The sequence below is a fragment of the Sphingopyxis sp. J-6 genome (assembly GCF_046603995.1).
Lineage (GTDB): Bacteria > Pseudomonadota > Alphaproteobacteria > Sphingomonadales > Sphingomonadaceae > Sphingopyxis.
On record NZ_CP145810.1, the window covers coordinates 3,333,417 to 3,448,759 of the forward strand.

A 115,343-nucleotide genomic window follows, 5' to 3' on the forward strand; every position below is an offset into this window, starting at 1 on the left:
TCGCGGCGGGCACGTCGACGCCGACCTCGATCACCGTGGTCGCGACGAGGACGCCGATCTCGCCCGCCTGAAAGCGCGCCATCACCTCATCCTTTTCGGGCCCTTTCATCCGGCCATGAACCAGCCCGACGCGGGCGTCGCCCAGCCGTTCGCGGAGCAGTGCTGCGCGGTCCTCGGCCGCCGCCAGCTCGCTGCCCTCGCTTTCGGCGACGAGCGGGCACACCCAATAGGCCTGCGCCCCGGTCGCGAGATGGCGATCGAGACCGTCAACCACATCGTCGAGCCGGTCGAGCGAGATGACGCGCGTATCGACCGGCGTGCGCCCCGGCGGCATTTCGTCGAGCCGCGACACGTCCATCTCGCCATGATTGGCCAGCAGCAGCGTGCGCGGGATCGGGGTCGCGGTCATCACCAGCAGGTGCGGCGGACGCTGTCCCTTGGCGGTGAGCATCAGCCGCTGCGCGACGCCGAAGCGGTGCTGTTCGTCGACGACGACCAGCGAAAGGTCGCGGTAATTCACTGCCTGCTGGAAAATTGCATGCGTGCCGACAAGGATGTCGATGCTGCCGTCGGCGAGCCCCATCAGCGTCGATTCACGCGCCTTGCCCTTGTCGCGCCCGGTCAGGATCGCGAGGTTCACCGGCAGCCCGCCGAGCATCCGCTGCAAGGTCGCATAATGCTGGCGCGCCAGAATTTCGGTCGGGGCGAGCAGCGCCGCCTGCGTCCCCGCCTCCACCGCCGCCAGCATCGCACGCAGCGCGACGAGCGTCTTGCCTGAGCCGACGTCGCCCTGCAGCATCCGCAGCATCGGCCGGTCCTGCGCCATATCGCCCGCAATCTCGCGCCCGACGCGCTCCTGCGCGCCCGTCAGTCCAAACGGCAATTGCAGCGCATCGGTCAGCCGCCCATCGCCCGCGATCGCCCGGCCCTTGCGCGCCCGCAATCCCTCGCGGATCAGCATCAGCGCGACTTGGCTTGCGAAAATCTCGTCATAGGCGAGCCGGTCGCGCGCCGCTTCGTCGCGTGGGCTCGCATGCGCGCGCGTCATCGCCTCGTGCCACGACGGCCAGCCACGCGCCGCGAGCAACGGCGCGTCGATCCATTCTAGCAGATCGGGCCGCCGTTCGAGCGCCACCGCGCCGAGCTGCGACAACCGGGCGTTGGTCAGCCCTTCGGTCAGCGGATAGACCGGCTCATGCACCGCGATCCCCGCCTCATCGCCGGGCTCGGCGACATGGTCGGGATGAACGATCTGGCGCATGTCGCCGTAAAGGTCGAGCCGCCCCGACACGCGGCGTTTCTCACCGAGCGGGAAGAGCTTGCGCGCCAGACCCGACGTCCGCCCGAAATAGACGAGCCGGACATGATCGCCCGCATCGTCGAACGCCTCGACCCCGAAGGGTGCGCGCGGACTGCGGCCGGGGCGGTAATCCTGCGCGGTCAGTTCGACAATGATCGTCTGCCCCGCCTGCGCCTGATCGAGCCGATCGACCGGAAAGCGCGAGATCAGTCCGGTCGGTAAATGGAACAGCACATCGATCACGCGTTCCAGCCCGAGCCGCGTCAGCGGCTTGGCAAGCTGCGGCCCGACGCCTTTGAGGTCGGTCAACGCGGCAAAGAGCGGATTGAGTATCTCGGGTCGCATGGCTACTGCGTCCCATCTATCGCTTGCTTGCCCCGTGCGCCACTCCCGGCAGCATGGGCTATCGGGATTCCCGCCGTGCCACACACCGACCGCCTCAAACGCCTCAAATTCCGTGCCTGGCACCGCGGCACGCGCGAGGCCGACTATATGATCGGCGGCTTTTTCGACCGCTATTCGCCCGAATGGGGCGAGGCGGAGATCGCCTGGTATGAAATCGTCGTCGAGGAGGATGACGTCGACATCATGGCGTGGGCCCTCGGCACCGGCCATCCGCCGGTCCACCTCGACAACCCGCCGCTGATCGCCGCGATGCGCCGGCTGGACTATATCCCGCTGCCATGACCCGAAGCGCCGCCGACATTTTCGCCGCCATCGCGCCGGCATCGGCCCCGCTGACGCTCGCGCGCGCCGCCGACGGTTTCCTGCCGCTGCTGCTCGCCGACCTCGCGCGCGCCAGCGACAAGCGTCTCGTCTATGTCGCGACCGACGATGCCGCGATGCAGGCGGTCGCCGATGCCGCCCCCTTCTTTGCGCCCGACCTGCTCGTCCACCGCTTTCCCGCATGGGATTGCCTGCCCTATGATCGCGCCGGCCCGTCGATGCGCGTCAGCGCCGACCGCCTCGCGACACTGTCGGCGCTGCAGGCACCGCCGAAGCGCGGCGAGTTGATCCTGACCACCGTCGCCGCGATTACCCAGCGTACCCTTACCCCCTTTCGCATCCGCCAGCTCGCGACGACGCTGGCGCCCGGACAGCGGATCGACCGCGACGCGCTTGCCGAACTGCTCGTCGCGAACGGGTTCAGCCGCGTCGACACCGTCGCTGATCAGGGCGAGTTCGCGGTGCGCGGCGGCATCCTCGACCTCTTCCCCGCGGGCGAGGAGACCGGCCTGCGCGTCGATTTTTTCGGCGACGAGATCGAAAGCATCCGCCGTTTCGACCCCGCCGACCAGCGCAGCCTCGGTCCTGCCAAGGCGCTGCAATTGCTGCCCGCCGCAGAGACCCTGCTCGATCAGGACACGATCAAGCGCTTCCGTTCGTTGTACCGCGAACTGTTCGGCGCGCAGGCGACCGGCGACCCGCTCTATCAGGCGGTCAGCGAGGGGCGGCGCCAGGCCGGCATGGACCATTGGCTGCCGCTGTTCGAGGAGCGGTTGGCGACCCTGTTCGACCATATCGACGGCGCCACGCCGGTGCTGCGCGGCCACCGCACCGAGGCGACCGCCGAAACGCGCTTTGCCGCGATCGCCGACTATCATGCGAACCGTGTCGCCGCCGAACGCGAATCACCCGGCAGCTATCGCCCGCTGGCGCCCGAGACGCTCTACCTGACCGAAGCCGAATGGGCATCGGCGGCAGCGCAACGCCCGATCCATGTCGTCACACCCTTCGATGTCCCACCGGCGGCAACGGTCGTCGACCTCGAAACCTTCGCCGCGCGCGATTTCACCCCCGAACGCACCGCTGACCTCAACGTCTATGACAAGGTCGCCGACCATCTGTCAGACGAACGCCGCAAGGGGCGCAAGACGATCATCGCCAGCTATTCGGGCGGCGCGCGCGAGCGCCTGTCGGGGCTGCTCCGCGATCACGGCGTCACGTCGCTCGCCCCCGCCGAGAGCTGGCAGGACGCGCTCGGCACCGCCTCGTCCGAAAGCGGCGGCGCGACTGCGATGGTCGTCCTGCCACTCGACCATGGTTTCGCCAGCGACGCGATTAGCCTGCTCACCGAACAGGATATTCTCGGCGAGCGTCTGGTGCGCCGCCAGAAGCGCCGCAAGAGCGCCGACGCCTTCCTCGCCGAACTCGCGACGCTCAGCGTCGGCGACCTCGTCGTCCACCTCGACCATGGCATCGGCCGTTATGAGGGGCTGACCCAGATTCCGGTCGGCAACAGCCCGCACGACTGCGTCGCGCTCACTTACGCCGGCGGCGATAAGCTTTACGTTCCGGTCGAAAATCTCGACGTCCTCTCGCGCTACGGTGGCGAGAGCGAGGGGGTCGGCCTCGACAAGCTCGGCGGCGAAGCCTGGCAGCGCCGTAAGGCACGGATGAAGGAGCGTATCCGCGAGATCGCGGGCGAGTTGCTCGCGACCGCGGCGCAGCGTGCGCTGCGCTCGGGCGAGGTGCTCGCACAGGATACCGCCTACCCCGCCTTCGCCGACCGCTTCCCCTATCAGGAAACCGACGATCAGGACCGCGCGATCGGCGATGTGCTCGAAGACATGGCGTCGGGACGTCCGATGGACCGGCTGGTCTGCGGCGACGTCGGTTTCGGCAAGACCGAGGTTGCACTGCGCGCGGCCTTCGTCGCCGCGATGGCGGGCGTGCAGGTCGCGGTGGTCGTTCCCACCACCCTGCTCGCACGGCAGCATTTCACCAATTTCGTCGAGCGCTTCAAAGGTTTCCCTGTCAACATCGGCCGCCTGTCGCGCCTCGTTCCCGCCGCCGAAGCCGCAAGGACCCGCGACGGTCTCGCCAGCGGCCAGATCGATATCGTCGTCGGCACCCACGCCGTGATTGCGAAATCGGTCGAATTCAAGAATCTCGGCCTCGTCATCGTCGACGAAGAACAGCGCTTCGGCGTCGTCCACAAGGAGCGGCTGAAGCAGCTCAAGACGGACGTCCATGTGCTTACCCTTACCGCCACTCCGATCCCGCGCACGCTCCAGATGGCGATGTCGGGCCTTCGCGAACTCAGCGTCATCCAGACGCCGCCCGTCGACCGCCTCGCGGTCCGCACCTATGTCGCCCCATGGGATCCCGTCGTGATCCGCGAAGCGCTGCTCCGCGAGCATGACCGTGGCGGCCAGAGCTTCTTCGTCACCCCGCGGATCAAGGATCTCCCCGACATCGAGGAGTTCCTGCGCACGCGGGTGCCCGAAATCAAATATGTCGTCGCGCACGGCCAGATGGCACCGGGCGAGGTCGAGGAGCGGATGAGCGCTTTCTACGACCGCAAATATGACGTGCTCGTCTCGACCACCATCGTCGAGAGCGGCCTCGATATCCCGAGCGCCAACACGCTGATCGTCCACCGCGCCGACCGCTTCGGGCTTGCGCAGCTCTACCAGCTTCGCGGCCGCGTCGGGCGCTCGAAGACGCGCGCCTATGCTTATCTGACAACATTGGAAGGCGGCGCGATCACCGACACCGCCGAAAAGCGACTTAAACTACTCGGCGACCTCGACACATTGGGCGCCGGCTTCCAGCTCGCGAGCCACGACCTCGACATTCGCGGCGCCGGCAATCTCGTCGGCGACGAACAGTCGGGCCATATCCGCGAGGTCGGCTTCGAACTCTATCAGTCGATGCTCGAGGAAGCGATCCTCGTTGCCAAGGCCGAAGGCATGGGCGCCGCGCCGCCGCGCGAAGCGCTGTCGCCGGTGATCACCGTCGATGCGCCGATCCTGATCCCCGAGGATTATGTCCCCGACCTGCCGCTGCGCATGGCGCTCTATCGCCGCCTCAACGAGGCCGGCGATCGCCCGGCGCTCGATGCCTTTGCGGCCGAGATGATCGACCGCTTCGGTCCCTTGCCGCCCGAAACCGCGAACCTGATCCAGCTCATGGAGATCAAGGCGAACGCCAAGCTCGCCGGTATCGCCAAGCTCGACGTCGGGACGAAGGGCGCGCTGGTGAGCTTCCACGGTGACCAGTTCGCCAACGTCCCGGGCCTGATCGCCTATGTCGAGCGGCTGAAAGGCCGCGCGCGCATCCGCCCCGACAACAAGCTATCGGTGAGCGGCGACTGGATGAGCACGGGCGCGCGCCTCAATGGCGCGCTGCAACTGTCAAAGGGATTGGGGAAGCTGGCGCGGCAGGCGGGCTAACCAACATCGTCATTGCGAGCGCAGCGAAGCAATCTCCTGCGTTCGACCTAGCGTGAGCTCGATGACTGGAGATTGCTTCGTCGCTACGCTCCTCGCAATGACGAAGGCCTATTCCATCAGCGCCAACAACTGATCCCCCGGCACCGGCCCCGATTTCAGGAACCCCTGCCAGGTCGCCACCCCGATCTCGGCCAGTCGCGCCAGTTGCCGTTCGTTCTCGATCCCCTCGGCTACGACGAGCAATCCCAGCGCGCGCGCAAGGTCGACGATCGCACGCACGACGATGCGGTCGCGGTCGCTGCCGTCGATCGTGCGGGTGAAGCCGCTGTCGATCTTGAGATAATCGATCGGCAGTCGCGCGAGAAGCGACAGGCTGGAATATCCGGTGCCGAAATCGTCGATCGCGATCGCACAGCCGAGCGCGCGGATCTGCGCGAGCTGCGCGGCGGCGCTCGCCGGATCGCTGAGCATCGCCTGTTCGGTGAGTTCGAGTGTCAGCCGGTCGGGATCGACTCCCGCCTGTTTTGCCATCGCCGCGAAGCGATCGGCGAATTCGGGATCGCCAAGGTCGGCGGCGGTGATGTTGAGCGAGACGCGCAGCTTGCCGAGCGCCTTCGGCCATTTCGCCATTTCGGCAAGTGCGACGCGGTGCGCATGTTCGGTCAGCTCGCACTCCATCCGCGCCGCCCGCGCCGCGGTGACGAGGGCGCCCGCGCCGAGCAGCCCCAGTTCGGGATGCTGCCAGCGCAGCAGCGCCTCGACCCCGGTCATTGCGCCGCTCGCGACATCATATTGCGGCTGATAGAAGATCACCACCTCGCCCTGCGACAACGCGGCATGCACCATCGCGCCGTCGCGCGCCGAGGCCGGGCGCGCGAGCTGGTCGCTCGCGCTGCGGAGCTGCTCGGCGACCGGCTCGTCGCGCGTGATCAGCGCCGCCGCGATGCGGATCGCCAGCCGGCCGTTGGGATCGCCGACCATCGGTTCGGCAAGCGCGACGTGCAAAGCGCGCTCCTGCGCGCGCAAGGCCTCAAGCGACAGCGCCGCCGCGGGCACGATCAGGAAACGCGGCCCGTCGAGCCGGTCGACATGCGCCCCCTGCCCGAACTCGTCGCCGGTAAAATTCTCCAGCCGCCGCCCGACCTCGTCGAGCACCGCATCGCCCGCCGCAGTCCCCGCGCTATTGTTGATCCGCGCCAGTTGATCGACCTGCACCAATATCACGCCGACGTCGGCATCATGCCGGCCATGGAGCGTTTCGAGATGGCCGACGGCGGCCGCAAATGTGTCGGGTAGGCGATTCATTGGCGCCCCCATAGCAGGCATTGCTTGCCAAACGCTTCCCTTTTGCATCACAATCACCCGATGAGCGCAGTTTCGGACTCCAACGCTGCTACGCTGACCGACGGCCATGGCCGCCGGATCAACTATCTGCGCCTGTCGGTGACCGATCGCTGCGACCTGCGCTGCCGCTATTGCATGGCGGAGCATATGAGTTTCTTGCCCAGATCTGCGGTGCTCAGCATCGAGGAAATGGCGGAGCTTGCCGAGCGCTTCGTCGCGCGCGGTATTCGCCGTATTCGTCTTACGGGAGGCGAACCGCTCGTCCGCCGCGGCATCGATACGCTCGCGACGCGCCTCGGCGCGATGATCGGCCATGGCCTCGACGAGCTGACCCTGACCACCAACGGCATGCGCCTCGCCGAATATGCGCCGATGCTCGCCGCGGCCGGGGTGCGCCGGATCAACGTCAGCCTCGACACGCTCGACCCCGACACCTTCCGCCACATCACCCGCGTCGGCGACGTCGCGGTCGCGCTGGACGGCATTGCCGCAGCGCGCAGCGCCGGGCTCGACGTCAAGATCAACATGGTCGCGCTCGCCGGGCTCAACGAAGACCAGCTCCTCCCGATGCTCGACCATTGCGCCGCGACGGGCTGCGACCTGACGCTCATCGAGACGATGCCGCTCGGCGAGATCGCCGAGGACCGCAGCGATCATTATATCCCGCTCCACCAGTTCGTCGCGCGGCTGCGTGCCGAACGCGCCATCTATCCCGTCGACAAGCGTACCGGCGGCCCCGCGCGCTATTTCGCGGTCGAGGGCAGCCCGGTGACGCTCGGGTTGATCACGCCGCTCAGCGACAATTTCTGCGCGACGTGCAACCGCATTCGCCTGACCGTCGAGGGGCGTATCTATATGTGCCTCGGCCAGGACGATCATATCGATCTGCGCGCCGCGCTGCGCGACGGCGGCATCGGAGCGGTTGATGGCTTGATCGACCGCGCATTGGCTGGCAAACCCCGCGCGCATGACTTCCATATCGAACGGGAGTCCAAACCGGCGGTCGCGCGTCATATGAGTGCAACGGGCGGGTAATAATCCGCCCCAAAAATTAAGCGCACGGGGGACCTGACCAATATGCAACGCAAGATCGCGCTCGTCGCATCGAACGCGCCCGCCGCCGAAGAGGCCGAGGCCGAACTGAGGCCGCTTTACGATTTCGTCGATTTGCACGAGGCCGACATGCTGATCGCGCTCGGTGGCGACGGCTTCCTGCTCCACATGCTCCACCAATTGCTCGACCAGCGCCGCAGCTTGCCGGTGTTCGGCATGAACCGCGGTACCATCGGCTTCCTGATGAACGAATTCCGCGTCGAGGGATTGCTCGACCGGATCGCGGCGGCACGCCCCTTCCTCATCCATCCGCTATCGGGCGACATCACGACGATCAGCGGCGAACGCCACATCCTGCCCGCGATCAACGAAATCTCGCTGCTCCGCGAAACGCGTCAGGCCGCAAAGCTCGAGGTGTTGATCAACGAGAAGATGATGCTCGAGGAGCTCGCCTGCGACGGCGTGCTCGTATCGACCCCCGCCGGATCGACCGCCTATAATCTCAGCGCCAACGGCCCGATCCTGCCGCTCGATTCGGCGATGCTCGCGCTGACCCCGATCAGCCCCTTCCGGCCGCGGCGCTGGCGCGGCGCCCTCGTCCCCGAATCGACGAGCATCCGCTTCAACGTCCGCGAGGCCGCAAAACGCCCGGTCAGCGCCGTCGCTGACCAGCGCGAAATCCGCGACGTAAAGACCGTTCTCGTCACCACGGACCGCAGCCGGCCGCTGACCTTGCTGTTCGATCCCGACCAGGGCCTCGACGAACGCATCGCGATGGAACAATTTATCGTTTGAGGCCTTGCAAATTCCGCCAACCGACGGCAAAGGGGCCGCCTTCGCTTCGGCGGCGTGTTCCTCGGTAGCTCAGCGGTAGAGCAATCGACTGTTAATCGATCGGTCGTAGGTTCGAATCCTACCCGGGGAGCCATTCTTTTCCAGACATCCTAAAGCTTACGCCAAAGCGCTCTTGCTTTGCGCGACATTAGCCGACAGCGCTCGCCCGTGCTGCGGGGCAGCGATGAAAAGAGCCTCAACTCATATCGTAGGTCGCCTCGACACTGCAAAATCGGCCTGTCGGTTGCGTTGAATATCTACCGAGCTACCCGGCAACTTTTTTCACCAGGTCAGCCGCGATGGACCTTGCACGATCACCCGGCGCCGAGCCCACGGTCAGGACGACAAATCTCTCGTCATCGAGAAAGACGTTCATCTGGTTGATGCCCGGCACGAAAAAGGCCGCCTTGCCGAGGTTCGGTACGTCCTCGATTGCCTTGTCGCTGAACGCCCGCATCGTCGTCTCCGTCGCCTTGCGTGTCTGCGCGATCACCTCGGGCGTGTTGTCCGCGATCGGGGAGCGACGGGCCATCAGCGTCGCCGTGCTACCGCCCTTCAACCGATAGGTGCATTCCGACGTCGCGGCTTCGGCCCCGGTCGGCTGATGGACAAAGGCGAGGCTCGTTTCGGTAACCGTATCGCCGAGTGCCGCGCCAACCGCTGCCTTGTCGAGCAATTGGCATGCATCCGTCGCATCCCAGCCAGACGCCTGGGCGGCGGGCTTTTCATCCTTGCTGTCCGGTTGCGAGCCGCCGCAGGCGGCGAGCGCCAGCGTCGGAACCAGCGCAAGCATCATTCTCTTGTTCATATACCCTCCTTCAGCATCCGCCGGCACGATTGCCGGTCTTTTCGGCGCTGTAATATGCAGAAAACCGTCGCGATTCGCCGGACCTGCGGTGCGGACGATCCCCACCAGCTTTCGCCCGTCGGGCGAGAACTGGAACAGGCCGGTTTGCGGTTCGGCGCCCTCGTCGCGCATCGTCAGGCGCATCACGCGCCCGTCGATGATATTCATCGCCATAGTTGTCGTGGATGATCGGGCGGACCCAGCGCGGCGGCGTAGCTGGAGGCCCTGCTCGCGCTGCCGCACCAAGGCATCCGCACCTGCCAGCCCCCTAGAACTCCCCCGCGACGCCGACGCGCACCGCAGTGTTGTTGCTGCCCGCGTAGGAAACGCCCGCGGTGAAAGCCAAGGGGGCACCCGTATCGAAGCGATGGGCGATCGACGCGCCGACCGCCTGCTCGCCGCGGAAGGTAGCGAGGTTGAAGGTGTAGCTCGTCTTGCCCGGTTCCGAGGGCATCGGCGCTGCCGTGAGGGCCACTGCCGTAGCCGTCCCGCGTTGCGCGTCGCGGCGGTCGCGGTCGGTGATCGCGTATAGCTCGCCGATCTGCGCGCTGTGGGTCGCGGTCAGCGTTTGTAATGCGGGAATAGCCGTCGATGTTATCGTCTCGAGCGTCGCAAGGCGGCTGTTCTGGGTCGTGTTGACCGTCTGCACCGCCGAAATCTGCGTGCTCTGAGCCGTGTTGACGTCCTCGACGGTCGCGATGCGCCCGTCCTGAACCACATTCTGCGCCAGCGCGGCAGTGGCATCGGTCGCGGCCCCCGTTGCGGTGGCTTGCGCAGCCGCGGCTTCGGTCCGCGCGGTGTCGGCTGTCGACTGCGCCGTCGCCGCATTGGCAAGCGCGGTGTTAGCGGTGCCCTGCGCGGCGGCTACCTCGGTTCGCGCCATATTCGCGGTCGTCTGTGCAGCGGCTGCATCGGTCCGCGCCATATTCGCGGTCGTCTGCGCAGTGGCGGCCTCGGTTCGCGCGGTGTCGGCTGTCGACTGCGCCGTCGCCGCATTGGCAAGCGCGGTGTTAGCAGTGCCCTGCGCAGCGGCGGCCTCGGTTCGCGCCGTATTCGCGGTCGTCTGCGCAGCGGCTGCATTCGCCACCGCGGCATTCGCCGTGGCCTGTGCAGCGGTCGCGCCTCCGGTGGCGGCCCCCGCAGCCGCGAGCGCCGAATTGGCCGTCACCTGCGCAGCGTCAGCCTTCGCCTCCACGACATCGAGCTGTGCCTTGTTGACCGCATCGGTCGCTTGCGTCCCCGCCGCGACATTGACGATCTGGCGTTCGTCGCCCGCGCGGCCGACCGAGACGCTGGACGCGCGATCGGCCATCGAGCCTTGGCCGAGCGCAACGCTATTATCGGCGCTGGCGGTCGTAAATTCTCCCAATGCTGTCGAGGACGCGCCGAGGGCGTTGACGTTCTCCCCCAATGCCGTCGTGTTGCTGTTGGCGGCCGTCGCATTGGCGCCGACGGCGGTCGCCGCGATAGCGCCCGGAGCATTTCCGGCAATCGCGCCGCGACCGATCGCAACAGAATCTTCCGCGAGCGCAAAGGCGCCGCTGCCGACGGCAGTGGTGCCCAGGGCATCCGCGTGCGCGCCATTGCCGAGCGCGGTCGATTCGGCGCTCGCGAAAGCAGTGGAGCCTGATCCGATAGCGACGTTACCGTCATTGGAACGGGCAAAATTGCCGATCGCCACGCCGCTCGCCATCGCGGACGAGTCCTTGCCAAGCGCGACGGCGCCGTTACCCGTAGCAGTGTTGTCCTGACCGATGGCGACGGCCCCATCGCCCGTCGCGACATTCGGATCGCCGATCGCCACCGCGCCGTTGCCATCGGCGGTATTGGCAAGCCCGATCGAAACGGCGGCGCCATTTTGTGCGACGGCGCCCTTGCCGATGGCGACGGCATCGGCGCCGCTTGCGGTCGGCGTGCTGCCGCCGGCGCTGTTGACGGCCACATAGGCATTGCCATTCGCCGCGGTCAGCGCCGCATTCGCCGTCGAAAGGGCATTCGACGCCACAGACGAGACGGCGTCGAGCTGGGCCTTGTTGACAGCGTCGCTCGCTTCGGTGCCGGCTGCCACATTGATGACCTGTCGCTGGATATTCGATCCCACCGAGCTGCCGACCGAAACGACATTGTCGCGCGCCACGACATTTCCGAAGACGATGATGTCGCTGTTCGATCCGTCGCCCAGCGCAACGCTGTTGCCGGATGCGCGGGCTCCCTGCCCGAGCGCCACCGCGCCGAGGCCGTCGCTATAGCTGTTACGCCCGATGGCCACGCCGCCATCGCGGTCCACCGTGGCCTGATAGCCAAGCACCACCGCCCCGGCCGATCGATTGAAATTCGGGTTCATCCCGGCCTGCGCTCCGTTGCCGATGACGACATTGAAGTCGCCATTGGCAATCGTGGTTCGGCTGGTCAGTTCCGCAATCGGACCACCGATCGCGATGCTGTCGTTCCCATTGGCCGTCGTGACGACGCCGATCGCGACGGAACTCGCGCCCTGTGCCCTGGCCTGGTTGCCGACGGCTGTCGAGCCGCCGTGACCGGGCAAGCCGTCGCCTGCCTCTGCGAGATAACCGACTGCGGTCGCATATCCGCCAATCGCCTTTGAGTTCGATCCGCAGCTTGTGGATCCTTCCCCGGCCACGGTGCCGGTCGGATTGCCATCGGTATCGACACACTGAACCTGGGTGGGGTCGGCGTGCGCGGCAGTGGGCATCAGCGTCGCGGCGGCCAGCGCCGGGATGGCGGTGGCGATCAGCAGGCTATATTTACGCATCTTGTCTTCCCTTTTTGGTCGGGCGAAGGCCATCGGCCCCCACGGTGGATGTCTCGACCCGGTGGATGCCTGTCCCGACACCTCTTTCCCGTGCTTGCGGCCGCCAAGTCGCTGCCGCGCTTGCCTTCGGCGATCATTTCGGGAGGAGCCCGCTTGACGCGGCGCTCTGCCCCGGTGACTGCCTCGCAATGCGGTTAGCGCAGATCGGAACAGCCCCGCCCCACATGAGCATGTGGGTGAGCACCCACATATCCATGTGGGTTTACTGCGTGGGCTCGGAGGTTATCATCCGCGGAAGTTGGAAGAACCGGAGACGGCAATGGTGATCCGCGTCGCAATTATCGAAGATGATCCGATACTGGCGGCACGCTTCGCCGACGCAATCAACGCCGCGACAGGCATGATGGTCGTCAACACGGCGAACAGCGTCGTCAGCGGCAGCGGGCTCGTCGATGCCGGCGGCTATGACGTGCTCTTGTGCGACCTCGGCCTTCCCGACGGCGACGGCACCACGCTGATCGCCAAGGAAGCCGCCAAAGGGCGAGAAACCGACATATTGGTCATCACCCAGTTTGCCGATCAGCAAAAAGTGCTCGACAGTATTCGCGCCGGCGCGCGGGGTTATCTTCTCAAGGACCAGCGCATCGAATCCTGCGTCGAGGCGATTATGGAGATCCGGCGCGGCGGTTCGCCCATATCGCCGGTAATCGCGCGCCGCATCATGGAGCAAATGGTCGAGGACAGATCCCCCTCACTGCCCCCGCCCATTTCGCCATTGTCCGAAAGGGAAACAGAGGTTCTGCAATTGCTGGCCCGCGGCTTTTCCTATGCCGAATGCGGGGACATCCTGCACGTTTCGCTCAACACAATTGGTTTCCACGTCAAGAACATCTATCGAAAACTCGAAGTCAACAGCAGGGCGGAGGCGTTGTTTGAAGCCGGGAGCCAGGGCCTTATCACGCGCAATTAGAGCGCTCTTGCTGCTTCTGCTGTTGATCGCCGGTCCCACTCCCGCGTCAGCCGAAGCCTTGCTCAACGGCTTTGCCCACGAAGGCAGCGGCGTGCTGCGCTTTACCGACGCGGACTATGTTCGAACCGACAGCGCCCGGATACCGGCCGGCGGATGGGAACGCGGGCCCGCGCGCCGGGGCTTTGGGTTCGAGAATATGGGCGCTACCTCTGCCACCAAGACACTCTGGCTGCGGCTTCGCTTCGATCGCCGACGCCTCCCCGCCGGCCCCGTCGCGCTCTATACCGAGAATAATTATGAACGGATCGAGGTGCTGCTGAACGGGCAGGAAATCTTCCGCAATTTCACCGAAGGCGATGTCCGCGCACTCGGCTGGTATCGCCCCGAGATCGTTCGCCTGCCCCAATCACTGCTGGTCGGCGGCACCAACGAGCTGCTGGTCAAGATCGAAAGCAATTACGACCTCGTCAGCGGCGATTATTACCTTGGCTCGGCCGCCGTCCTCGATGCGCGGCACGAGCGGATGCATTTCTGGCGCATCACGGGGGTGCAGGCCGCCAATCTGGCGATGATCGTGCTTGCCGCCGCCGCGCTCTGGTTCTGGCTGCTTCGCCGCGGCGAAACCGAGCTGCTGCTCCTCGCGATCCTCGGCCTGATGTGGTTCGCACGCGACTATAATTTCACCGCGGTACGCGCGCCCTTCGACATCGTCGCTTTCAAGACGATGACCTATTACGCCGTCTATCCCGCCATGTCGGCCAGCCTTGCCTTTTGCCTCGTCTATGTTCGCCTGCCGAGGTGGAAACTCCACGGCGCAATCTTGCTGACGGCCGGCATGCTCCTGTGCCTGATCCGGTTCGTGACGGTCGAGTGGGGTTGGACCGGACCTTTCGGAACCGACTCGATCGGGAATTTGCTGGCCGTAGCCTGCGTCGCCTACACCGCCGTCCTGCTGGTCGCCCATGGGTGGCGGAGCCGCGACGCAGGCGCCGCGCTGATCACCCTGTGCCTCGCGGCGATCATCGCCGGCACGGTGCATGATATCGGCAGGCAATGGGACAGCCGCATTTGGGACGGCCTCGGGTTTTTCCTGCAACCCTATATCGGCAGTCTGTTCTGCCTCGTCCTGCTGCTTTCGTTCGGACGACGGGCCAATCTCGCGTTCGGGAGGCTCGAAGGCGTCAATGCCGAACTGGAAGCGAGGGTCGAGGATGCCCGCCTTGCTCTCGAAGAGCGCGAGAAGGAGGTCCGCGACCTTGAAGTGGCGCGAGCCCTCGAAACCGAACGCGGCCGCATCATGCGGGAAATGCACGATGGGATCGGCTCGAACCTCGTCGCCGCGCTGACCGTGGCCGAGCGCCGGAATCATCCGCCCGAATCGATCGCGACACTGAAACGGGCGCTGTCAGATCTCAAGCTGACGGTGGATTCGCTGGAACCGCTCGCGGGCGATGTGGTGGCACTCCTTGGAAATTTTCGCCATCGGGCCGAACCCGATCTGGTCGAAGCCGGCATCAAGCTCCAATGGAAAGTCGATCGATGCGAAAGGATCGAATGGCTCGACGCGACGAACTCCTTGCATCTGCTTCGTCTGTTCCAGGAAGCGCTTGCCAATGTGATGATGCATTCAAGGGCGACCAAGATCGAACTGGCATGTATCGAGACGCAACGCGACGGCGCACCGGGCGTAGCGATCACCATGGCGGATAATGGCGCAGGCTTCGACGCGGATCGCGCCATGGCCGGCGGCCAAGGGATCAACGGAATGCGCAGCAGAGCCGAAGCCATCGGGGGTGCGTTTGCCTTGTCCTCACGCCGCGGCGAAGGGGCCATTATCTCTGTGTGGCTTCCCTACGCCCGAAAGACTGAGGGGCTATAGCCCTGTCTTGCTAGCCCTCATCATCTGACCGGGCAGGAGCTGGCTTTGGACCAGGGTTCGCCACGCTCCAAGCGCTACATCGCATTGGCCGTTCGTCGACGGGCGGCTTGGCATTTCGGCCCTCCGCATCAACTGGTCAGCAGTTTAAGACCCGAAAAGAGCAGCACGGCGGCGAGCGCGGGGCGCAACAGATGGTCGGCCGCCCGGCTGGACAACAGGCTGCCGACGATCACTCCCGGGATCGAGCCGATCAGCAGACTGATGAGGAGCACCGGATCGACATCGCCGTAAAGCCAGTGTCCCGATCCTGCGACCAGCGCCAGCGGGACGGCGTGCACGATGTCGGTACCGACAATCCGCGACACCGGCAGGTTCGGATAGAGTATCAGCAAGGCGGTGACCCCGATCGCCCCCGCGCCGACCGAAGAAATCGAAACGGCAACCCCGATGAAGGCCCCGAGCAGCACGGTCGGAAGCAAAGCGCGCGGGTCGTGGCGGCTGCCGCCCCGCCGCGCGAGCCGCACCAGATGTTTCTGGAAAAGCGCCGCAAAGGCGGTCAAAATCAGCATGCAGCCGAGAAAGACGATGATCACATGTTCGGCCTTCGCGCCGATTTCTCCCAAGCCCTGCAACGCGACCACCGACAAGAGCGCGGCCGGGATCGACCCGGCGGCCAAGCGGCGGAAAATGCGCCAGTCGACGGTATCGCGCCAGCCGTGGACCGTGCTTCCTACGGTCTTGGTCACCGCAGCGAACAGCAGATCGGTCCCGACCGCCGTCTTGGCGTTGACGCCGAACATGAGGACCAGCAGCGGCGTCATCAGCGACCCGCCGCCAACACCGGTCAGCCCGACCATGACGCCGACGAACAGGCCGGCGGTGATATGCATGATGTCGAGATGACCGAGCATAGTCTGGAACAACCAAATCCTCCTGGCTCGCCCCATGCTGGCAGCGGCCGCTCTGCCCTGTCAAACGGCGATCGACCAAATGCCGGCGGGCACGCCGACGCGCCCGCCGGCACGCGCCTTACGGACGTTCGATCACCACGGTTACCGCCCGGCGGTTCTTTGCATAGGCGGCCTCGTCCGATCCCGCGGCGGCCGGGCGCTCCTTGCCATAGCTGATGACATCGACACGGCCGGGATCGATCCCGAGCGTCGCGAGATAGTTTTTCGCCGAGTTCGCGCGCCGCTCGCCGAGCGCGATGTTATAATCGCGCGTTCCACGCTCGTCGGCATGCCCCTCCAGCGTCACGCGGACACCGGGATTGCGCGCCAGCCAGGCGGCCTGACTTTGAAGAATGGCCATATCCTCGGCATCGACGTTGAACTGGTCGAAGCCGAAGAAGATGCGATCCGACGACACGTTCGCGACAAAATCCTGTTGCGATCCGGGAATAACGCGATCGCTCTCTTCCGGTCCGCAGCAGGTCGGCGGCGGCGGCAGATCCTTGGGCGCCTTCTTGGCGCAGCCACCGACCGCGAGCATCGCGGCCATCGCACTCATCAAAACAAGCTTCTTCGTCATATTTCCCCCCTCGTGTTGAGGAACCCACCCCTGGTCGGTTCCGTAAAAATCATATTGGTCAGGAGCGCGCCCGCGCGAGCGTCTCGGCCCGCGCATCGATCGCGGCGAGCCCGCTGTCACCGACCAGCGCATAGGACATGTCGCCGCGGCGCCAATAGGCGACCGAATGCTCGCCTTCGCGAACCGCATCGGGCTGTTCGGGCGCGCTTTCTCGCCCGCGCTTCGCAAAGAGCGACAGATGATCGCCCTCGCCGGTCTTGAGCGCCATGACCAGCGCCGGCCCGCGTTCCGTAGGGAATAGTTGCACGTCGGTGACCTTCCAGTCGGCCGGCACCTTAGGCACCGAAATTTTGGTCGCCCGCCGGATCTCGCGTGCGTCGAACTTCGGCGCTTCGAGTTGCGAAGCCATGTCGGCACGCATTCCGGAGACCATATGCGATGTCAGCGCATCGTCGACGTAACCGGGCGGCCCCTGGAATATCACCAGCAAGGCGGCGGCGATTCCCGAGGCCGACAGGCCCGCGGCGGGTGTCCAACGCCGCCAGCGGGCGCCGGCTGCGTTGGGCGAACGATCCTCAAGCCCCGCGACCAGTTCGCGAGGCAAGGGCTCGCGGTCGCGCGCAAGCAGTTGCAACGCGCTCCGCATCCCCAGATCCCCCATCACGCGCGCGGCGAGTTCGGGGTGCTGGCGCAGATAGTCTTCGACGGCAAAGCGTCCCTCGGTATCGAGCTGCCCGTCGACATAAGCGTCGATTTCCTGCTCACTCGGTGCGGCTGCCATCCCGTCCTCCCACGATACGCAGCGCCGGTTCGGCTCGCTGCTCGTCCTGTCGCCTGAGTGCCGCGCGCGCGCGCGCTATTCGCGACATGATCGTCCCCACCGGTACACCCAGCACGTCCGCGCATTCCTGATAGCTCAGCCCCTCGATCGCCGTCAGGTGAAGCACGGCGCGGTGATGCTCGGGCAGCGCGGCAAAGCTCCGCGCAATCTCGCCGAGCCGCGCATGATGTTCCTGCGACGCGTCCGAATGCGCAACCTGCGTCTCTGCGAAGCGGTCGTTCCTCCGCGCTTCGGCCGCCTCGCGCCGGGTTCCCGAAATGAAGACATTGTGGACGATCGCCAGCAGCCAGCGCCGCCGGTCGCGTCCCTCCTGATAGGTCGCCTGTCGCTCGATCGCGCGAACCAGGGCATCCTGCACCACGTCGTCGGCATCGTCGCGATCGCGGGTCAGCGACCGGGCGTAACGGCGCATCGCCACCACATCGTCGGCAAAGCCGCTGGATTTTCCCCAACGGATCTTCATGCCGCGCATTGTCGGGCCGGCGCCGGATATTGCAAGGCCGCATCGCGCCCAGCCAGCCGCTCATAGACGCCGACGACGTCGGCAAGGATCGTATCCCAGCGATAGTGATCGGCCGCGGCGGCCGCGGCTTTGCCGAGCAGATGCCGACGCGCGGGCTGGCCGATCAGCGACGCGGCGGCGGCAGCATAGGCGCCGGGATCGCGCGGCGGCACGAGCAGACCGGTGCGGCCGTGATCGATAAGCGCCGACGCGCTGTCGACATCGGCCGAGACGATCGCGAGCCCCGATGCCATTGCTTCCAGATTGACGTTCCCAAACGCCTCGGTGACGCTGGGATTGATCAATATGTCGGCGCTGGCGACGGCCTCGCCGAGCGCCGCCCCGTCGAGGAAGCCGAGAAAGGTCACGTTCGGAAGCCGCCGCGCGAGCCAGTCGCGCGCAGGTCCCTCACCGATCACGACCGGGCGGACCATATGGCCGCGCTCGCGCAGCGCCGCGATCGTCTCGGCAAAGACGCCGAGTCCCTTTTCGAGGACGAGCCGGCCGAAGAAGAGCAGGACCATATCGTCCGGAGCATAGCCGAGGTGACGCCGGAAGGACGCGCTGCGCCGCGCTGGTCCGAACAACGCCCGGTCGATCCCGCGCGACCAGATCGACACCCTGTCCAGTCCGAACCGGGCGGCGAGTTCATCGCGGATCGGCGGTGTGGGCGCGAGAATATGATCGGCATCGCCATAGAAGCGCGCGAGATAGCGGTCGACAGGACCGCGCAGCAGGCCGAGGCGATAATAGTCGAGATAGGTTTCGAAGCGCGTGTGAAGGCTGGCGACCACGGGAATGCCGGCGGCGCGCGCATAGTTTTGCGCTTGGCGGCCGAGAATGTCGGGCGCCGACAGATGAACGATATCGGGGGCAAATGCCTCCATATCCTCACGCGCCGCTTTGGTGAAACCCAATGCGAGCCGGTATTCGGGGCGCCCCGGAATGCCTGCCGAGCGCACGGGAACGATATCGCCGACCGAAGCGAACGCCTTTTGCGGCGCGACCGGCGAATAGATACGCACCTCGGCCCCCGCTTCATCGAGCAGATAGGCGACGAGGCGATTGAGCGCGCGGTTCGCACCATCGCGCACGCAATCATAGTTCCCGGAGAACAGCGCGACGCGCAGCGGCCGCAACGCGGCCGAACGATATCCGGGGGCAAGAGAAGAAACGGCAGGGAAAGTCTTCGTCATGCGGGGCTTACGCCCGCCGCGCGGTCTCTATTCCATCGGCTTTCGATCCACATTCTTGCGCCGCAACGCGAACGGCACGACGCCGTCGCCGAGTACCCCGCGCGCTCATTGTGATCACCGGGAGCGAGCTCTCCCCTGCAGCAATATCCTCATTGAGAGCATTCTCGGCCCGGGATGCACAGCAACCTCCCGGTTTCACGCAGCGGTGGACGAGACAGGAATGCCAGGGAAGTCGAGGCAAGGAAGAAGTCCGCTCGCACTATACATTCAATCTTTTTATATCTTTTGTATAAATCGATGATATGTATATCGCGTTGCGCAGATCGCCAATCGATCGCGGTGGAGAAGGACCGGGCAAGATGAGCTTGAGCAGGCGCGAGGTGCTGAAAGGCGCCAGCCACGTGTCGCTGGCGGCCGTCGCGTCGCCGGCACTCCTCACCGCGACGGAGTCTGCCTCCGCCGCACCGGTTACACCGATCGCCCTGCCCGACCGCGCCAACTACCGGTTCCGGGGGATACACCTCAACGCCGCCTATACCCATCCGACAGGAATCCGGACCACCGAAGCCTCGCGGCGCTACATCGACGCGCGCATGACCGATCCCGGGCGAAACTGGCCAGCCGCCAATGCGCGCAACGATGCGGTTGCTCTGTTCGCCAGGCTCATCAACGCCGACGCCGGCGAGATCGCGGTCGTGCCGAGCACGCTCGAAGGCGAGAATCTCGTCGCGTCGGCCCTCGGCCTCGGCCCGGACCGCGGCGTCGTCACCGACTCGCTCCATTATGACGCTTCGCTCGCCTTTTACGGCGAAATGGCCAAGCGCGGGATGCCGCTCAAGACACTCGCGCCGCGGGATCATGCCATCGATTACGACGAACTCGAACGGGCGATCACGCCGCAGACGGCGCTTGTCGCCATTTCGCATGTCTCGAGCTGGACCGGCCACCAGCACGACCTCAAGCGCATCTGCGACATTGCGCATGCCAAGGGCGCGCTCGTCTATGCCGATGTCATCCAGTCGGCGGGCGGCATCCCGCTCGATGTCAGGGAAAGCGGCGTCGATTTCTGCTGCGCCGGCATGTACAAATGGCTCCAGGGGGAGTTCGGCGCCGCCTTTCTCTATGTCCGGGCCGACCGGCTCGCCGCGCTCAAGCGCGTCCAGCTCGGCTGGCGCGGCCTGAAGTCCTATCAGCCGCATTTCATGCCGGGCGATCCGCCGGGTCCGCCCGAAGGCACCTGGGAACTCGGCAGCGATACCGCGAGCATCTTCGAGGTGAGCACTGCCAACTGGTCGGGCCTCGCGACAACCGCCGGGGCGCTGCAATATATCCATGACATCGGCATCGACGCGATCGCGCGGCATCGCGAGCCGATGCTGGAACGCCTTCAGGATGCCCTGCCCCGCGCCGGCTGGGCATCGTGGACACCGCGCGACCATCAGGGCCCGGCGCTGGTCTTCGCCAAGCCCGGCGCCCGCGCGCTGTATCGCGACGCGCTCGACAAGGCCGAAATCTATACCACCCTTTACCCCAACCGGATCCGGATTTCGCCGTCGGTGCACAACAGCATGGACGACATCGAACGGCTGATCGCCATCCTCTCCCGCCCTGCATGAAACCGGACCATCCAGAATGAAGGATTTGATATGCGCCGACTCCCTCTGACCATTGCGGCAGCCCTACTGATGGCGGCGACCGTCTCACCGGCGGCGCTCGCCCGGCAAGCCGGGGATATCGAGGCGATCGGCCGTGACTTTCGCGATAACGCCAAAGGATATGACCTCCTCAAGGAACTGACGACGACGGTCGGGCACAGGATGACCGGGACGCCGAACGGCCGGGCGGGCGAAGAGTTCGTCTTTCGCAAGCTCAAGGAATTCGGTTTCGACGACGTCGAATATCAGGAATTTCCGATCACCGAATGGCAGCGCGGCAGCCTGACATTCAAGGCGGGCGGCAAGGAAATTCGCGCCGCGGCGCTCGGCTATTCGCCGGCGCACAGCGACCTTGCCGGCGAACTTGTCGATGTCGGCAACGGCGTGCCCGCCGACTATGCGGCCCGCCCCGATGCGGTGAAGGGCAAGATCGCGCTGATCTATATCGGCACCCTCCCCGGCAGCCCCGAAAATACGCAGCGCCTGCACCGCATCCAGAAGGCGGCGCTCGCGATCGAACATGGTGCCGCCGGCATCGTGTTCATCAATAGCGCAGAGGGCGACATGCTGGTCACCGGCGGCGCCAATCTGGCCCCCGAAGTGCGCTCGGCGGTGCCGGCGATCGCGATCGGCCGTGAAACCGGCATGGCGCTGAAAACACAGGTCGCGGCGGGTCGCACCGAGGCCGAGATCAGGATGGAGAATATCGTCCGCCCCTCGTCGACGCGCAACATCGTCGCGACGATCAGGGGACGCGCGTTGCCCGAAGAAGTCATCGTCCTCGGCGGCCATCTCGACTCCTGGGATCTCGCGACCGGGGCGCTCGACAACGGCAGCGGCAGCATGTGGGTGCTCGACGTCGCGCGCGGCCTGAAGGCCCGCGGCTGGCGCCCGAAGCGGACGGTGCAGTTCGTCTTCTTCATGGGCGAGGAAGAGGGGCTGCTCGGCTCGCTTCATTTCGTCGACGCCGCGAGGAAAGACGGATCGCTGGCGCGCATCAAATATATGATCAACACCGACATGGCGATCGACCCGCGATCCTTCGCGGTCTGGGGCGTCGATCCCGACCTCGATTTCTTCGGCGCGCTATCCAAAAAAGTCGCCACGGTTTTCCCGACCTTCACCGGAGCGAACACCGGCTTCACCGGCGGTGTCAAACATTCCGATTCGCAGCCTTTCTTCGAGGCCGGAGTCCCCGTAACCTATCCCAAGGGCGACTGGACACCCAGACAGATGGCCTGCATCCACACCGAATGCGACACGATCGACCTCGTCGATCCCGACCAGATGAAACAGGCGGCCGGCGTCGGCGCCATGCTGATCGCGGCGCTGGCCGATGCGCCGCGCCTGCCCGCCCGGACGATGACCGCGGCCGAAGTCGATCGCTGGCTCGCCGATGCCGGTCTCCATCGCGGGCTGGGCTTCTGACCATGGCAAAATGGCCGGGCCGCGTGGCCCGACCGGCTTTGCCTAGCGACGCCTCAGCGCTTGCCGATAATTTCCAGCGCCGCGCGTTCGGCGGCGCGCTGCGGATCGACGGCATCGCGGGCCGCCAGGTCCAATATCCGCCGGACCCGCCCCGGTATCTCGCCGAGCTTGGCGAGCACCTTGTCGTGCGGCCAGCCGGTGAGCTGCGAGGTGGTATGGGTCACGCCGCCCGCGTTGACGACAAAATCGGGAAGATAGAGAATGCCCCGGCGCTGAAGCGCCGTGCCATCCGCCGGCGTCGCGAGCTGGTTGTTGGCGCCGCCGCAGACCAGCGCGACCTTCAGGCGATCGATGGTCGCCGCATTCAGCGTCGCCCCCAGTGCGCAGGGCGCGTAGACATCGGCATCGACGTCATAGATTTGCCCGGGATCGACGACTTGCGCGCCGGTGCGCGCGGCAAGCGCGCCCGCGCGGGCCGGATCGACATCGGCAAGCGTGAGCACCGCCCCTTCCGCCGCGAGCATGTCGCAAAGCTGGCCGCCGACGCCGCCGAGTCCCTGAACGGTCACGCGCACCCCGCCAAGATCTTCGGAGCCGCGGACTTCCGCCAGACCCGCCTTCATCGCGAGGAACACCCCGCGCGCCGTGAACGGACCGGGATCGGCGGCCGCCTCGTTCCCGTCGGCCGGCAGTCCGCAGACATGCGCCGTCCGGCGGGCGATGGTGGCGACGTCGCCGGGCGATATGCCGACATCTTCGGCGAGATTGTAGCGCCCGCCGAGCTTTTCCACCGCAACGCCGAACGCCTCGAGCAATTCGGGCGTCTTGGTCCGGTCCTTCCCGGCCATGATCACCGACTTGCCGCCGCCGAAAGGCAGGCCGGCCAGCGCATTCTTGTAGGTCATGCCGCGCGAGAGCCGCAGGGCATCGACAATGGCATCCTGCGGGCGGTCATAGGTCCAGAAGCGTGCACCGCCGTGCGCCGGACCCAGCGTCGTGTCGTGAATGGCGATGATCGCGCAAAGCCCCGCTTGCGCATCGCGGGCGACCACCACCGCTTCATGGTCGTCATAGTCGGGAAGATCGAACATTGCCTGCCTCACAATCCAGTGGACGCCCCACGGCATCGCATCGGACAATCTTACCGTGAACGGCGCGAAACTTTCTTTCTACCTTGCTCAACCTGGCGAATTTAATAGATGATTGTTCTTCATTTTGATGGAAATCGGGAATGAATCATTCTCTGCAACCTTGGGCGACGACGGCGATCGACGGGCTCGACGCCCTCGACCGAAAGATCGTCGCCGAATTGATCCGCGACGGACGGCTTCCCAACGCCGAACTGGCCCGCCGCGTCGGACTTTCGCCCTCGCCGTGCTGGAAACGCGTCCGCGCGCTCGAAGAGCGGGGCATCATCGCAGGCTATACGATCAGGCTCGGCTTCGAGACGCTCGGCCTCAGGCTCTGCATGCTGGTGCAGGTGACGCTCGAAAAACATGCGAGCGACGCGATGGACGGTTTCGCCGCAGCCGTCGCCGCGATGCCCGAAGTCGTCGAAGCCTCGATGGTTGCGGGCGATTTCGACTTTCTTCTGAAAGTCCGCACCGCCGATACGCACAGTTACGAACGGTTCCTGCGTGAACGGTTGCACCGGGTGCCCGGCGTCCGTCAGGTTCGTTCGATCCTCGTTCTGGGCGGATAACGTCAGGCGAAACGCAGCTCGATTTCGCCGAGCGGCCCGAAATCGCCGCGGACATGGTCGCCCGGCGCCACGGCAATGGGCACGACGCATGTTCCCGTCGTGACGACCTGGCCCACGCGGAGCGGAATCCCGAGGCTCGACAGCTGGTTCGCAAGCCAGGCGAGGGCGACGCGCGGATCGCCGAGTACGTTGGCGCCATTGCCCTCATGGACCGCGGTGCCGTTCACGACGCCGCTGACCGGGTGGCGCGACAGGTCGATGGCGCGCCAGTCGGCGGTGGTCGCCTCGCCCGGCAGAAACAGGTTCGCGCAGGCATTGTCGGCGACGAGCTGCGGCGCGCCGGCAAGTTCGAATTGGGTGAGACGCGTGTCGGGCACTTCGATCGCCGGGTGAAGCGTACCGACCCGTTCCAGTATTTCCCCGACCGAATAAGGCTGCGCCCGCGGTTCGACGCTGCTCGCCATGCGAAAGGCGAATTCGAGTTCGGCGACCCGCATCAGATTGGAACCCAGAACGCAGTCCTCGCCTTTTTTGAGGACACGCTCGGGCAGAATGCGCCCGGCGAGCGGCCCGGCGACGCGGATATGCGCCTGTCCGGCGAGGCTGGTCGCGGCAATTTTCCAGCCGAAAAGCGGCCCGTCGCTGCGCGCTTCGAGCAAGGCCTGGATCGCATAGCCTTCCGCTTCGTCGGCGGGACGCAGGTCGGCGGGCAATTGATCGATGCGCTTTCCGTCGGTCCAGAGGCCGAACAGGAGGGCGGAGACGGTTTCGGCTTTGCTCGTCACGTTCGATTCCATTTTGCAGCGATGGTGGCAGGGTCGTCAGGGAATGAGGACGATCCCGCCGGGGCTTTGGCGGCTTTCGAGAATTTCGTGCGCCCGGGCCGCCGCCTCGAACGGCAGAACCATCGGGGTGATCGGCTTCATATATCCCTTGCCGAGCGCCTCGAAGACATCGCGCGCCATCGCCGCGAGGCTGGCCGCATCGCGCAGATAATGAAAAACGATGGGCCGTGAGAGCGACAGCGATCGCGTCGCAAGCGCACCAAGCGCAACCGGTTCGACCGGCCCCGACGCCTGACCATAGTTGACGAGATGGCCGCAGAAGGCGAGCGAGGCCATGCTCGCGGCGAAGGTGTCGGCCCCGACAGCGTCGTAAACCACATCCGCGCCCCGCCCCGCCGTGATGTCGAACACCCGCGCCGCCACATCCTCTTCGCGGTAGAGGACGACATGCGCGGCGCCCGCTTCGCGCGCAATCGCAGCCTTTTCCACGCTGCCGACCGTGCCGACGACGGTCGCCCCCAGATGGCTCGCCCACCGGCAGAGCAATTGCCCCATGCCGCCCGCCGCCGCATGGACCAATATCTTATCGCCGGCACGCAGGGCATGGACCTGACGGAGCAGGACGTGCGCGGTCAGCGACTTCATCAGCGTTGCGGCCGCTTCGACGTCGCTCATCAGCCCGCCCGGAATGCGGACCGCGCGATCAGCGGGCAGGTTGCGACATTCGGCATAGCCGCCATAGGCCGGCGCGACATAGCCGACGCGATCGCCGACGCGGAAGTCCGTAACGTCGGGCGCAACATCCTCGACATAGCCCACCGCCTCGATCCCCGGGATGCCGGGAAGCGGGAGCGTCTTGTAGAGGCCGCTGCGGACATAGACATCGTGATAATTGACGCCGATCGCCGTCTGGCGGAGGCGGATTTCGCCCGCCGCTAGCGGCGGGACTTGCATCGACGCGATCCGCAGCCGCTCGGCGCCGCCATATTCGGAAAGCAGGATAACGCGGTTCGACGACGGGCTCATTGGGAGATCAGCGCGCAGCGGCCTTGCGCGGCTTTTTTTCCTGCTGCGCCTGACCGGCGGCAATCCGCGCCGCAGCGGCCGAACGCCCGCTCGCTGGCGCGGGACGCTCGCCTTCCCCATCGCTTTCGCTGCGATTGACTGCTGCCAGAAGATTATAGACGCTGGCGCGGCTGATCTTCATAGCCCGGGAAACATGCTTGACGGCGTTGCGTGCCTGGAACAGCCCGTCCTGATCGATCGCGCCGATCAGCTCGACCCTTTCCTGCCGCGTCAAATTGTCGATCGGCTTGTTCATCTTGATCGAAAAGTCGCGCACGAGATAGTCGACCCGGGCCTGGAGATCGGTCTTGTACAGCGGATCGGGCCGCTTCAGTTCGGGCGATGCAAAGGCCTGCATCACCGCAATCGCATTGTCGATCACGCTGACGTCGAGGTTGGTGCAAAGAAAGCCGATCAATTCGCCGTCGGGGCCGCGCAGCCCCGCCGTGATCGATTTGGTCCGGCCGAGCGAGGGTAGCGCCTTTTCATAGGGTCCGAGGATCGACTCATTTTCCGGGAAAAGATCCTTTGCGCCCGCCAGATGGGAAAGGTCGCCCGCCTGCCGGTCGGTAAAGCTGTTCCAGATGCGAACGATGCGCCCTGTCCGGAGGTCGTGGAGCACGACCTCGGCGTGCGGATGCAGCAGCGCGGCGATCGCCTCACCCACCGAGAAATAGGCACTGAACGGGTCGATCGCCGTCGCCGCTACCGCCTTGGCTCTTGTTTTCGCTGCCATTCGATCCTGCTCCGCCATTCCCGTCGGGTCTTGCCTAGACTTGGCACCAGACGCCACGGGATAGACTTTTTGTCAACCTGCGAGCGTTGCGGCCGCCTCACCGGTCTCGTGCGAAACAAACCGGTTGAGGGGGCCGATGCCGGCGCGCAACAGCACCGCGCCAAGCAGCGCCCCGCCCCCCGCGACGAGCGCGATCGAGGATGCGACGCCTGCGGGCCCCTGAAACAGATGATCGTTGAGAAGGCCGATCGCGACGGCCGCCCCGCCCATCCCGATCAGCGAGAGTATGAAGAGGAACACCGCCGAGATGCGCGAGCGCATCGAGGCCGGAGCGACACGCTGGATCAAGGCTGCCGAGGGCGGCATCGCCCAGGATGCAAAGAACATCGCGACGGCGAGCGCGGCAAGACAGGGGCCGAGGTCGCCGAGAAAGGGCAGCGCCGCGACCGGCACCAGCGCGCCGATTGCGCCCCAGACCCCGATACGCAGCGGCCCGTCGTCATGGCCGGCGCGGGCGCGCCGGTCGAGGAGAATACCCGACAGGAGAACCCCGCCGCCGTTGGCCACCACCGCAATGAGGCCGAGCGCGAACCCCGTATCCTGCGGACTGAGGCCATGAACGCGCATCAGATAGGCGGGCGACCACGAAAGCAGGCCGAAAAGGCAGAGCGACGACAGCGCATAACCCGCTATGTGCGGCCCGAAAATCGCCTTGTGGCGGCGCAGGAAGACCAGCACCTCGCTCCAGTCCGGCAGCGCTTCGGCCGGCTGCTCCCCTCCGCGCCGCGGATCCTTCACGGTCAGGCCGATAACCGCCGCCAGAAACAGACCCGGCAATCCTGCCGCGATCAACACGAGCTGCCACGGCTGGAGGGTCACGCCGGCGAAATGTTGCGGCCCGGCAGCCGTCAGCGCGGCGATCGCCGCCCCGCCGACAATGAACGCAAAGCCGGCGCCCAGAAACGAGCCGAGCGAGAAGAGCCCGAGCGGCCGTCCCCGTTCGGCGGGCGGGAAGAGGTCGGCGATCAGCGAATAGGTCGCGGGCGATAGCGTCGCCTCGCCCGCCCCCACGCCCATTCGCGCGAGCAACATGGTGCCAAAGCTGCGCGCGAAGCCGCAAAGGCAGGTCGCGACGCTCCAGACGGCAATCCCGCACGCGATGATCGCGGGGCGCGATTTGCGGTCGGCCAGCCCCGAGATCGGAATACCGACGAGCGCATAAAAGAGGCTGAAAGCAAGTCCCTGAAGAAGGCCGAACCCGGTATCCGATATCCCGAGATCGTGCTTGATCGGTTCGACGAGCAGCGAAATGACCTGCCGGTCGGTATAGGACAGCAGGAAAGCCAGCATGCAGAGGAAAACCACATACCAGGCGTGACGCCGCTCCGCTTGCCCTCTCTCATCCTGCATCGAAACCGCCTCGCCAATTTTGACATTTAATCCATATAGTCATTATGACATAAATTCCTGGAAGTCGACCATTCAATTCGGGCGGCGGTCGGCACCATTTTCTCGCGATACGCCAGAAGCGGCCACATTCCCCGACAAAGGATTTTCGAGCCGGCAGACGCGCCGATGCCTGACTCGGCGGCACCAATATAGATACTATGGACAATATAGACGTTTTGTCAGATAAGATGGCCAAGGGAGTGTGGACTCGATGACAAGCAGCATAGCAGCGTGCGACCGGAGGCCGGTCAGCCCCGTCCTTGCACCGGACATCGGGCTCGGCCAGCCTTGTCCTTGCCGGACCATCTAGCCATGCAAGCCCGACATGCCGCGGCCGAAGCGCCCATTCCCTATATCGACGCCGCCACGATCCGCGGTGCAACGCCGATGCGGCCCCTCATTGCGGCGCTGCGTGAAGCCTTTGCACAGGCGGGACACGACGCCGGCCCCGAGCGTCAGGCCTTCGGCTTGCAGGACGATGTAAGCCTGCTCGTCATGCCGGCGCTCGGCGTCGGTGCGGCGGGCGTGAAGATCGTCACCGTCAATCCGGAAGCACGTCCGGCGGTTACCGGGATATTTCTTTTGATCGACGGCACCGACGGCCGCCCGCTGGCGCTGCTCGATGCCACGATGCTGACGCCGCGCCGCACCGCCGCCGCCTCTGCCCTCGCGTCCGGCCTGCTCGCGCGCAAGGATGCCCGGACCCTGCTCATGGTCGGAACGGGCACCTTGTCGCATCATCTGGTCGAGGCGCACAGCGCCGTTCGCGACCTCGACAAGGTCCTGATCTGGGGGCGAAGCGCCGATCGCGCCGCGGCGGTGGCGGACGAGCTTCGCGCTTCGGGGTTCCCTGCGTCGAGCATAAGCAACCTCGATCGCGCGGTTGGAGAGGCCGACATCATATCGGTGGCCACCCTCTCCACCGCACCGCTCATCAAGGGCGATCTTCTGAAGCCCGGTACGCATGTCGATCTGGTCGGGGCATTCAAGCCGACGATGTGCGAAGCCGATCCGCAATGCTTTGCCCGTGCCCAGGTGTTCGTCGACACACGCGAAGGCGCGCTGACCGAAGCCGGCGATCTGCTTCAGGCGATCGACCGCGGATATTTCCGCGCCGACGCGATCGCTGCCGACCTTGCGGAGCTCTGCGCCGGAAACGGCAATTGGCGCACCGGCGACAGCACCATAACCCTGTTCAAGTCGGTTGGCGCCGCGATCGAGGATCTGGCCGCGGCCCGCTTCATCGCAAGGGAGACCGGCCATCTTGAGGCTTGAGCCCGAAGAGCAGGCAATGCTCGCGGGCGAATTCGGCCCGGCGGCGGCGCGGGCGATGCGGCTGCTGCTCCAGTACGGCCGGATCATGGGTGCCGACCGCCTGGTGCCGGTCGTATCGGCGCATATCGACGGTTGCCTCTACCATGGCCCGTCGAGCATCGATTTCGCGCAATCCTTCGTCACCCTTGGCGGCAAGGTTCGCGTGCCCACGACCCTGAATGTCGGGGCGGTCGACGTGGTGCACCCCGAACTCCATCGGGGGGCCGCCGATCTGATACCGGCGCAACGCCATCTCAACGCACTTTACGCCGAACTCGGCTGCGCCGAGACGCTGACCTGCGCGCCTTATCAGCGGATCTTTCGTCCCGCGATGGGCGAGCACATCGCCTGGGCGGAATCGAACGCGATCGTCTTTGCCAATTCGGTGCTGGGGGCGCGGACCGACCGCTACGGCGACTTTACCGATCTTTGCGCCGCCCTTACCGGTCGCGTCCCCAACGCCGGGCTCCATCGCGACGAAAATCGCCGGGCCGGCTTCACCTTCGAGCCTCCGGCGCTGGCCGCCACCGGGCTTTCGCGCGATATCTACTTCGCCGCCATCGGCTATCTGATCGGCTCTGCCGCAGACGGGCGGGTTCCGATGATCGTCGGGCTGGAGGACGGGGCGTCGGAAGACGAGTTGAAGGCACTCGGCGCCTCGGCCGCCTCGTCGGGTGCGCTCGCGCTCTTCCATGTCGCAGGCGTCACGCCCGAAGCCATCCATCATTATCGCGACGTCGAGCCGCCTGCGGGCGCCGAACATATCCGGGCCGCAGCCGACGATCTCGTCGCTGCGGTTGCGTCGCTTTGTCCACTCGAGCCCGGCGATCCCGTCGCCGCCATGTGCCTCGGCACGCCGCATTTCTCGCTCGCCGAATTTGAAACGCTGGCGCCGCTGATCGAGGGTCGCCGCAAGTCTCCGGCCGTCGAAGCCTATATCTCGACCTCGCGCGAGATCGCTGCTGCCGTCGAGGGCGGGCCGCTCGGCGCGGTCCTGGCCGCGTTCGGAATCCAACTCGTCGTCGACACCTGCACCTATCTCGCGCCGGTCGTCGCCAGCGACGGCGCCATCGTGACCAACTCGATCAAATATGCGCATTACGGGCCGGGCAATCTCGATCGGCAGGTCGGCCTGCTGTCGATGGAGCTCTGTGTCCGGGCCGCGATACTGGGCAAGGTCGCGCCATGATCGTGCTGCCCGTTTCCTTCCTCGTGCCGGGAACCGCCCGCGCGGTCATAGCCCGGCTCGATGTCCCGTTGAGCTTCTGGGGTGGCTACAGCGCCGAAGCCGGAATCGTCATCGACCGGACGCATCCGGATTGCGGTCGCCGGCTGGCTGGCACCATCGTCGCCATGCGCGAGGCCCGCGGCTCCTCCTCCGCGTCGAGTACCCTTGTCGAGGCGGCCCGGATCGGCACCGCTCCGGCAGCGATCATTCTGGAACGCCGCGATCCGATATTGACGATCGGCAGTCTCGTCGCCGCCGATCTCTATGGGGTCGATATTCCGATCGCGCTGCTCGACGCCATCTATTGGCCGCAGCTCGGCGACGGACGCACGGCCTCGCTCGACGGGCCGGGCTCGCAAATCCTGGTGGAAGACTAGACAGCGGAGACGGTAGGCTCCGGCGAGCCCCCCGACTCGCCGGAGCGATCCGCGATGTGGCGGGACTGCTGCGCCGCGGATCTGTCTTGTGCTCAGCCCGCCGTCGTCGCCGAACCAAGAACTTCGATAATCTGTTCGATATCGTCGGGGGTGTTGTGGATGGCCGGCGAGATCCGAAGCTGCCGTCCCCAAAGGCGTGCCTGGATATTCGCCTTGCCCAGTCGCTCGCGGACCGCAGCGGGATCGGGAACGAGGAAGCTGACGATCGGCGACCGGCCTTCGCGCGGTGTCATCGGGATATAACCATGACGCGGCAGGGCATCCTGCAGGCGCGTCGCGAGCGGCCTGACCTTCGCGTTGATCGCCTCGACCCCGCGCCCGACCACATATTCGAGCGCCTTGTCCGCCGCCACGATGGCCGCAAAGCTCGGTGTGCCGACCTCATAGCGTCCGCGGGCGCCCGGCCAGATATCGAATTCGGCCACCTCGTCGCCGGGCGCGTCGCCGGGGAAGGCGTGATAGGTCATGTCGGAGAATTGCATGAAGCCCCATTGCGACCGCTTCACGCGCTCCTGAAGGTCGGAGCGGACATAGAGAAAGGCGACGCCGCAGTCGCCCATCAGCCATTTATAGGTGGCGGCGGCACAGAAATCGACGCCTGCTGCCTTGACGTCGACGGGCACCATGCCGAGCCCCTGAATCATGTCGACATAGACCAGCGCGCCGCGCGAGTGCGCGAGATCGCAGACCGCTTTCAGATCATGCTCGAAGCCGTTGATCCACGACACGAAGGAAATGGCGACAAGCCTCGTCTGCCGGTCGATCAGCCGGTCGAGATCGTCGAGGCTGATCCGCCAGTCGCGCGGTTTCGCGACGCGTATTTCGAGGTCGCGCCCGGCGAGCGACCGGTACATGTAAAGTGAACCCTCGTGATGCAGGTCATCGGTGACGATATTCCCGCCGCATCCGGGTAGCCCCAGGCCGTTGACGATCAGGTTCTCGCCCATCGACGTGCTCTGGGTGACCGCGATTTCCGCGGGGTCGGCATTGATCAGCCGCGCGAAATTGGCGCGGGGGCCCTCGACGATCCCGAACAGCGGAAAATCGGGCGGAAAAACGCCGCTCTGCTTGTAACCCAGATAGCGTTGAACCGCATCGGCGGCGGGGGCGTAAAGCGGATGCGTGCCGGCGTTGTTGAGCAGGACCGCCCCCGGCGCGATCCGGAAATCCGCATCCGGCACCGACGGGCCGGCAGCGCGTGCGGCCGCGGGTACCGCCGCAGCGGCCATCGTAGCCGCCAGAAGCTGGCGACGATCGATCCCCCGCTTCGCTTTATCGTGCATTCGACCTTCCATTCCGCGCCGGACCTGCGATCTTCCGGAACGCCGCGTCGGCCACCGCCAGATCCTGGATGATATGCCCGAGCGACTTGTAGGCGGTAATATCGTCGGGCCGGGTGCGACCGGCAACAGCGCCGGTGAGGACATCGCCGATTTCGCCGACAAGATGGTCCTGAGAGACTATGCCGTCTCCTACCGCATGGACAAATTCGGCGGCCTGGCTGAGTGCGTGTTCGCGCGAGTCGACGATATAGCGCACCTTGGCGACAAAGGCGTCGTCGACCTCGCGCGGGCCGACCGTGCTCGATCCGACCAGATTGACATGCTGCCCGGGCTGGAAATCCTTCCCGGACAGGATCGGGTCGGTGGCTGCGGTAAGCGTGCAGACGATGTCTGCTCCGGCCGCTGCCTGCGCCGGCGTCGAACAGACCCGCCAGGCCAACCCGGACAGATAGCGGCGCGCGAAGGCGTCGGCCTTCTTCGCGGTGCGGTTCCACAGCGTCACTTCGCGGATCGGGAAAACCGCCCGCAAGGCCTCAAGATGCAGCGGCGCCTGATCGCCGCAGCCGATAATAGCCAGCGTCCGCGCGCCGGGTCGCGCCAGCGCGCGGCTCGCGACCGCGCTCGCAGCCGCCGTCCGCAGCGTGGTGAGCGCGGCGCCGTCGACGGCGCATAGCGGCCGCCCGTCTGCGAGGTCGAAAAGCAGCATCACGCCCTGATGCGACGGCAGTGCGCCACGGGCGTCGGCATCGAAGAGCCCCAGCACCTTGACGCCGAAGCGCGACAACGACGGGGCGGCCCCCGGCATGAGCCCCATCCGGCCATGATCGGCGACGGGCATCGCCCAGCGCTCGGGCGCCGCGACCGACCCCGCGCTCAGCACACGCATCGCTTCGTCGACGACGGTGATGGCTTCGTTCATGTCGACCAGACGCAACAATTCGTCCGCGCCGATCCACGGCAGATCGCCGAAGCCGGTGCGCACCGTCACATCAACCGCCCTGTTCAGCATTCCGATCCTTGCTTCCCTGTCACTCGCGATACTGCGGTCGATCACCGACACGTTGATGTCATTCGGGCCAATAGCGGTCCCTGAGCCGTGTTTGCCGGTTGGTCATGTCCGCCTCGCGCCCTTCGATAAACACCTGAAGCACGTCGGTCGTGACATCGAGCGGATCGCCGTCGGCGATCACGATGTTGGCGGCTTTCCCGACATCCAGCGAACCGAGCCGATCGCTCAGCCCGAATGCCTTGGCGGGACCGAGCGTAATCGCCTGCAAGGCCTTGTCATGCGGCAGCCCGAACGCGACCGCTGCGCCCGCCAGATACGGCAGATTGCGGGGACCGCCGGCAATGCCGAGCGATCCGATCGAAACGGGGATGCCCTTTTCGGCCATCCGTGCCGGCAAACGCAGGATCTGGTCGTAGCGGCGCCCCGGCTGCGGATCGTCGAAGAGCATACCGACAACCACCGGAAAGCCCGAAGTCGCAATCCGGTCGAGCGACGTGTCGGCATCGGCAAGACCGACCAGCACGATATCGAGCTTGAACTCGGCGGCGAGATCGAGCGCATCGCCCACTTCCGTATCGTTCTTCACATGCGCGATGATACGCTGCTTGCCGCCCAGATAGGGAATGAAGGCTTCGGCGGCCGCATCGTCGTCGCGGCGCTTCGCACCCGCGGCAAGTTCCCCGGCGCGAACGAGCAACTGGCGGACGTAGCCGACGATACCGAAAACGGTCGTCGGATAGTCTGCCGCCCGGCGGCCCTGAAAATTGATGACCAGACCGGCATCGCGGTCGACGACCAGATCGGCCTTTTTGTCCACGAGCTGGATGACCGCAGAGTGACCCGGCAAAGGCCCTTGGGAGCCCGCGTTCACGACGGCGTTGGTGAGGCCGTTATAGCGTTCGACCGCGACCTGATCGGTCGGCCGGACCACGTCGGCGATAAAGCCCCAGGGCACGGGCGTTCCGGCCGGATCGTCCGTGGGTGTTGCCATCCGGGTCGAATCCGGGTCGATCAGACCAATGCTGTTGTCGACATCGAACAACCCCGGATAGACGGTACGCCCCTTGGCATCGATCACCCTGATCCCCGGAGGAACCTTCGTGCCGGGTCCCCCAATGCCGGTGATCTTGCCCTCCGACATGATCAGCGTGCCGTTTTCGATCGTGCCGTGCGTGACGGTCAGCAACTTGCCGTGCACGATCGCGATGTCGTCCTGCGGCGCGGCGTGGGCCGCCGGCGCAAGCGAAAGGACCGCACTCGTACAGGCAAGAGCCAGCTTCTGGCGCCATTTGATCATTGCGCTTTTTCCGATTGATGGGCGAGACCGAGACCCGGAAGCGAGGAATCGAAGAAGAGCTCGCCGTCGATGAACACCTGCGCGGCATGGCCATAGCTCGACAGCGGATCGCCATCCCATATCACGATATCGGCATCCTTCCCGACGTCGATCGAGCCCAAACGGTTGTCGAGGCCAAAGGCGTAAGCGGCATTCAGCGTGACCATCGCGAGCGCATCGTTCCGGTCGAGCGTGCCCTTGCTGTAGCGGATCATCTTGCCGGCTTCCTGCGTCAGGCGCCGCGCAATCGAAAAGCCTTCACCGTGTATCGCGACGCGGACGCCGGCCTTTTTGTCGATGAGCAGGTTCCACGGAATGCCGTCGGCCACGGGCACGCCGCCTCCCCACCAGTCGGTCACGCCGAGGACCATCGACCCGGCCGCCGCGAGCTGTTTCGCAACCTTGTAGCTTTCGGTACCGTGATGAACGGTCCTGAGCGTGATACCGAATTCCTTGGCAAGCGCGACTTCGGCGGCGATCGCCTCGGCGCCATGGCAATGCATCTGAAGATAGGCGGTGCCATCCAGAAGCTTTGCAATCGGTTCGAGCTTCAGGTCGCGGGCCGGCGCGACCGCCGATGTGTCGCCGGCGGCACGGCGCTTTTCGAAATCGACCCAGCTTTGTCGATAGGCGCGGGCGGCCGCATAGACCTTTCGGCGCTCGGTCAGGACATCCTCGGGCTTTTCGATCCCGACGCCCCGCCCCTTCCAGACCCGCGCGGGGGTCGTGCCGCAGGCGATCTTGAGCGACATCGGCGCATCGTCGATGAACATCTCCTCGCGCGGACGGCCGAATTTCATCTTGATCGGGACGGCCTGACCGCCGAACAGATTGCCCGAACCCGGCAATTCGAGGCCGCTGGTCAGCCCCGACGAGAGAAGCAGGTAGAAGCCGTTATCGTCGGTCTTGATGCTGTCGCGAATGCGCAGGTCCGACTGCACCGGGCCGCCGAAGCGTCCCAACGGCTTGCCGTAAATTTCGTTGGTGTCCTGAGGATCGTAGAGACCGCCCATCCCGATGTGCGAATGGGCATCGATGATACCGGGCGTCAGATAGCGTCCGCCCGCGTCGATCACCTTGGCACCGCGTGGTGCGTCGAGTTTCTTGCCGACACCGGCGATCTTGCCGCCATGGATCCAGACGCTGCCCTGTTCGATCGTGCCGTGCGTCACCGTCATGATGCGCGCGTTGACGATCACCAGATCGTGCCCGGGCGCCGCCTCCGCCGCCTGTGGAGGGCCGCAGACCACCGCCGCAGCCAGCCCCAACATAGCCGCCGCCAAGGCGGAAACGCCCTGCGCCTTGCCCGTTTTCCGGTTCAGTCTCATTTCCTGCTCCCGCGCTTCAATTTCGACCGCGTCAAACCGCCGGCTTGCCGGTCGAATGGATATCCGGCCGGCCCGGAACGGCCCGGCCGGACTCGGCATCAGAAGTTCTGGGTCAGCGTAATGCCATAAGAACGCGGTTCGTTGACCACCACCACGAACGGGTTGAAGAATTCATAGTAGCCCTGCGAGGTACCGACGAGCGCCCGCTTGTCGGTGACGTTCTTGACGTAGAGATTCACCCCGAAGCTGTCGCCCTTGACGCCGGCGCGCAGGTTCAGGATCGAATAGCCGGGCAGCCGGAACCGCGTCGCGTCGAGCTGCGACGAGCGATAGGCATAATCGCCGCCGATGTTCGCCCGGAGGCCGTTGGCGAGCTCCCAGCCATAGTCGGCGCCGAAGGTCGCCGTCCACTTCGGCACATAATAGATGGGAAGCCCCTTGGTCACGGCGACCTCAGGCGCGTCCTCGGTGAAGCGGGCGTTGGTGTAGCCGCCGTTCGCCGTCAGGGTGAGGCCCTTGACGGGTTCGAAGGTCGCCTGAATCTCGCCGCCTTCGCTGCGTGCCTTGCCGCCGTTGCCGACGGTATTGAAGAAACCGAAGTAGACGAGGGTCTGGATGTCCGACCAGTCGATCCGGTAGACGTCGGCATCGAAGGTCAGGCGGCCGTCGAGCGCCTTGACCTTCATGCCGGCCTCGTAGCTCCAGATGGTGTCCGAGGTATAGGAGGGCGAGGTTCCCGGAGGCGCCGTGGGGGGAACGCCGCGCGTGCCGCCAGGGCGATAGCCGCTCGCCGCGCGGACGTAGAACATCAGATCGTCCGACGGACGCCAGCGCGCACCGATCTGGTACGTGCTCTTGTTCTCTTCGGTCGAGCGGCTGTCGGTGAGCGAAAAGGGCGGAACGCCGTACAGAAATGCGCCGCCGCGCACGCTGCTCCGCGTCTGCTCGATATGGCTGTAGCGGTAGCCGGCCGAAATATCGAACTGCTCGGTCAGATAAAGGTTGCCGTTGATGAAACCGGCATATTCCTTGCCGACGCCGCTCGCGTAATTCTGGCCGAGCAGCGGCGCATTCGGGTCGACGACGCCGCCTTCGGTGAAGGTCAGATAATCATAGCGGTCGTCGGTCTTCGCGCGCTGGAAGAAGCCGCCAACCGTGAACTCCACCGGTCCGAAGCGGTTCGAGCTGAAACGGATTTCCTGCGAGAATTGCTTGTTGATGTGGCTGCCGCGCGCGGCGCCGGGCGTGCCATATTCGATCGGCCCGCCGGTGCCCGTATAGTTGTAGGTCATGTCCCCCTGATCGCGTGGCGCGACATAGGCATAACCCGTCGACGACAGGAGCGTACCGGCGCCGGTGTCCCATTTCAGCGTGGCCGAATAGAATTCGGTGCGAACCTTCAGATATTCGGGAACCGCGCGGAGCTGCGTATCCTTGCCATAAAGCGGCTCGAACGTCTGCCAGTCGAGGTCGACCGTCGAGAAGCCCTGCGAATTGGTCTGCTGGATCATCGCCGAAAGGTCGACGCTGACATTGTCGACAGGCTTCCAGTAGAGACCGCCGCGCACGCCCCATGCATTGGCATCGTTGACGTTGCGCCCGCCGAGCAGCACGTCGTCGACGAACCCCGGATCGTGGCGGTAGAAGGCGCTGACCCGGACACCAAGCTTGTCGGTGATCAACGGCGTCGTCGCCGATGCGCGGAGCGCGATGCCGGGCTCGCCATTGTCGAACATGGTGAGGCCTTCCGACAGATGGATGTCGGTCTCGGTCAGGCTGGGCTTCTTCAGCACATATTTGATCACGCCGCCGAGCGAGGACGCGCCATACAGGGTACCCTGCGGGCCTTTGAGCACTTCGACGCGCTCGATGTCGTTGGGATCGAGGTCGGGCTGATAGAGGCCGCCGCGCGCGCCGATGCCCGAGCTGCTGATCGGTACCTCGTCGATATAGGTTGCGACAGTGCCGGCCACCGCCTGCGGCGAAATACCGCGGATCGCGACAACACCGTTGCCCGCCGCGCCGATCGACTGGAGGTTGAGCCCCGGGGTCAGCGCCACAAAGTCGGCCATGCTCTTTGCCGCACGTTCTTCGAGCTTCTCGGCCGAGATAGCGGAAATACCGAGCGGGACGGTGCCGAGCGTCTGTTCGTTGCGAAGGGCGGTCACGACGATTTCCGCGTCGCCGGATGCTTCGCCGCTCGAAGGCTGGCCGGCCGAAGACTGGATGGTCGACTGGGCCGCAGCCACGCCCGGCAGCAACGCCAGGGCCGAAACGGTCGCCATGATGGCCATCCCAGCACGAACGCCCGCGTTCATCTTCGCCGTCGGGTTCATTTTGGTAAACGCTCGCATCTTTATCATTCTCCCTGACGAGACCCGGTCCTGCCTCATGCGCTTGCCAGCGCATCCCGGCGGCCGCTTCTCGAATCCCACTCCGGATAAGGTCGCGCTTTTTGCATATTTACGTCAAGTATATTTATACATTATGTCTAAATTCATCGGCAAGAGACTGGATGATCGATTCAAGACAATGGAATCAAGCGATATTTTTCCATTTCGGAAAGACGTTCAGCGACACGGGAGCTCGGCTCTCCCCGTCCGCACGCTACTCCATTCCAATTTTCTGGACCAAATGTCACAGGAGGTCAGCGCGACGCGGGATATCCGTTCGCGTTACGCCGCGCGCTGGATATGCTCTTCGATCAGGTCACTCAGCACGGTGAGCGGGACGGGTCCGGCCATCAGAACCGCAGCGTGAAAGGCGGGCAGATCGAACCTCCCGCCCATCGACTTTCGCGCCCGATCGCGCAATCGCACCAACTCAAGCTGACCGATCTGATAACCGCACGCCTGCCCCGGCCAGACGCAGTAGCGATCGATTTCGTCGCGCGCGGAATCGGCCGGCAACGCATTGTTTTCGATGAGCCAGTCGATGGCCTTCTGGCGGCTCCAGCCGAGCGCATGGATGCCGGTATCGACAACGAGACGGCAGGCGCGGAACTGGATCGACTGCAGATATCCGATGCGGCCCAACGGGTCGTCGTCGTAGAAGCCAAGCTCATCCGCAAGCTGTTCAGCATAAAGGCCCCAGCCTTCGAGATAGGCATTGAAATAGAGCTGTGACCGGATCCGCGGCAGCTTCGTGGTGAACGAACCCTGCCACACATGCCCGGGAATCCCCTCGTGAAAGGTCAGGGTGGGAAGCGTGAATTTGGGCCAATAGCGCATGTCGCGCAAATTGATGAAATAGGCGGCCGGCCGGCTCCCATCGAGGGCGCCGTTGACCTGATAGCCGGCCGGCGCGCTGGCCTCGGCCGCCGGCGCGACCCGCTCGATGACAAAGTCCACATGATGCGGCTGGAATGCCCGGGGTATGAAACGATCGAAGCGCGTCACAATGTCGTTTAGATACGCGATCAGCTCGGCACGCCCCGCGTCGCTGTCGGCGTATAATTGCCGGGGATCGTCGTTGAGCGCCATCACCCGCTCGCCGACGGTTCCGCGATCCATGCCGTTTTGCCTGAACAGGCTGTCCATCTGCGCGTCGAGCGCGGCCACTTGCTCAAGGCCCATCTTGTGGATTTCCCCGGGCGTATAGGTCGTCGTCGTGCCGACCCGCAGCGCCCAGTCATAATAGGCCTCGCCATCGGGAAATTTCGAGCAGCCTGCATCTTCGGTCGCGGTCCTGCGCAGCGCCTCGCATGCCGCGGTCTGGCGGGCGATCGCCGGGCCGACGTCGCGTTCGCACAGTTCCAGCGCCTTCGCTTCCCAATCGCCGGCGAGCCCAGCCGCGGCCGCACGAGCGCTCAGCGACGAAACGAGGCTCCACTTCGAGATGGCTGCCCCCGCGAAGTCGCGTTGCTGGCCGATGACGCGGTCGAGAATGAAGGACGGCGCGACGACGCCAAGGGCGGCGTCGTGCTTCAACCGTTCGGTTTCGCCGTCGAGCCCCTTTGCGAACGCCCGCAGGCGATCGAGATAGGCCTCGACATCGTCCCTGGTCTCGACGGGATGCTGCGACTCGAGAAAGGCCGGTATCGTCGCAAAAAAGCCTGTCCCCTGACTGAAGGCATAGGGCGAAACGCTGCCGGGCAAACCGACAGCGAGCAAATTATTGTCGCCATAGGGAAAGCGCCGGTGCCCTTCGTCGGCCAGTTCGTGCGAATGGACCGCAGCGCGCAGGTCGAGGGCGTCCGACGGCGCCAGCGCATCGGCGGGGACCGAGCGGAGCCGGCGCAGCCGCTCGGCACAGCCGGTGCGCATGGCCTCGGCTCCGGCAAGCGAGCGATCCGTCAGGCGATGCCGCAGACCGGCCAGCACGCCCTTGTCGACGCCGAGCGATGTCGCCGTTTCGGGGGCCTCATAAAGCATCATATCCGACACGTCGGCCAGAACCTCGGATGACTGCGCCCCTGTAACCCCCACCACCCCGCCATCCGCCTGGGCGGTAACAAGAGCCGATCCGGTCATGGCCAGAAATTGACGGCGATCCCACACAGTCATTTGTCTCCTCTCCTCGGACATCAAGGTCCCTCGACGGTCGACGCGACCAGCCGCTCGCCAGAGTTGAGACACTATGCATAATTTAGATTATATGTCTAAATGGAAATTGCGTATTACGGACACCATGGGCCCGGCACGCCCGGACGACAGGTTTCAGACGGCCGCTCGACCCTCTTGATGGCTCCTGCCGGCGGATCACCGGTTTTTGCGCCGCGGTCCTCGCCTTCTCCCGGTACTCAATGACGAGTGAGCCTATCGACGCTGCCCGTGCTCTTCGAGAATGGCGCAGACCCGATCGACCGGCAGCGCCGGTACGTAGAAACGGTTGGCGCCTTCCATCGCTTCGGCGGCGACCATGGCGTTGACGATGGCTTCCTCGGTAGCGTCGATGACCGCTTCGAACATCGGCGACAGGTTGAGGTTCGGGAAATGATCGATGGGTTGAGGATCGCCCGTCTCTCTCACGCCGCCATTCGCTGTCGACAGCGCCAGAAAAATGTCTCCCGACAGCGCCGTTCCGACGCCGCCGAGACGTGCAATGCCGAGCGCCGGGCGCTTGGCAACACGTTTGAGCTGGTGCGGCAAGAGCGGCGCGTCGGTCGCCACGACGACGATGATCGATCCGTCTCCCGCTTCGTTGGGCGTCGGTTGCCGTGTGTCATCGTCGGTGCCGAGCCAACGTGCGTAGAGGCCGGCGTGCTCCGGCGGAATCAGATCGGGATCGAGCGGGCGGGGCTTGTCGTCGATCAGGCGCTCGCCGACCTTGACCCCTCCGAGCCGCAACGAATGCCGGGCGCCGAAATTGCTCTGGACCAGCACGCCGACGGTATAGCCCCCCTGTTCGGCGGGCAGGACGCGCGACGCGGTGCCCGTGCCCGCCTTATATTCGAACGTCATCATGCCGGTACCCCCGCCGACGCTGCCCTCGGCGATCGGGCCGCCCCGCGCACCGTCGAGCGCCGCGAAAACATGCTCCGGCCGGATATGACCGCCATCGATGTCGTGGAGCAGGCCGTCGAACGTCTCCGCGACGACCGGGACGAGGAATACAGTATCATTGCCGCGCCGGCGAACCCAGCTGATCGCCGCGTCGCGAACCACGCCGACCTGATGCGTGTTCGTGATCAGCACCGGGCTCTCGACAAGCCCGCGCTCGTCGAGCCAGATGGTGCCCGTCATCTCCCCGGCATGGTTGAGCGAGGCCCAGGCACCGAAACAGGGCGACAGGCTGTCGCGTCCGCGCGGCAGGATCGCGGTGACGCCGGTGCGCACCGGGCCCTTCCCGACCTCGAGCTGCCCCTCGCCTTCCCACAATGTCGTGTAACCGACCTCGACGCCGGGCACGTCGGTGATCGCGTTGAGCGGGCCGGGCACCCCCGAAAAGGGAATGCCGTGATCGCGGGCGCGTTTCCCCGTCATGCCGCTGATCGGCCCAGGAAGCGTCGAAGATGTCATTTTCAATCCCCTGATGATTTTCGTCGAGCGGGTGAGCTTGGCAGAACCGCGTCCGGTCCACCGTTTCCGTCATCCGGTCGAAGTTTGGATCCGAATCTCCGGCCGTCAAGACACCTACACAGACAGTATGGCCTCACCACCCGGATGGCCCCGCCGCCGCAATTCTCTGGGCGAGGCGCCGAAGCGGCGCTGGACGGCGACCGTAAAACTCGACGGATAATGATAACCGACCGCATATGCGATCTCGGTGATCGGGACGTCGTAACGGTTCAGCATCGCAAGCGCATGCTGCATCCTGAGTTCGGTGATGAAACCGAAAACGGTCTGCCCCGTCAAACAATGGAAATTGGAGCAAAGACTCGTGCGGCTGAGCCCCACCTCACGCGCCAGGTCGTCAAGCGACGGCGGTGCCGCATAGTGTTCGCGCAACAGGTTCTTCGCCCTGTTGACCGCCCGATCGATAAGAGCCGAAGGCTCCGTCAGGCCGCCATCGTCTTTCTCTTCCAGCATCTCGAAGACGTGGCACAATATCTCGACCGCCTTGGAACGAAAGAAAAGCCACCGGCTACGCCCGCTCAGCGAACAATTATGCAGGTCTTCGAGGCAGCGAAGCAAGGCAGGCCCGCAACTCAACTGCTTCGCCACCCTATGGTCCAGCCTATATGCGAGGAACGCCCGGATTACGGTCGGCAGCCCCTCGTCCTGCGGATAGAGGCGCCGGAGCGGCTCGAATTGCAAGCCGCCGTCTATAATCTGTTTGACAAGCGTTATCTCGCGCATGCCAGCGTCGCCGACTATAGCGGCATTCCGGGGTACGAGATCGTGTCGGGCCTGCCCGAACCCGGCCGCAACATCCGCCTGACCGCATCCGTCCGCTTCTGATGGCAGGCGCGGCTGCTCGTCGGCGGCCGCGCCACGCCCTCAAGCTGTGGCACCGCTGGTTCGGCCTGATCGCCGGGCTATGGCTGGCGCTGCTCGCCCTGACGGGCATAGCGATCACCTTCTATGACGAGCTCGACAGCAGGCTGAATGCCGACTGGCGGACGGTCGCGGCGTCGGACAAGGCTGCGCCCATCGACGTCGCCATAAAGGCGGCCGAGCGCGCCCTGCCCGGCTTTACGCCGAACATGATCGAACTGCCGGGCCATGCCGGCGACAGCCTGTGGATCATGGGCCGTGCGCCCGTCGATGGCGCGCCGCGCCCGATCCAGGTCTTCGCCGACCCGCGCGACGGATCGGTGCTCGGCTGGCGCGAAAGCGGCGCAATCAAATTCGACCGGCGGCACGCGATGGACATCGTCTACGGCCTCCATATCGACCTGCTCGCGGGGCCGTGGATGATGTGGTTCTTCGGGCTCGTCTCGCTGCTGTGGGTGATCGACCATGGCATCGCGATTGCGCTGTCCTTTCCGAAGGGCATGCACTGGCTCGGCGCCTTCCGCGCCGGCGGGCGGCGCGGCAGCCTGAAGCGCCTCTTCGATACACACCGTGCATGGGGGCTCTGGTTCCTGCCCGTGACACTGGTCCTCGCCGTCACCGGCGTCACACTCGCCTGGCCCGACGACAGCCGCGAAGCCGTCGCCCTCGTCTCGCCGATCACCGGGCGCCTCCATGAACGCATGGCCGATATCCCCGAAATGCCGCCGGCGATCGATGTCGACGCCGCGATCGGACGGGTCGTCGGCACAAGCAGCGAGCCGGTCCACAGCATCCGCATCTTCCCCGATCATGGCGTTTATGCCGTCCGCACCTTCGACGCGCGCGACCGCGACGATCAGGGGCGGCTATGGACCTATGTCGCGATGGATGACGGCCGGATCGTCGGCGCCCGCCACGACAATGGCGTGACCGCGGGCGACCAGTTCTTCGCCTGGCAATATCCGCTCCATTCGGGAAAGGCCTTTGGCCTTCCCGGGCGCCTTTTCATATTGGCCGGCGGCTTCGTGACGCTCTGGCTCTGCCTAAGCGGCGTGAGGCTCTGGTGGCGGCGTCGACGCCAACTGCTCTGAATATGGCTGCTGGCGGACCGATCGCAGCCATGGAAAGCAAGGTCGCCGTGGCAAGCGCACCGATAACGACGGCAGCATGGGCTTCGAACCTCCCACGCTAGAATGAGCGGGTGAGGCCGATCGTCAACTGGCCATAATCATAGGCGCCGCTGTTCTGCGGAATATTGTTGTAAAGCGCCGCGGCCTTGAGGTGCCAATTGCGGCCGACCGAAGGGCTGGTCACTTCCGCTGCGGCGTAATAGGACGCGCGCCAGTCGCTCACGGCATCGCGCTGGACCCCGACCCCGCCGGCGACCATGTACCGCCAGCCGCCGCTATATCGGCGAAGCTGCAGGACGGGCAGCGCCTGCACGTACCAGCGCGGCGAATAATAATCATATTCGCGCGGTTCGGTGCTGTGAAAATAGCGGGTCCGGAACTGCGCGCTCAGTCCCCATTCGGGCTTGAGCACATGGACATAGTTCGCGCGCGCATGGATGCGGACATTCTTGCCGGTAAACTCCTGCGCGCCCGCCATGAAGGTGAAGCTGTTCCGGTCGTCGACGGGGACATCGAGCGCCGCGCCGACAAAGGTATAATAAATCCCCTCGTTCACGCCGCGGGGGGTCTCCACGATGTCGCGTTCGATGAAGAACTCCTTGCGATAGGGGGATTCGTCGTGGATCGACGCGGCGCCGATGACGGTATCGCCGTCGGTGCCGACCTGCGCATTCCATTTCCAGCCGCCGGATCCGTTGGCGTAACGCAGGAACACGCGTTCCTTCTCGGTCGTTGCAAGACCGAGGGGGCGGTACCAGGCCTTCTCGACCCGCACGCCGAGATAGTCCTCCGGGCTCTTGTAGACCGGGTCGAGATTGATCCCGGCGCGAATGACGTCCGTGTCGTCCGCATCGGTCGATGCGAATATGTCGACGCCGACAGCGTGACGGGGCGCTGTCGCATCATCGCCGGCATCTTGTGCGATGGCCGGAGTGACCGGCAGGAGGCCGAGGGCAGCAACGAGTGCGATGGCGGCATATTTCATTTGGTATCCCATTTTTTCTTCATGCCGATGATCTCGGCGATATAACCCCATACGCAAACCGGCTGCATCAGCAGGCTATAGGCGAGCGCGTAGAACAGAAACCCCCCGGGGTTACGCCGGACCTTCAGATCCTCGTTGCGATACACGCCGCGCTGGATGCGAAAAATCACCACGTTCCACAGCGCCGCCAACGGCAATACCGCGAGCGTCAGCGGTCCCGCGATATAGAAATAGCCGAAACAGGCGAGCACGATGCCGGGAATGAAGATGAAGCTGTACACAAGATCGAGCGGCAGGAAGGCAACGTTCCACCAGATGAACAGCGTCGCCATGCGCCGTTTGAAGAGCAGTCGCCAATGCGCCTTGAACGCCTCCATAAGACCGCGCGACCAGCGCTTGCGTTGCAAGGCGAACTGCCGAAAGCCTTCCGGCACATTGGTGAAGGCGAGCGCACTATCGGCATAACCGATCCGGTAGTCGCGCTCGAGCAGCGCCCACGACACGACGATGTCTTCGCCGACACATTCCGGCCAGCCGCCGACCTCTTCGAGCGCATCCCGCCGATACAGCGAGAAGGCGCCCTGCGCGACGAGCGTCCCGTGATACATGCCCTGCATGCGCTTGACCGACGCGATGCCGTGGAAATAATCCCACTCCTGCGCACGGGTCAGCAGATTGGTGCGCGAGTTGCGAACCATCACGGCACCCGCCACCGCCACCGTATTGTCGGGGTCGGACAGATAACGGCTGACGATCTGCGTCAGCGCATTGCTCCGAACCCAACAGTCGCCGTCGATCGTTATGACAAGGTCGTGCGACGCGGCCTTCAGGCCATCGTTCAGCGCGGCCGATTTGCCGCGGTTGACCTGAAAATCATGCAAGGCGAACGTCGCCGTGTCGGGAAGCGCCAGCGACGCCAGATGATCGCGAACGATATTCGCGGTGTCGTCCGACGACCCGTCATTGAGGATGAAGACTTCGAGCGGCCCGTGATAATCCTGTCGCGCAAGGCTGGTCAGCGTATCGCGGATCCCCGCCGCTTCGTTATACGCCGCGACGAGCACGGTCACGCCGGGCATCGTCCGTTTTGGCGAAACATATGCCAGCGGCCTGCGATCGAGCGACAGCGTCGCGATCAGGAAGGCATTCATGAAGCCCGGAACATAGGCGATAAAGATGATCGCGATGAGAGCGAAAGGCCAGTTCGTCACGGCCGCAAGATCGATCAGCCAGCGCTGCGACAGCCATACGCTAAGTGCCGTCCAGGCAATGGCGATCGTCAGCGCAAGAACAAACTTGCCGCGCACACCCAAATACAGGCGCCGCCACTGTTCTTCCCTGGCAGGCGTATCGACCATAAGTTTCCCGTCCACGGCGCCCCCAGGCGGCCATGTTACACCAACATTTCTTTCCAACATCTTGATAGCCCCCACCATCGCGCTCTTTGGTCATTATGAGCGGCGGGGCCCTTGCAACGTCCCATATGAAAGCGGGATGAACAGAACCGCGCCGCTGGCCTGCTTCGCTGCCCCCCGCGAACGCTAATCACATGTCTTTCGCTATCTTCCCGGCAAGCCGCTGATGCTGCCGGCCCACCCAAAACGGACTGCGGATCCGGCGACGACGATCTCGACCTGCGCCGACTCCCGCGAGACATCGCCATAACCGGACAGGCTGCCGTCACATCAATGTCATGGGCGAGGCATAGCCCGGCACGGCATCCGACTCCGGGGAGATCCCTCATGAACGCCACGACCGCCGCCGCCCCACTCGATAGCGGCGAATTCGAACGCCCGGATCTCGACAAGGGATTGGGCGCGGCCGGCAACCTCGGCTTTGTCGCCGCGATTATCGTTGCGCTCGGATATGTCGCCTACAGCGTCTATGCCGACGCCGCGGCCGCGGGGGTCCATGCGACCGCCTTCCTGCCCTTCGCGCTGCTTTTCCTCGCGCTGGTCATCGCGCTCGGCTTCGAATTCGTAAACGGCTTCCACGACACCGCCAACGCGGTCGCGACCGTAATTTACACCAATTCGATGCCCGCCAACTATGCCGTCGTCTGGTCTGGCTTCTTCAATTTCCTCGGCGTGCTGCTCTCGACCGGGGCGGTGGCTTTCGGCATCGTCTCGCTGCTTCCCGTCGAACTGATCCTGCAGGTCGGGTCGAACGCGGGCTTCGCGATGGTTTTCGCACTGCTCATCGCGGCGATCGTCTGGAACCTAGCGACCTGGTATTTCGGCATCCCCTCGTCGAGCTCGCACACGCTGATCGGCTCGATCATCGGCGTCGGCGTCGCCAATGCGATGCTCCACGGCAAAAGCGGCACCGCCGGGGTCGACTGGGGCAAGGCGACCGAGATCGGTTACGCGCTGCTGCTCTCGCCGCTGCTCGGCTTCACCGTCGCGGCGCTACTCTTCCTCGCGATGAAGGTGCTGATCCGCAACAAGACGCTCTATGAAGCGCCGAAGGGCAACACCCCGCCGCCGTGGTGGATTCGCGCCCTCCTCATCTTCACCTGCACCGGGGTCAGCTTCGCGCACGGATCGAACGACGGGCAAAAGGGCATGGGCCTGATCATGCTCATCCTGATCGGCACCGTCCCCACGGCCTATGCGCTCAACCGCGCGGTTCCCGAGAAATATGTGCAGGAATTCGTCGTCAACTCGAACGCCGCCGAACAGGTGCTCGCGGCGCACGGCGGCGGCCCGGCCCCCACGCTCGCGTCACCGCAGGATGCACGCCGCGCGGTCACGGCCTATATCGCCGACAAGAAACTGTCGCCCGAGACCCTCCCCGCGCTCGGCGCGCTGGTCGACCAGGTCGAAACGCAGGTCAGCGGCTATGGCTCGCTCGCCAAGGTGCCCGCCGCCGCGACCGAGAATATGCGCAACGACATGTATCTCGCGTCCGAGGCGATCAAGCGGCTCGGCAAGGAAAAGACGCTGACCTTCACCGACGCCGAGTCCGAGGCGCTGACGACATATAAGGGGTCGCTCGACAGTGCGACGCGCTTCATCCCGACCTGGGTCAAGATCGCCGTCGCCTTCGCGCTCGGGCTCGGCACGATGATCGGCTGGAAACGCATCGTCGTCACCGTCGGCGAAAAGATCGGCAAGTCCCACCTCACCTATGCGCAGGGCGCCTCGGCCGAACTCGTCGCGATGGGAACGATCGGCGCCGCCGACATGCTCGGCCTGCCGGTCTCGACCACGCACGTCCTCTCGTCGGGCGTCGCCGGGACGATGGCGGCGAACCGCTCGGGCCTCCAGATGTCGACGATCCGCAACCTCCTGATGGCATGGGTGCTGACGCTGCCGGTATCGATCGTGCTCGCGGGGGTGCTGTACGCGATCCTCAGCGCCATTTTCTAAAAAGGGATCACGCTCACGGCTCCGAAGGACGAAACGCCCGGCCCGAATTTCGGGGCGGTCCTGATGCAGCCCGGGCTGGTCTGGGGCTGCGCGCGGACGGACGAGGGTACGGTACTGATCGAAGAATGCGACGATCGGAAAGAGGCCGGCTTCCGCTGGCTTCACTTCAACCTCGCCGACGACCGTACCCCACGCTGGCTCGAACGCTCGACGAAACTGCCCCGCCCGATCCACGACCTGATGCTCGCACGCGAAACGCATCAGCAGGTGATCGTCGAGGACGGGATCGTCGGGCTCGTCCTCCAGGATTTCGAGCGCGACTTCGATGCCGCCGAAACCTCGCAGATCGGGGCGCTCCACATCGTTATCGCGCCCGGCCTGATGCTCACCGGCCGCTATCACCCGATCCGCTCGGCCGACATCATCCGTCAGCGGATTGCCGCGGGCTACGACGTCCGCGACGGCGCGGCCGCCCTTAACCTGGCCGTCGGTACGATGATCGACGGGCTCAGCCAGCATGTCCACGGCCTCGCGCACGGCATCCAGACCGCCGAGGACGAGTTTCTCAACGAGCGGATGAACCCCGCGACGCGCGACCTCATCGCGGTGCGCCGCCGCGGCGCGCGGCTGCACCGCCTCGTTTCGGGGATGCGCGCGACGCTGGTCCGGCTCGAAAAGGATCCCGACCTGCCCGGCATCTTCCTCCCGGTTGCCGAGCTCCATGTCCAGCGCCTCCATGCGCTCGACACCGACGTCGCGAGCACGCAGGCCCAGCTCCGCGACGAGCTAGACCTGCAGGCGGCGCAGAAGACCAACCAGAATCTCTATTTCCTGTCGGTGATCAGCGCGCTGCTGCTCCCCGCGACGCTCGTCACGGGCTTTTTCGGCATGAACACCGGCGGTCTGCCCTTCGCGCACACGCAGGCGGGGACCTTCGTCGCCGCGCTGGCCGCCATCACTTCGTCGGTCGCAACCTGGCTGCTGCTCCGCCGCCGGCCCTAATACAGCTCGGGCACATAGATTTCGGGCGGGATCGGATGCCGCTCGTAATCGGCGTGCCGGACCCGCGCGGGCAGCACCACCGCCGGCCGCTCGACCTCCTGATAAGGAATCTGCGTCAGCAGATGGCTGATGCAATTGAGCCGCGCCTTCTTCTTGTCGACCGCCTCGACAACCCACCAGGGCGCCTCGGCGATATGCGTGCGCTCCAGCATATCTTCCTTCGCGCGTGTATAATCCTCCCAGCGCCGCCGCGATTCGACGTCCATCGGCGACAGCTTCCACTGCTTCAGCGGATCGTGGATGCGCATCTGGAAACGGAACTGCTGCTCCTCGTCGGTGATCGAGAACCAGTATTTGACGAGGATGATCCCCGACCGCACCAGCATCCGCTCGAACTCGGGGACCGAGCGAAAAAATTCCTCGCACTCTTCCTCGGTGCAGAAACCCATCACCCGCTCGACCCCGGCCCGGTTGTACCAGCTCCGGTCGAACAGCACGATCTCGCCCGCCGCCGGCAGATGCGGAACATAGCGCTGGAAATACCATTGCGTCCGCTCGCGCTCGCTCGGCGCGGGGAGCGCGACGACGCGGCAGACGCGCGGATTGAGCCGCTGGGTGATGCGCTTGATCGCACCGCCCTTGCCCGCCGAATCGCGTCCCTCGAACAATACCGCGACCTTCAGTCCCTGTGTCTGCACCCAGTCCTGCAGGACCACGAGTTCGTGCTGCAGCCGGAACAGTTCGCGGAAATAGAGGCGCCGGTCGAGCGCCTCGCGGTCGGGATGGTCCGACAGATCGTCGAGCAATGCCTCGAGCCGGCTTTCGTCCATCTCCATCTCCAGCTCCTCGTCGAAGCTGTCGGCGATTTCATCCTTGATACGGTCGAGATCGGAAAGGCTGTCATCCATGGCGAGGCTCCTGCTGCCTTCGCGCATCGCTATGACCACAAGATTGCCGGCCTGTGACAGGACGGCCGGGGGTGAGGCGTCGCCGCTCCATCCCCATCCCGGACCCGATAAATCAAACGCTCGCGATCGCCGCATCCGGCACAACCGCGCCCGCATCATCGCCGAGATAGGGCGCGATCGCCGCGGCGAAGCGCGCGACATTGTCCTCGTTCAGGCCGGCGATGTTGATGCGGCCCGAGGCCGGCATATAGATCGCATGCTGGGCGCGCAGCGCCTCGACCGCCGCAGCATCGATCGGCAACAGCGCAAACAGCCCCTGCTGATCCGCGATCGAGGCGAGCGCGGGATGGGTCGCCGCGAGCAGTGTGCGGAGCCGGTTGATGCGCGCACACATCGTATCGAGTTCGGCGCGCCATTCCGCCGCCAGATCGTCATCCTCGAGGATGACGCGGACGACCGCAGCGCCATGATCGGGCGGCATCGACCACAGGCTTCGCGCCAGCACGAGCATGGTGTCGCGCACCGCAGCGCTGGTTTCGGGCGCGGCGGACTGGACCCAAAGCGCCCCGACCCGTTCGCGATAAAGCGCGAAATTCTTGTCGCAGCTATAGGCCAGCAACGCCTCGGGGACGGCCGCAAGAAGCGTGCGCGTGCCCGCGGCATCGGCATCGAGGTCCCTGCCGAGGCCCTGATAGGCAAGGTCGACGAAGGGGATCAGGCGGCGCTCGGCCAGCTTGGCGACGAGGCGCTGCCATTGGTCCGGCGACAGCGCGGTGCCGGTCGGGTTGTGGCAGCAGCCGTGCAAAAGGATGACATCGCCCGGGGCAGCCGCATCGAGGCTGGAGAGAAAGGCCTGCTCGTCGATCCCGGCCTTTTCGGCATCGAAATAGGCATGGTGCCGAACGGTCAGCCCGGCCTCGCGGAAGATCGGCTCATGGTTGGGCCAGGTCGGCGTTCCCACCCAGATGATGCCTGCCCCGGACCGCGCGAGCAGTTCGGCGCCCAGGCGCAGCGCCCCCGTGCCGCCCGGCGTCTGCACCCCGGTGATGAGGTCGCTGGCCGCGAGTTCGGGCCCCAGCGCGATCCCGGCCAGCAGGTCGGTAAAGCGCTGGTCGCCCTCGGCGCCCAGATAGGCTTTCGACGGCTGCGCGGCGAGCAGGCGCGCCTCCGCCTGCTTGACCGCGCGCATGACAGGCGTCGCGCCCGACGCGTCGCGATAGACGCCGACCCCGACATCGATCTTGTCGGGCCGCGGATCGGCGCGGTGCATGCCGATGACCGCGAGCAGCGCATCGGGCGGCTGGCGGTCGAGCGCACCGAAAAGCTGACCGCTGCTCATGCGGCCTGCTCGCGGGCATAGCGCTGCGTGCCGCGCGTATAGACATGGTCGGTCGGCAGGATCGCTTCGATCTCGATATCCTCCTGCCCTTCCAGCTCGGCATAAAGCGGACCGAAATCGGTGTTGAGCGTCTGGTCGAGAAGATCCTCGAAGCTGTCGATCACGAAATAATTCTGCTGGAAATCGTCAATGCGATATTTGGTCCGCATCAAGCGCCGCAGGTCGAAACCGATGCGGTTCGGCGACGGATCGTCGAGCGCGAAGACCGACTCGGTGTAGGAAGAGACGATGCCGGCACCGTAAAGCTTCAGCCCGCCTTCGGAACGGACGAGGCCGAATTCGACGGTGTACCAATAGAGGCGCGCGAGCTTTTCGATGACGCCCGCCTGCGCGGCGCGGCGGCCCCCTTCGCCATAGGCCTGCATATAATCGGCGAAGACCGGGTGCGCGAGCAGCGGCACATGGCCGAAGACGTCGTGGAACACGTCGGGTTCCTGCAGATAGTCGAGCTGATCGGGACGCCGGATGAAATTGCCCGAGACGAAGCGGCGATTGGCGAGATGGTCGAAAAACACGTCGTCGGGGACGAGGCCGGGGACAGCAACGACCTGCCATCCGGTCGCCTTCATCAGTCGTTCGGATAATTCGTCGAAATCGGGAATGCCCGGCTTCGACAGGCGCAGCATATCGAGGCCGTCGATGAATTCGGGCGTCACGCGGTCCGGCAGCAACCGAGCCTGACGGTCGAACAGCGTGTCCCAGGTCGCATGATCCTCCGCCGTATAGGCGTCCCAATCCTGCGGGATGGTCCAATCCGCGGCGGTGCCGTCGGGGCGAATGAGGATGTCCTGTGCCATGCGCCGATAATGCCGCGTCACGTCGGAAATTGCTTTTCAAAATCGCGCCGATTATGGCATATTCTGAAACAGGAATTTCCTGTTAGCTCAAAAATTGAAACAGGGTTCGATCTTGGACGCAATAGACCGAAGAATCGTTGCAGAGCTGCAGCGCGACGCATCGCTCAGCCATGCCGAACTGGGCGAGCGCGTCGGCGCGTCGAGCGCATCTTGCTGGCGCCGCGTGCGGGCGCTGGAGGAAGCGGGCATCCTCACCGGCCATGTCCGTCTCGTCGACCCTGCCCGGATCGGGCGCGGCGTCACCGTGCTGTGCAACATCCGCGTGCGCAGCCACAGCATCGACGACCGGGTCCGTTTCGAGCAGTTCGTCCAATCCTGTCCTGAAATCGTCGAATGCTTCTCGATGTCGGGCGACTGGGATTATCTGCTGCGCGTCGTGGTCGCGGACGTCGCCGGTTATAACAGCTTCCTGATGGACACCGTGCTGGCGCATCCGGCGGTCGCCGGCGGCTCTTCGCATTTCGCGCTGGGAACGACCAAATATACGACCGCCCTGCCGATCTGACCGGGCCGTCTCGTTTGCCGGCCCGCCGGGTCAGGCGAGGCGCTTGAGCGCTTCGCCCAGCGTCGAGACGATCCGGTCGATATGCCCGGTCTCGGCGATCAGCGGCGGCGACAGCGCGACGATGTCGCCGGTCACGCGGATCAGCAGGCCGCGTTCGAAACAGTCGACGAACAGGTCATAGGCCCGTTCGCCGGCCGCACCGTCGCGCGACGCGAGTTCGATCCCGGCGACAAGGCCGATGGTGCGGATGTCGATCACATGCGGCAGGCCGCGCAGGCTGTGCATCGCCTCGCTCCAGTCCGGCGCGATATCGCCGGCGCGCGTCAACAGCCCTTCGCCGGCATAGATGTCGAGCGCCGCGAGTCCCGCCGCGCAAGCGACGGGATGCCCCGAATAGGTATAGCCGTGGAACAGTTCGATCTGCGCCTCGGGACCGTGCATCAGGGCATCATGGACCGCGCGGCTCGCGAACACCGCGCCCATCGGGATGCAGCCGTTGGTAAGCCCCTTGGCCGTCGTCACCAGATCGGGGACCACCCCGAAATAATCGACCGCGAAGGGCGCACCAAGCCGTCCGAAACCGGTGATCACCTCGTCGAAGATCAGCAGGATGCCGTGGCGGGTGCAGATTTCGCGCAGCCGCTCGAGGTAATTTACGGGCGGCAGCAGCACGCCGGTCGATCCGGCCACCGGCTCGACGATCACCGCCGCGATCGTCTCGGCGCCGTGTAGCGCGACCAGCCGCTCGAGATCGTCGGCCAGTTCGGCGCCATGCTCGGGCAGGCCGCGGCTGAACGCATTGCGCGCCGGATCGTGCGTGTGACGCAGATGGTCGGTCCCCGGCAGTTGCGGAAACACCCGCCGGTTGTTGACCAGACCGCCCACCGAAATGCCGCCGAAACCGACGCCGTGATAACCGCGCTCGCGGCCGATCAGGCGGGTGCGCGTGCCCTGGCCGATCGCCCGCTGATAGGCGACCGCGATCTTCAGCGCGGTGTCGACCGCCTCCGACCCCGACCCCGCGAAAAAGACGCGGTCGAGCCCCGCCGCCGGTCCGCCGGGCGCGATCGCCGCGAGACGCTCGGCGAAATCGAACGCGATCGGGTGGCCCATCTGGAAGCTCGGGGCATAATCCATCGTGTCGAGCTGGCGCGCCACCGCTTCGCTGATCTGGCGCCGGCCGTGACCCGCGTTGACACACCAAAGCCCGGCGGTGCCGTCGAGCACCTCGCGGCCGTCGACGCTCGTATAATACATGCCCTGCGCCGCCGAGAGCAGGCGCGGCGCCACCTTGAACTGGCGGTTGGCGGTAAACGGCATCCAATAGGCGTCGAGCGACGGCGCATTGGCGAGCGGTGTATCGGGCATGTCGGCTTCCTTGTTTATCCGGCGCTTAGAGAAGCCCGTCAAAGCAGGCGCAACAAGCCCTTTACTTCGTCGCACGCCGGTGGCGGAATTTCATGCTTTCTGCCACAGCCTGTTGCGATATATCGAACATCTGCAACATAAGGAAGCGATGGATGAGCGTCGATGTCGGGGCGAGGCTGCGATTTGTTCGGACCCAATATGGCCTGTCGCAACGCCAGCTCGCCAAAAAGGCGGGCGTGACCAACTCGACGATCTCGCTCATCGAGGCGAACCAGACCAACCCGTCGGTCGGCGCGTTGAAACGCATCCTCGACGGCATCCCGATCGGCCTCGCCGAATTTTTCGCGATCGAGCCCGATCGCCCGGCGCAGATATTCTATCGCGCCGACGAACTGACCGAGATCGGCAAGGGGCCGGTCTCCTACCTCCAGATCGGCCGCAGCGCGGCGGGGCGTGCGCTGCAAATCCTGAAGGAACGCTATGAGCCCGGCGCGGATTCGGGGCGCATCGCGCTCGTCCACGAAGGCGAAGAGGGCGCGATCATCATCAGCGGGCGGCTGGAGGTAACGGTCGACGACGAGCGCAGCATTCTCGGCCCCGGCGACGCTTATTATTTCGACAGCCGCCGGTCGCATCGCTTCCGCTGCGTGGGGCCCGAGCCTTGCGAACTGGTCAGCGCCTGCACGCCGCCGACATTCTGATTTCTCCCGGCTTCCCGCGATGATTTGACCGGCCGCCACCACCGCGCGGGCCGCCACGCCATAGCTATCAGTCTTTGTCATCATTCGGACGAACTTCGTCACCGGACAAGCGCCCCGCCCCAACCCTAGATCGCCCTGAACGCAACGATCGACGGAAGAGGCCATGGCGAAACGATTTTTTTCCTGCACGGCACCGCTGCTCATCGCCCTGCTCGCACCGCATGGCGCCGCGCAGGCACAGGAAGCGGCGGCGGCAGAGGCGGCATATGACCAACTGGCGGCCGAGGCCGCAACGCGGGCCGGCGATCCCGATTTCGACTATCGTCTCGGCATCGCCGCGCTCGACGCGGGGCGCTACGGCGAGGCGGTGATCGCCTTCCAGCGCGTGCTCGCGGTCCAGCCGGACAACGCCCCGGCGCGCGCCGAACTCGCCCGCGCCTATGCGCTGGCCGGCGATATCGACACCGCGCGGCAGGAATTCGCCACCGTCGTCGACGACCCCAGCCTGCCCGATCCGGTGCGCCAGCGCTTCACCGGCTTCGTGCGGCAGTTCGACAAGCAGATCGCGGGCGGCGGCTCCGACATATCGGGCTTTATCGACGCCCGCGCCGGCTATGACGACAATATCAACGCCGCGACCGACCTCAACACCATCGTCATCCCGCTGTTCAGCTTCCTCGGCCCCGGCACGCTCGGCCCCGGCGCGGTGGCGCAGGGCGACGAATATTACGAAATCCAGGGGGGGGTTTCGGCCGTCACCGCAATCGGGCGGCAGGATCGGCTGTTCGCAAGCGCGCTCGGCAACTGGCGCGATAATTTCGACAGCCGCCGCTTCGATCAGGCGGCGCTGACCGGCACAGCCGGCTATGCGCACAGCTTCGCCAATCGCGACGTTGTGTCCTTGTCGGGACAGGTCCAGAAATTCTGGCTCGGCCACGACGGCTATCGCACCGCCTATGGCGTCATCGGCCAATATACCAAGACGCTGAGCGGCGGCCGCGCGCTGACGCTGTCGGCGCAGTGGAACCGGCTCGATTACGACGGCGCGCCGACGCGCGATGCCGATCGCTATGCCGTCGGCATCGGCTATGTCACGCGCACCATCGCCGCCGGGCTGTCGGGCGGCAAGGAAGAAACCCGCCGCGCCGCGGGCGATGCCGAATCGAACTGGTTCGTCGGCGCCAATATCGGCGGCGAATTCCCGGTCGCGAACCGCATCGCGCTCGTTGCCGGCGCCGCCTTCGACCTGCGCCGCTACGATCAGGCCGACGCGTTGTTCCTCGTCGAGCGGGGCGACGAGCGGCTCGACCTCACCGCAGGGATCAAGGTCGCGCTGACCGACACCCTCTTCCTCCAGCCGCGCGCCACTTGGACGCGCAACTGGAGCAACATCGCCCTTTACGATTACGAGCGCTGGACTGCCTCGCTCGGCCTTCGCCTCGAATTCTGATCCGGACCGGGAGAGACGACCATGACGCACAACCCCCAGCTTCGCCGCCAAATTCGCCCCCAAATTCGCCTGGCCACCGCCCTGCTCGTCGGCGCATCGAGCCTGTCGCTGGCCGCCCCGGCCTTTGCCGGCGACCTGCTCTTCTCGTCGAAGGGCGACAAGAGCTTCGAATTCGGCGCCCGCGTCACCCAGCTCGACGGGCTGAAGCAGGTCCGTCTTGACGACGGCGCAGTCGTTTCGGTGCTCGGCGTCGCCGATTACCGTATCGACACCGACGGATCGGTGCATCTCTATGCCGGCAGCCTCACCATCGCGGGCGGCGACGGCACGACGGTCGTGCGCATGCCCGACGGGGTCGAAGGCCGCATCGCCGGGCGCGCGTCGGCGGCGACCTTCAGCGTCGGCGCCGACGGCAAGGGCCGGGGCCATGTGCTGACCGGCGCGGTCGATATCGGCCCGGCGGAAGCACCGCGGCGCTTTGCCGCAGGCCAGCTTTTCGCCTTCGCCCCCGGCGAACGCGCCCAGCAGGTCGTCTCGAACGGCGCGCAGGCGACCCCGGCCGCCGGCGATGCGGCCGATGCCCCGGTCGCCGACATGCGCGCGGGCGGCCCGGCGGCGGCGGCGGCGAACGGCGTGCCGGTGACGCTCGGCGATGCGCTGGCGGCGGCGGGCGCATCGAGCGATGTGCTCGCGGCGGCGCGCCGCGTCGATGCGGCGGTCGCCAACCCGGCGATCGAAAGCTTCCCGAGCGGCGACCTTGCGCTGCTGGTTGCGGGCGCCGCCGGGCTCGAGCATGCCTATGGCGGCACGCCCTTCCCCGGCGCGCAGGCCGACATCATCCGCACCTATCTGGCGCATCTCGCCGCCGGCCGGTCGGGGGCCGATTTCCTCACCGCCTATGCGGGTTTCCTCGGCCAATATCTCGACCTGCTCCGTTCGAACGCCGCACCGTCGAGCTTCGGCAGCGCCAGCCTCGCCGACATCAACGCCTTCATCGCCTATGCCGGGCGCACCGGCCGGCTCGGTCAGCTTGGCGCGCAGGACCGTGTCCTCGCCGACGCCTATCTCGCCTTCCTGCAGGGCGGCGGCAGTCCCGACCGCTTCGGCCGCAACTTCACCGACCTGACCGCCGCCTATTTCGCCTTCATCCGCGGCGGCGGCAATCCCGCCGACTTCGGTCAGGCGAGCGCGGCGACGATCGACGCCTATATCCGCTTCCTCGCCGACAGCGGGCTCGTCCAGCGGCTCGGGGCCACCGACCGGGCGCTGCTCGCCGCCTATCTCGGCAACGGCGGCATCGCCTTTGCGGCCGAATATCGCGCCGCACTCGACGCCTATTTCGCCTTCCTCGCCAGCGGCCGCCTGCCCAGCGCCTATGGCGCGCTCGATGCCGCGACGCTGCGCAGCTATCTCGAAACGCTCGCCGATGCGGGGCTGCTCGACACCGTCGCGGGCGACCGAGCGGCTTTCTATTCGGCCTATCTCGCCTTCCTGCGCGGCGGCGGGTCGCCCGATGCCTTTGCCGGCCTCCCCGCCAATATCTTCGCGGGCTATGCGTCCCAGCTCGATGCCTATTTCGCTTTCCTCGCGGCCGGCAATTTGCCGTCGGACTATGACGGCGCCGACATCGAACAGCTTCGCACTTACTTGGCCGCCCTGCAGGCCGGCGGTGCGCTCGACCGCTTCCTCGGCGATCGTGCCCAGTTCTTCACCGCCTATCTCGCCTTCGTGCAGGGCGGCGGACAGGCGAATGCGTTCCCCGGCCTGAACGCGAACATCTTCGCCGGTTATGCCGATGCGCTCGCCGCCTACTACGCCTATCTCGCGAACGGCGGCGTGCCCTCCGCCTATGGCGCCCTGACGCAGGAAACGATCCGCGCCTATATCGCGGCGCTGCAGGGGGCGGGGGCGAGCAACGCCTTCCTCGCCGAGCTCGCGGGCTTCTACAACGACTATTTCGCTTTCCTCGCGGGGGGCGGCAATCCCGACAATTTCGCCGGCCTGCCGGTGCCGCCCGACTTCGCGGCGTTCGCCGCCGCGCTCAATGCCTATGCCGCCTATCTTGCCGCGGGCGGGCTGCCGGCGGACTATGACGAACAGCAGCTCACAACGCTGCAAACCTACCTCGCCAGCGTCACCGGGTCGGGACAGGCGAACAGCCTGCTCGGCGCCAACGCCGACCTTCTGACCGCCTATTTCGCCTATCTCGCCGGCGGCGGCACGCCCAATGGTTTCAGCGGCCTGCCCGTCTATGCCAACTACGTCTCGGCGCTCAACGCCTACTATGCCTTCCTCGCCGGGGGCGGGTTGCCCGCCGATTACACCGCGCTGACTCCGGCCCAGATCAGAGCCTATCTTGCGGCGCTGAACGGCGCCGGCGGATTCGCCAGCCACGCCGGGCTCGACGCCTTCTTCACCGGATATTTTGCCTTTATCGCCGGTGGCGGCAATCCCGCGCAATTCGCCGGGCTGCCGGTCTATGCCGATTATGTTTCGGCACTGAATGCCTATTACGCCTTCCTCGCCGCGGGCGGGCTGCCAACGGACTATACTGCGCTGACTCCGGCCCAGATCAGGGCCTATCTCGCGGCGCTGAACGGCGCCGGCGGATTCACCAGCCACGCCGGGCTCGACGCCTTCTTCGTCCAATATTACGCCTTCCTCGCCGCCGGCGGCGATCCGGTCGAATATGGCGGGTTGCCGGTGTACAGCGACTATCTGGCGGCGGTGCAGGCCTATTACAGCTTCCTCCTCGGCGGCGGCCGTCCGTCCGAATATACGGCGCTGACACCCGAGCAGATCGAGACCTATCTGGCGCTGCTCGACGGGGCGGGCGTGCTGGACGACCGGCTCTCCGGGCCGATCCTCGCTTTCCTGACCGGCTATCTCGCCTATCTCGAAACCGGCGGCGATCCCGACCAGTTTGCGGGCCTTCCCGATCCCGGCGGCCCCGATAATCCGCAATATGCCGGCGGCTTTCCCAGCGGCACCACCGGTGCCCGCGCCTATGCGGTGCATGCCGGCGTCTCCTACCAGGCCTCCGCCACGCCGCAACTCGATGCCAATGGCGTGCTCACCGATGCCGGCGATCTCGGCATCGGCACCGCACAGGCGGTCGACGTCGCGGGAGACGCCTCGGTCGTCGTCGGACGCTATGTCGACGGCGCCCCACGCTTCCGCGGCTTCAATAACGATGTCGGCGCGAACGGCGGCATTCCATGGGTGGTCACCGCGCCGCTGACAACGCCGCTGCCGACCAGCGGCACGATCGATTACGACGTGCTCGCGGCCACGAAGCCCGTCTTCGCATCGGGCCGCGCCGCCCCCGGCACCTTCGACGCGAACCTGACCATCGGCTTCGACGCCTCCAGCCTCAGCTATGGTTTCGACGGCACCATCGTCATGCCCGAGGCGGGCGGCGACGTGCGCTACGACTTCGCGTCGGAAGGCCGCGCCGACGGCGCCCTCGTCAGCACCTTCGGCGTCAATCCGGTGTTCAACATGAACGGCAAGATGACCGGCAATGGCGACGCCTGCTCCAGCGACGGCTGTCTGATCCTCTTCTACGGTGGCTTCGGCGGTTCGGCGGACCGCGTCGGCATGACCTATCAGACCGTCGACAACCCCAATTTCCAGAGTGCCGAGCGGATTCAGGGCGCGGTTGCCTTTGCCGCGACGGGCTCGGGCGGGCCCGGTCCCGATCCGGACCCCGAACCGCAGCCGGAACCTGGCATCGCGACCGGCCAGTACGAGAACCAGTATCTGATCAACCTGACCTACGCCAATTTCGACGCCCAATATCGCTCGAAAGTCACCTATGACGATGCGGGCGTGCTGGTCGGCTGGACGCGCGACAATGGCTCGCCGCAGGGCGTCCAGCGCCCCGGCCCCGCCGGCGAAAGCGGCAGCGTCGATGGCGTCATCGGCTGGACGCGCTGGCTCGACACCAATAATTTCGGCCTCGACGACCCCAAGCTGGCCAACAGCGGTAACCCGATCCTGTCGGGCACCTTCGCCACTGCTCTGCCGACGACCGGCCGTGTCGACTATGCCCTCGTCGGCGCGACGCGGCCGACCGACCGGCTGGCAAATCTTGCGCCGGGCAGCTTTACCGGCAGTGTCGCGGTCGATTTCGCGACGAAGCGCGTGGGCTTCGATTTCGACATCGGGATCGACCAATATGGCTGGAACGTGAAGACCGCCGGCGGTGCCGCCGATCCCAACAACGGCGGCTATCGCCTGACCGGCAACAACGAGATCGACGGCCTCGCGCTGATCAGCGGCACCACTGCGGCGAGCTGCACCGCCACCTGCTCCAGCAATGTGCGCGGCGCGCTGTTCGGCCCCGGCGCGACCCATTTCGGTGCCGCCTATACGGTCAATGATGCCGGCGCCGGGCTTGTCGTCTCGGGCGTCGCCGCCTTCGCCGGCCAGCCGGCAGCGCCGACCAACCCCTATGCCCGCATGGCGCCGGGGGGCAGCAATCCCGTCGCGGCAACTGCGGCACCGACGCCCCCCCTGCCGACGGGCGCACCGGCCGGAAGCGGCTCGCCGCCGCCCGCATCGCTCTCGGCCGATTGGGGGCGCTGGGCCGCATCGTCGGCAGGCACACCGCCCGTCGCCGCGCCCGGTACGCCTGCCCTGCCGACCGCGGCCCCGCAGGCCGGCGACGCGGGCGACCTGCGCCAGCGTGCCGAGCGCCTGCTCGGCGGGCTGGTCAGCTTCAAAGCGCCGCGTTGACCGGGGCGCCGCGACCCTCTTCGGCCGGGCAGCATGCTTGCCCCGTCCCTTCGGCCATGCCAGAAGGGGCGGGGTCGCCTGCCATTATGGGGGATTGCAGCGCCAGCATCATGGAAACGCTGAAGATATTATATGTCGAGGATGACCAGCGCGCCGCCTCGGAGGTGCAGGCGCTCGCCGCCGCGCGCGGCGACATCGTCACTTGGGAAAACAGCGGCGCCGGCGGGCTGTTGCGCGCCGGCATGGAAAAATTCGACGTCATCATCCTCGACCGCATGCTCGGCGACCTCGACGGGCTGACGATCGTCAAGCGGCTTCGCGAAAGCGGCGTCGGCACGCCGGTGCTCATGCTCTCGGCGCTCGGACGCACCACCGACCGCGCCGAAGGGCTCGACGCGGGCGCCGACGATTATCTCGCCAAGCCGTTCGAGGCCGAGGAATTGATGGCGCGGCTGCGCGCCCTCTACCGCCGCGCATCGGGGCGCGAGCATAGCGCGGTCATCCTCTACGGTGCGTTCGAATGCCATGTGAAGGCGCGCACCGCCTTTCGCCAGAACCGGCACCTCGCGCTCAGCCCGCGCGAGTTCGAGCTGTTCCGCTATTTCATGGAAAATGCCGGCGAGGTGGTGACGCGCGAGATGCTGCTGCGCGATGTGTGGAACATGTCGTTCGACCCGCAGACGAACGTCGTCGACGTCAACGTCGGCCGGCTGCGGCGCAAGCTCGAGGACGGGTTCGCCAGCCCCGCGCTCGAAACCATCTGGGGCTCGGGCTACCGCCTGCTCGACGGGAGGTAGGAGCGATCACGCGCCGTTCGATCTTCTCGCGCATCGTCCGCCTCGCGATCCTGCTGTCGCTGGCGCTCGTCTCCGGCCTGTGGATACTGACCGACCAGACGATCCGCGCGACGGTCGCCGCTTCGGCGCGCAAGGCGGTCGATGTCGATCTCGCCGGGCTGGTCGATATCTATGCCACCAGCGGACGCGGCGAACTCGAACGGCGCATCGCCGACCGGCTGGCGATCACCCCGTCGGACGGCGGGGCGCCGCATTATCTGCTCGCCGATGCCCGCGGCGCGCGCCTCGCGGGCGACCTCGCGGCTTGGCCCGAGCTCGATGCCGGCGTATCGGAAAGCGGCACGATCCGCATCGGCGCCGGTACCGAAGCCTATGCCCGCGCAACGCGTCTCGGGCCCGGCCTCCAGCTCGTCGTCGCGCGCGATACCGGTGACAATGGCGCACTCCTCCAGCGCGTGGCGCTGGTCTTTCTCGGCGGCGGCGCGCTGTTCGTGCTGCTCGTCGGCGGGCTTGGCCGCACCGCCGCGGGCCGGCTCCACTGGCGCATCGAGCGCATCAACGACGCCTTTCGCGATTCGGACGAGGACCGGCTGGCGACGCTGCGCAGCGGCGGCGCGCGCGACGAGATCGACGAATTGACCGGACACAGCGCCGCCGCACTATCGCGGCAGAAGCGGCTGATCGAGGCGTATCGCGATGCCTCCGATCAGATCGCGCACGAAATCCGCACCCCGCTGATGCACCTCGACGGGCGGCTCACCAAGGCGCTGGCGGCGGGCGCCGACAGCGCCGTCGCCGCGCGGCTGCTCGAGGCGCGCGGCGACATCAAGCGGCTGGTGGCGATGCTCGAATCGCTGCTCGACATCGCCGCGAGCAAGGCGCGGCGCGGCGACCGCCACGGGCTGCGCCCGGTCGATCTCAGCGCGATGGTGACGCGCATCTGCGAACTTTACGCCGACAGCGCCGAGGATTCGGGGCATGATTTTTCCTGGTCGGTCGCCCCCGGAATCGTCTTCGAGGGTGAAGAGGCCCAGCTTGGCCAGCTCGTCACCAACCTGCTCGACAATGCGCTCAAATATGCGCCGGCGGGCAGCAAGGTGCGCCTCGCGCTCGCGCCGGGTCCGGTGCTGACAGTCGAGGACGACGGGCCCGGCGTGCCCGAAACCGACCGCGAAAAAATCTTCGAACGCTTCCATCGCAGCGCCAATGTCCGGCGCGACGCACCGGGAAGCGGGCTCGGCCTCGCGCTGGCGCGTGCGATCGCCGAGCGCCACGATCTGACACTCACGCTGGCGCCGTCCGAAAAGGGCGCGCGCTTCATCGTAAAGGAACAGGCGACATGACCGGGCGCAGTCACTCCCGCTGGATCGGCATCGGCCTTGTTGCGGCGCTTGCCGGATGCGCGGCGCATGGCACCGAACCCCGCGCCGCCGCCGCTCCGTCCGGCGCATCGCGGGCCAGCGGCGTCGCGGCCGACCTCGCCGCCGCCGACGCGGCGCACGGGAATGGCGACAAGCGGGTGCTCGCGTCGACGTTGCTCCGGCTCGGCCAGCGCGGCGCGCGGCCACTCGACGACGCCGTCGCCGACGACCCGGTTCCCGCCTGGCGCGCCGCCGTTTCCGACAAGCTCCCGCCGTTACGCGGCCGCGCGCTCGGCCCCGGCTACGTGCGCGGCACGCTCGCGCCCGGCAACGAGACCAGCCTGAACCAGCTCTTCCTGTCCGGACAGGCGGCGACCATTGCGGCCGACTCGCAGCCGCAAAGCGAACTCCGGCTGCGCATCTATGACGGCGACGGCAAGCTCGTCTGCGACCGCACCCCGGCGCACGCCCGCGATTGCCGGTTCACCCCGGTCTTTACCCAGCGTTATCGGATCGAACTCAGCAACGGCGGCGCGCGGCGGGTGAATTATTACCTCGTGCTCGACTAGCGTTCGGTCCGCCGACGGGATGACCGGAATGGGAGAGCGGATGTCGCTTCCCACATTTTCGTCATCCCAGGCTTGATCCGGGATCCACGGCGGCGGCGAAGTCATGGACCCCGGATCAAGTCCGGGATGACGAAGAGGGAAATATCCGCAACCGCCCGAAACCAGCCGGCCTATTTTCATTCCTCGCCCTCAAAATGGCTTCAAAAGGCTTGAATTTTGCGCCAATTCCGGCGCAAGAGCACGCGGGGTCGCACGCAAATCGGGGGACGAGCGATGCGGGATGGAACGAGCCGGGCGGCGCGGCTGGCGGCAATGGCAATGTGTCTGGCGTGGAGCGCGGGAGTAGCCGCAGCGCCGGCCTCGCCCGTCGACCGTGCCAAGCTCGACACCCTCGTCGCGCGCGTCGAGGTCGCCGAACCCGAAGCCGATCAGGCCGCCTATCGCGCCCTTGCCGACGAAACGCTGGCCGAAGCGCGGCGCCTCTACCCGGCCGGGCATCCCGAGATCGCGGCGCGCGAGCTCTATGGCGCCATCTCGCGCGCTTCGGCGGGCGAGATGGACGCGGCGCTTGCGATTATCGACCGGATCGCGCCGCAACTCGAAAAGGCGCCCGGCTATCGCAAGAGCTGGCGCGACACGCTCAGCCTCCGCGCTTATGTCGCGAGCTTCAAGGGCGATCATACGGCCTCGCTCGCGCTCAACGAACAGCTCGTCGCCGATTATGCGAAGGACGCGCCGGGCAGCGATCACGCCGTCGCGCTTTCCAATCTTGCCGCCGCCTATCTCGAACAGGGGCGCCTCGACGAAGCGCTCGAACGCAACGCCCGGGCGGTCGAGATGGGGTTCGCGCTCGACCCCGTCCCCCCGGCGGTCGCGGTGTGGAGCGCCAACCGGATCGTCTATCTCTATTCGGCCGGCCGCACCGAGGAAGCGATCACCGCGGCGCAAAATGCCATCGGGCGGACCGGCGGCGCACTGGGCGCCGACCATCCGATGATGGCCAATCTCTATGCCAATTTCGGCGCCGTCCTGTTTCGCATCAACCGCCCGCACGACGCGATGCCGATGATCCGGCGCGCTTTCGAACTGACCGAAAAGGCCAGCGGCGGGCCCAATCAGAACAGCGCCGCGATGCGGGTGCAGTTTGCGCAGGCGCTGACCCGCGCCAGGCAATATGACGACGCCATCGCCTTCCTCGACGTCGCGACGCCGATCATCGACAAGCAGCTCGGCGCGCAAAGCGACCGGGCGCTCGTCGCGCGCGATACGCGGCTGATCGCGCTGATCGGCACCGGCCGCGGCGCCGAGGCGCAGCCGCTGGCCCGCGAGCTGCTGGCCATCCGCGACGAGCGCCTGCCCGAAGGGCATCGCGATCGCGCCAATGCGCGCGACAATCTGGCGAAGGCGGCGTTCGCCAACGCCGACTGGGCGGGCGCCGAAAATGCGGCGGCGGAAGCAGTCGCGCTGCGCATGAAAATGCTGCCCGCCGACCACCCCGACCTGCTGCTGGCCCGCGCCATGGTGCTGCGCGCGCAGGATCGCGGCGACAGCCGTCCGGCCGCCGATCTTGTGGCCGAAGCGCGCAGCCTGTTCGCGGATCTCACGCTCGGCGCCAACCTCGCGCGCGGGTCGGCGCAGGCCGAACGCCAGCGCCCGGCCTATGGCTGGCTCGCCGAACTGTTCGCCCGTCGGGGCGCCGTGGACGACGCGTTCGGGGCGCAGCAATGGGCGGCTCGCAGCAGTATCGACGATGCGCTGGCGATAGCCGAAAGCGAACGCGCCGCGGCGACCGACACGGTGTTCGCAACCAAGGTTGCCGAACGGCGCCAGTTGCTGGCCGCGCGTCAGGGCCTGAACGCCCGGATCGAGGCGAACCTCGCACGCCCCGATCCGGCCTTCGACCTTGTCGCCGTGACCGGAGAACTCGCGGCCAACCGGCAGGCGATCCTTGCGCTTGACGCCGGGCTTGCGCCGCCCGAACTCGCCCGGCTCGTCTTCACGCCGTCGACGCTCGCCGAAATGGAAGCCGCAACCGGCCAAGCCGGCGCAACCGCGATGCTCACCGATCTGGGCGGCGCGTGGCTTGCGACGCTCACCCGCGGCGACGAGCCGCTCCAATATCTGATCCCGGCCGACGCGCCGGTCGGGGCGCTCGTCGCACGGCTCCGCGCCTCGCTCGACGCGGGCGATCGCGGCGCCTTCGACCGGGCGGCAGCGGCCGACCTCTATGCGTTGCTGTTTCCGGAAAAGGCGGCCGCAATGCTGCGCCCCGTGCGGCAGCTCGCGGTGATCGCCAACGGCTCGCTCGGCGCTCTGCCCTTCGGCCTGCTCGTGCCCGACACGCGCAGCGGCGATTATCTGATCGACCGCCTCGCGCTCAGCCGGCGCGTCCGCGCACCGCGGGCCGGCGATCCGCATGGCGATGCGACGCCCGCCGACGGCACGCTGATCGCCCTCGGCGGGGTCGAAGGCCGCAAGGCCGGCTCGCTGATGGCGATGCGCTCCGCCGGTACCGCGCAGGCCATCGATGCCTTGCCCGAGCTTCCCGATGCCGCGCGCGAGCTATCGGCGCTGGCCGCCGCGATCGGCGGCGACAATTCGCGCCTGCTGATCGGCGAGCGCGCGACCGAGGCCGAATTGCGCGCGACCACCGTACCGCGCGGCGCGGTACTCGCCTTTGCGACGCACGGCCTGATCTCGGGCGAACTCGACGGGCTTGACGAACCGGCACTGCTGCTGACCCCGGCCGGCGGCGACGACGGCCTGCTCAAGCCCAGCGAGATCGGCGGTCTCAGCCTGCCGGCGCGGCTGGTCATCCTGTCGGCATGCAACACGGCGGGCGCCGCCGGCGCCGACCGGCCGCAACTCTCTGGGCTGGTACAGGGCTTTTTTCTCGCCGGTGCGGACGAGGTGATGGCAAGCCACTGGCCGGTCCGCGACGATGTCGCACGGCGACTGTCGGTGGGCACCGTCCGCGGGCTACGCGCGGGTTTCGATCCGGCCAGCGCGCTCCGCGACGCGATCCGCAAGATCCGCAAGGGAAGCGACGGCGAGGCGCGCGTGGCGCATCCCGCCCATTGGGCGCCGTTCGAACTTTTCTCTCGATAGGGCAGCCGAGCAGAGCCGGGGTCTATTCGACTTTCAGGTCGTCGGACCGCAGATTCTTCACCAGCTCGATGAAGGATTTTTTGGCGAGCGCCTGCAGGACCGGCATCCGCGCGGCCCAGGGCTTTTCGTAGCCCGCGAAGACCGTCATTCCCTCCATCGACGCGGAAATGAACAGCGCCAGTATTTCACGCGCTTCGCCCGACAGGCTGGGGTTGATCTCCGCGATCAGTTCGTTGAGCGATACGCGCGCGCGTTCGTAAAGCTCGTTCATCCGGTCGTGAACGAAACCGTCGTGGTTCGCCATCGCCCAGAGTTCGGGAAAGAAGCGCGTCGTCTTCTTCGTCGTGATATCCTCGAGGATGAGCTCGACCAGATTCTCGAGCCGCGCCTCGGCGCTTGCGCCGGGCTCGTGGATGATCTCGTCGAACGCTTCCTCGTAACTGCTGATCACCGCGTTCAGCAGTTCGCGAATCAGGTCGTCCTTCGATTTGAAATAATAGTTGAGGCTGCCGACGTTCATTCCCGATTCGGTGGCGATTCGGCGCAGCGTCAGAGCCGACGCGCCCTGATCGACCAACAGCGTCAGCGCCGACCGCAATATCTGCTCAAAGCCATCCTGACCCCGCGCATACCCCCCCGTCCGCGGCGTGATCTTCAGGTCGGGAACGATGAAATTGGTCACTTTTTTAGGGCCTCCTCCCCTCCGCCTAGCCAGTTCGCCCTCGCCGGACAAGTGTCCGACTTTACTCACTTGACTAAAGTTAGTCGAACGCATAATTTTTAAATGCGGGCCACAAGAGCCCAGGGAATTGAATCAGGGAGGCCGGAATGGCGCGCGTCGATCGAATGGCGGCTTTTGCCATGCTGCTGATGTCAGCCAGCGCGGCAGGCGCACAAAATTTTCCGCAGCCGCTGCCCGAGGAGCCGGTCCCGACCGTTTCCGAATTGCCCGACCGCTATCCCGATAGCTGGGTCTTCGTGCACGACCTGCACTTCAACAGCCTGCCCGACGGGCGCGCCGCGATCGTCGATGTCGCCGCCGCAAACCACAATCTGCGCGGCCAGATCCCCGTCGCGCAGTTCGGCAACATCCTGCCGTCGACGACGCGCGGCGAAATCTATGTCGGCGAAACCTTCTATTCGCGGCTGACCCGCGGCGAGCGCACCGACGTCATCACCATCTGGGATACGAAGACGCTCGCCCCGAAGGACGAGATCGTCCTGCCCGGCGGCAAGCGCGGCCTGTTCGTCACGCTGCGCAACAGCCTGCAACTGACCAACGACGAAAAATGGGCGCTGGTCTTCAACTTCACGCCCGGATCGTCGGTGACCGTCGTCGACCTGGATGGCCGCAAGATATTGTCGGACATCGACCTGCCGGGCTGCTCGCTCGTCTATCCGACCGGGCCGCGCGGTTTCACTTCGCTCTGCGCCGACGGCACGATGACCAGCATCGCGCTCGACGCCGCGGGCAAGGCCGGACCGGCGGTCACCAGCGAGGCGTTCAACGATATCGACGACGACCCGCTGTTCATGACCCCGGCGATGGTCGGACGGACGGGCTGGTTCGTCAGCTTCAAGGGCAATTTGCGCGCGATCGATTTTGCGGGAGCCGCAGCGAAAGACCTCGGCAGTTTCGCGATCCCGCCGCAGGCAGGCGGCGAACCCGAATGGCGCCCCGCCGGCTGGCAGGTCATCTCGGCCGACCGCGCCGGGCTGCTTTATGTGCTGATGAATCCCAAGGGCGTCGAAGGATCGCACAAGGACGGCGGCACCGAGGCGTGGGTCATCGACCCGCAGGCAAAGACGCTGGTCTGCCGCATCGCGCTCAAGAACCACAGCCTGTCGATCGAGGCGACGCAACAGCAAAAGCCATTGCTCGTAGCATCCCGCCCCGACGGCTCCCTCGACGTCTATGACGCAGCGAGCGGCGCGTTCGTCCGTACGGTCGCAAGCGTCGTCCACGATCCCATGACGATGACGGCCGCACGCTGATGGGTGCGATCGCGTCCGTCGCGGCGTTGTTCCTGGCGGCGGTCCTCGGGGCGTCGGCGGTGCACAAGATCGTCGATCGGGGCCGGCTTGCGCAAGCGACGTCGGGCCTCCTGCGACTGCCCCAGGTTGTCGCGATGCCGGTGACGATGGCGGCCGCAGCGACCGAGACGGCCGCGGCGCTCTCCCTGCTTTTCCCGGCTTCGCGGCCCGTCGGCGCATTGCTCGCCGCGTTGCTGTGGTTCCTCTATGCCGCCGCACTATTTGCGGCGCGGCGGCGCGGCGACGCAGCGATCGACTGCGGATGCGATTTCGGCAAGCCGCGGCGCGGGATCGGCCTCTTCGTCATCGGCCGCGCGATCGCGCTCGCCGCCGGCGCGCTTGTCCTCCTCATCTCTCCCGCGGGGGGCGGCGGCTTCGACATCCAGTCGATCCTCGCCGCCCTCGCCTTTGTCGCGCTGCTCTTTGCGGCCGGCGAAATCGCCCATCTTCCTGCCACCAGCCGGAGTGCTGCCCGATGACCGGATTTTTCCTCGCTTCGCAAATCCTGCTGTGGATCGCCGTCGGGGTCCTCGGCGTCCTCGTCGCGGCGCTCGCGCGGCAGGTCGGGGTGCTGCACGAACGCATTGCGCCAGCCGGCGCACTGACGCTGCACCAGAAGGTCAATGTCGGCGACAAGGCGCCTGAAATGACTCTCGAAACCCTGGACGGGCGGCAGGTCGCGATCGGCGGCAAGCGGCAGCGTCGCGGCCAGCTCATCTTCTTCCTCTCGCCCGACTGCCCGGTGTGCAAGACGCTCTTACCCGTCGTCCGTTCGGCAAGCGGCGCCGAGCGCGGCTGGCTGGATGTGGTGCTGGCAAGCGATGGCGACGTCGCAGCCCATCGCCGGCTGGCGATGGCCGAGGGGCTGACGGGCTTCGACTATGTGCTCTCCGAAGAACTCGGCCGGTCGCTCGGCGTGTCGAAGCTCCCTTATGCCGTGCTGATCGACGAGGCGGGCAACATCGCCTCGCTCGGCCTCGTCAACAACCGCGAGCATCTCGAAAGCCTGTTCGAAGCCAAGGAACGCCGCGTCGCGTCGATCCAGGAATATCTCGCGCGCGGCTGATCCCGCCATCGCGACAAGAAGGGGACGAATATGTCGGGACTGGACAAATTTTCCGAAAAAATGACCCGCCGGGTCGCCCGGGCGACGTCGCGGCGCAGCCTGCTGACGCTGATCGGCGGCGCAATCACGGGAGCCGCGGTCATCCCTGTCTTGCCGGTCTCGCGGGCGCAGGCACAGGGTCATGGCCATAGCGGCGGCGGCGATCCCGTCGCGCCGCAAACGACCGGCAATCCGCAGGATCCCGGCGATCAGACCCAGTGCGATTACTGGCGTTATTGCGCGATCGACGGTTTTCTGTGCAGTTGCTGCGGCGGCACCGCGAGCAGTTGCCCGCCGGGCACCGAAATGTCGCCGATTACGTGGATCGGCACCTGCCAGAACCCCGCCGACAACCGCGCCTATATCATCAGCTATAACGATTGCTGCGGCAAATCCTCGTGCGGGCGCTGCCTCTGCAACCGCAACGAACGCGACCGGCCGATGGTCCGCCCGCAGGCGAACAACGACATCAACTGGTGCCTCGGCACGTCGAGCGCGATCTACAATTGCTCGACCGCGGTGATCCTCGGCGTCGCGCTGGAGCAGCAGTGATGAAGCAGTGGGCAATCCTCTTCGCGCTGGCCGGGCTGACAGCCGCCGGACCGGCGACCGCCGCCGACGACGGCGCGACGATCTACAAGCGCTGCGCCGCTTGCCATCTGGCGAACGGCGCCGGGGTTCCCGGTGCCTTCCCGCCGCTGAAGAACGATGTCCGGGCGCTGGCCGGAACCGCCGCCGGACGCCGTTATCTCGCGCTGGTCGTGATCCGCGGCGTGTCGGGACCCATCACGGTCGAAGGCAAGGCCTATCGCGGGATGATGCCGGCGCAGGCCGGGCTCAATGACGCACAGGTCGCGGCGGTGCTCAACCATGTGGTTCGTGGCGGCTCGGCAAAAGCTTTCACCGCGCGCGAGATCGCGGGATATCGCGCGGGCAGCGCCTCGCTCAACTCCGCCGCCGTCGGGCGTCTCCAACCGAGCCTCGCCGGCAAATGAAATGGCTGGCCGTCCCCGCGCTGATGCTGGCGACCGGGGCGGCCGTGGCGACGCCTGTTTCGGACAGCCCGCCTTCGAGCGGGACCGCGGCGATGCCGGGCGTCGCCAATCCGGCCCGCGCGCGGCAGAACTGGATCCTGACCTGTCAGGGCTGTCACCGCGCCGATGCGACGGGGACGCCGCAGACGACGCCGACGATGGCGGGGTTCGTCGCGCAGTTCCTGCAGGTGCCGGGCGGGCGCGAATATCTGGCGCAGGTGCCGGGCGTCGCGACCGCCGCATTGTCCGACGACGCACTGGCCGAAGTACTGAACTGGTCGCTCCTGCGCTTCGATCCCGCGCATGTTCCCGGTGATTTCACACCCTACACACCCGCCGAGGTGGGGCGGCTGCGGCTGCAACCGCTGCGAACCGAAGCGGCGGCGGTGCGGGCGGGCATGGTCGCCCGCTTCGCCCCCGCCGGAAAGCCATAGAAACAAGAATAGACAGGGGAGAATTTTCGATGACTAAGCTGATGATGCGCGACGCCACGCGTCCGCTACTGGCCTTGCTCATGGCGGGGGTTTCCGCGCCAGCGCTGGCGCAGGAGGCCGCGACCGAAGTCGCGGTGGCCGAAACCACGGACGGCACCGACATCGTCGTGACCGCGCAAAAGCGGTCCGAACGCCTGCAGGATGTGCCGATCGCGGTCAGCGCGCTCGGCGGCGACTCGCTGGAAAAACAGCGCGTCACGCAGGCCGACGAACTCGCGGGCAAGATCGTCAACCTCCAGCTCACCTCGACCGTCGGCGACAACACGCCGATTTTCGCGCTGCGCGGCGTGTCGATGTCGGACTACAGCCTCAATCAGGCAAGCCCCGTCGCCACCTATTATGACGAAGTCTACAAGGGCAATTTCGCTTTTCTCGGCGTCGCCATGTACGACCTCGAGCGCGTCGAGGTGCTGCGCGGACCGCAGGGCACGCTCTATGGCAAGAACACCACCGGCGGCGCGGTCAACCTGATCAGCCGCACCCCGGTGCTCGGCGATACCGAGGGCTATCTCAACCTCGGCTACGGCAACTATAATCGCTACGAAGCCAATGGCGCGGTGAGCGTCCCGCTCGGCGAGACATTGGCGGCGCGCGTCGCCTTCACCTTCGCGCGCGCCGACGGCTGGTTCAAAAACCAGCTTCCGGGCGAACCCGACCTGGCCAGCGTCCGCGAATATGGCGTGCGCGGCAGCCTGCTCTTCGAACCGAGCGATAGCGCCCGCTTCGTCCTCCGCGCCTCGACCAGCTACCAGAACCCGCGCAACTATGGCATCTATGCCCAGCCCGAAGCGGTGAACCGCCCCGGTCTCGGCCGGCGCCAGATTGAAGCGAACGTCACCGATCGCCGCCGTGCCCGCACCTGGTCAGTATCGCTGACCGGCACGGTCGACCTCTCGGACGAACTCGCCATCACCAGCGTCACCTCGTGGGACAAGGGACGGCTGAGCTTCTACGAGGATACCGACGGCACCGCGAGCGAGCTGCTCGAAATCCCCTATGCCGACCGGGCGACGCAATTCGCGCAAGACCTCCGCCTTACCAGCGATTTCGGCGGGCCGTTCAACTTCATCCTCGGCGCCTATTTCAACCGCGAGAAGGTCTATAACCAGACGACGTTCGAGATCGGCAAGGACATCGATTCCGACGGCCTGCCCGGTGTCACCGATGCCGACTGCGCGATCGGCTTTCCCTTGGGCTGCCTGTTCCGCAACAGCTTCGACCAGCTCAAGAAAAGCTATGCGCTCTATTCGGACATGAGCTTCGAGGTCACCGACCAGCTCACCCTGCGCGGCGGCATCCGCTTCACGCACGACAAAGGCGTACAGAGCAATTTCGAGGCCAATGCCTTCGGTCCGAACGAAGTGCTGGTGATGAACCTGATCCCGCCGTCGCGGCTCGATTACAGCACCGAAAACCTGTCGGGGAAGATCGGCGCCGATTACAAGATCAACCCCGACGTCATGGTCTATGGCAATTACAGCCGCGGCTACCGCGCACCGAGCTTCAACGCGCAGGCCTTTTTCGACCCGTCCGAACTGTCGGTCGCAAAGGCCGAAAAGATCGATGCGTTCGAACTCGGGCTGAAGAGCCAGTTCGCCGACCGCCGCGTCACGCTCAACATGGCGGCGTTCCGTTATACCTACAGCAACCAGCAGTTCATCAACGTCGACCCGGCGACCGCGGCGCAGACGTTGCTGAACATTCCGCGGTCGCAGATATTGGGGGGCGAGGCCGAGCTGACGGTGCGTGCCACCGACATGGTCACGCTGCGCGCCGGGGTCGGCATTCTCGACACCAAGATCAAGCGCGGCACGTCAGCGGGGTCGATGTCAGCGGCAACAATCTGTCGAACGCACCAAAGCTGACCTTCACCGGGGGCGTCGATGCGACGGTGATCGACGACGGCAGCGGCAAGGTCAGCCTGCACGGCGACCTCAACTATTCGTCGAGCCAGTATTTCGAAGTGCTCAACATCCCCCGCCTGCGCCAGAAAAGCTATGTACTGCTTTCGGGCCACATCGATTGGGAGTCGGCCGACGGGCGCTGGACGGCGTCGGTATGGGGCAAGAACCTGACCAACAAATTCTATTTCACCTCGCGCGTCGACCTGCTCGCGGGCTTCGGCTTCGACTATAATCATGTCGGAACGCCGCGAACCTATGGCGTGACCGTGGGCACGAAATTCTGACCGGAGAGGGTGGATGTCTGATTACAAGATGCTAATCGGCGGCCAGCTGGTCGAGGGCGACCACGCGATGGACGTGATCAACCCGGCGACCGAGGAGGTGTTCGCGACTGTTGCGCGCGCCTCCGAGCGGCAGGCCGACGAAGCGATCGAGGCGGCCGCCACCGCCTTCCCCGGCTGGGCTGAAGTGCCGCTGGCCGAGCGGCAGACCAAGGTCAGCCAGCTCGCCGACGCGATCGTCGCCAACGCCGATAGGCTGGCGCGCGCGCTGACGCAGGAACAGGGCAAGCCGCTCGCCGAAGCGCAGGGCGAGATCGCGTGGGCCGAGGGCTATTTGCGCCACTATGCAACGCTCCAGATCGCCGAACGGACGATCCAGGACGATGCCGACGGGCTGATCCGCGTCCGCCGCAAGCCGCTCGGGGTCGTCGCGGGGATCATCGCGTGGAACTTCCCGCTGCTCGTCGCCTGCTGGAAGATCGGCCCGGCGGTGATCGCGGGTAACACGATCGTGCTGAAGCCCGCGCCGACGACGCCGGTCACCGCGCTGATGCTCGGCGAACTCTGCCGCGACATCTTTCCGGCCGGGGTGGTCAACATCATCACCGATGCCAATGATCTCGGCGGTTACCTCACCGCCGATCCGCGCATCGCCAAGGTCGGCTTCACCGGATCGACCGCGACGGGCAAGAAGATCATGGCGAGCGCCGCCGACGGGCTCAAGCGGCTGACGCTCGAACTCGGCGGCAACGATCCCGGCATCGTGCTCGACGACGTCGATGTGCGTGCGACGGCGCAGGGCATTTTCAACGCCGCCTTTTTGAACTGCGGGCAGGTCTGCCTCGCGATCAAGCGCGCCTATGTTCACGACAGCATCTATGACGCGATGTGCGACGAGCTGGCGCGGCTTGCCGAGGCCGCGGTGGTCGACGACGGGCTGGCGCAGGGGGCGCAGATCGGGCCGATCCAGAACAAGGCGCAATATGAGAAGGTGAAGGCGTTCCTCGAAAACGCGCGCCGCGACGGCACCATCGTCGCGGGCGGCGAGATCATCGACCGTGCCGGCTATTTCCTGCGCCCGACGATCGTCCGCGATGTCACCGACGGCGACGAGATCGTCGACGAGGAACAGTTCGGGCCGATCCTGCCGGTGATCCGCTATTCGGACATCGACGACGTTGTCGCGCGCGCAAACGCGTCGCCCTATGGATTAGGTGCTTCGGTCTGGTCGTCCGATGTCGAGCGCGGAATGTCGGTCGCCGACCGGATCGAAAGCGGATCGGTCTGGGTCAACCAGCATGTCGCGATCGGTCCGCACATCCCGATGGCGGGGGTCAAATCCTCCGGCCTCGGCGTCGAACAGTCCGAGGAAGGCCTCGCCGAATATACCCAGCTTTCGGTCATCAACGTGGCCCGTGGCGGATGAGCGAAGCCTTCGACTGGAATCCGCCGACGCACTATAATTTCGCGCGCGACGCGATCGACCGGCTGGCGAAGGAGCGGCCGGACGATCGGGCGATGCTGTGGACCGACGGCGGCGGCGCCGTCGTCGACCGCAGCTTCGCCGAACTGTCGGAGCATGCCGCACGCGCCGCCGCGGTGCTGCGGTCGGCCGGGGTCCGGCGCGGCGACACCGTGCTGATCCTGATGTCACGCGAGATCGAATGGTGGGAGTTGATGCTCGCCTGCCTGCGGCTCGGCGCGATCGCCTCACCCGGCACGGTGCAGCTGACGCCCAAGGATATCGCCTATCGCTGCGCAGCGGCCGAGGCGCGCTGTATCGTCGCCGGGGTCGACGTTGCGCCGCGGGTGGACGAAACGCCGGTCGACGCGGCAATCCCGCTGATCCATATCGGCGGCGCCCGTCCGGGCTGGATCGACTATGGCGCGGCCAAAGCCGCCGCCGCCCCGCTAGCCGAGATCGCCGACACTGCCTTCGACGATCCGGCGCTCTGCTATTTCACCAGCGGTACGACCGGCCAGCCAAAAATGACGATTCACGGTGCCGGCTATCCGCTTGCGCATGAAATCACCGGCCGCTTCTGGCTCAACCTCGGGCCCGGCGACCTGCACTGGAACATGTCCGATACCGGCTGGGCGAAGGCGGCGTGGAGCAGCCTGTTCGCGCCATGGCTGATGGGCGCCGCGATCTTCGTCAACCATGCGCCGGGGTTCGATCCGGCGGCCGCGATGGACCTGCTCGAACGCCATCCGGTGACGACGCTCTGCGCGCCGCCGACCGCTTACCGCATGTTCGTGCGCGCCGATCTGGCGGGACGCAGCTTCGCGCACCTCCGCCACTGCGTCAGCGCGGGTGAACCGCTCAATCCCGAGGTAATCGACCTCTGGAAGCAGGCGACCGGGCTCGATATCCACGACGGTTACGGCCAGACCGAAACGGTGCTGCTCTGCTGCAACCGCGCCGGTGCTGCACGGCAAGGCGCGATGGGCCGCCCGACTCCCGGCATCGATCTCGCGGTGATCGGGCACGACGGCGAAACCCTGCCGCCGGACGAGGAAGGCGACATCGCGCTCCGCGTCGGCGAACGTGCCCCGCCCGGCCTTTTCCTCGGCTATCGCGGCGACCCTGACCGCACCGCCAGCGTATTCAAGAACGGCTGGTACCTGACCGGCGACCGCGCGACGGTCGATGCCGACGGCTATTTCTGGTTCGTCGGTCGCGCCGACGACGTCATTCTCTCTTCGGGCTATCGCATCGGGCCGTTCGAGGTCGAAAGCGTGCTCTTCGAACATGAGGCGGTCGCCGAAAGCGCCGTCGTCGCCAGCCCCGATCCGACGCGCGGCGAGGTGGTGAAGGCGTTCGTCGTCCTCGCCAAGGGGCACCACCCGTCGGACGAACTCGCGAAGGCGCTGCAAGACCATGTGAAAGCCGCCACAGCGCCCTATAAATATCCGCGCCGAATCGCATTCGTCGAAAGCCTGCCCAAGACAGTCAGCGGCAAGATCCGGCGCAAGGAATTGCGGGATGCAGAGTTCAGGGATTGGGAGTTCAGGAAAGCAGATGCATGACCGATAGTTTCGTACACGGCGACCACAGCGAAGCGCTGATCGAGATGACGATCGGCGCGCTGTTCGATCAAACGGTAGAGCGTTACTCCGACGGCGAGGCGCTGGTCGTCCGGCACCAGAATGTGCGCTGGACATGGCACGAGCTCAAGGCGCGCGTCGATGCGGTCGCCGCCGGCCTGCTCGAACGCGGGCTGAAGCCCGGCGACCGGGTCGGCATCTGGGCGCCCAATTGCGCCGAATGGGTCATCGTCCAGTTCGCGACCGCAAAGGCGGGGCTGATCCTCGTCAATATCAACCCCGCCTATCGCGTCGCCGAACTCGACTATGCGCTGAACAAGGTCGGCTGTGCCGCGCTGATCCTCGCGCCGTCGCACAAGACGAGCGATTATGTCGCGATGCTCGGCGAACTGGCGCCCGAACTCGCCGTATCGGCACCCGGCCTGTTGAACGCCGCGCGCCTTCCCGACCTGCGGCTCGTCGTCGTGCTCGGCGAGACCGAACATGCGGGCTGCCTGCCGTTCGCGGCGCTTGCCGGCAACGACACCTCGGCGCTGGCGAATATCCGGCTCGATCCTGCAATGCCGGTGAATATCCAGTTCACCAGCGGGACGACGGGCTTTCCCAAAGGCGCGACGCTGTCGCACCGGAACATCCTCAACAACGGCGCCTTCGTCGGCGCGCGGATTGGCCTGACCTCCCGCGACAGGCTGTGCATCCCCGTCCCGCTCTATCATTGTTTCGGCATGGTGATGGGCAATCTCGCCTGCGCCGTCCACGGCGCGACGATGGTGTATCCGGCCGAAGCCTTCGATCCGGGCGCGGTGCTCGAAACCGTCGAAGCTGAACGCTGCACCGCGCTCTACGGCGTGCCGACAATGTTCATCGCCGCGCTCCAGCATCCCGACTTCGACCGCTTCGACCTGTCGTCGCTGCGTACCGGAATCATGGCGGGATCGCCCTGCCCGATGGCGGTGATGCGCGAGGTGATCGACCGCATGCACATGGATGAGGTTACCATCGCCTACGGCATGACCGAAACGAGCCCGGTGAGCTTCCAGAGCGATACCGACGACCCGCTCGACCTGCGCGTCTCGACCGTCGGCCGCGTCCAGCCGCATCTCGAGGTCAAGCTCATCGACCTCGGCGGCAATATCGTCGCGCGGGGCGAAACCGGCGAGCTGTGCACGCGCGGCTATTCGGTGATGCTCGGCTATTGGGACGATGCCGAACGCACCGCCGATGCGCTCGATGCCGACGGCTGGATGCACACCGGCGATCTCGCGACGATCGACGAGGATGGCTATTGCCGGATCGTCGGGCGCATCAAGGACATGGTGATCCGCGGCGGCGAGAATATCTATCCGCGCGAGATCGAGGAATATCTGCTCACCCATCCCGACATCGTCGATGTCCAGGGGGTCGGCATCCCCGACGAAAAATATGGCGAGGAAATGTGCGTCTGGATCGTCGCGCGCGCCGGAGCAACCCTCACCGAAGACGATGTCCGCGCGCATTGCCGCGGCCGCATCGCCCATTTCAAGATCCCGCGCCACATCCTGTTCGTCGACGGCTTCCCGATGACGGTGACCGGCAAGGTCCAGAAATTCGCGATGCGTGAGCAGACGCTGAAACTGTTGAAGGAGCGGGAGGGAAGCGTCCGCTACGGCTGACGCGCGGTCGCCCATCCCGACGCCTGCGCCGCGCGCTCGGCAGCGGCATCGAAGGGGTCGCCCGCCATCATCGCCGCCGCGTCGGCGGCCAGCGCACCCGACGACGCCTGCCGGTAATCGTGGCTTCCCTGCCCGGCCAGCGTCCGTTCGAGCGTCCAACGCCCGCCGTCGCGGCATCCGATGCCGGCCAGGTCGGCTCCCTCGAAACTGCGGCAGATACGGCCCGTCCGGTCACGGAAGCTGAGGCCGATCCGCGTCACCGCATCGTCGGGCTGGCTCGAGGCGAGCTGGGTGTCGAGCGCCTCGGCAAGCCCGCCCGACGCGACGAGCGTCCCGTTTATACTGGTCACGTCGCCCGCCGGCAGCCACGGTTTGAAACCGAGCGTCAGTCCGAGAACAAGCGCGGCAGCGACCGCGCCCCAGTGGATCGCCGCAAAGCGCGAGCGCTTGTTTTCGCGGCGTTCGGCAAGGCTCGTGTCGACCTTGGCGTTGCCTTCCAGCAACGCGCGCAACCGGTCGGGCACGGCTTCCTCGACCACCGGCGCATAATGCGCCGTCAGCGTCGAGCGGAGCGCGCGGTAGCGGGCGATCTCCGCCGCCAACGCCGCATCCCCTGCCGCTTCGCGCGCGATACGATGCGCGGTCAGGTCGTCGAGTTCGCCGTCGACGAAGGCGGCGATGGTTTCGGGGTCAAAGCTCACGCCGCTTCTCCCAGCAAATGCATCAGGGTTTCACGCCCCCGTGCGAGGCGCGAGGTGACGGTGCCGATCGGCACCTCCAGTATCTCGGCCGCTTCGCGGTAAGCATAGCCTTCGACGAGGACGAGCATCACGGCCTCGCGCTGCTCATCGGGCAGCCGCGCCATCGCGCCGTCGACATCGCCGCGCAGCGCACCCGCTTCGACCTCGGCCGCGCCGTCGCCGGCGACCTGCGTGACCGCATCGTCGATCGGGGCGTGGACGCCGCGCCGCCTGGCGGCGCGGCGCTCGTCGATCCAGAGATTGCGAATGATCCGGTACATCCAGCTATCCAGTCTCGTCCCTTGCTGCCATTGGTCCTGCGATTTCAGCGCGCGTTCGATCGCGCCCTGACACAGGTCGTCGGCGTCGCTCGCCTCGCGCGCCAGCCCCCGCGCGAAACGGCGCAGCCGGGGCAGCAGCTCGATCAATTGCTCTTCGAAGCGCATCGTCGCCTTTTCTTCACGGTCGCAGGAAGAAACGACCGGCTTCTATCGTTTCTTCCGCAACCTGCTAAATTTTTTGCATCGGCCTGTGGAGCCGGGCGTTCGAGGACGATCATGCGAAGGACCGCGACCCTTTTGGCGATGACCGCCCTGCTCCTTCCCGGGACGACGGGAAGCGCGCACGCGCAGCTCGCGCTGCCGCCGGTCCGGTTGCCAGGCGACCTTCCCACCCTGCCGCCGCTCGCCGACCTCCCGGCCGAGCGGCTGTCCGGCCTCGGCGGGACGCTGGCACAGCTGCGGCTCGACCGGATCGACGGGCTGCTTCGCGGCAATCGCGACCGCATCGAACTCGACGAGCGCGGCGAGCTCGCGGTGCGCGGCATCCTGATCGCCAGCGGTGTCGACGATGCGATGATCGGCGCCGCGGCGAAACAGGGCTTCGCGCTGATCGATCGCGAGCGGATCGACGGTCTCGATCTCGACATCGCCCGCTTTCGGGTTCCCGGCGACCGCAGCCTCGCGCGCGCCCGCAAACAACTTGCAAAGCTGCTTCCGGGGGCGGAGGTCGATGCCGACAATATCTATTTCGCCAGCGGGCCGGGCGGCGCGTTGCCCGGTGCGGCGCTGGCGACCGCGCAGGGGAGCGGAGGCGCTGCGCTCGGCCTGATCGACGGCGGCGTCGCCGCGCATCCCTCGGTCGCCGGGCGCGTCGAACAGCGCGGCTTTACGAAGGGCGCACCTGCGGCAAGCCGCCATGGCACGGCGGTCGCGTCATTGCTGATCGGCAACGGAACCGTGCGCGGCGCTGCGGCGGGCCAGCGCCTGCTCGCTGCCGACGTCTACGGCACCGATCCCGCAGGCGGCAATGCGAGCGCGATCGCGCGGGCGCTCGGCTGGTTGGTGCAGAACGGAGTGGCGGTGACGACGATCAGCCTTGTCGGCCCCGATAACAAGCTCCTCGCGGTCGCGGTGGCGCGCGCGCAGCAGCGCGGCATGCTGATCGTCGCGGCGGTCGGCAACGACGGGCCCGCCGCCCCTCCCGCCTATCCCGCCGCCTATCGCGGCGTCTTCGCGGTCACCGGCGTCGATGCGAAAGGCCGCGCGCTCCCCGAAGCGAGCCGCGCGCTGCACGTCGATTTCGCGGCGCCCGGCGACGCGGTCCTCGCCGCGACCGGCGCAGGCAGCAGCGAGCGGCTGCGCGGTACCTCCTTCGCCGCCCCGCTCGTCGCCGGCCGGCTCGCGCTCCGCTATCCGGTGCCGGCGATCGACCGCATCGGCCCCGCCGTCGCCGCGCTCGTCATGGAAGCGCAGGATCTCGGCAAGAAGGGTCGCGACAAAATCTATGGCCACGGCCTGATCTGCGGCACGTGCGGCGGCCGCTGAAACACCCCCGCATTTTTTTCGGAAGAAAGTAGAAGGCGCCGTCGTTCTCTCCCCAGGCCCATCCCCTCCGGGCCGGATGCAGGAGCAGGACAATGACACGATTTCTCTTCAGCTCGGCCTTCGCGCTCGCCGCGTCGGCGATGGCTTTTGCAGCGCCGGCATCGGCGCAAATCCTTGGCGGCAGCGGCGGGCTGGGTGGAAATCTGGGCGGGACGCTCGGCGGAACGCTCGGCAATCCCACCGGCCCGATCGGCGGTACACTCGGCAGTGCGGGCGAGCTCGCCGGCTCGGGCCGCGGCGAGACGAATATCGATCGCCGCTCGGGCCGCGTCCGCGGCAAGGGCAGCGCCGACGCCAACGGCAAGGGGTCGGCAAACGGCAGCGGCGACCTGCTGGGCAATAGGATCGGCGGCAATGCCGGTGGCTCCGGCGGGGCGTCGGGCAGCGGCGGCCTCGATGCGCAGGCCGTCGGCACCGACTATGTCGGCCAGACCGTGCGCGGCGCAACCGATACTGCGCGGGGAACCGCTTCGACGGTGACCGGCACCGCGCAAGGCGCAGTCGGCGGCGTCCGCGACCGGGCCGGCGGCGCGCTTTCGGGCGTATCGGGTCAGGCGAACGGTGCCGGATCGGCCGCAGGCAGCTTCCAGGGCAGTCTGGGACAGCTCGCCGCGGCGGGCAGCGGCGCTGCGGGCGGTTCGGGGATGTTCGCGGTCGAACCCGGCATGGCCGTCACCGACACGCGCGGCAAGGTCATCGGCTATGTGCAGGAGCTGCGCCAGACCGGCAGCGGCGTCGTGCAGGCGGTGACGGTCGAGGTCGGCAACCGCGTCGCGACGCTCCCCGCCGCCAGCTTCGCCGGATCGGGCGACGTGCTCGTCACCGGCATGACCAAGGGACAGCTCAAGGACACCGCCGAGCAGCAGGAAGGCGCTGCGGCGCAGCCTGCGCCGCAGGGCAAGCGCAGCGACGGCAACGCCGAACGCTGATCACCGATCGCCTATCGTTCATGAGGTCCCGAAAGGGGGAATGCGCCGGCCATTGTGCCGGCGCATTCTTGTCTGGACCGTGCGTCACCAAAAGCCGATTGGACAAGCGCGTCGCCTATTGATATCGATGTCATCAAGACGATTCAATCATCAGAGGATGCCCATGCTCGACCCCGATATCGCCGCCTTTACCGGACAGCCGCAAGAGATGCCGCCGCTGACCCCGGAGCTTATCCCGATGATGCGCGCCAATATGGCGATGATGGCGGCCGCGATGCCCGGAACCGACATCGACCATGTCGCAAATCTCGATGCCGACGGGGTGCCCGTTCGCTTCTATCGCCCGGCTTCCGACACGCCGCTGCCGCTGCTCGTCTTCCTCCACGGCGGCGGCTGGATGTTCGGCGACCTCGACACCCACGACGCGATGACCCGGCACCTTGCCGCCGCGAGCGGCTGCGCGGTGCTCGGTGTCGGTTATCGCCTCGCCCCCGAGCATAAATTTCCCGCCGGGCTCGACGATGCGATGACCGCGCTCGACTGGGCGCGTCGTTCGGCCGGCGATCTCGGCTGCGATCCCGCGCGCATCGCGCTCGGCGGCGAAAGCGCCGGGGGCAATCTGACCGCCGCCGCGACCCTCCGCTTGCGCGCCGAAAACAAGCCGCAGCCGCTGTTCCAGTTGCTGATCCATCCCGCCACCGACCTCAGCTTTTCCTTGCCCTCATTCGCCGAAGTCGGGGCGCCGGGCCTGTCGAAAAACTATCTCGATGCGTGCCGCGAATATTATCTCGGCAGCGCTTCGGTCGCCGATCCGCTCGTCTCGCCGCTGCGCGCCGACTGCTTGGGCGGCCTTGCGCCCGCGATCGTCCTGACCGCATCCGAAGATCCGCTGCGCGACGACGGCGAATATTATGCTGCGGCGCTCGTTCGCGCCGGTGTCGAGACGCTGGCCCGCCGCCTGCCCGGCCTGCCGCACGGTTTCCAGTTCCTGCCGATCACAATTCCCGCGGTGGCGGCAGCCAATGACTTGATAGGAGGGCTGGTCCGCCGCTACTTCGCAGCAGGGCAGTGACGGTAAACGGCCGAGGGGTTCGGCTTTTGGGGAACGGGCAGCGATGAGCAGGACAGGCAAGAGCGAACGCCCGACGATGGAAATGGTCGCAACGCTGGCCGGCGTTTCGAAGATCACCGTGTCGCGTGCGCTACGCGGCAGCGATCTGGTCCGCCCCGAAGTCCGCGAACGCATCGTCCAGGTCGCAGGCCAGGTCGGTTACCGGATGAATGTCGCGGCCCGCAGCCTGCGCACCCGCGAAACGCGGACAATTGCCGTCGTCATCGACCAGATCGATCCCGGCCGCCAGTCGCACACCGACCCGCTGATCCTGTCGATCATCGGCGGCCTGCTCGAAACGCTGACCCCCGCAGGCTATTCGACCCTGCTGACCACCAACGAGCATTTCCTGTCGTCGAGCGCGGTCGGTGCCGACGGTGCGGTCATGCTCGGCCAGGGCGAGGGCGCACACCGCGTCACGCAGGTTTCCGCCATGAACCTGCCGATGGTCGTCTGGGGGGAGCCTGTGCCCGGCGTCAGCGTGAAGGTCGTCGGCAGCGACAATCGCATGGGCGGCAAGCTCGCCGCCGAGCATCTGGTCGGCCGGGGCGCGACGCGCCTGCTGTTCCTCGGTGACGTCCAGCATCCCGAAATCGCCGCGCGCCTCGAAGGGTTTCGCGAAGCGCTGGCCTCGAGCGAGGCGCGCCTCGTCGGGGCGCTTTCCTGCCCGTTCACTGCCGAGGGCGGCGCCGAGGCGATCCGCGGCGCGCTCGATGCCGGAACGGCTTTCGACGCCGTCTTTGCCGCCAGCGATTTTATCGCTGCCGGCGCGTGCGATGCCCTGTCGGCACGCAAGCTTTCCGTCCCCGGCGACGTCGCGATCGTCGGCTTCGACGATGCGCCGATCGCCAGCGTGCATCGCCCTTCGATCAGTTCGATCCGTCAGGACGGCGCCGAGGCCGGCCACGCGCTGGCCCATGCCGTCATCGCCTTGATCGAAGGCGACACCGCTGCCCCCGCGCACGCGCTCCCCGTCGAACTGATCGCGCGCGAGACGAGCCGCTAGGCACCCTAGCCGAGGCGCTTGCGGAAGAAGTCCGCGACGATCGCATAGGTCTCGACCGATTCGGGCAGATCGACGTCCATATGATGCGCGTGCCACAGCCCGTCGAACAGGACGAAGCGTGCTTCGACCCCCGCCGCGAGCAGGCGGCGATGCATGACCGATACGGCACTCGCGGCAAAATCGCGGGTCGCCGAAATCAGCAGGCTCGGCGGAAACAGTGCGAGCATTTCGGGATGTCCAGCGGACAGCACGAGCGGATCGGAAAGGTCGGCGCCGAGGAAATAGGGAAGCTCCTCGACCTTCGGCGCCGCGCCCGATCCCGCCCGCGGATCGAACAGCTTCTGCGCCAGCGCCGCATCGCCCGAGAAGGGGAGCGGCGCGCCGTGAAACAGGCCGATCGCGCCGGGAACCGGCAGGGCATCGTGGAGGAAGCGCGCGACCGCCTGCGTCGTCAGCAACGCGCCGGCCGAGCAGCCATAAATGCCGATCCGCGCCGGATCGACCGTTTCGATCAGCGCCCGGTAAACCGCGACGACGTCCTCGACCGCCGCCGGATAGACATGTTCGGGCGCGAGGCGATAATCGACCGCGAGTACGCGCATCCCGGCGACCGCCGCAATCGGCACCGCTTCGAGCAGCGCGCCCGGCCCTTCGCCCCACATGAAGGCGCCACCGTGGAGGCAGAGCAGCACCGGGGCGTCGGCCGCGCGCCCCTCCGGGACCACCTCATAAACCGTGACGCCGGCAATCGTGCGTTCGGCGACATCGACCGCATATCCCGCCAGCGCTTTGTCCAGCAGGCGCTGGTTATAGTCGCGGAAGAACGGCCGCGCCGCAGCGAGATCGGGCGGCGTCGCCGACTCTGCCAGAAAGGCGGCAAAACGCGCCTTCGCTTCGTCGCTGACCCACGGCCCGAATTGTCCGGCGTCGCTCATGGCATCCCCTCTGTTATCGATAGCAGACCTTAATTCCGGCTATTGATATACTTTCCTGTCCTTCATGCAAGAGCTGTTGACATCGATATCATTTTCAGTCATCCGCGTTGCCGACCGGACGAATCCGGCTATCCTTTGGGAGGGAAGACATGATTTCGATGCGTTCCGCCTTTCTGATCGCGCTCGCGAGCGGCGCGAGCCTGCTGCCCGCCGCCGCCTTTGCTCAGACCGAAACGCCGCCGGCCGACGAAACCACCGCCAGCGACGACAGCGGCCTCGGCGACCTCATCGTCACCGCCCGCCGCCGCGAAGAAAATCTGCAGAGCGTGCCGATCGCGGTCACGGCCTTCACCGACGAGGCGCTCGAACAAAAGGGCGTCACCGATCGCACCTCGCTCGCCGACAACACCCCCTCGCTGTTCACGATCAGCGGCGGCTATCCCCGCGAATTCGCCTATTTCGCGCTGCGCGGTCAGGGCCCGGCCTTCGGCTCGACCCCCGGCGTCGTCAATTATTTCGCCGAAGTGCCGAACAGCGTGAACGTCGACGGCCGCGTCGGCACCTATTTCGACATGGCCAATATCCAGGTGCTTGCGGGGCCGCAGGGCACGCTGTTCGGCAAGAATGCGACCGGCGGCAATATCCTGTTCGAACCGGTCAAGCCGCAGGACCGCTTCGAGGGCTATGTTCGCGTCCAGCTCGGCAATTATGACGACCGCCGGATCGAGGGCGCACTCAACACGCCGATTGTTCCCGGCCGGGTGATGCTGCGCGTCGCCGGCGAAGTCGGCCGCCGCGACGGCTACACCAAGGATGTCGGCCCCTTCTTCGAGGGCAAGGACTATGACAATCTGGCGTATGAAAGCTTCCGTTTCGGCCTGACCCTGCGCCCGACCGACGACATCGAACTTTATACGATGCTGCGCTATTATCATTCGGACACCAATGGCGGCGGCACTGTCCTCGGCGCGTACAACCCCGCCGCGGGTTTCGACGCCACGGCACTGGGGCTGGGCTTCCTGCCGGTCGCCGCCTTCTATCCCGGCGTGCTGACCGCGGTCGCCGAACAGGAAGCGCGCGGCCCGCGCCGCGTCTCCTATGATCTCGACCAGTTTTCGGAGACGAAATATTGGCAGGTAATCAACCAGGCCTCGGTCCAGCTCAGCGACAATATCAAGCTGCGCAACATCATCAGCTATTCCGAGCTGCGCACCATCTACGGCTATGACTATGACGCCATGCCCTTCCCGATCGCCGGGCAGCGCGGGCGCATTCCGACCGTCGCGCCCAATTTCTTCACCGAGGAACTGCAGCTTCAGGGCACGTTGTTCGACGACGCGGTCGATTTCTCGGTCGGCGGCTATCTCGACCGGCAGAGCTGGAGCGATCCGGCGGGGATCGAGGAATATACCTTCTTCCCGATCGGGACGCTGCTGCCGACGATCTCGGGCTTCTTTACCCAGACGAACAAGAGCGAGGCGGTGTTCGGGCAGGCGACGGTCGATCTCGGCAAGCTGTCGGGCGCGCTGACCGGGCTCAGCGTCACGGGCGGCCTCCGCTATACCTGGGAGCACAGCTTCACCGCGCAGACGATCGGCGGTCCGCCGACGGTCTCGGGTTCGGTCGACAGCGATTATCCGAGCTACACCGCGACGCTCGACTATGATGTGACGCCCGGCGTCCATGTCTATGTCACCGCGCGTGATGCCTACAAGTCGGGCGGCGTCAACGGGCCGGTGCCCGTCGATTCGGAGTTTCGCACCTACAAGCCCGAACGGCTGTCCGACATCGAGGTCGGGCTGAAGTCGCAATTCTCGCTCGGCAATGTCGATGTCCGCGCCAACGTCGCCGCCTATCGCGGCATCTACGACAATATCCAGCGTACGACAGCGGAAGTGGTCGAGACGCCGGGCGGCACGATACCGCTCAATGTCACGCGCAGCGCGGCGAAGGGCAAAATCCAGGGTGTCGAGCTGAACCTGTTGGTCATGCCGGTGCAGGGGCTGACGCTGAACGGCAGCTATTCCTACATCGACGCGCGCTATACCGAGGTCGCCGACGCCAGCGCGGGCGCGATCCTCAACGGCGCGCCCTTCCCCTACACGCCGAAGCACAAATTTTCGGTCGGCGGCTCGTACGAGACGTCGCTGGGCAGCGCAGGCGATCTGGTCCTCGCGGTCAACTATGCCCGCCAGACCAAGGTTTCGACCGCGCAGACCAATGCGTCCTTCTATAATTACCTGCCGGCCTATGGCCTGCTCAACGCCAGCATCGGGCTCAAGGATATCGGCGGGCGCCCGCTCGACGTCAGCCTGTTCGCGAACAATATCACCAACGAGGCGAAGCCGGTCGGGGTGCTCGACCAATATGCCCAGTCGTCGGGCATGGTCGGGCTGACCTATACCGAACCCCGGATGTATGGCGTGCGGATCGGCTATAGCTTCGGACGCTGAGCCGATGGGTAAAAGCCCCGCCCAGCCGCCCTTTGCGCCGACGGTGAGCGAAGCAGCGCGCGCCGTCATGACGCCGCTGGTCGCAGCCGGGTCGGCGCCGGAAATGACCGCGACGCTGATGCGCAATGCGATCACGCGTAAGGCGGTTCGCGCGGCAGCGGCCAGTCACCTGAAGCCGCTGAACAAAAGCCGCGCGAAGCGTTTCGGCGTCGATGTCAGCAAAGGGACGGTGGCCGGGGTTCCCGTGAAGTTCGTGCGACGCCGGGAAAGCGATGCGTCGCCCGACCAGCGGCTGCTGATCAATTTCCACGGCGGCGGCTTCATGGTCGATTCGGGATCGGAGACCGAAACGATCCCCATCGCCGGGCTGACCGGAATATCGGTCGTCACGGTGATGTACCGGCTGGCGCCCGAACACCCGTTTCCGGCAGCGGTCGATGATGCGCTCGCGGTCTATCGCGACGCCCTGTCGCAGCGATCGCCGGAATCGATCGGCATCTATGGCACCTCGGCGGGCGCGGTCCTGACCGGCCAGCTCCTCGCGCGGATCAAGGCCGAGGGCCTGCCGATGCCCGCCGCCGCCGGCTTCTTTTCGGGATCGGCCGATCTCGCGCTCGTCAGCGACTGCGAAGCCTTCCTGCCGTCGATCATGGGAACACGGACAGGCCCCGAAGTCCTCGCCGATTATGCCGCCGGGACCGAGCGCACCGACCCGCTGCTCTCGCCGCTTTATGGCGACCTGACCGGCCTTCCCCCGACGCTGCTGATGACCAGCACGCGCGACCAGCTATTGAGCCAAACCATACGCTTCCATCTCGCGCTGCGCAAAGCCGGGGTCGAGGCCGACCTGATGGTTTATGAAGGCATGCTGCACGCCTTCTGGGCCTATATGGAGTGCCCCGAGACCGAGGATGCGCTCGCGGCACAGGCAGCCTTCTTCGACAGGCATCTCGCACGCTGATGGGCGCCGAACCGAGCCCCGCCGACCTCTACGGACCGCTCCTCGCCAAGGTGCAGGAGCGCGCGATCCTGCCCGACGGCAAGACCTTCGTCGATGCCCTGCCGCGGCGCCCGGTCGCCGACATCATGCGCGACTTCGCGGCGCTGGCTCCGGGCGACGCGGCGCTACGCGCCTTCATCGCGGCAAACTTCGACCTCCCCGCACAAACGGCAGGCACGAGACCTGCGGTTCTACCGCTCCGCGCGCATATCCGCGCGCTGTGGAAAGAACTGGCCCGCGCGCCCGAACAGGCCGCGGGCGGATCGGCGCTCGCCGTCCAGCACCGCCACGTCGTGCCGGGCGGCCGCTTTCGCGAAATCTATTATTGGGACAGCTTCTTCACGATGCTGGGCCTCGTCCGCGATGGCGAGCTGGAACTCGCGAACGGCATCGTCGACGCGATGACCGACCTGATCGAAGCGCACGGACATGTCCCGAACGGGACGCGCACCTATTATCTCGGCCGTTCGCAGCCGCCGCTTTTCCACATGATGGTCGAATTGCTCGATGACGGACGCAGCACCGTCGCCGCCCGCCGCCTTTCGGCGATGAAGCGCGAACATGCGTGGTGGATGGCAGGCGCCGGCGAGGTCGAACCCGGCCGCAGCGGCGCGCGCGTCGCGCGGCTTTCCGACGGCGACCTCCTCAACCGCTATTGGGACCCGCGCGACACCCCGCGCGACGAAAGCTGGCGCGAGGATGTCGCCACCGCCGCCGCGAGCGGGCGCCCGGCGGGCGAGGTTTATCGCGACCTGCGTGCCGGCGCCGAAAGCGGCTGGGATTTCTCGTCGCGCTGGCTGGACGGCGATGCCCTGTCGTCGATCCGGACCACGGCGATCGCCCCCGTCGACCTCAACGCCTTCCTGTTCGGGCTCGAGACCGCGATCGCCGCGAGCGGCGACGGCGATGCGGAATATTATGCCGGTCTGGCCGGTGAGCGGCGCGCCGCGATGAACCGCCATCTCTGGCACGCCGAAGGCGGCTATTTCGCGGATTTCGACGTCGAACGGGCCTGTCTACGCCCGCCGCTCACCGCCGCGGCCCTCGCGCCTTTGCTGGTCGGCGTGGCGACGCAGGAGCAGGCCGACAGCACCGCTGCGGCGGTCGCCGAACGGCTGCTGGCACGCGGCGGCCTGCACACGACACTCGCCGCAACCGGCCAGCAGTGGGACCGGCCGAACGGCTGGGCGCCATTGCAATGGATCGCAGTCGCGGGGCTCAAACGCTACGGGCACGACGCGCTGGCGCGCGACATCGCCGGGCGCTGGGTCGATACGGTCGGCACCACCTTCGCCCGCACCGGACTGCTGTTCGAAAAATATGACGTCGAGCAGGCCGGGGTCGGCGGCGGCGGCGAATATGCGACCCAGACCGGGTTTGGCTGGACAAACGGCGTCACCGCCGATTTTATCGACCGCTACGACCTGATACCACCGACAGAATAGCGGCGGCGCGCCGCAAAGGGAGAGACGATGCTAGCCGGCTTGATGCAGGATGCCCCCCTGCAGATCAGTTCGATCCTGACCCACGCCGCGCGCGCGCATGGCGGGCGGGAGATTGTCTCGAAGCTCGTCGGCGAACCGCTGTGGCGCTATGACTGGGCGGGCTGCGAACGGCGATCGCGGCAGGCTGCGCAGGCGCTGACAAAACTGGGGATCGAAAGCGGCGACCGTGTTTCGTCGCTGGCCTGGAACACGCACCGGCATCTCGAACTCTTCTATGCCGTCCCCGGCATCGGCGCGGTCCTCCACACCGCCAACCCTCGCCTCAGCGACGAACAGATCGCCTTCACGATCAACCATGCGGGCAGCCGCATCCTCTTCTTCGAGGCCAATCTCGCCGAGCTGGTCGACCGCCTCAAGCCGCTGCTTCCCGCGATCGAAGATTATATCCTGCTCGCCGACCCCTATGAGCAATTGATCGCTGCCGAGGACGGCGTTTTCGACTGGCCGCGCTTCGACGAAAATGCCGCGGCCTTCCTCTGCTATACCTCGGGCACGACGGGCGATCCCAAGGGCGTGCTCTACAGCCACCGTTCGATCGTGCTGCACGGCATGGCGGCGGGGCTCAGCAGCGCCTTCGGCTTCAGCGCCTTCGACACGATCATGCCCTGCTCGTCGATGTATCATGCGACCGCGTGGGGCCTGCCCTTCACCGCAGCGATCAACGGCTGCAAGCTGGTCCTGCCGTGCGACAGGATGGACGGCGCGAGCCTCGCCGAGCTGATCGCGGGCGAGGGCGTGACCTTCTCGGGCGGGGTTCCGACGATCTGGACGATGTATCTCGCGCATCTCGAAGCCAGCGGCCAGGGCGTCGGCGACCTGAAACGCCTCGTCATCGGCGGTTCGGCCGTCCCGCGTGCGATGGCCGAGACCTTCCGCCAAAAATACGGCGTCACCGTCCTCCAGATCTGGGGGATGACCGAAACCAATCCGCTCGGCGTGATCTCGACGCCGACCCCGCTGCTGATGGCGGAGGGCGAGGATTATGCGACCGAAACGATCCTGACGCGGCAGGGCCGGATGCAGTTCGGCATCGAGCTGCGCATCGTCGACGACGAAGGCACGCCACTCGCGTGGGATGGCGAGCAGGCCGGCAAGCTGCAGGTGCGCGGGCCGTGGGTCGTCGACCGTTATTATCCCGACCTGCCCGCCGCCGACAGCGACGGCTGGTTCGACACCGGCGACATCGGCACGATCGACCGCTTCGGTTTCCTGCGCCTGACCGACCGCGCGAAGGATGTGATCAAGTCGGGCGGCGAGTGGATCAGCTCGATCGACCTCGAAAATGCCGCAGTCGGCTGCCCCGGCGTCCGCATCGCCGCTGTCATCGGCGTCTATCATCCGAAGTGGGAGGAACGCCCGCTGCTGGTCATCGAAGCCCACGAAGGCGAAACGGTCACCGCCGAGGCCGTCCGTGCGCATCTCGAAACCCGCGTCGTGCGCTGGTGGATGCCCGACGACATCCTTTTCGACACCGTCCCGCTCACCGCCACCGGCAAGATCGACAAGAAGGCGCTCCGCGATACCTATCGCGATCATCTCGCCGCGGCCGGCTGATCATTTCCCGGCCGCGGCAAGCTTGTCCTTCAGGAAGCGCGCGATCAGCTCGTTCGCCTCGTCGGTCTCGGGAATGTCCATATAGCCCCAGAAAGCGTGCGGCAGCCCGTCGAAGACGACGAGCCGCGCATCGACGCCCTTCCCCGTCAGCTTCCGCGCGAAAATCGCGGTCGGGCTGAGCAGGAAATCGCGCGTACTGCTGAGCAACAGCGTCGGCGGAAAGCCCGAAACATCGCCGTGGATCGGCGAAAGGACCGGATCGGTCACGGGCGTCTTGCCCACATAATCGGCGACCCAGTCGAACGGCGGTCCCGGCATCCATGTCTCCGAATCGCCGCGCTTCGTCAGGTCGGCGTTGCCCGAAAAATAGCCGAGCGCGGCGGGCATCGGCCACCCCAGGCTGGCGAGCTTCGCAACCAGTTGCCCCGACAGCGCCGCGCCCGCCGAGGTACCGAACACCGCGATCCGCTTCGCCGTCCGCTCCTTCTCCAGCGCCTGATACACCGCCAGCGCATCGTCGAGCGCCGCCGGATAAGGGTTTTCGGGCGACAGGCGATACAGCACCGCCACGACCGGAATCCCGCTGCGCGCGGCAATCGGGATCGTCTCGGTCAGCGACCCCGAATCGACCGCGAACCCGCCGCCGTGAAGGTTGAGCAGGACCGGCCCCGTGCCGAGCGTGTCCACGCCCTTGGGATAGACGATGCGCACCGGCACGCCGGCGATTGCCCTGTTTTCGATCCGCACTTCGTATCGTTTTTCGAGCGGCGCGCCCATGCCCGCCTGCATCATGTCGATGAGCTTGCGGACCTCGGCAATCGGCGGCACCGGGTCGGGCATCTTCTGCGCCGCCAGCGCCGCCACGGCCGCCCGTCCTTCCGGGCTGAGCGTTTCGGGCAGCGGCCAGCTCTGCATATCGCGCACGGGAGGCGCCTCCTGCGCAACCACCGGCGCAGTTCCGGCGAGGAGCATGGCCAAAAGCAGGGTCTTGCGATTCATGATCATTCGGCTCCAGTTGCGGACAATTCGTCCGTGTCGATCCTGCCTGTCGCTCCGGTGCGCCCCGGCCAGGCACAAAGCGCGCCGAGCAGCGCGAGCACGGCCATCGCGAGATAAGCCACGTCCAGTCCATGCGACCAAAGCCGCCCCGACCCCGCCGTCGCGAGCGCGAGCACGACGCCGAGCAGGACAGCGTTCATCCCCTGCGCCGTCGCGCTGAGGTGCGTCGGCACCCGCGTCGCGATCACCAGCATGATGCCGAGGATGGTGCCGGTCGCGGTAATGCCGTTGAGCAATTGCGCCGCGATCAGCACGGGCAGGCCGGGGCTGGTCGCCATGATCGCCCAGCGCAGCGCCCCCGCGATTGCCCCGGCGCAGATCAGCAGCCGCGGATCGCGCGGGCCGAGCAGCCTGGCGCCGAACCAGAAGGCCAATATCTCCGCCGCGACCGCCAAAGCCTGCAGCAGGCCGATGGTCGTCGTCGAAATGCCCTGTGCGGTCCACTGGATCGCCCCGAAGCTGGTCAGGACGCCGTGGCTGCCCATGATCAGCGATGCGGCGACCATCGCGAGGATCAGGCCGCGATCGCCGATCAGGTCGCGCCAGCGCCCGCCCTGCGTCTCGCCTTGTCCGGCAAGCTTGCGGTCGGCGGGCAAAGCAAAGGCGACGAGGGCCGGCGCGAGCAACAGCGTCGCAACCATCAACGGCAGCATCTTGATGCCGAACACCCCGATCGCCCAGCCCGCCGCCGCGTTCGACGCGACCACCGCGATCGATCCCCAGACGCGCAGCCGCCCGAAATCGAGCGACCGGCTGCGCACCGCCATGACCGCATAGGCATCGGTGAGCACCGGGATCTGGTCCCACAAGATCGAAAAGAAGATCACGATCACGACGCGCCCGGCATGATCAGGCCCGCCCAATAGCAACAGCACGATCGCCGCCGAGGCGAGCGAGGTATAGGCGATCGCGCTCCGCACCCAGCCGCGCCGCCCGACGAACGCCGAAAAAGGGGCGACGGTCAGCAACCGCAACACCAGCGGGATCGCCAGCAATATTCCGATTTCTTCCGGCGATGCCCCGGTTGATTTCAGCCACAGCGGCAGAAAAGCGAAGAAGCCGTAGTGAAGATAGAGCGCCAGATAGAGCCCCGAGACCCCCAGGCCCAGACTATTGCGCTTGCCGCCGGGCTCGCCCGGCACGGCTGCGCCCGCCCCCTCACCACTCATCGGAACCATTTGCCTCTCCCGTTTCTCGACGCCCGCATAGCAACAAATGTTATCGATGTCATCAGGAATAGACGAAGTGGCTTTGACGGCGAAAGCAGATCGTTCGGACTATGATCCGCCGCGCATACGCGCCCGCTCCCACGCAACGCGGGACGGTCGTCGATCATCTTTATCGCAGAAGGGAAGTCCCTGGTGGTGGACCTAGTCGGGTGCGAACCCGTCTCGGACGGATTATTCCGTGTTATCGCCGGATAAACAGGGAAAACCCCAAGAAAAAACACGGAATCGGCTTACGCACGCTGCCAAAACTCCCAGTTTGCACGGTGTTCCTTGGATTTTTCCCTGGTTCGAAGAACAGGGAAAAACCGACGTTCAATCACCGAACGCAATTCGGGAAACACGGACGCGACCGGGTACCGCAACGAAAGGCTTGCGCCTGGCAAATCGCGTCGGCACTATATGCGCATTGACCTGAGCGGTGCGGCGCTGAAACGCCGCAGATGTAGGCCCCCAGTTCCCGGGGTCAGGTCCTGACACTCCGACCGGAGGCAGGACCGAGCTCATGCGTGATCCTCCTCTGCCGGACCTTTCACCGGAGGGATCGATGACGACGAGGGACTTTTTCAACGCCAATAATCTCAAGAAGCAACTGCAGGCCGAGACCGCGAAGCGGCGGACCAGGAATCAGGCTGCCACGCATGTCGCAGCGGCGCAGCACGCCCCGGCCCGGAATGATCTGCAACCAGCGATCGCAACCGTGTCGCGGCCAATCCATTCGCTGAGCCCGGGGCCAAATCGGACGCGGGAGACGACACCGCAAATCCTCGAAAGCACGACGCGGTCGGTCAGCAAATTCGGGATCGTGCTTCCGATCCTGATCGACAAGCAGAATGTCATCATTGCGGGTCACACCCTGTGGGAGGCGGCAAAAGGACTCGGTCTTGAGGAGATCGAATGCCGCGTCATCGAGCATCTCGATCCTCTGGAGCTGGAAGCGCTGAGCCTCGCGCTCAATCGCATAGGCGAGATTGGCAAGTATGATCTCGACAAGCTCCGCGACCGAATGATTGCCATCGATTCCCATGGCATCGAACTGATCTCGACGGGATTCACGCTTCCCGAGATCGGCCAGATCAAAGTGAAGCCCCTCATTGAAGAGACCGAACAGGACGGCGAAGATGTCGCGTCATCCGTCGCTACCATCAGCCAGATCGGGGACTTGTACCATCTTGGTCGGCACAAGCTGCTTTGCGGGGACGCACTCGCCGCATCGTCTTACCAGCGCCTGCTCGGCGACGAACTGGCCGGCGCTGTCTTCAGCGACCCTCCCTACAACTGCAAGATCGAGGGGTTCGTCGGCGGACTCGGGAAGCACCAGCACGAAGACTTCGTGATGTTCGCCGGGCAGGAGAGCCCGGAAGAGTTCCGGCAGTTCCTGACCACCTTTCTTGGGCACTGCCGCGACTCCTGCAGCGCGGGTGCCGTGATCTACGCCTGCATGGACTGGCGCCAGATCGACATCTTGCTCGACGCCGGTCGCGTGTCGGACCTCCATCGGATCAATATGGCGGTATGGAACAAGGGGTCAGGAGGCATGGGCGGCCTCTATCGATCAGCCCACGAACTCGTTGCAGTCTTCTGCACCGCAAAATCCCCAACCACCAACAATGTCGCACTCGGCGTCCACGGCCGCGATCGAACGAACGTGTGGACCTACGCCGGCGCCAATCGTGCGGGATCGTCGGCTGGCAAAGCGCTTGCCGATCACCCGACGCCGAAGCCGGTCGAGCTTGTGGTCGACGCGATGCTCGATGTCACCCATCCCGGCGATCTTGTTCTCGATCCCTTCATCGGGTCGGGGACGACGATCATCGCCGGCGAGCAATGCGATCGCCGCGTCCGCGGGATCGAACTCGATCCCAAATATGTCGATCGGACAATCTGGCGCTGGGAGCATTTGACAGGTCAACAGGCCCTCCACGTCGAGAAAGGCCTGACCTTTGCCGAGCTGGCCCAAGAGCGCAGCGCAATCGAAGAGGGCAGCAACGATGAGTAAGAACGACGATCCGAAGAAGCCGTCGGCGTGGGGCAAAGGGAAAACCGATCCCGCTTCATGGTGGAAGAAGGGCGGTCCCTCTCCGAACCCCAAGGGCCGTCCGAAAGGCTCGAAGAGTCAGAAGACGCTCTACAAGGAGGCATTCGAGAAGAAGATTACCGTCTCGATGGATGGCGAGCACAAAACGATGACCAAGAAAGAGCTCGGATACCACCAGCTCGCTCAGAAATCCGCAGCCGGGGATCTCAAGGCCTTCGCGATGCAAAAGGATCTCGACGAGAAGTTCGACCCGCCAGAGGTCGCGCCACCCACGCCCGATGAATCAGCGGCCGATTTTGCCGCGTTCGACGCCTATGTCGAGCTGCGCGAGAAGTTCAGGGTCTTCGAGAAGCCGGAGACTGAGAATGAGTGATCCTGTCGAACTCCGCAGACTCGTCGATGGCCTCTGCAGGCAGGATTTCCGCTCATTCGCGATCCGGGCGTTCCCGGTGGTCGAACCGAAGATGCTCGACCCTGCCCGTCACATCGATATCATCTGCCATCTCATGCAGACGATATTCGAAGGCGGCGTCTCGCGCGCGCTGGTCTGCATCCCGCCGCGGTATCTGAAGACCTATCTGATCTCGATCGCCTACACCGCCTGGCTGCTCGGGAAGAATCCGGCAGCACGTATCATCTGCGTATCTTACGGCGCGCAGCTCACCGAAAAGTTCAGCGCCGATACGCTGCGGCTGATGCGGTCGTCTTGGTACCGGCGCACATTCCCCGGCACGATCCTCGACCCAAAGAAGCAGAGTCTGACCGAGATCGGCACGACCGCGGGTGGCTATCGCTTCGCGACCTCAATCGGTGCGACACTCACCGGGCGCGGCGCCGACATTATCATCATCGACGATCCGCTGAAGGCCAACGAGGCGCATTCGCCAACGGCGCGAGAAAACTGCATAGAATGGTTCAATTCAACGGTGCACACGCGCTTTGACGATCCCAAGAAGGGCAAGATCATTGTCGTCGCCCAGCGCCTGCACGCCGAGGATCTTCCCGGGCATCTTCTCGAGACGGGCGGCTGGGAAACCCTCATTCTTCCTGCGATCAACCCAAAGGATCAGGTCTATCCGATCGTCGCGGGCGGTCAGAAGGCATTGTTCAAAACCGGCCGCATCCTTCCGCCGTCAAGGCACGACGCGGCCTATCTGGCGCAACTGAAGAAGGAGATGGGCGAGCATGATTTCGAGGCCCAGTTCAACCAATGCCCGATCCCGCCCGGTGGTGCCATCTTCAAGAATATCTGGGTCAAGCGCTACGACAAGCGCCCCGGTCCCGAGAAGGTTGAAGCCGTTATCCAGAGCTGGGACTGGTGACACGCCTCGAAGAGGAGACCCGGATCGGCAAAGGCGGGACCCTGGCGGCGCAGCTGTCGCGGCTCGACCTGATCGTGCTCGACGAGCTCGGTTATCTGCCGTTCGCCCGCTCGGGAGGGCAGTTGCTGTTCCACCTCATCAGCAAGCTTTATGAGCGGACCAGCGTCATCATCACCACGAACCTCGCCTTCGGCGAATGGCCGACCGTGTTCGGCGATCCCAAGATGACCACGGCGCTGCTCGACCGCGTCACCCACCACTGCGATATCGTCGAGACGGGCAACGACAGCTGGCGCTTCAAAAACCGCAGCTGACAGCCACCTTCGGCGCCTTCAAAAATCTATCTTGCGCTGCGCGCGCCTCCGGTCGGGCTACGCCCGCCCTCCGCCGCACGCAGCGCAAGGCCATCTTCAACAAACCAGCATCATATTATCCGAAAAGGGGGTCCCTCTTCGACGCCGATCGGGGGTCCCTTTTGAACGCCGTTTGACATCCACCGCGCCGCTCAAGCCATGCCAAGAGGCTTCCGCGAGCATCCGACATGATTTCGAATTGAACTGGTCGATTGGTCTTTTGCTGGATCACCATTGCCCGCGTTCTCAACTCACCGCCGGCGACGAGATCGCCGATCTTGATCTTCACAAGATCGCAGCCTCGCAACTTGCTGTCGATTGCGAGATCGAACAGCGCCCGGTCTCGAAGCCGGTGCTCTCGATCCAAGTGGAAGCGAATTGCCCATATCTGCCGTGGTTTTAACGGCCGCTTTGCACCTACCTTTCGACCGGCATTCCACGCCGGTCGTGGACGCAAATAGTCGAATTCTGATCTACCCATGATCATTCTCCTGCAGCCAAAATGGCCAAAAAGGGAAACGCATGGGTCAGGCCGATTGGCCGATTGCGTATTGGCAGCTTTGGGCGGTGGAACGAAATTAGCGGACGCTCCAAGTATTGCCTGGCGTTCGCTTGAAAGGTCACCTCCGTACTGGCTCGTGCAATCGAGGCGCAACCACGTTCCGCAGGAACCGAATAGACGCTGAAGGCCCAGATTCCCGATATCCGTTAGATGATCGGCGCGACATCTTATAATCTTGGCCGGAGCTCCCATATAACAATCATCGTGGCACACGTTCATCGTAGGCGGCCGCGGCTGAGAGACCTCGTGCTCCCGCTTACAAGCAGGAGCCGCGCCCATGCCCCCCGATCCAGATCAATCCCAGTCGGCCACCCCGGACGTGCCTGTCCGATTGAGACCGCAATCGAGCCGATTTTTCCGCAAGAGCCGCAGTCCATTCCCCCTTGATGACGCACGGCGTCAGGGAGACATTAGTCAGCTCGCCTTCTCGACGATGGGCGGACGGGATCCGGCGTTAGCCTTCCTGAACACCGACAACGCCGCGCTCGGCGGCCGCCCGCTTACAGTCGCCACCGCGAGCCCCGAGGGATATGAACGGGTTGCGGCAGCGATCCGCCGCCGGCCGAGCGGCCCGGGATTCAAATGAGCCGTGCGATAAACATTTCGCTGCCGGAAGACGAGGTCAAGCGCCTTTGCCTTCTGCAAGGTGTCAGCATCAGTGCGATCGAGCCGCTTCGGTCGGGCGGTACCCGCCTTGTCTGCACATCCGGCTCCGGCGCCGAGGAAATGCGCCTCCGGCTCCGCGGTCACCTGATCGACGGCAATGTTCTCCGTTACCGCTTCTATCGCCCACCGGCCATGCGTGAGCGGCGATGAGGCCGGCGCGCGATTTCGTGGTGAGCGAACGTCTCTCCCGAACCCGAATAGCATCGGTATTCGTGCCGCACATTTATCGGGATGTGTTATAAGCATCCCATCACCTGAAATCGAACAAGCTCCATGTGACAGAGGGACGATCCGTGCTCTCGCTTGATACAGGAGCACACACCATGTGCCTTATTCAATTGCTCGAAGACGAGCAGATTGCGCTCGTGCGATACGCCGCCGCGACAAATCCTTCGGCGATCGACCGATATGGGCGCCTGATCGAAGATATCCGTCGGCGTCTGACGGTCTTTCCCTATCAGCATCGCCCCTATTTTCCGCTCAACAGATTGCGGACGCAAACGGCTCGCTAGCACGTTCGCGAACACGCGCATCCTGAAACCGAAGAAAGATATCCGAGATGGCCAAATCACAAAAACGCAGCAACCGCGAGATTCGCAAACCCAAAGCCGCCAAGGCGAAGCCGCCGACTGCGCTCGCAGCCCAGGAGGCCTCCGCGGTGCAGATGGCCTCCAAGCCGAAGGGCAATCGCTGACGCGCCGTCAAAAACTGCGGTGGAAGCTGACCAGATCGGCGTCGGGATCGCCATAGCCGCAAATCAGGCCGCGCAGCATCTGCGCGGCCATCATTGAAAAGGTGATGCCATTGCCGCCATATCCCATCGCGGCATAGCAATTCGACATGCCGGGAATTCGACCGATGGTCGGTGTCCCGACCGGGCTGTCGCCGAAACTGCCGGCCCAGCTATACGCGGGCGTCGCGTCCACAGCCGGCAACAGGGCGGCAAGCTTTCTCGACAGCGTCGCTGTTTTATCGGAGAGCTTGGCGTCACGGAGAGCCGCGTCGCCGATTTCCTCATCCTCGCCGCCGCAGATGATTTCTCCACGCGGGGTCGTCCGTATGTAGAGGTAAGGATCAGCGGCCTCCCATATCATCGCGGCGGTCGGCCAGATGGCACGGGGTTGTGGGCGGGTTGCGATCGACCAGCTCGAGATGATCTTGTTTCCCTTCCGCGGGATTCCCTTCATCATCTCATAGCCCGTCGCCATGACGACACGACGTGCGCGAATGCTCGGCCCGCGAGCCGAGACCAAGGTGACCCCCTCGCCCGTCGGCGCGATGTCACAGATATCGACGGGCGCGTAGAGCCGGGCGCCCCGTGCCAGCGCGACGTTCAGATAACCAGCCGTGAGACGACGCGGATCGGCGGAATAATTGCCGAAACCGATCAGCGCATGGCGTCCCTTGATCCCATATCGCTCCTGCACCGCAGCGGGCTTGAGCAGTTCGACTTCGAAGCCCGCGCGTCGCCGGGCGTCGGCTTCGAGCGCAAGCCCGCCAGCATCGAGGACATTGCCGTCGAGATAGATCGAGCCGCGCGTCGCACCATCGACGGCAAGGCCCAGCCGTTCGGTCCGTTCGCGTAGCGCGTCGACCGACTGGCGGGATCGCCGCCAGATGCGTTCGGCCTTTTCGCGCCCGATCCGATCGGCCATCAAGGTCAGCGGCGTGTCGAGCTCATATTGCAGCATCGCGGTCGACGCCGCGGTCGATCCTTCGGCAGGACCCCGGCGATCGACGATAACAGTCTTGAGCCCCGCTTCCGACAATGCCTCGGCGATCAGCGCGCCCGACACGCCTGCCCCCACGACGACCACATCGCACGCAATATCCCTTGTCAGCGGCTGCGCAGCGATCGCAGGACGACGCCGTGCCGACCAGATCGACTGGCCGGTCCGGAGATCGCGATGACGGGTCGCCGATGTGCGGCTCACCATGACGGGCGATCAGGCAAGATCGCGCACCTTGGCTTCGCGGGCCCAATGACGCCGCGTGCCCACGCTCTCGAACTTGTCGATCGCGACGACACCGCCGTCCTTTTCGACCCCCGCCTTGTCGAGCAGCAATTGCGTCGCTTCGTCATGCGCGATCGTCTTGCAATGGCCATAGGCGTCCATGAACCACTGGACCGCCGCGCCCTGCTTTGAGAGGGCCTCGGCCTGTTCCTCGGTGAGGATCGACGCCACCGCGTCGAACAGCACCGAGGGCGAGCCCGCGAGCTGGCCATCAGCCTTGAGCGTGCCGCCCTTGACCTTGATCCCGCCGACCTTGGGCGCGACGAGGAAGGCGGTGCCGCCCGCGCTTTCGATGTCGCCCTTCAGCTTGTCGATCATCGCCTTGTCCGATCCTTCGGCAAAGAGGATCGCGACCTTGCGACCCTCCATCGTGTCGTCGGCATTCTTCTGGATCGACAGCGCGTCGGAAGGTTTAAGATCGACGGGCGCACGCGCAGCCTTTTCCTTCGCCGGCAGATCGATGGCGAGCCCCATGGCAACACGCGTCGCGAGATCCTCATCGATATTCCGAAGCTGGCCGACGACGCGGGCGCGGACATGATCGAGCGTGACCTTCGACAGTTCGAACACCAGCGCCGAGGCGATATGCGCCTGCTCATTCTCGGTCTGCGACAAATAGAACAGCCGTGCTTGGCTGAAATGATCGGCGAAAAGCTCGGCGCGAATGCGCAGCTTCTGCGCAGGGTCGTTCCGCTCGTCATTGGCCGTGAACGTCGAGAAGCCCGTTTCTGCGCTTGCGCGCGGACCGCCATTCTCGCCGGCTTCGGCAAGGCTATTGGGTTCGTAATTGGCGCGCCCGGTCGGGACGAGCGTCTGCATCATCCCGTCGCGCTGGAAATTATGGAACGGACATTTGGGCGCATTGATCGGGATCTGGTGGAAATTGGTCGTGCCCAGCCGCGACTTCTGCGTATCGAGATAGGAAAAAAGCCGGCCCTGAAGAAGCGGATCGTTGCTGAAATCGATCCCCGGAATGATGTTCGACGGCAGGAAAGCGACCTGTTCGGTCTCGGCAAAGAAATTGTCGACGTTGCGGTTGAGCGTCATGCGGCCGACGATCTCGACCGGAACATCCTCCTCCGGGATCAGCTTGGTCGCGTCGAGTACATCATAAGGCTGCTTCTTGGCGAAGGCTTCGTCGAACACCTGGACGCCGAGATCCCACGCCGGAAAATCGCCCGCGTCGATCGCCTCGAACAGGTCGCGGCGGTGGAAATCGGGATCGGCGCCGGCGATCTTGACCGCTTCGTCCCAAGTCGTCGACTGGATGCCGAGCACGGGTTTCCAGTGGAATTTGACGAATTTCCCTTGGCCCTTTTCGTTGACGAAACGGAAAGTGTGGACGCCGAAACCTTCGATCATGCGCAGGCTGCGTGGAATCGTGCGGTCGGACATCGCCCACATGATCATGTGCATCGCCTCGGGCATCAGCCCGATGAAATCCCAGAAAGTATCGTGCGCGCTCGCCGCCTGCGGATATCCGCGATCGGCTTCCATCTTCACGCTGTGAACGAGGTCGGGGAATTTCATCGCGTCCTGGATGAAGAAGACCGGGATATTGTTGCCGACGAGATCCCAATTGCCGCTGTCGGTGTAGAGCTTGACCGCGAAACCGCGCACGTCGCGCGGCGTATCGACCGACCCGGCACCGCCCGCGACCGTCGAGAAACGGACGAACACCGGGCAGGTCGCGCCCTCCTTCTGCAGGATCGAGGCCTTGGTCAGCCCGGAGATCGCCTTGGTGCATTCGAACACGCCGTGCGCGCCCGAACCGCGGGCATGGACGATCCGCTCCGGAATACGCTCATGGTCGAAATGGAAAATTTTCTCGCGGAGGACGAAATCCTCGAGCAGCGTCGGGCCGCGCTCGCCGGCGCGCAGCGAATTCTGGTTGTCCAAAATGCGATGACCGAAATTATCGGTGAGATAGGTGGCCGGATCGGCGACCTCAGTGCCGACGTCCTGGTGCAGTTCGTCGCCATTGCCCCGGCTGTCGGTCGGCGTGATCCGGCGCTCTCCCGGCTGATGGTCGCGAAGGGCGTGGTCGGTCGCAGGGGACGGCGCGGGCTTCTTGGCCATGATCGGTTCCTTGGGTTTCGAGGGAATTGCATCTTGAACCCCCCGCTCGCCCTTAGGTTTCGCGGCGCGCCCGCATTCCGTCCTATTTCTGGGCCATCACATGCCCGTCCTGTTCACGGAGCCAGTTGTGGAGACGCGTCGCCGCCATCGCGCCTTGTCCGGTTGCAACACTGATCTGGTCGAGACCTTCAAGGACGTCGCCCGCGGCATAAACGCCGGGAAGGAGGCCGTCCGAAAAAGCGCTGAACGGGATGCAGCCATTCGGATCGGTCAGCGGCCCCAGCATGGCAGCAAGCTCGCTGCGCGGGGTCGATCCGAAGGCCGGGTAAAGCGTGTCGAACCGGCGCGGCGCGGCTTCGTCCTCGATTGTGACGAACATCGCCTCCTCGGTTGCGTCAAGGCGAAGAACCCGGCCTTCGAGAACGTCGACGCCGCTCGCGTCAAGTTCGCCCCGCTGCTTGTCGGTCAGCGCCACCTGCCATTTCGGGATGAGCGTGATGTTGCTCGAATATTGTCGCAGGAACATTGCCTCGGCGGCGCCATGGAGGTCGGAACCGAGGACAGCGATCCGCTCGTCGCTATGTTCGAAGCCATCGCAGATCGGACAATAGCGGAGCACGCCGCTGCGAACCGCTGCCTGATGATCGCCGCTGTCGAGTTTCGCCAGATTGGTATCGACGCCGGTTGCGAGGATCAGTCCGCGCGCGCCGATGACCGCGCCGCTATCGAGGCGCGCGCGAAACAGCGCGCGGTCTTCGTCCCGAGCGATCTCGACAACGCGGCCCTCGACGATCTCGGCGCCGTAGCGCGCCGCATGGTCGCTCATGCGCGCGATGAGGTCGGCTCCCACGATACCGTCCGGAAATCCGGGGATATTGCGCGAACGCGGAACCCAAAGAGCGCGCGAACGTCCGTCATGGGCGATGCGCACCTTTCTTCGGTATCGCGCGAGATACATGCCGGCCGTCAGCCCGGCAGGTCCTGCACCGACGATCAATATATCGATCGGCGACCCTTCGCCGGCCGAAAGCGACGTCATCCTGTGGCCCGCGCCGAATAGTCCATGGCCGCAAGGATGTCCGTAATCGCGACGAACGCAAAGCAGACCGAGCTGTCGGCCACGCCATAAGGCAGGAAAATATCGTCGCCGACCCGGATCGCCCCGCACGTATAGACGACGTTGGGGACATAGCCTTCGCGGTCCTCATCGGCCGCAGACAGGATCGGATTGGGCGTTCGGCCGATCACCTTGGACGGATCGACCTTGTCGAGCAGCACCGCCCCGATCGCATATTTGCGCATCGCGCCGACGCCGTGGGTCAGCACCAGCCAGCCCTCGTCGAGCTCGATCGGCGCGCCGCAATTACCGATCTGGATCAGTTCCCAAGGGAAGCGCGGTTCGAGCAACAACGCGCCGCCGTCCCATTCATCGACCTTGTCGGAGCGCAGGAGATAAAGATTCTTGCCATCCTGGCGGCCAATCATCAAAAACTGCCCGTCGATCTTGCGCGGGAACAGCGCCATGCCCTTGTTACGCCCCGCCTTGCCCTTGATCGGCGTCAGCGTGAAATCCTTGAAGTCGCGTGTCCGCAGCAGCTCCGACTGGATGTCGCGGCCGCTATAGGCCGTGTAGGTCCCGATCCATTCGCTTTTGCCGCTGTCGCGCTCGAACTCGAGCAGCCGCAGATCCTCGAGCCCGTTGCGCTGCGCCTCGGTGATCGGAAAAATCACCGTGCCCGACAGGGTGCTGTCCTTCTGGCGATAGAGCGAGACGACATCGTCGGGCTTGTCGTCGCGGTGCGGACCCAGCATCGCCGCGGTGGCGAAGCCGGGTTGCGGCAGCAAGGTCAGTTCGCGATCATGCGTGATGATGCCCTCGCGAAAGGCGATCGTCGAAATATGTCCCTCGCCGACCGCGCGGAGCGAAAGCAGGATGCGGATGCTGCCTTCCTGCAGTCCACTTTGATCGGGATGGCGCACGACGCTGGGGTTCATCAACGCCGCCGCGGCATAGCTATATTCGTGACAGAAATAGGCGCCGATCAGCAGCCGCGTTTCGCGTTTGAGCGCCAAGCCTTCGAGCCCGAGCTTGGGTTCGATCTCGTCAAAACGATCCTCGAACACTTTCTCGATCTGCCAGTGCCGGTCGGCAAAGTCTCTGAGCACGACGCCCAGTTCGGCACGAACCGTTCGCGGATTCAGGGCAACGATCTCGCGCGCGAGCCGCTGCACGCGTTCGAGATCGGGGCCCGACGCCTGCCAGGCCAGATGGAAGGGCCGCACGACGACGCGCGTCGGGTCGGCGTGCAGCCGCAATTCATGCTGGACCAGATGCAAATGATCTTCCTTTCAGCCGACCTTCCGGACGAAATCCCGAATGGCATAGGTCGCATGCTGATAGGCGAGAACCGACTCCGCGCCCTCATTCAGATTGAGACCGCGCGGATTGATGCCGTCCTTGCTCGTCCCGGTCAGCGGATCGCCGACGATTACACCGCGATCATTGGCTCCGGTAAACCATGCATAGGCACGCCGCGCGTGCGCCAGCCAGATATCGTCACCGGTTACGTCGTATGCCGCCGACGCCGCATCGATCGCAGCCCAGATTTCGAGCGGTTGCTGGTCAAATGGCCGCGGCAGCGCATAGGCATGGCCGAAGCTGTCCGAACCGACGGGGCGATAGTGACCATAAGGCGAAATCTGCGCATCGTTGATCCACCGCAGCGTTTCGATTCCGCATTCCGTCACGTCCGCACGCTCCAGTCGCGCACCCGCGCGCAGCATCGCTTCGGGAAGGCGGCTATTGTCATAGGCGAGCACCGACTCGAACCATCGCCAGCCGGGCTGCGCCGCCGCCTCATAGAGCGCGATTAGCCGGTCGGCGCCGCTGCGCAATATCCGACCCGCCAGATCATGCTCGGGATGCGCCGCGAGCACGAAGTCGGCGCCGAGCATCGCAAAAGCGGTCGCACGCGGCGACTGGAAGTCAAGCGCGGACGCCGCGGTGCGCTCGAACAGTTTATGCGCCCATTGCCTTAGACCGGGATCGCGCGCGGCCTGCGCCGTCGCGCCGAGCGCCCAGAGCGTTCGCCCGCAGCTATCTTCGGACCCCACATCCTCGAGCCAGTTGCGTGCAAAGCCCATGAAGTTGCGAAACTCGCCGCGGTCGGGGTTCCAGGCATGCTGGACGAACGCGGCAAAGACCGAGGCCAACTGCCCGCACCTGCCGAGCGCGTCGTCGTCGAGCCGGTGCATCAGCATCAGCGCCCGCGCATTGTCGTCGACGCAATAGCCGTGCGCGCGATCGGGGATCATATGAACGCTGTGCTGGAGGATGCCGGTATCATCACAAATGCGCAGGAATCCATCGATGCCGATATGATCAGCTATGGGCGCAGCTTTCGGCAGGACGCGGCTTTCCGCGATCAGCGCGCAGGTCCGTTCCGCGAACACAGGCCAGATCATGTCGCGGCTGCGGTCATAGGCGCGCCGCTGCAGCGTCAGCAGCCGGTCGGCGTCGCCGAGCAGATAGCGGATTTCGTTCGCGATCGCTTCGCTGTCGTTGAAGGGTACCAGCACGCCATGATCGTCAGCAAGGAGCTCGACTGCATGGACATAGGGCGTCGAGATCACGGCCTTGCCCAGCGCCATCGCATAGGAAAGCGTACCCGACGTCGATTGCTGCGCACCGGTATAAGGCGTCACATAGATGTCCGCCGCCTCGATAAGATCGAGCAGATCGTCGGTTTCCATGAAGGCATTGATCCAGCGGACATGCGCATCGACCCCGAGCGACACGGCGAGCGCCTGAAGCCGGTCGCGATAGGCTTCGCCTTCATGCGCCAGCAGGTTGGGGTGCGTGGCCCCCGCGATACAATAGAGGAAGTCGGGGTGATCCTCGACGATCGCGGGCAATGCCTCGATGACCGCTTCGATCCCCTTTCCGGGCGACAGGAGCCCGAAGGTCAGCGCGACCTGCTTGCCCGCAAAGCAGAACGCCGACTTGAACTGCGACGCGCGACCGAACGGGCGATCGGGGACGCCATGCGCGATCAATGCAATCTGGTCTTCATCGGCATGATAGACGCTTCGCAGCAAATCGCGCGAGCGTTCGGACATGACGACGAGCTTGGTTGCCCGCGCGATCAGCCGATCCATGACGCGGCCCTGCTCCGCGTCGGGTTCGGCAAGCACCGTATGAAGCGTGATGATGAGCGGCGCCGAAACCCGTTCCACGAGTTCGAGCACCATGTCCCCTGCCAGCCCGCCGAAAAGACCGAACTCGTGCTGCAGCCAGACGATGTCAGCGCAGCTTGCCTCGATCTGTTTTGCCGCGTCGATAAAGCTGGCGGCGTCACCCTCTGTGATCGCAGCACGAACCACCGGATCGAATATGGTCGGGACCGCTGCGGGCGCCATCGCGTAAACATCGACGGCGATCTCCGGCGCGGCCGCTGCAAGCGACGCGTGGATATCGGCGGTGAAGGTCGCGATACCGCAACGCCGGGGAAGGAAGCCGCCGATCAGTGCGAGCCGAAGGGTCTGCGCGACGGCGGGACGGAGCGATTGGCAAGCCTCAAGGCCTTCATCGAACGACGTGCGATCGGGAGCTTCGTACACAGGTTTTTACCTTCCAAAATGAAGCGGCAGAAGGCCTCACCCAAATTTGCTGATTATCTTGGGACGTGTGGCAATGAGCCACGGAGCGTCCGGATTTAGAACAATTTAGCGGGGATTTGGTTCCGCCAGACCCGCGCTCCGCCGTAGAGGATGGGGCCGCACCGAAGCCCCGGTCATTTCAGGCAAGCGACAAGCGATGCGATAACCGCCAGCGTTTCGCGCGGATCGCGCACGCAAATGGTGTCGAGCCCGAGCGTCTTGGCGGGATAATCATTGCCGCCGGGGAAAATCGCGTCGCCGACGAACATCATTGCGTCGAGCGGGATGCCGCTCTCGTCGCGAAGCCTGGTCAACCCATAGGCCTTGTCGACGCCTTCGCGAGTGATGTCGATCGACGTCGCACCGCCCATGTTGATTGAAAGGTCCGGAAGACGCTGGCGAAGGTCATGCTGGATGATCTTGCGCTTCGCAAAGTCCGGATCCCATTTTTCCTTGGCATCGATCGGCGCCTGCTGCCCGAGCGCCGAAAAGGTGATCTGGCTGCCGCGGTCTTCGATGCGCTCGCCCCAGACGGCTTCGGGAACGAAGCCCGTGGCTTCGAGCGCGGCATCGAAAGCCTCGAATATGCGCTGTTTTTCATCGTCGGCGAAGAGTTCCGCATAGACCGCCCGCCAGGCATCGGGACGAAAAGTGTAGAGCTTCGTGCCGGTCGCGGGCATGAGCCACAACCGCGACCGGTCGGTGCGAACCGGAAGGCGCGAGGCGATCTGCTTGTCGAACTGCGGCCAGTCGCCGCCCGAGATGACGGCGACGTCGGCAACACCGAGAAGATCGCCGAGCGCTTCCCCCATGTCTTCGTCGAGCGGCTGCTTGCTCTCGGCGAGCGTGCCGTCGAGATCAAAAGCAATGAGGCGTTTCAAGCGAGAATGGCCGGCTGCGCCATGGGCAGCATGTCACCGACATACCGATCGCATTCGACGCGGCCGGACAGCACCGCGTTCCGCGGCGATCCCCCGGCCATGATCAGATTGCACGTCAAACCGCGAGTGTCGCGATAGTCGTTGATGCGCTTGGCATAATAGAGCGGCAGATCGAAATTTGCCGTCGCATGCCCGCGACGCTCCGCCTGGCTGACGGACATCAGGGCGATCTGATGGTGATAGAGAAGTTCGTTAAGGTCCATATGTCGCTCCGTTGGCGGGGAGCACAATGGTCTCTCAGTTGCCGGCGCGCAGGTCAGCACGGCAATGACAAGGATATGGGTGCGCGGCGGCGTATTGCAATCTTCAGCGAAACTATTCTCGTCAGTCTTTCGTTGGCCGGCATGTAAAGGTCCGCTGTTGGGACTCCTTCGTTGCCCTCGCGAATGGCCGACATCGGGCGCAAAGCCGACATACAAAAATGGCGGCCCGATCGGGCCGCCAGAGTTGAATTGAGGAGCTCTCCATTTGGATCGCGGAGGCCGGATACATCGGTTGTCCGTAATCGCCATGTAAATCAGCAGACCGTAGCGGAATCCTGAATCAGTGATGCTCGGCTGCAACAGTACCGTCGGATCTAGATAGAACTGCAGCCGCATTCGAAAGCGCGCAGATGTCCGCGGCAGCCTTCGCGATTTCCGCGATCGCCCGATTTCTTGCCTCGCCAGCCATCCGGGCCGCCAAAATTGCTGTCGCGCTCGCATCTTCCATGATTATGCCAATCCTGGTGCAGATCTGAGCGAGCAATTCGTCGGTGTCTTCCATTATCCGACCACGCCCTGACACGTCGCGGAAGTCCAGATGCAGCTTTTTGCCAGGACCCGAACATTCCAGTCGACTTCCCCGGCACAGCAAGCATTGGTGTCCCTGCGTCCAAATGGCGGCGCGACGCTCCGACCCTCGCGGTCCCGGAGCGTGAGGCAGTGGGACCGGCATGGGCCGGCTCCACAGGAGACCTCAAATGACTGACCAAACTACCGCCGTCGAACCAATCGCCCGCGCGCAGACCAAAGCGGCCGCCGTCCAAAAGATGCTCTCGCGAGCCAAGGGCGCGACGCTTGCTGAGATCACGGCCGACACCAACTGGCAGCCGCACAGCGCGCGGGCATTCCTGACCGGCCTCCGCAAAAAGGGCATGAACATCGTCCGTGAATGTCGCCCAAACGGCGACACCTCCTGGCGCATCGAGCGCTGAAGTGGCGCGCATTGAAGAACAACTGGCCGGGCTGGCGACAATGTCGCCGGCTCGTCTACGCGCCGAATGGCGCCGCCTTCACCGCCGCCAGCCGCTGACCGCTGGCCTCACTTCGAGCCAGCTCATTCGAAGCATCGCCTGGCGTCTGCAGGAGAAGATGCTCGGAGGCCTGCCTGCAAATCGGCTACGCGAGCTCGATCGTCTCGCCGGCCAACTCGATCACGACGGCGAACTTGATATGGCCTTGGACCGGTCACTTAAGCCAGGGTCGCAGCTTGTGCGCCCCTGGCACGGGAAGGCCTATACGGTGACCGTGATCGACCAAGGGTTTGAGTTCGACGGACGGCAATACTCTTCCCTAACCCAGATTGCGCGCGAGATAACCGGCGCGGCCTGGTCGGGCCCGCGCTTCTTCGGACTTAAGACCGAGGCCGCTCGATGAAACCTCAATCCTCCCGCCGCCGCTGCGCGATCTATACGCGCAAATCGACCGAAGAAGGTCTCGATCAGAACTTCAACAGCCTGGATGCCCAGCGCGAAGCCTGCGGCGCGTACATTCTGAGCCAAACTCACGAAGGATGGGAGCCGACAGGTGAGCTGTACGACGACGGCGGCTATTCCGGCGGATCGATGGAACGGCCCGGCCTTCGCCAGTTGCTTGAAGATGTTGAAGCCGGAATGATCGACATCATTGTCGTCTATAAAGTCGACCGTCTCACCCGCAGCCTGTCCGACTTTGCGCGCATCGTCGATGTCCTCGACAAACATGGCGCTTCGTTTGTCAGCGTGACTCAGGCCTTCAACACCACGAACAGCATGGGGCGCCTCACCCTCAATGTCCTGCTGTCCTTCGCCCAGTTCGAGCGCGAAGTGACGGGCGAGCGCATTCGCGACAAAATCGCCGCGTCGAAAGCGCGCGGCATGTGGATGGGCGGGACCGTACCGCTGGGTTATGAAGTCAAAGACCGGAAGCTCCTCATCGTTCCCGCAGAAGCCGAGAAGGTACGACATATCTTCAATCGTTATCTCGCGCTCAGGTCGGTCTACGCCCTGCAGGCGGAACTGGCCGCCGATGGAATCCTGACGAAGTCGCGGATGCTGAAGGACGGGAGCAATTATGGCGACAAGAATTTCAGCCGCGGTGCGCTCTACCAGATGCTGCGCAACCGTATCTATCGCGGCGAGATCACGCACTGCGGAAAATCTTATCCTGGTGAGCATCATGAGATCATCGACGCCGACACCTTCGATCGGATCAGCGCGCGCCTCGATGGCAATCGCGTTGAACATAGGCATGCTGCCTATGCCGAACACCCAAGTCTGTTCGCCGGCATAATCTGGGATGGCGACGGACGCCGATTGACACCCAATCACGCGAACAAGGCTGGCGTGCGATATCGCTACTACATCAGCCGCAAGGATAAGCAGCGGCTGGAGTTGCCGATCGTGCGTGTACCCGCGGGCGACATTGAAAACCTCCTGATCCATCAGCTCAGGAACCACGCAGACGTGAGTTGGGATGGCCCGCGCCCAACGCGCGAACTTATACTCGCAACGATGCGGAAAATCACAGTCCACCCCGACCGGGTCGAGATTGAATATATCGACCGCGAAGAGCCGGTGGCTATCCCTGCGACGTTAGTTCGCTGCAGCGGAGAGAAGCGCATTGCCGCCGCCCCCGAGAACTACGCGCACCCTCGACACGATCCAGCGCTGATCAAACTCATCGTCCGCGCGCACCAAGCTGGGAAGGCCATCGCCGCATCGACGAACTCGACTGTTGAAGCCGCCGCAACGAGCATGGCAGTGTCCACACCTTACTTCTGCTCGCTGCTTCGACTCGCACACCTCGCGCCGGACATCACGGCCGCTATCCTTGATGGCCGGCAGCCAGCGCACCTCAATCGCCAATTCCTCGCGCGCATCAATAACCTGCCGATCGACTGGCAAGGGCAGCGCGAGATGCTCGGGTTCGCCTGAACCCACCTCCAGCAAAAGCTGAACAAGATGCACATCTTTTGTGCAACACATCCTCCGACCGCGAAATCCTTGAGTTGAGAATGCAGGATAAGCTGCGCTCGTTAGCCGACGCCAAAAGCGTCTCTACATCGCAGCGGGGAACACCCTAGAGAGCCACAAACCTCTAATTTATCGCTATAATTTCGAGAGAACGTTGACCGAGACCCGGCAATCGCGATCACATAGTGACTGCGTGGTGGGCGCTGACGGGCTCGAACCGCCGACCCTCTCGGTGTAAACGAGATGCTCTACCAACTGAGCTAAGCGCCCCCGTTTCGGGAGAGCGCGCCCCTGCCACAGCTTGGGCGCGGAGGCAAGCGCGCCGCTATTCCTCCAGCGCCTCGAAATAGCGCGCGAGCGAATCGAATGCGCCTTCGGCAAGCCCGATGAAGATGCGGCGACCATCGTGCGGATCGGCTTCGCGCAGGAACAGGCCGGCGTCGGTCATCGTCTTGATCCAGCGCAGCGCCGTCGTCGCGGGCACGGCGGCGGCGATGCACAGGCTCGATACCGACACCGGCTGGCGTTCGAGCCGTGCCGCGTAGAGGTCGAGCAGCATGTCCCACGCCGGATCGGCGAACAGGTCGGCCGGGAAATATTGTTCGCGCATCCGCCGCTGGCGCAATACTCGCCGCACCGCCTTGGCGCGCTGTCGTTCCAGCGCGCGTTCCTCGGGCACGAAGCTCCGCGGCACCGCCGCGAAGTCGCGCGGCGCCGAGCGGACCTGGCCCGGATAGTCGGTAAACTCCTCAGGGCGCGGCGCAAAGCCGGCCGGCGTCCCCGGCAGCCCGCCGCGCTGGCCTGCCAGATCGCCGAGCAGGCGCGAGATGCGGGCGACCTCTTCCTGCAACCGGTCGATCCGCTCCATCGCGGCGTCGCGGGCGACGTCATGAACCACTTGGTGTCGAGTCCGCCGCGCCGCGGCGAGGGCGACCACCCGGTCGGTCGCATCGGCATCGACCAGAAACTCGGTTTGCAGTGACGCCGGAACCGCCGCGACCAGCCGGTCGAGCCCCGCCAGCGACGTCTCGCAAACGAGATGACAACCCTGCTCGCCTGCCGCCGCGCATATATCGGCGAGCATCTCGCCTTCGATCGTATCGGCCCCAGCCAGCCAGACAATATCCAGCATGGCGTCTTGCCTGATATGTCCTGCCGCTCGCAACGCGGGCAATGTCCTGGCGAGGCGCACCTCGGCGAGCGACAGGGCGTCGAGCGTGAAGTCCGCATGGCCGATGACTAGCAGCCGGGATTTCGCCCCAACCGGCGTCGATATTTCTCCCACCCGGAAACCGCCCGGAGGAAAATGCGCCATGTCGAGCCCGCCGCGTGCTTCAAAGTCCATCATGCTGCCTGTCCCCGTTCATTGCTCCACCCCGGCACAACTATGTCGTCATTTCGGCGATATTCACCTTTTGTTCGTTCCTGTTTGCCGCCGATACGGACCCAAGCCTGCATGGCGAATGAGTCGGCATAGAGCAGCCGTGCCGGATTTCATCCATTTTGGACATGTTTTGTTCTCATCGTCAACTGCTTATTCACGCTTGCCATTTGCGGGCGTCACCATCAGGCCGGTGGCGCGATGCCGGAAATCATTTCATCCCTCAGCCGCCTGCGCTGGCGCCGCCGGTTCCGGTCGTTCGCCGCGCTGCTCCTGCTCGTCGGGCTGGCGATCGCGGCCTGGACATGGCGCCCCGCTCCCGCGGCGACCGTCCCGCTGGTGCATGTCATCGACGGCGACAGCTTGACCGTTCGCCGGGACGATGCGGCAATCACGATCCGCCTCACCGGGCTCGATGCCGTCGAATACCGGCAGGACTGCCCGCGTGCCGATGGCAGCCGCTGGGCCTGCGGCCGCGATGCCCGCGCCGCGCTCGAAAAGCTGGCGGGGCCGGGACCGCTGCATTGCGACCTTGCCGCCAGGGATGTCTATCGCCGCACGCTCGCCACATGCCGCACCCTCCCCTTTCCCGACGGCATCGACCTTGGCGCCGAAATGGTCCGGCAGGGCTGGGCCGTCGCGACGGACGACGCCTATCCGGTCGAGGAAGCTGAAGCGCAGGCGAAGCGACGCGGGATATGGCAGGAAGATTTCGTCCGGCCCGCCGACTGGCGCGCGACGCACGAACGCGCGGCCTCAGCGCTTTCCGCTCCGCACCCCGACGATTGAGGTCGCCATGCGCCGCCGTAATTTGCGGTGCTATGCGTTGCCGCAATTTGCGGCGCTATGCCTTGCCGCATTTTGCGGCTAGGGCGAGCGCATGAACGGCCTGTTTCCAGTCATGATCGGCGGCGCGATCGGCGCCGGCTGCCGCCACCTCGTCGGGCAGGTCATGCTCGCGCGGCTCGGCCCCGGCTTTCCGTGGTGGACGCTCTCGATCAATATCGCCGGCAGCTTGCTGATGGGCCTGCTGATCGGCTGGCTGGCGCGGAGCAGCGACGGCGGCGAGACCGCACGGCTGTTCGTCGGCGTCGGCGTGCTTGGCGGCTTCACCACCTTCTCATCCTTCAGCCTCGAGTTCTGGCTGCTGTTCGAACGCGGTCAGACCGGGCAGGCGGCCGCTTATGTCCTCGCGTCGGTGATCGGCGCAATCATCGCTTGCGGTCTCGGCCTGTTCATCGTGCGGCAGGTGCCGGCATGAGCGAGCCCAAGACGAAACTCGACGTTGCCAAACTCGACGGGGCGACAATCGCCGAAGAAGATGACGGCATCCGCCTCGACCGCTGGTTCAAGCGCCACCGGGAAGGCACCCCGCACGCGCTCCTCGCACGCTGGGCGCGTTCGGGACAGTTGACGCTCGACGGCAAGAAGGCCGATGTGTCGGACCGGATCGCGGCGGGACAGACGCTCGTCATGCCGGTGCCGCCGGTCGAAACCGAAGCCCGTCCGGCGCGCAAGGGCCGCCCGCTGACCGACGCCGATGTCGAGCTTGCGACCGGCATGGTGATTCACCGCGACGCGAGCGCCATCGTGCTCAACAAGCTGCCCGGCCTCGCGACGCAGGGCGGTACCAAGACCGAGCAGCATGTCGACGGCTTGCTCGACGCGCTCAAGTTCGATGCGCCCGTGCGGCCGAAACTCGTCCACCGGCTCGACAAGGATACATCGGGCGCCTTGCTGATCGCGCGCACCCCGCGCGCCGCCGCCTATTTCGCCAAGAGCTTTTCGAACCGCAGCGCGCGCAAGACCTATTGGGCGATCATCGTCGGCGTCCCCGACATCGCGCAGGGCGAGATCGATCTGCCGCTCGCCAAGCAGCCCGGCTCGGGCGGCGAGAAGATGCATGTCCACGACAGCGGCCTCGCCTCGAAAACGCGCTACCGCGTCATCGAGCGCGCCGGCAACAGCGCCGCGTGGGTCGAACTGCAACCGCTCACCGGCCGCACGCACCAGCTTCGCGTCCATA

At 65.5% G+C, this 115,343-nt stretch carries 97 protein-coding genes, 2 tRNA genes and 2 pseudogenes (2 of these 101 cut by a window edge); 56 read left to right on the top strand and 45 right to left on the bottom strand.

Translation table 11 applies throughout. The annotated features are described in order from the left end of the window. Nucleotides 1-1,645 carry the 5' portion of an ATP-dependent DNA helicase RecG gene (recG, locus tag V6U71_RS15965; protein WP_411339370.1) on the bottom strand. Its footprint begins 422 nt before the window's first position, so only the first 1,645 of its 2,067 coding nucleotides appear in the window; its start codon is at nucleotides 1,643-1,645; its stop codon lies off the left edge, out of view. A gap of 75 nt (nucleotides 1,646-1,720) precedes the next feature. On the opposite strand from recG, the gene V6U71_RS15970 reads away from it, so the two are divergent. Next, nucleotides 1,721-1,987, top strand: a complete 267-nt coding sequence (locus V6U71_RS15970) for a succinate dehydrogenase assembly factor 2 (protein ID WP_411339371.1) — start codon at nucleotides 1,721-1,723, stop codon at nucleotides 1,985-1,987. After that, entirely contained in the window at nucleotides 1,984-5,478 is a 3,495-nt protein-coding gene (mfd, locus tag V6U71_RS15975) for a transcription-repair coupling factor (protein ID WP_411339372.1), read from the top strand. Before V6U71_RS15970 ends, mfd begins: the two co-directional genes overlap by 4 nt. A 108-nt stretch (nucleotides 5,479-5,586) precedes the next feature. On the opposite strand, the gene V6U71_RS15980 is transcribed toward mfd, so the two are convergent. After that, a complete protein-coding gene (locus V6U71_RS15980) occupies nucleotides 5,587-6,783 on the bottom strand; it encodes a GGDEF domain-containing phosphodiesterase (protein WP_411339373.1) in 1,197 nt (398 codons plus the stop codon). Nucleotides 6,784-6,843: 60 nt separating this feature from the next. Between V6U71_RS15980 and moaA the strand changes: the two genes are divergently transcribed. The 3 genes from moaA to V6U71_RS15995 all read left to right on the top strand — a co-directional run bounded on the left by moaA (nucleotide 6,844) and on the right by V6U71_RS15995 (nucleotide 8,803). Further along, on the top strand, nucleotides 6,844-7,857 hold the full coding sequence (moaA, locus tag V6U71_RS15985) for a GTP 3',8-cyclase MoaA (RefSeq protein ID WP_411339374.1): 1,014 nt from the start codon (nucleotides 6,844-6,846) through the stop codon (nucleotides 7,855-7,857). A gap of 42 nt (nucleotides 7,858-7,899) precedes the next feature. Continuing rightward, nucleotides 7,900-8,670: an NAD kinase gene (locus tag V6U71_RS15990; RefSeq protein ID WP_054733792.1), complete on the top strand. Its 771-nt coding sequence runs from the start codon at nucleotides 7,900-7,902 to the stop codon at nucleotides 8,668-8,670. Nucleotides 8,671-8,728: 58 nt separating this feature from the next. Further along, nucleotides 8,729-8,803 (top strand) — tRNA-Asn (locus tag V6U71_RS15995). Between the two features lie 171 nt (nucleotides 8,804-8,974). On the opposite strand, the gene V6U71_RS16000 is transcribed toward V6U71_RS15995, so the two are convergent. Continuing rightward, nucleotides 8,975-9,730 carry a hypothetical protein gene (locus tag V6U71_RS16000; protein ID WP_411339375.1) on the bottom strand — a complete coding sequence of 252 codons (756 nt, stop codon included), beginning with the start codon at nucleotides 9,728-9,730 and terminating at the stop codon, nucleotides 8,975-8,977. A gap of 94 nt (nucleotides 9,731-9,824) precedes the next feature. After that, a complete protein-coding gene (locus tag V6U71_RS16005; RefSeq protein WP_411339376.1) occupies nucleotides 9,825-12,329 on the bottom strand; it encodes a YadA-like family protein in 2,505 nt (834 codons plus the stop codon). Between the two features lie 319 nt (nucleotides 12,330-12,648). On the opposite strand from V6U71_RS16005, the gene V6U71_RS16010 reads away from it, so the two are divergent. Continuing rightward, complete coding sequence (locus V6U71_RS16010; RefSeq protein WP_411339377.1) at nucleotides 12,649-13,299, top strand: response regulator transcription factor; 651 nt, start codon at nucleotides 12,649-12,651, stop codon at nucleotides 13,297-13,299. A gap of 1,621 nt (nucleotides 13,300-14,920) precedes the next feature. Continuing rightward, the gene (locus tag V6U71_RS16015) at nucleotides 14,921-15,178 is read left to right on the top strand and encodes a hypothetical protein (protein WP_411342365.1); all 258 of its coding nucleotides are present in this window, start codon (nucleotides 14,921-14,923) and stop codon (nucleotides 15,176-15,178) included. Nucleotides 15,179-15,306: 128 nt separating this feature from the next. Here the strand turns inward: V6U71_RS16015 and V6U71_RS16020 are convergent, their stop codons facing one another. The 5 genes from V6U71_RS16020 to V6U71_RS16040 all read right to left on the bottom strand — a co-directional run bounded on the left by V6U71_RS16020 (nucleotide 15,307) and on the right by V6U71_RS16040 (nucleotide 19,247). Beyond that, nucleotides 15,307-16,089, bottom strand: a complete 783-nt coding sequence (locus tag V6U71_RS16020) for a sulfite exporter TauE/SafE family protein (protein WP_411342366.1) — start codon at nucleotides 16,087-16,089, stop codon at nucleotides 15,307-15,309. 118 nt (nucleotides 16,090-16,207) lie between these two features. Beyond that, nucleotides 16,208-16,708, bottom strand: a complete 501-nt coding sequence (gene pal, locus V6U71_RS16025) for a peptidoglycan-associated lipoprotein Pal (RefSeq protein WP_411339378.1) — start codon at nucleotides 16,706-16,708, stop codon at nucleotides 16,208-16,210. 58 nt (nucleotides 16,709-16,766) lie between these two features. After that, entirely contained in the window at nucleotides 16,767-17,489 is a 723-nt protein-coding gene (locus V6U71_RS16030; protein WP_411339379.1) for an anti-sigma factor family protein, read from the bottom strand. Continuing rightward, the gene (locus V6U71_RS16035) at nucleotides 17,470-18,012 is read right to left on the bottom strand and encodes a sigma-70 family RNA polymerase sigma factor (RefSeq protein ID WP_411339380.1); all 543 of its coding nucleotides are present in this window, start codon (nucleotides 18,010-18,012) and stop codon (nucleotides 17,470-17,472) included. The genes V6U71_RS16030 and V6U71_RS16035 overlap by 20 nt, the downstream gene beginning before the upstream one ends. Further along, nucleotides 18,009-19,247, bottom strand: coding sequence for a glycosyltransferase family 4 protein (locus V6U71_RS16040; protein WP_411339381.1), 1,239 nt, complete (start codon nucleotides 19,245-19,247; stop codon nucleotides 18,009-18,011). Before V6U71_RS16040 ends, V6U71_RS16035 begins: the two co-directional genes overlap by 4 nt. Before the next feature lie 359 nt (nucleotides 19,248-19,606). On the opposite strand from V6U71_RS16040, the gene V6U71_RS16045 reads away from it, so the two are divergent. Both V6U71_RS16045 and V6U71_RS16050 read left to right on the top strand, forming a co-directional pair. Further along, nucleotides 19,607-20,863: an aminotransferase class V-fold PLP-dependent enzyme gene (locus V6U71_RS16045; RefSeq protein ID WP_411339382.1), complete on the top strand. Its 1,257-nt coding sequence runs from the start codon at nucleotides 19,607-19,609 to the stop codon at nucleotides 20,861-20,863. 30 nt (nucleotides 20,864-20,893) lie between these two features. Continuing rightward, nucleotides 20,894-22,330 (top strand): M20/M25/M40 family metallo-hydrolase, encoded by a 1,437-nt coding sequence (locus V6U71_RS16050; RefSeq protein WP_411339383.1) that lies wholly within the window; start codon nucleotides 20,894-20,896, stop codon nucleotides 22,328-22,330. A 53-nt stretch (nucleotides 22,331-22,383) separates the two neighbouring features. On the opposite strand, the gene V6U71_RS16055 is transcribed toward V6U71_RS16050, so the two are convergent. Next, complete coding sequence (locus V6U71_RS16055) at nucleotides 22,384-23,421, bottom strand: Glu/Leu/Phe/Val dehydrogenase dimerization domain-containing protein (protein ID WP_411339384.1); 1,038 nt, start codon at nucleotides 23,419-23,421, stop codon at nucleotides 22,384-22,386. Nucleotides 23,422-23,561: 140 nt separating this feature from the next. Between V6U71_RS16055 and V6U71_RS16060 the strand changes: the two genes are divergently transcribed. After that, the gene (locus V6U71_RS16060) at nucleotides 23,562-24,032 is read left to right on the top strand and encodes an Lrp/AsnC family transcriptional regulator (RefSeq protein ID WP_411339385.1); all 471 of its coding nucleotides are present in this window, start codon (nucleotides 23,562-23,564) and stop codon (nucleotides 24,030-24,032) included. A gap of 2 nt (nucleotides 24,033-24,034) precedes the next feature. Here the strand turns inward: V6U71_RS16060 and V6U71_RS16065 are convergent, their stop codons facing one another. The 4 genes from V6U71_RS16065 to V6U71_RS16080 are packed head-to-tail and all read right to left on the bottom strand — an operon-like array spanning nucleotide 24,035 to nucleotide 28,028. Then, the gene (locus V6U71_RS16065; RefSeq protein WP_411339386.1) at nucleotides 24,035-24,817 is read right to left on the bottom strand and encodes a 2-keto-4-pentenoate hydratase; all 783 of its coding nucleotides are present in this window, start codon (nucleotides 24,815-24,817) and stop codon (nucleotides 24,035-24,037) included. 36 nt (nucleotides 24,818-24,853) lie between these two features. After that, on the bottom strand, nucleotides 24,854-25,843 hold the full coding sequence (locus V6U71_RS16070) for a quinone oxidoreductase family protein (protein ID WP_411339387.1): 990 nt from the start codon (nucleotides 25,841-25,843) through the stop codon (nucleotides 24,854-24,856). Between the two features lie 7 nt (nucleotides 25,844-25,850). Then, nucleotides 25,851-26,675, bottom strand: coding sequence for a helix-turn-helix transcriptional regulator (locus V6U71_RS16075; RefSeq protein ID WP_411339388.1), 825 nt, complete (start codon nucleotides 26,673-26,675; stop codon nucleotides 25,851-25,853). A 15-nt stretch (nucleotides 26,676-26,690) separates the two neighbouring features. Continuing rightward, a complete protein-coding gene (locus tag V6U71_RS16080; RefSeq protein WP_411339389.1) occupies nucleotides 26,691-28,028 on the bottom strand; it encodes a spinster family MFS transporter in 1,338 nt (445 codons plus the stop codon). Nucleotides 28,029-28,379: 351 nt separating this feature from the next. Between V6U71_RS16080 and V6U71_RS16085 the strand changes: the two genes are divergently transcribed. Genes V6U71_RS16085 through V6U71_RS16095 form a run of 3 tightly spaced genes read left to right on the top strand, consistent with a single transcriptional unit; the run spans nucleotide 28,380 to nucleotide 30,986 of the window. Beyond that, nucleotides 28,380-29,342: an ornithine cyclodeaminase family protein gene (locus tag V6U71_RS16085; RefSeq protein ID WP_411339390.1), complete on the top strand. Its 963-nt coding sequence runs from the start codon at nucleotides 28,380-28,382 to the stop codon at nucleotides 29,340-29,342. Continuing rightward, the gene (locus tag V6U71_RS16090) at nucleotides 29,332-30,570 is read left to right on the top strand and encodes an aconitase X (protein ID WP_411339391.1); all 1,239 of its coding nucleotides are present in this window, start codon (nucleotides 29,332-29,334) and stop codon (nucleotides 30,568-30,570) included. The genes V6U71_RS16085 and V6U71_RS16090 overlap by 11 nt, the downstream gene beginning before the upstream one ends. Continuing rightward, on the top strand, nucleotides 30,567-30,986 hold the full coding sequence (locus V6U71_RS16095; protein WP_411339392.1) for an aconitase X swivel domain-containing protein: 420 nt from the start codon (nucleotides 30,567-30,569) through the stop codon (nucleotides 30,984-30,986). Before V6U71_RS16090 ends, V6U71_RS16095 begins: the two co-directional genes overlap by 4 nt. Nucleotides 30,987-31,078: 92 nt before the next feature. On the opposite strand, the gene V6U71_RS16100 is transcribed toward V6U71_RS16095, so the two are convergent. From V6U71_RS16100 to V6U71_RS16135, 8 genes are all read right to left on the bottom strand, one after another. Further along, nucleotides 31,079-32,329, bottom strand: coding sequence for an aminotransferase class V-fold PLP-dependent enzyme (locus V6U71_RS16100; protein WP_411339393.1), 1,251 nt, complete (start codon nucleotides 32,327-32,329; stop codon nucleotides 31,079-31,081). Further along, nucleotides 32,319-33,338, bottom strand: a complete 1,020-nt coding sequence (locus V6U71_RS16105) for an ornithine cyclodeaminase family protein (protein ID WP_411339394.1) — start codon at nucleotides 33,336-33,338, stop codon at nucleotides 32,319-32,321. The genes V6U71_RS16100 and V6U71_RS16105 overlap by 11 nt, the downstream gene beginning before the upstream one ends. 58 nt (nucleotides 33,339-33,396) lie before the next feature. After that, the gene (locus V6U71_RS16110; protein ID WP_411339395.1) at nucleotides 33,397-34,635 is read right to left on the bottom strand and encodes an amidohydrolase family protein; all 1,239 of its coding nucleotides are present in this window, start codon (nucleotides 34,633-34,635) and stop codon (nucleotides 33,397-33,399) included. Beyond that, nucleotides 34,632-36,002 (bottom strand): amidohydrolase family protein, encoded by a 1,371-nt coding sequence (locus tag V6U71_RS16115; RefSeq protein WP_411339396.1) that lies wholly within the window; start codon nucleotides 36,000-36,002, stop codon nucleotides 34,632-34,634. Before V6U71_RS16115 ends, V6U71_RS16110 begins: the two co-directional genes overlap by 4 nt. A gap of 98 nt (nucleotides 36,003-36,100) precedes the next feature. Further along, nucleotides 36,101-38,287, bottom strand: a complete 2,187-nt coding sequence (locus V6U71_RS16120; protein ID WP_411339397.1) for a TonB-dependent receptor — start codon at nucleotides 38,285-38,287, stop codon at nucleotides 36,101-36,103. Between the two features lie 390 nt (nucleotides 38,288-38,677). After that, nucleotides 38,678-40,474, bottom strand: coding sequence for a DUF885 domain-containing protein (locus tag V6U71_RS16125; RefSeq protein ID WP_411339398.1), 1,797 nt, complete (start codon nucleotides 40,472-40,474; stop codon nucleotides 38,678-38,680). Between the two features lie 285 nt (nucleotides 40,475-40,759). Then, a complete protein-coding gene (locus V6U71_RS16130) occupies nucleotides 40,760-41,926 on the bottom strand; it encodes a P1 family peptidase (protein ID WP_411339399.1) in 1,167 nt (388 codons plus the stop codon). A gap of 150 nt (nucleotides 41,927-42,076) precedes the next feature. After that, nucleotides 42,077-42,607 (bottom strand): helix-turn-helix transcriptional regulator, encoded by a 531-nt coding sequence (locus V6U71_RS16135; protein WP_411339400.1) that lies wholly within the window; start codon nucleotides 42,605-42,607, stop codon nucleotides 42,077-42,079. Nucleotides 42,608-42,694: 87 nt separating this feature from the next. On the opposite strand from V6U71_RS16135, the gene V6U71_RS16140 reads away from it, so the two are divergent. Beyond that, nucleotides 42,695-42,844, top strand: a complete 150-nt coding sequence (locus tag V6U71_RS16140) for a hypothetical protein (RefSeq protein ID WP_411339401.1) — start codon at nucleotides 42,695-42,697, stop codon at nucleotides 42,842-42,844. Further along, nucleotides 42,844-43,971 (top strand): PepSY-associated TM helix domain-containing protein, encoded by a 1,128-nt coding sequence (locus V6U71_RS16145; RefSeq protein WP_411339402.1) that lies wholly within the window; start codon nucleotides 42,844-42,846, stop codon nucleotides 43,969-43,971. Before V6U71_RS16140 ends, V6U71_RS16145 begins: the two co-directional genes overlap by 1 nt. A gap of 97 nt (nucleotides 43,972-44,068) precedes the next feature. Here V6U71_RS16145 and V6U71_RS16150 read toward each other — a convergent pair whose 3' ends face one another. Both V6U71_RS16150 and V6U71_RS16155 read right to left on the bottom strand, forming a co-directional pair. Then, nucleotides 44,069-44,995, bottom strand: a complete 927-nt coding sequence (locus tag V6U71_RS16150) for a hypothetical protein (protein WP_411339403.1) — start codon at nucleotides 44,993-44,995, stop codon at nucleotides 44,069-44,071. After that, the gene (locus tag V6U71_RS16155) at nucleotides 44,992-46,368 is read right to left on the bottom strand and encodes a glycosyltransferase (RefSeq protein ID WP_411339404.1); all 1,377 of its coding nucleotides are present in this window, start codon (nucleotides 46,366-46,368) and stop codon (nucleotides 44,992-44,994) included. The genes V6U71_RS16150 and V6U71_RS16155 overlap by 4 nt, the downstream gene beginning before the upstream one ends. Before the next feature lie 369 nt (nucleotides 46,369-46,737). Between V6U71_RS16155 and V6U71_RS16160 the strand changes: the two genes are divergently transcribed. Together V6U71_RS16160 and V6U71_RS16165 are read left to right on the top strand one after the other, a co-directional pair. Beyond that, nucleotides 46,738-48,366 carry an inorganic phosphate transporter gene (locus V6U71_RS16160; protein WP_411339405.1) on the top strand — a complete coding sequence of 543 codons (1,629 nt, stop codon included), beginning with the start codon at nucleotides 46,738-46,740 and terminating at the stop codon, nucleotides 48,364-48,366. A 63-nt stretch (nucleotides 48,367-48,429) separates the two neighbouring features. Beyond that, nucleotides 48,430-49,368, top strand: coding sequence for a CorA family divalent cation transporter (locus tag V6U71_RS16165; RefSeq protein WP_411339406.1), 939 nt, complete (start codon nucleotides 48,430-48,432; stop codon nucleotides 49,366-49,368). On the opposite strand, the gene ppk2 is transcribed toward V6U71_RS16165, so the two are convergent. The 3 genes from ppk2 to phhA all read right to left on the bottom strand — a co-directional run bounded on the left by ppk2 (nucleotide 49,365) and on the right by phhA (nucleotide 52,472). Then, nucleotides 49,365-50,276 carry a polyphosphate kinase 2 gene (ppk2, locus tag V6U71_RS16170; RefSeq protein WP_411339407.1) on the bottom strand — a complete coding sequence of 304 codons (912 nt, stop codon included), beginning with the start codon at nucleotides 50,274-50,276 and terminating at the stop codon, nucleotides 49,365-49,367. The genes V6U71_RS16165 and ppk2 overlap by 4 nt on opposite strands. A 112-nt stretch (nucleotides 50,277-50,388) precedes the next feature. Beyond that, complete coding sequence (locus tag V6U71_RS16175; RefSeq protein WP_411339408.1) at nucleotides 50,389-51,615, bottom strand: amino acid aminotransferase; 1,227 nt, start codon at nucleotides 51,613-51,615, stop codon at nucleotides 50,389-50,391. After that, the gene (gene phhA / locus V6U71_RS16180; protein ID WP_411339409.1) at nucleotides 51,612-52,472 is read right to left on the bottom strand and encodes a phenylalanine 4-monooxygenase; all 861 of its coding nucleotides are present in this window, start codon (nucleotides 52,470-52,472) and stop codon (nucleotides 51,612-51,614) included. Before phhA ends, V6U71_RS16175 begins: the two co-directional genes overlap by 4 nt. A gap of 112 nt (nucleotides 52,473-52,584) precedes the next feature. On the opposite strand from phhA, the gene V6U71_RS16185 reads away from it, so the two are divergent. Further along, nucleotides 52,585-53,037: an Lrp/AsnC family transcriptional regulator gene (locus V6U71_RS16185; protein WP_411339410.1), complete on the top strand. Its 453-nt coding sequence runs from the start codon at nucleotides 52,585-52,587 to the stop codon at nucleotides 53,035-53,037. A gap of 30 nt (nucleotides 53,038-53,067) precedes the next feature. Here V6U71_RS16185 and V6U71_RS16190 read toward each other — a convergent pair whose 3' ends face one another. Continuing rightward, a complete protein-coding gene (locus V6U71_RS16190) occupies nucleotides 53,068-54,405 on the bottom strand; it encodes an aspartate aminotransferase family protein (protein WP_411339411.1) in 1,338 nt (445 codons plus the stop codon). Between the two features lie 152 nt (nucleotides 54,406-54,557). On the opposite strand from V6U71_RS16190, the gene V6U71_RS16195 reads away from it, so the two are divergent. From V6U71_RS16195 to V6U71_RS16225, 7 genes are all read left to right on the top strand, one after another. Beyond that, on the top strand, nucleotides 54,558-55,106 hold the full coding sequence (locus tag V6U71_RS16195) for a cupin domain-containing protein (RefSeq protein WP_054730985.1): 549 nt from the start codon (nucleotides 54,558-54,560) through the stop codon (nucleotides 55,104-55,106). Between the two features lie 163 nt (nucleotides 55,107-55,269). Next, on the top strand, nucleotides 55,270-56,556 hold the full coding sequence (locus V6U71_RS16200) for a tetratricopeptide repeat protein (protein ID WP_411339412.1): 1,287 nt from the start codon (nucleotides 55,270-55,272) through the stop codon (nucleotides 56,554-56,556). 21 nt (nucleotides 56,557-56,577) lie between these two features. After that, nucleotides 56,578-61,296, top strand: coding sequence for a hypothetical protein (locus tag V6U71_RS16205; RefSeq protein WP_411339413.1), 4,719 nt, complete (start codon nucleotides 56,578-56,580; stop codon nucleotides 61,294-61,296). Between the two features lie 110 nt (nucleotides 61,297-61,406). Then, the gene (locus V6U71_RS16210; RefSeq protein ID WP_054730990.1) at nucleotides 61,407-62,093 is read left to right on the top strand and encodes a response regulator transcription factor; all 687 of its coding nucleotides are present in this window, start codon (nucleotides 61,407-61,409) and stop codon (nucleotides 62,091-62,093) included. A gap of 167 nt (nucleotides 62,094-62,260) precedes the next feature. Then, entirely contained in the window at nucleotides 62,261-63,436 is a 1,176-nt protein-coding gene (locus V6U71_RS16215) for a sensor histidine kinase (RefSeq protein WP_411342367.1), read from the top strand. After that, nucleotides 63,433-64,023 carry a hypothetical protein gene (locus tag V6U71_RS16220; RefSeq protein ID WP_411339414.1) on the top strand — a complete coding sequence of 197 codons (591 nt, stop codon included), beginning with the start codon at nucleotides 63,433-63,435 and terminating at the stop codon, nucleotides 64,021-64,023. The genes V6U71_RS16215 and V6U71_RS16220 overlap by 4 nt, the downstream gene beginning before the upstream one ends. Before the next feature lie 273 nt (nucleotides 64,024-64,296). Then, complete coding sequence (locus V6U71_RS16225) at nucleotides 64,297-67,131, top strand: CHAT domain-containing tetratricopeptide repeat protein (RefSeq protein WP_411339415.1); 2,835 nt, start codon at nucleotides 64,297-64,299, stop codon at nucleotides 67,129-67,131. Between the two features lie 22 nt (nucleotides 67,132-67,153). Here the strand turns inward: V6U71_RS16225 and V6U71_RS16230 are convergent, their stop codons facing one another. Further along, the gene (locus V6U71_RS16230) at nucleotides 67,154-67,813 is read right to left on the bottom strand and encodes a TetR/AcrR family transcriptional regulator (protein ID WP_411339416.1); all 660 of its coding nucleotides are present in this window, start codon (nucleotides 67,811-67,813) and stop codon (nucleotides 67,154-67,156) included. Between the two features lie 164 nt (nucleotides 67,814-67,977). Here V6U71_RS16230 and V6U71_RS16235 point away from each other — a divergent pair, with 164 nt between their 5' ends. Genes V6U71_RS16235 through V6U71_RS16285 form a run of 11 tightly spaced genes read left to right on the top strand, consistent with a single transcriptional unit; the run spans nucleotide 67,978 to nucleotide 78,683 of the window. Next, nucleotides 67,978-69,126, top strand: coding sequence for an amine dehydrogenase large subunit (locus V6U71_RS16235; protein ID WP_411339417.1), 1,149 nt, complete (start codon nucleotides 67,978-67,980; stop codon nucleotides 69,124-69,126). Then, nucleotides 69,126-69,644 (top strand): MauE/DoxX family redox-associated membrane protein, encoded by a 519-nt coding sequence (locus V6U71_RS16240; RefSeq protein ID WP_411339418.1) that lies wholly within the window; start codon nucleotides 69,126-69,128, stop codon nucleotides 69,642-69,644. Before V6U71_RS16235 ends, V6U71_RS16240 begins: the two co-directional genes overlap by 1 nt. Further along, nucleotides 69,641-70,231, top strand: coding sequence for a redoxin family protein (locus V6U71_RS16245; RefSeq protein WP_411339419.1), 591 nt, complete (start codon nucleotides 69,641-69,643; stop codon nucleotides 70,229-70,231). Before V6U71_RS16240 ends, V6U71_RS16245 begins: the two co-directional genes overlap by 4 nt. A gap of 30 nt (nucleotides 70,232-70,261) precedes the next feature. Continuing rightward, the gene (locus tag V6U71_RS16250; protein ID WP_054730999.1) at nucleotides 70,262-70,822 is read left to right on the top strand and encodes a methylamine dehydrogenase light chain; all 561 of its coding nucleotides are present in this window, start codon (nucleotides 70,262-70,264) and stop codon (nucleotides 70,820-70,822) included. After that, nucleotides 70,822-71,265: a c-type cytochrome gene (locus V6U71_RS16255; protein WP_411339420.1), complete on the top strand. Its 444-nt coding sequence runs from the start codon at nucleotides 70,822-70,824 to the stop codon at nucleotides 71,263-71,265. The genes V6U71_RS16250 and V6U71_RS16255 overlap by 1 nt, the downstream gene beginning before the upstream one ends. After that, nucleotides 71,262-71,738 (top strand): cytochrome C, encoded by a 477-nt coding sequence (locus V6U71_RS16260; protein WP_411339421.1) that lies wholly within the window; start codon nucleotides 71,262-71,264, stop codon nucleotides 71,736-71,738. Before V6U71_RS16255 ends, V6U71_RS16260 begins: the two co-directional genes overlap by 4 nt. 29 nt (nucleotides 71,739-71,767) lie before the next feature. Next, entirely contained in the window at nucleotides 71,768-73,663 is a 1,896-nt protein-coding gene (locus V6U71_RS16265) for a TonB-dependent receptor (RefSeq protein WP_411339422.1), read from the top strand. Between the two features lie 26 nt (nucleotides 73,664-73,689). Then, complete coding sequence (locus tag V6U71_RS16270; protein WP_411339423.1) at nucleotides 73,690-73,986, top strand: hypothetical protein; 297 nt, start codon at nucleotides 73,690-73,692, stop codon at nucleotides 73,984-73,986. A gap of 13 nt (nucleotides 73,987-73,999) precedes the next feature. After that, complete coding sequence (locus tag V6U71_RS16275) at nucleotides 74,000-75,409, top strand: aldehyde dehydrogenase family protein (RefSeq protein ID WP_411339424.1); 1,410 nt, start codon at nucleotides 74,000-74,002, stop codon at nucleotides 75,407-75,409. Continuing rightward, entirely contained in the window at nucleotides 75,406-77,013 is a 1,608-nt protein-coding gene (locus V6U71_RS16280; protein ID WP_411339425.1) for an AMP-binding protein, read from the top strand. The genes V6U71_RS16275 and V6U71_RS16280 overlap by 4 nt, the downstream gene beginning before the upstream one ends. Further along, nucleotides 77,010-78,683, top strand: coding sequence for an AMP-binding protein (locus V6U71_RS16285; protein ID WP_411339426.1), 1,674 nt, complete (start codon nucleotides 77,010-77,012; stop codon nucleotides 78,681-78,683). Before V6U71_RS16280 ends, V6U71_RS16285 begins: the two co-directional genes overlap by 4 nt. Here V6U71_RS16285 and V6U71_RS16290 read toward each other — a convergent pair. Together V6U71_RS16290 and V6U71_RS16295 are read right to left on the bottom strand one after the other, a co-directional pair. After that, nucleotides 78,674-79,384 carry an anti-sigma factor gene (locus V6U71_RS16290; RefSeq protein WP_411339427.1) on the bottom strand — a complete coding sequence of 237 codons (711 nt, stop codon included), beginning with the start codon at nucleotides 79,382-79,384 and terminating at the stop codon, nucleotides 78,674-78,676. The genes V6U71_RS16285 and V6U71_RS16290 overlap by 10 nt on opposite strands. After that, on the bottom strand, nucleotides 79,381-79,869 hold the full coding sequence (locus V6U71_RS16295; RefSeq protein ID WP_411339428.1) for an RNA polymerase sigma factor: 489 nt from the start codon (nucleotides 79,867-79,869) through the stop codon (nucleotides 79,381-79,383). The genes V6U71_RS16290 and V6U71_RS16295 overlap by 4 nt, the downstream gene beginning before the upstream one ends. A gap of 138 nt (nucleotides 79,870-80,007) precedes the next feature. Between V6U71_RS16295 and V6U71_RS16300 the strand changes: the two genes are divergently transcribed. From V6U71_RS16300 to V6U71_RS16315, 4 genes are all read left to right on the top strand, one after another. Continuing rightward, complete coding sequence (locus tag V6U71_RS16300) at nucleotides 80,008-81,249, top strand: S8 family serine peptidase (RefSeq protein ID WP_411339429.1); 1,242 nt, start codon at nucleotides 80,008-80,010, stop codon at nucleotides 81,247-81,249. 92 nt (nucleotides 81,250-81,341) lie between these two features. After that, on the top strand, nucleotides 81,342-82,238 hold the full coding sequence (locus V6U71_RS16305; RefSeq protein ID WP_411339430.1) for a hypothetical protein: 897 nt from the start codon (nucleotides 81,342-81,344) through the stop codon (nucleotides 82,236-82,238). Nucleotides 82,239-82,395: 157 nt separating this feature from the next. Continuing rightward, nucleotides 82,396-83,310, top strand: a complete 915-nt coding sequence (locus V6U71_RS16310) for an alpha/beta hydrolase (RefSeq protein ID WP_411339431.1) — start codon at nucleotides 82,396-82,398, stop codon at nucleotides 83,308-83,310. 43 nt (nucleotides 83,311-83,353) lie between these two features. Then, nucleotides 83,354-84,355: a LacI family DNA-binding transcriptional regulator gene (locus tag V6U71_RS16315; RefSeq protein ID WP_411339432.1), complete on the top strand. Its 1,002-nt coding sequence runs from the start codon at nucleotides 83,354-83,356 to the stop codon at nucleotides 84,353-84,355. Nucleotides 84,356-84,360: 5 nt separating this feature from the next. Here the strand turns inward: V6U71_RS16315 and V6U71_RS16320 are convergent, their stop codons facing one another. Further along, complete coding sequence (locus V6U71_RS16320) at nucleotides 84,361-85,290, bottom strand: alpha/beta hydrolase (RefSeq protein ID WP_411339433.1); 930 nt, start codon at nucleotides 85,288-85,290, stop codon at nucleotides 84,361-84,363. A gap of 149 nt (nucleotides 85,291-85,439) precedes the next feature. On the opposite strand from V6U71_RS16320, the gene V6U71_RS16325 reads away from it, so the two are divergent. The 4 genes from V6U71_RS16325 to V6U71_RS16340 are packed head-to-tail and all read left to right on the top strand — an operon-like array spanning nucleotide 85,440 to nucleotide 91,802. Beyond that, entirely contained in the window at nucleotides 85,440-87,743 is a 2,304-nt protein-coding gene (locus V6U71_RS16325; protein ID WP_411339434.1) for a TonB-dependent receptor, read from the top strand. Nucleotides 87,744-87,747: 4 nt separating this feature from the next. Beyond that, complete coding sequence (locus tag V6U71_RS16330; protein ID WP_411339435.1) at nucleotides 87,748-88,704, top strand: alpha/beta hydrolase; 957 nt, start codon at nucleotides 87,748-87,750, stop codon at nucleotides 88,702-88,704. After that, on the top strand, nucleotides 88,704-90,188 hold the full coding sequence (gene treF, locus V6U71_RS16335) for an alpha,alpha-trehalase TreF (protein ID WP_411339436.1): 1,485 nt from the start codon (nucleotides 88,704-88,706) through the stop codon (nucleotides 90,186-90,188). Before V6U71_RS16330 ends, treF begins: the two co-directional genes overlap by 1 nt. A gap of 27 nt (nucleotides 90,189-90,215) precedes the next feature. After that, nucleotides 90,216-91,802, top strand: coding sequence for a long-chain fatty acid--CoA ligase (locus V6U71_RS16340; RefSeq protein ID WP_411339437.1), 1,587 nt, complete (start codon nucleotides 90,216-90,218; stop codon nucleotides 91,800-91,802). Here V6U71_RS16340 and V6U71_RS16345 read toward each other — a convergent pair whose 3' ends face one another. Next, nucleotides 91,803-92,801, bottom strand: a complete 999-nt coding sequence (locus tag V6U71_RS16345; RefSeq protein ID WP_411339438.1) for an alpha/beta hydrolase — start codon at nucleotides 92,799-92,801, stop codon at nucleotides 91,803-91,805. A gap of 2 nt (nucleotides 92,802-92,803) precedes the next feature. Next, nucleotides 92,804-94,039, bottom strand: a complete 1,236-nt coding sequence (locus V6U71_RS16350; RefSeq protein ID WP_411339439.1) for an MFS transporter — start codon at nucleotides 94,037-94,039, stop codon at nucleotides 92,804-92,806. A 595-nt stretch (nucleotides 94,040-94,634) separates the two neighbouring features. Here V6U71_RS16350 and V6U71_RS16355 point away from each other — a divergent pair. From V6U71_RS16355 to V6U71_RS16370, 4 genes and pseudogenes are all read left to right on the top strand, one after another. Beyond that, nucleotides 94,635-96,086 (top strand): DNA modification methylase, encoded by a 1,452-nt coding sequence (locus V6U71_RS16355; RefSeq protein ID WP_411339440.1) that lies wholly within the window; start codon nucleotides 94,635-94,637, stop codon nucleotides 96,084-96,086. After that, entirely contained in the window at nucleotides 96,079-96,498 is a 420-nt protein-coding gene (locus tag V6U71_RS16360) for a DUF5681 domain-containing protein (RefSeq protein WP_411339441.1), read from the top strand. The genes V6U71_RS16355 and V6U71_RS16360 overlap by 8 nt, the downstream gene beginning before the upstream one ends. Beyond that, nucleotides 96,440-97,447, top strand: coding sequence for a hypothetical protein (locus tag V6U71_RS16365; RefSeq protein WP_411339442.1), 1,008 nt, complete (start codon nucleotides 96,440-96,442; stop codon nucleotides 97,445-97,447). The genes V6U71_RS16360 and V6U71_RS16365 overlap by 59 nt, the downstream gene beginning before the upstream one ends. Further along, a pseudogene (locus tag V6U71_RS16370) lies at nucleotides 97,441-97,761 on the top strand (ATP-binding protein); the annotation flags it as partial. The gene V6U71_RS16365 and the pseudogene V6U71_RS16370, both read left to right, overlap by 7 nt. A 178-nt stretch (nucleotides 97,762-97,939) precedes the next feature. On the opposite strand, the pseudogene V6U71_RS16375 reads toward V6U71_RS16370, so the two are convergent. Further along, nucleotides 97,940-98,281, bottom strand: a pseudogene (locus V6U71_RS16375) (integrase); the annotation flags it as partial. Between the two features lie 663 nt (nucleotides 98,282-98,944). On the opposite strand from V6U71_RS16375, the gene V6U71_RS16380 reads away from it, so the two are divergent. Both V6U71_RS16380 and V6U71_RS16385 read left to right on the top strand, forming a co-directional pair. Continuing rightward, on the top strand, nucleotides 98,945-99,178 hold the full coding sequence (locus tag V6U71_RS16380; protein WP_411339443.1) for a hypothetical protein: 234 nt from the start codon (nucleotides 98,945-98,947) through the stop codon (nucleotides 99,176-99,178). Nucleotides 99,179-99,587: 409 nt separating this feature from the next. Beyond that, nucleotides 99,588-99,722 (top strand): hypothetical protein, encoded by a 135-nt coding sequence (locus V6U71_RS16385; protein WP_411339444.1) that lies wholly within the window; start codon nucleotides 99,588-99,590, stop codon nucleotides 99,720-99,722. Nucleotides 99,723-99,729: 7 nt separating this feature from the next. Here V6U71_RS16385 and V6U71_RS16390 read toward each other — a convergent pair whose 3' ends face one another. The 8 genes from V6U71_RS16390 to V6U71_RS16425 all read right to left on the bottom strand — a co-directional run bounded on the left by V6U71_RS16390 (nucleotide 99,730) and on the right by V6U71_RS16425 (nucleotide 109,487). Further along, the gene (locus V6U71_RS16390; protein ID WP_411339445.1) at nucleotides 99,730-100,962 is read right to left on the bottom strand and encodes an NAD(P)/FAD-dependent oxidoreductase; all 1,233 of its coding nucleotides are present in this window, start codon (nucleotides 100,960-100,962) and stop codon (nucleotides 99,730-99,732) included. 12 nt (nucleotides 100,963-100,974) lie between these two features. After that, nucleotides 100,975-103,122 carry a catalase gene (locus V6U71_RS16395; RefSeq protein ID WP_411339446.1) on the bottom strand — a complete coding sequence of 716 codons (2,148 nt, stop codon included), beginning with the start codon at nucleotides 103,120-103,122 and terminating at the stop codon, nucleotides 100,975-100,977. An 82-nt stretch (nucleotides 103,123-103,204) separates the two neighbouring features. After that, on the bottom strand, nucleotides 103,205-104,161 hold the full coding sequence (locus tag V6U71_RS16400; RefSeq protein ID WP_411339447.1) for an NAD(P)/FAD-dependent oxidoreductase: 957 nt from the start codon (nucleotides 104,159-104,161) through the stop codon (nucleotides 103,205-103,207). After that, nucleotides 104,158-105,459, bottom strand: a complete 1,302-nt coding sequence (locus V6U71_RS16405) for a glycoside hydrolase family 130 protein (RefSeq protein WP_411339448.1) — start codon at nucleotides 105,457-105,459, stop codon at nucleotides 104,158-104,160. The genes V6U71_RS16400 and V6U71_RS16405 overlap by 4 nt, the downstream gene beginning before the upstream one ends. A 12-nt stretch (nucleotides 105,460-105,471) precedes the next feature. Beyond that, a complete protein-coding gene (locus tag V6U71_RS16410; RefSeq protein ID WP_411339449.1) occupies nucleotides 105,472-107,742 on the bottom strand; it encodes a glycosyltransferase family 4 protein in 2,271 nt (756 codons plus the stop codon). Nucleotides 107,743-107,915: 173 nt separating this feature from the next. Then, nucleotides 107,916-108,662, bottom strand: coding sequence for an HAD-IIB family hydrolase (locus V6U71_RS16415; protein ID WP_411339450.1), 747 nt, complete (start codon nucleotides 108,660-108,662; stop codon nucleotides 107,916-107,918). After that, on the bottom strand, nucleotides 108,659-108,925 hold the full coding sequence (locus V6U71_RS16420; protein WP_411339451.1) for a hypothetical protein: 267 nt from the start codon (nucleotides 108,923-108,925) through the stop codon (nucleotides 108,659-108,661). The genes V6U71_RS16415 and V6U71_RS16420 overlap by 4 nt, the downstream gene beginning before the upstream one ends. 340 nt (nucleotides 108,926-109,265) lie before the next feature. Further along, nucleotides 109,266-109,487 (bottom strand): hypothetical protein, encoded by a 222-nt coding sequence (locus V6U71_RS16425; RefSeq protein WP_411339452.1) that lies wholly within the window; start codon nucleotides 109,485-109,487, stop codon nucleotides 109,266-109,268. A 196-nt stretch (nucleotides 109,488-109,683) separates the two neighbouring features. Between V6U71_RS16425 and V6U71_RS16430 the strand changes: the two genes are divergently transcribed. From V6U71_RS16430 to V6U71_RS16440, 3 genes are read left to right on the top strand one after another with little or no spacing between them, the layout of a single operon-like run. Further along, nucleotides 109,684-109,917, top strand: a complete 234-nt coding sequence (locus V6U71_RS16430) for a DUF3489 domain-containing protein (RefSeq protein ID WP_411339453.1) — start codon at nucleotides 109,684-109,686, stop codon at nucleotides 109,915-109,917. A gap of 1 nt (nucleotide 109,918) precedes the next feature. Next, nucleotides 109,919-110,359: a DUF2924 domain-containing protein gene (locus tag V6U71_RS16435; RefSeq protein WP_411339454.1), complete on the top strand. Its 441-nt coding sequence runs from the start codon at nucleotides 109,919-109,921 to the stop codon at nucleotides 110,357-110,359. After that, nucleotides 110,356-111,897, top strand: coding sequence for a recombinase family protein (locus tag V6U71_RS16440; protein WP_411339455.1), 1,542 nt, complete (start codon nucleotides 110,356-110,358; stop codon nucleotides 111,895-111,897). The genes V6U71_RS16435 and V6U71_RS16440 overlap by 4 nt, the downstream gene beginning before the upstream one ends. Nucleotides 111,898-112,130: 233 nt before the next feature. On the opposite strand, the gene V6U71_RS16445 is transcribed toward V6U71_RS16440, so the two are convergent. Further along, nucleotides 112,131-112,206: transfer RNA gene (locus V6U71_RS16445), tRNA-Val, on the bottom strand. A gap of 55 nt (nucleotides 112,207-112,261) precedes the next feature. Next, nucleotides 112,262-113,284, bottom strand: a complete 1,023-nt coding sequence (locus V6U71_RS16450) for a MarR family transcriptional regulator (protein ID WP_411339456.1) — start codon at nucleotides 113,282-113,284, stop codon at nucleotides 112,262-112,264. Between the two features lie 234 nt (nucleotides 113,285-113,518). Here V6U71_RS16450 and V6U71_RS16455 point away from each other — a divergent pair, with 234 nt between their 5' ends. The 3 genes from V6U71_RS16455 to V6U71_RS16465 form a co-directional block, all read left to right on the top strand. Continuing rightward, nucleotides 113,519-114,106, top strand: a complete 588-nt coding sequence (locus V6U71_RS16455) for a thermonuclease family protein (protein ID WP_411339457.1) — start codon at nucleotides 113,519-113,521, stop codon at nucleotides 114,104-114,106. Nucleotides 114,107-114,197: 91 nt separating this feature from the next. Continuing rightward, nucleotides 114,198-114,578, top strand: coding sequence for a fluoride efflux transporter CrcB (gene crcB / locus V6U71_RS16460; RefSeq protein WP_411339458.1), 381 nt, complete (start codon nucleotides 114,198-114,200; stop codon nucleotides 114,576-114,578). Beyond that, a protein-coding gene (locus V6U71_RS16465; RefSeq protein ID WP_411339459.1) for an RluA family pseudouridine synthase crosses the window boundary here: on the top strand, nucleotides 114,575-115,343 show its 5' portion. It continues 461 nt past the right edge of the window; only the first 769 of its 1,230 coding nucleotides appear in the window; the start codon lies at nucleotides 114,575-114,577; its stop codon lies beyond the right edge, outside the window. The genes crcB and V6U71_RS16465 overlap by 4 nt, the downstream gene beginning before the upstream one ends.

Bases quoted from the DNA above. Each gene is read 5' to 3' on its own strand.
- mfd (WP_411339372.1), top strand. From the start codon at position 1,984: ATGACCCGAAGCGCCGCCGACATTTTCGCCGCCATCGCGCCGGCATCG.
- V6U71_RS15980 (WP_411339373.1), bottom strand. From the start codon at position 6,783: ATGAATCGCCTACCCGACACATTTGCGGCCGCCGTCGGCCATCTCGAA.
- moaA (WP_411339374.1), top strand. From the start codon at position 6,844: ATGAGCGCAGTTTCGGACTCCAACGCTGCTACGCTGACCGACGGCCAT.
- V6U71_RS15990 (WP_054733792.1), top strand. From the start codon at position 7,900: ATGCAACGCAAGATCGCGCTCGTCGCATCGAACGCGCCCGCCGCCGAA.
- V6U71_RS16000 (WP_411339375.1), bottom strand. From the start codon at position 9,730: ATGGCGATGAATATCATCGACGGGCGCGTGATGCGCCTGACGATGCGC.
- V6U71_RS16005 (WP_411339376.1), bottom strand. From the start codon at position 12,329: ATGCGTAAATATAGCCTGCTGATCGCCACCGCCATCCCGGCGCTGGCC.
- V6U71_RS16010 (WP_411339377.1), top strand. From the start codon at position 12,649: ATGGTGATCCGCGTCGCAATTATCGAAGATGATCCGATACTGGCGGCA.
- V6U71_RS16015 (WP_411342365.1), top strand. From the start codon at position 14,921: ATGCATTCAAGGGCGACCAAGATCGAACTGGCATGTATCGAGACGCAA.
- V6U71_RS16020 (WP_411342366.1), bottom strand. From the start codon at position 16,089: ATGCTCGGTCATCTCGACATCATGCATATCACCGCCGGCCTGTTCGTC.
- pal (WP_411339378.1), bottom strand. From the start codon at position 16,708: ATGACGAAGAAGCTTGTTTTGATGAGTGCGATGGCCGCGATGCTCGCG.
- V6U71_RS16030 (WP_411339379.1), bottom strand. From the start codon at position 17,489: ATGGCAGCCGCACCGAGTGAGCAGGAAATCGACGCTTATGTCGACGGG.
- V6U71_RS16035 (WP_411339380.1), bottom strand. From the start codon at position 18,012: ATGAAGATCCGTTGGGGAAAATCCAGCGGCTTTGCCGACGATGTGGTG.
- V6U71_RS16040 (WP_411339381.1), bottom strand. From the start codon at position 19,247: ATGACGAAGACTTTCCCTGCCGTTTCTTCTCTTGCCCCCGGATATCGT.
- V6U71_RS16045 (WP_411339382.1), top strand. From the start codon at position 19,607: ATGAGCTTGAGCAGGCGCGAGGTGCTGAAAGGCGCCAGCCACGTGTCG.
- V6U71_RS16050 (WP_411339383.1), top strand. From the start codon at position 20,894: ATGCGCCGACTCCCTCTGACCATTGCGGCAGCCCTACTGATGGCGGCG.
- V6U71_RS16055 (WP_411339384.1), bottom strand. From the start codon at position 23,421: ATGTTCGATCTTCCCGACTATGACGACCATGAAGCGGTGGTGGTCGCC.
- V6U71_RS16060 (WP_411339385.1), top strand. From the start codon at position 23,562: ATGAATCATTCTCTGCAACCTTGGGCGACGACGGCGATCGACGGGCTC.
- V6U71_RS16070 (WP_411339387.1), bottom strand. From the start codon at position 25,843: ATGAGCCCGTCGTCGAACCGCGTTATCCTGCTTTCCGAATATGGCGGC.
- V6U71_RS16080 (WP_411339389.1), bottom strand. From the start codon at position 28,028: ATGCAGGATGAGAGAGGGCAAGCGGAGCGGCGTCACGCCTGGTATGTG.
- V6U71_RS16085 (WP_411339390.1), top strand. From the start codon at position 28,380: ATGCAAGCCCGACATGCCGCGGCCGAAGCGCCCATTCCCTATATCGAC.
- V6U71_RS16095 (WP_411339392.1), top strand. From the start codon at position 30,567: ATGATCGTGCTGCCCGTTTCCTTCCTCGTGCCGGGAACCGCCCGCGCG.
- V6U71_RS16100 (WP_411339393.1), bottom strand. From the start codon at position 32,329: ATGCACGATAAAGCGAAGCGGGGGATCGATCGTCGCCAGCTTCTGGCG.
- V6U71_RS16105 (WP_411339394.1), bottom strand. From the start codon at position 33,338: ATGCTGAACAGGGCGGTTGATGTGACGGTGCGCACCGGCTTCGGCGAT.
- V6U71_RS16110 (WP_411339395.1), bottom strand. From the start codon at position 34,635: ATGATCAAATGGCGCCAGAAGCTGGCTCTTGCCTGTACGAGTGCGGTC.
- V6U71_RS16115 (WP_411339396.1), bottom strand. From the start codon at position 36,002: ATGAGACTGAACCGGAAAACGGGCAAGGCGCAGGGCGTTTCCGCCTTG.
- V6U71_RS16120 (WP_411339397.1), bottom strand. From the start codon at position 38,287: ATGGCGACCGTTTCGGCCCTGGCGTTGCTGCCGGGCGTGGCTGCGGCC.
- V6U71_RS16125 (WP_411339398.1), bottom strand. From the start codon at position 40,474: ATGACCGGATCGGCTCTTGTTACCGCCCAGGCGGATGGCGGGGTGGTG.
- V6U71_RS16130 (WP_411339399.1), bottom strand. From the start codon at position 41,926: ATGACGGGGAAACGCGCCCGCGATCACGGCATTCCCTTTTCGGGGGTG.
- V6U71_RS16145 (WP_411339402.1), top strand. From the start codon at position 42,844: ATGGCAGGCGCGGCTGCTCGTCGGCGGCCGCGCCACGCCCTCAAGCTG.
- V6U71_RS16150 (WP_411339403.1), bottom strand. From the start codon at position 44,995: ATGAAATATGCCGCCATCGCACTCGTTGCTGCCCTCGGCCTCCTGCCG.
- V6U71_RS16160 (WP_411339405.1), top strand. From the start codon at position 46,738: ATGAACGCCACGACCGCCGCCGCCCCACTCGATAGCGGCGAATTCGAA.
- V6U71_RS16165 (WP_411339406.1), top strand. From the start codon at position 48,430: ATGCAGCCCGGGCTGGTCTGGGGCTGCGCGCGGACGGACGAGGGTACG.
- ppk2 (WP_411339407.1), bottom strand. From the start codon at position 50,276: ATGGATGACAGCCTTTCCGATCTCGACCGTATCAAGGATGAAATCGCC.
- V6U71_RS16175 (WP_411339408.1), bottom strand. From the start codon at position 51,615: ATGAGCAGCGGTCAGCTTTTCGGTGCGCTCGACCGCCAGCCGCCCGAT.
- phhA (WP_411339409.1), bottom strand. From the start codon at position 52,472: ATGGCACAGGACATCCTCATTCGCCCCGACGGCACCGCCGCGGATTGG.
- V6U71_RS16190 (WP_411339411.1), bottom strand. From the start codon at position 54,405: ATGCCCGATACACCGCTCGCCAATGCGCCGTCGCTCGACGCCTATTGG.
- V6U71_RS16195 (WP_054730985.1), top strand. From the start codon at position 54,558: ATGAGCGTCGATGTCGGGGCGAGGCTGCGATTTGTTCGGACCCAATAT.
- V6U71_RS16200 (WP_411339412.1), top strand. From the start codon at position 55,270: ATGGCGAAACGATTTTTTTCCTGCACGGCACCGCTGCTCATCGCCCTG.
- V6U71_RS16205 (WP_411339413.1), top strand. From the start codon at position 56,578: ATGACGCACAACCCCCAGCTTCGCCGCCAAATTCGCCCCCAAATTCGC.
- V6U71_RS16210 (WP_054730990.1), top strand. From the start codon at position 61,407: ATGGAAACGCTGAAGATATTATATGTCGAGGATGACCAGCGCGCCGCC.
- V6U71_RS16220 (WP_411339414.1), top strand. From the start codon at position 63,433: ATGACCGGGCGCAGTCACTCCCGCTGGATCGGCATCGGCCTTGTTGCG.
- V6U71_RS16225 (WP_411339415.1), top strand. From the start codon at position 64,297: ATGCGGGATGGAACGAGCCGGGCGGCGCGGCTGGCGGCAATGGCAATG.
- V6U71_RS16235 (WP_411339417.1), top strand. From the start codon at position 67,978: ATGGCGGCTTTTGCCATGCTGCTGATGTCAGCCAGCGCGGCAGGCGCA.
- V6U71_RS16240 (WP_411339418.1), top strand. From the start codon at position 69,126: ATGGGTGCGATCGCGTCCGTCGCGGCGTTGTTCCTGGCGGCGGTCCTC.
- V6U71_RS16245 (WP_411339419.1), top strand. From the start codon at position 69,641: ATGACCGGATTTTTCCTCGCTTCGCAAATCCTGCTGTGGATCGCCGTC.
- V6U71_RS16250 (WP_054730999.1), top strand. From the start codon at position 70,262: ATGTCGGGACTGGACAAATTTTCCGAAAAAATGACCCGCCGGGTCGCC.
- V6U71_RS16255 (WP_411339420.1), top strand. From the start codon at position 70,822: ATGAAGCAGTGGGCAATCCTCTTCGCGCTGGCCGGGCTGACAGCCGCC.
- V6U71_RS16260 (WP_411339421.1), top strand. From the start codon at position 71,262: ATGAAATGGCTGGCCGTCCCCGCGCTGATGCTGGCGACCGGGGCGGCC.
- V6U71_RS16265 (WP_411339422.1), top strand. From the start codon at position 71,768: ATGACTAAGCTGATGATGCGCGACGCCACGCGTCCGCTACTGGCCTTG.
- V6U71_RS16275 (WP_411339424.1), top strand. From the start codon at position 74,000: ATGTCTGATTACAAGATGCTAATCGGCGGCCAGCTGGTCGAGGGCGAC.
- V6U71_RS16280 (WP_411339425.1), top strand. From the start codon at position 75,406: ATGAGCGAAGCCTTCGACTGGAATCCGCCGACGCACTATAATTTCGCG.
- V6U71_RS16285 (WP_411339426.1), top strand. From the start codon at position 77,010: ATGACCGATAGTTTCGTACACGGCGACCACAGCGAAGCGCTGATCGAG.
- V6U71_RS16295 (WP_411339428.1), bottom strand. From the start codon at position 79,869: ATGCGCTTCGAAGAGCAATTGATCGAGCTGCTGCCCCGGCTGCGCCGT.
- V6U71_RS16300 (WP_411339429.1), top strand. From the start codon at position 80,008: ATGACCGCCCTGCTCCTTCCCGGGACGACGGGAAGCGCGCACGCGCAG.
- V6U71_RS16305 (WP_411339430.1), top strand. From the start codon at position 81,342: ATGACACGATTTCTCTTCAGCTCGGCCTTCGCGCTCGCCGCGTCGGCG.
- V6U71_RS16310 (WP_411339431.1), top strand. From the start codon at position 82,396: ATGCCCATGCTCGACCCCGATATCGCCGCCTTTACCGGACAGCCGCAA.
- V6U71_RS16315 (WP_411339432.1), top strand. From the start codon at position 83,354: ATGAGCAGGACAGGCAAGAGCGAACGCCCGACGATGGAAATGGTCGCA.
- V6U71_RS16320 (WP_411339433.1), bottom strand. From the start codon at position 85,290: ATGAGCGACGCCGGACAATTCGGGCCGTGGGTCAGCGACGAAGCGAAG.
- V6U71_RS16325 (WP_411339434.1), top strand. From the start codon at position 85,440: ATGATTTCGATGCGTTCCGCCTTTCTGATCGCGCTCGCGAGCGGCGCG.
- V6U71_RS16330 (WP_411339435.1), top strand. From the start codon at position 87,748: ATGGGTAAAAGCCCCGCCCAGCCGCCCTTTGCGCCGACGGTGAGCGAA.
- treF (WP_411339436.1), top strand. From the start codon at position 88,704: ATGGGCGCCGAACCGAGCCCCGCCGACCTCTACGGACCGCTCCTCGCC.
- V6U71_RS16340 (WP_411339437.1), top strand. From the start codon at position 90,216: ATGCTAGCCGGCTTGATGCAGGATGCCCCCCTGCAGATCAGTTCGATC.
- V6U71_RS16345 (WP_411339438.1), bottom strand. From the start codon at position 92,801: ATGAATCGCAAGACCCTGCTTTTGGCCATGCTCCTCGCCGGAACTGCG.
- V6U71_RS16350 (WP_411339439.1), bottom strand. From the start codon at position 94,039: ATGGTTCCGATGAGTGGTGAGGGGGCGGGCGCAGCCGTGCCGGGCGAG.
- V6U71_RS16355 (WP_411339440.1), top strand. From the start codon at position 94,635: ATGACGACGAGGGACTTTTTCAACGCCAATAATCTCAAGAAGCAACTG.
- V6U71_RS16360 (WP_411339441.1), top strand. From the start codon at position 96,079: ATGAGTAAGAACGACGATCCGAAGAAGCCGTCGGCGTGGGGCAAAGGG.
- V6U71_RS16365 (WP_411339442.1), top strand. From the start codon at position 96,440: ATGTCGAGCTGCGCGAGAAGTTCAGGGTCTTCGAGAAGCCGGAGACTG.
- V6U71_RS16380 (WP_411339443.1), top strand. From the start codon at position 98,945: ATGAGCCGTGCGATAAACATTTCGCTGCCGGAAGACGAGGTCAAGCGC.
- V6U71_RS16385 (WP_411339444.1), top strand. From the start codon at position 99,588: ATGGCCAAATCACAAAAACGCAGCAACCGCGAGATTCGCAAACCCAAA.
- V6U71_RS16395 (WP_411339446.1), bottom strand. From the start codon at position 103,122: ATGGCCAAGAAGCCCGCGCCGTCCCCTGCGACCGACCACGCCCTTCGC.
- V6U71_RS16400 (WP_411339447.1), bottom strand. From the start codon at position 104,161: ATGACGTCGCTTTCGGCCGGCGAAGGGTCGCCGATCGATATATTGATC.
- V6U71_RS16420 (WP_411339451.1), bottom strand. From the start codon at position 108,925: ATGGACCTTAACGAACTTCTCTATCACCATCAGATCGCCCTGATGTCC.
- V6U71_RS16425 (WP_411339452.1), bottom strand. From the start codon at position 109,487: ATGGAAGACACCGACGAATTGCTCGCTCAGATCTGCACCAGGATTGGC.
- V6U71_RS16430 (WP_411339453.1), top strand. From the start codon at position 109,684: ATGACTGACCAAACTACCGCCGTCGAACCAATCGCCCGCGCGCAGACC.
- V6U71_RS16440 (WP_411339455.1), top strand. From the start codon at position 110,356: ATGAAACCTCAATCCTCCCGCCGCCGCTGCGCGATCTATACGCGCAAA.
- V6U71_RS16450 (WP_411339456.1), bottom strand. From the start codon at position 113,284: ATGATGGACTTTGAAGCACGCGGCGGGCTCGACATGGCGCATTTTCCT.
- V6U71_RS16455 (WP_411339457.1), top strand. From the start codon at position 113,519: ATGCCGGAAATCATTTCATCCCTCAGCCGCCTGCGCTGGCGCCGCCGG.
- crcB (WP_411339458.1), top strand. From the start codon at position 114,198: ATGAACGGCCTGTTTCCAGTCATGATCGGCGGCGCGATCGGCGCCGGC.